The organism is Halomarinibacterium sedimenti, from assembly GCF_019312585.1.
In the GTDB taxonomy this organism is placed as follows: Bacteria; Bacteroidota; Bacteroidia; order Flavobacteriales; family Flavobacteriaceae; genus Halomarinibacterium; species Halomarinibacterium sedimenti.
Map to the genome: position 1 here is coordinate 1 of NZ_JAHWDP010000001.1, position 115343 is coordinate 115343.

Here is a 115343-nt window from a genome sequence, read left to right on the forward strand (position 1 = left end):
ATCACAACAAAAAGCCCTCAAAAAAATCTCAGGTATTTTACTTAGTCTAGTTTAATTTTCGTCTGAAATATATATCCTAAAATATATATTCCTACGCTGTCAATTTCAATATATCAATGAACTCTTTTTATAACTTTTTCGCTACTTTGAAACTCGTGTTTTTAATTCACTCATCCGTTTTGCGGGTGCAAATGTAATACTATTTTTTTACCCTGCAATACTTTTCAAAATATTTTTTAAAAAAGAACTTTTGCTTTTTTCAGATTGAAACTTATTTCTCTTTCAAAGCGGGTGCAAATATAATTTGGTTTATTACATTCACAAACATATTTTCAATCTTTTTTAATGATTTTTTTAAACTAATTTTTAAGTGCTTGATAAGCAAGAATAACCATTTAAAAAAAGCAACAAAATTTCCTATACCTATATATATTATCAAATTGATAAAATAGATTAAACATCGTCCTTAAAAGTATTGATTGATGTATTGTAAAACGAATTAAGTAATAGTATCTTTGCCACTTAATTTTCAGAAAAAATGATTGCAATTACCTTACCTGACGGAAGTGTAAAAAAATACGAAGTTGGAAGTACTCCTATGGATGTTGCTAAAAGTATAAGTGAAGGACTTGCTCGTAATGTAATTTCTGCTTCCTTTAATGATACCACTATAGAGTCTACCACTCCATTAAATGAGGACGGAAGTTTGGTGCTTTATACTTGGAATAATGAAGAAGGAAAAAAGGCATTTTGGCATTCTACAGCGCACATATTGGCACAAGCTTTAGAGGCTTTATACCCCCATGTAAAACTATGGGTAGGCCCTGCAATTGATAAAGGGTTTTATTATGATGTTGATTTAGGGGACGACACTATTTCTGAAAAAGACTTCAAAACTATTGAAGATAAAATGCTAGAAATTGCACGCGGAAAGCACGATTTTAAAATGCGTTCTGTAAGTAAAGCAGATGCACTTTCTTATTACAAAGGCAAAAACGAATATAAAGTTGACCTTATTGAAGGTCTTGAGGATGGTGATATTACTTTTTGCGACCACGATAGCTTTACCGATTTATGCCGTGGAGGACACATCCCCAATACCGGTATTGTAAAAGCTGTTAAAATTTTAAGTGTTGCCGGAGCCTATTATAAAGGTGATGAAAACAATAAACAACTTACTCGGGTTTACGGAATAAGCTTCCCCAAGCAAAAGGATTTAACCGATTATTTAGAATTGCTTGAGGAAGCCAAGAAAAGGGATCATCGAAAACTTGGAAAAGAATTAGAACTTTTCACCTTTTCACAAAGAGTTGGACAAGGACTTCCGTTATGGTTACCTAAAGGAGCAGCTCTAAGAGAAAGATTAGAAAACTTTCTGAAAGCTGCACAAAAGAAGGCTGGATACGAAATGGTTGTTTCACCACATATTGGTCAAAAGGAACTATATGTAACCTCTGGGCATTATGCAAAATACGGAGAGGATAGTTTTAAACCTATACAAACCCCCAATGAAGGTGAAGAGTTTATGTTAAAACCCATGAACTGTCCTCATCATTGCGAAATGTATAATAGTAAACCTTGGTCATATAAAGATTTACCAAAACGTTTTGCAGAATTTGGCACTGTTTATCGGTATGAACAAAGTGGTGAGCTTCACGGCTTAACGCGTGTTCGAGGGTTTACTCAAGATGATGCACATATTTTTTGTACGCCAGACCAACTGGATAAAGAATTTAAAGACGTTATTGATTTAGTTCTTTATGTTTTTGGATCTTTAGGTTTTGAAAACTTTACCACTCAAGTTTCTATTAGGGATCCAAAAAAGCCTGAAAAGTATATTGGAAATCTTGAAAATTGGGAAAAGGCCGAAAAAGCTATCATTAATGCCGTTGAAGATAAAAAATTAGACTATATTATAGAGGAAGGTGAAGCTGCATTCTACGGTCCAAAATTGGACTTTATGGTAAAAGACGCTTTAGGAAGGAGTTGGCAACTAGGGACTATTCAAGTGGATTACAACTTGCCCGAACGTTTTGAACTTACATATAAAGGGAATGACAATGAACTTCACAGACCCGTGATGATTCATCGTGCACCCTTCGGAAGTATGGAGCGATTTATCGCTATTTTATTAGAGCATACTGGAGGAAACTTCCCGTTATGGTTGATGCCAGAACAGGTTAGCATCCTTACATTAAGCGAGAAATATGAAAAATACGGGCAAAAAGTTTTAAATTTGCTTGAAAATGACGAAATTCGCGCCCTCGTTGACAACCGCAACGAAACTATTGGCAAGAAAATTAGGGAGGCAGAAATGAATAAAATCCCTTATATGTTAATAGTTGGTGAGCAAGAAGAAAATGATGGTACGGTTTCTGTAAGAAAACACAGTGAAGGAGATTTAGGAACCATGAGTATTTCAGAATTTTCTAACATGCTTCAAGCAGAAGTAAAAAAAGATATAAAAGAATTTAAATAAAGTTTAACTAAAACCCTATAAAGCCATAGCAATACGAAGAAAAAGATCCCGAGGACCGGCAAGAGTCATTAAGGAAGACCAACATAATATCAACGAAAAAATTCGTGCCAAAGAAGTACGTCTTGTTGGAGATAATGTTGAAGTGGGCGTTTACCCCATAAAAAGAGCCTTAGAGATTGCCGAAGAATTAGAATCGGACCTAGTAGAAATATCACCTAATGCAGAACCACCTGTATGTAAAGTGATGGACTACAAAAAGTTTGTTTACGAACAAAAGAAAAGAGAAAAAGCACTTAAAGCAAAAGCTACCAAAGTAGTGGTAAAAGAAATTAGGTTTGGACCTAATACCGATGACCACGATTATGACTTCAAAAAGAAACACGGAGAAAAGTTTCTAAAAGAAGGTGCCAAGCTAAAAGCATATGTTTTTTTTAAGGGTCGTTCTATTATTTACAAGGATCAAGGGGAGATATTACTACTTCGTTTGGCACAAGATTTAGAAGAATTTGGCAAAGTGGAACAAATGCCAAAACTAGAAGGAAAGCGAATGACGATGTTCATAGCACCTAAAAAGAAATAATACTTCAGTCGTAATTACTGAAGATAACAATAAAGCGAAATAAATTAAAACGTAGGAAAAATGCCTAAACAAAAAACAAAATCTAGTGCTAAAAAGCGTTTCAAGCTTACAGGTACTGGTAAGATTAAAAGAAAGCATGCGTTTAAAAGTCACATCTTAACAAAGAAGTCGAAAAAACGTAAGCTTGCTTTAACTCATGACACTGTTGTACACAAGAGTGACGAGAGTAATGTTAAACAAATGCTTCGAATGAAGTAATTGCTTAACCGGTTAAAACAGATTAATAACCCTGGAGATAGGCCAAGTATGATTAAAGTGTTGAAATTTCAACCGCCTACTACAAAAAACAATTAAAATTATGCCAAGATCAGTAAATTCAGTTGCAAAAAGAGCCCGAAGAAAAAAGGTACTTAAGCAAGCCAAAGGTTACTTTGGAAGACGTAAAAATGTATGGACTGTTGCTAAAAACGCTGTTGAAAAAGCGATGCAATACTCTTACAGAGACCGTCGTGCCAAGAAAAGAAACTTCCGTGCCTTATGGATTACTCGTATTAATGCGGGTGCCCGTCAACACGGAATGTCTTATTCAAAATTTATGGGAGCAGTAAAAGCAAATAATATCGAATTGAACCGTAAAGTTCTTGCCGATTTAGCGATGAACCACCCAGAAGCTTTTGAAGCCATTGTAAACAAAGTAAAATAAGGCGGAAGCCTATTTAATAACAATCTTATTTCGCTAAAAAAACCCGCTCAATGAGCGGGTTTTTTATTTTATGTCTTCTGCTTTTTCTTCTTAGCCGCTGGAAACAATACGTTATTTAATATTAATCGATAGCCTGGTGAATTGGGATGTAGCGCCAATTCGGTTTTAGCATCCCCTACTCGATGCTGATAATCTTCTGGATCGTGACCCCCATAAAAAGTAAAGAAGCCTTTTCCGCGGATTCCATGAATATAACGTGCTTCGCCATTACTTTTGTTCTCACCCATGACTAACACCGTTGACTTTACTTCATTGGGGTTAAAAGCCGTTGTTTGACCCATAAATCCTTTTACTAGCGCAGTATGGTTTTGCACCAACATACAGGGAATGGGATCCCACTTTGCCGAATAATCCATTAAGGTAAAATAATCAGTATTTCTATTAACCTTTCGTGTATTGGTGACATCTATGGAAGAAAATTCGTATACATTGGGACTACGTTCTAACGTAAAGTCCTTAAAAGCAAATGTTCGGTTATAATCTATCTTACTTTGATAGCCCGACTCACTAGGGTCTCCGTCAAACATTGGTTCACAAATATCTACGCCTTCTGCTGCCAAGGCAATATCAAAACTATCGGTTGCACTGCACATGGCAAACATAAAACCACCACCAATTACATAATCTCTAATTTTTAAAGCAACGTCTCTTTTTTCTTCAGACACTTTACTATATCCTAACCTAGCTGCCAATGCTTCTGCTTCTCGCTTTTGTTCAATATACCATGGCGCTGTTCGATACGCTCGATAAAACTTTCCGTATTGCCCTGTAAAATCTTCGTGGTGCAAATGAAGCCAATCATATAATAGTAATTGATCTGTTAATACTTCTTCATCATATATTGTAGTGTAAGGAATTTCGGCATAGGTAAGAACCATGGTCACAGCATCATCCCAAGGCTGATTTCCTTTGGGCGAATACACCGCAATTTTTGGTGCTTTTTCCAACACCACCGCCTCCATATTTTGGGAAGGACTACTTATTTCTTCTAAAATCTGATTGGTTTGCGAATCGCTCATAACTTCAAAAGAGACACCTCGTATTTGGCACTCTTTCCGAATAGCTTCAGTATCGGGCAACAGAAAGGAACCGCCGCGATAGTTTAGCAACCACTTTGCTTTCATCTGTTTTTCTAGCACCCAATAGGTAATCCCATAGGCTTTTAAATGCTCGGCTTGGCCTTCGGCATCCATTGGAATAAGGATATAGGATGCAAAACCTTTAAAACTAAAAAGTAATATAAAAAGGGTAATAATAATTCGACTCATAGTGCTAAGATAACGACAAATTTTGAGCCAAATTGGGTGAAATTCTTAATTATTTAAAAAGGAATCCCATCATCTCCATCGCTTGGCGTAACATCGTCATTCATAGAACTACCAAAAGCTTCATCGGGAGAGGGTAAATTGGAAGGCTTAAAAGTATCATCATTCGCCGCATCATTCATTCGGGAGTGAATTTCGGTTGGGAAATCGAACATTTCAAGATTTTCGAAGCGACCTAAATGACCAACGAATTTCAATCGAATTTCGTCCAAGCCACCGTTACGGTGTTTGGCAACGATAAACTCGGCTTGCCCAGCAGTTGGTGTACGTTCTTCATCGTCCCATTCGTCAATTTTGTAATATTCTGGACGATAGATAAACGAAACGATATCGGCATCTTGCTCAATCGCTCCCGATTCACGAAGGTCACTTAACAAGGGACGTTTGCTTCCTCCACGTGTTTCCACAGCACGCGAAAGCTGTGATAATGCAATAACAGGAACATTTAATTCTTTTGCAAGTGCTTTTAAATTTCGGGAAATGGTCGATATTTCTTGTTCTCGATTTCCTCCTTTTTGGCTTCCACCCGCAGTCATTAACTGAAGGTAATCTACCATAATCAATTTAATACCGTGTTGTGATGCCAATCGGCGTGCTTTTGCCCGAAGATCAAAAATGGAAAGAGAGGGCGTGTCATCGATAAAAAGGGGTGCTGTTTCCAGTCCTTTTACTTTTACGTTTAACTGTTCCCACTCGTGTTTTTCAAGATTACCTGTTCTTAGTTTTTCAGAAGAAAGTCCTGTTTCAGAAGAAATTAAACGTGTGATTAACTGTACCGAAGACATTTCTAATGAGAAAAATGCCACAGGAATATTGTAATTTACTGCCATATTTCTAGCCATCGATAAAGTCAATGCCGTTTTACCCATCCCTGGACGTGCTGCAATAATCACTAAATCACTGGGCTGCCAACCTGAAGTTAATTTATCTACTTGAGTAAACCCTGAAGGAATTCCTGATAGTCCTTCTTTGTTTGCAATTTCTTCAATTCGTTTTTTGGCCTGTATTACTAAACTTTGAGCCGTTTCTGAAGAACGTTTTAAGTTTCCTTGAGTGACTTCGTATAATTTAGATTCTGCTGAATCAAGTAAATCGAATACATCGGTTCCTTCATCGTATGAGTCTTCAATAATTTCATTCGAAATTTTAATTAAACTTCGCTGAATGTATTTCTGAAGAATGATTCGAGCATGGAATTCGATATGTGCCGAAGAAGATACTTTTTGGGTTAATTGAATGAGATAAAACTCACCTCCAATGATATCAAGCTTTTTTTCCTTTTTAAGCTGTGCCGAAACCGTTAATAAGTCAACAGGTTCACTACTTTGGAAGAGTTTGTAAATCGCTTCAAAAATGTTTTGATGTGCTTCTTTGTAGAATACTTCTGGATGCAAAATATCGATTACTTCATCGACTCCTTTTTTATCAATCATCATTGCACCCAACACAACCTCCTCTAAATCAACAGCTTGTGGAGGTAATTTTCCTTTTTCCAAAGAAATTACCTGAGCCGAACGGCTGGAATATGAGGTTTGAGGTTGTACTTTTTCCATATAGCGAATGTAAAAAAATTGTTAAGTGCAACGAGCATTTTTTTGAATTAGCTGTTCACCATTGGTTAACAATTGAACTGTTAACAAGTTAAAAATATTGTTAATAACCACAAAAAAAACCGATATTGAATTATCGGTTTTTTGAAAGGTGTTGGTATTGCTGGAATTAGCTTTTATACTCACCCATTTTAGAATATTTATCCATTCGTTTTTCAACCAAATCTGTTGGGGATAAGTTCTTCAATTCGTCATATGCTTTTTCAATTGCTTTTGCAACGGCGATATAAGCTCCTTTTTTATCACTATGAGCTCCTCCCAATGGTTCCTTAATGATATGGTCGATTAATTTTAATTTTTTCATGTCGGTAGCCGTTAGTTTTAGGGCTTCCGCGGCTTGTTCTTTAAACTCCCAGCTACGCCATAAAATAGAAGAGCAGCTTTCTGGGGAGATCACAGAGTACCAAGTATTTTCCATCATAAGCACTTGATCACCTACACCAATGCCTAATGCACCACCACTAGCTCCTTCACCTATAATAACTACAATAATAGGAACTTCCAGTTTTGTCATTTCCAAAATATTACGAGCAATGGCTTCACCTTGTCCACGTTCTTCTGCTTCAAGTCCAGGATAGGCGCCAGGGGTATCAATTAAGGTAACTACAGGGATTCCAAATTTTTCGGCCGATTTCATTAAGCGTAATGCTTTGCGATATCCTTCTGGATTTGCCATCCCAAAATTACGGTATTGTCGTGTTTTGGTATTATAACCCTTTTGCTGACCAATAAACATAAAACTTTGATCCCCTAATTTGCCAAGTCCACCCACCATGGCTTTGTCATCCTTAAATCCTCTATCGCCGTGTAATTCTAAAAAAGAATCCCCACAAATGGCTTTAATATAATCCATGGTGTAGGGACGGTCTGGGTGTCTCGATAACTGTACACGTTGCCAAGGGGTTAAATTTTTATAAATCTCCTTCTTGGTTTCGACTAATTTTTTTTCAATTTGTTTACAGGTATTGGATACATCTACATCGCTTTCCTCTCCAATAAGACAAGCTTTGTCATACTGTTCCTGCAATTCTTTAATAGGCAATTCAAAATCAAGATATTCCATAATTTCTCTTGCTGAAGTTTGATTGTTGTGAACTACAAATATAAAATTTTGTACTTAGCTTAGGGGTATTTCTTTGCTTTTTCTGTAGGCTTTCATTTTTAAAATTCCGTTTAAAATTACAGTAGCCAAAATTATAAGAGCACCATAATAAAATTGTGGGCTCATATTTTCTGAATCACCTAAAATCCATAAAGCTAAAATAATTCCGTAGACCGGTTCCAAATTGATGGTAAGCATGACCGTAAATGGTGATAACCATCGCATGACATGTACCGAAGCTATAAAAGCATAGGCTGTACATACGGATGCTAATAAGAAAAGATACCACCAGTCTGAAGTAGAAACAATAAAAAAATCGGCAGTAAAACTTTCCGTAAATAGTAGGTACACAGAAATACAAAGCATCCCAAAAATTAGTTCGTACATCGATATCACAGAAGCTTCGTAACGCTTTGCATACCTCCCATTAATAACCGAGAATAAAGCACTTAAAAAGGCAGAAATTAATGCGAGGATAATACCCCAGAAGTATTCCATACTTGCCTGAAAAATAATGAAGAGTCCTATTACTGCAATTAAGCCGAAAATCACTTCATAAAAAATTATTCTTCTTTTGTAAAAAAGGGGTTCTAATAATGAAGTAAAAAAAGCCCCTGTAGACATAATGGCCAACGTAACTGAAACATTGGATACTTTAATGGCTCCAAAAAAAGTAAGCCAATGCACCGCAATGATTAATCCAGCAATAAAAAAACCAAATAATACTTTCTTTGGAAATCTAATTTTCTTTCTCGCAATGGCAATATATAAAAGGACAAAAACGCTAGCCAATCCCATGCGATACCAAACCAAAGGAATTGCATCTAGTGAAATCAATGCCCCTATAACTGCTGTAAATCCCCAGATAAAAACTATAAAATGGAGGTGTAGATAATTAAGTAATTTATCGTTTCGCATTTCGGAGAAGGTATATGGCTAAAATACCGAAAACAAAATTAGGAAACCAAGTTGCCAAAAAAGGCGAAAATGTACTTTGTTCCGCAATGGTACCAAAGATCTTATCGAAGAATACGAAAATCATTCCAATGCCTATTCCTATGGCTAAATTAATTCCCATTCCTCCTCTTCTTTTTACCGAAGAAACGGCTACTGCTATTATGGTTAAAATATAGGCAGATACGGGCAAGCTCCATCGTTTGTAACGAACCACTTCGTACCTATTTATATAGGAAGATCCTTTTGCCTTTTCTCTCGCAATAAAACTATTAAGTTCAGTAAAATTAAGCGTTTCTGCAATGTAAGCTACAGGCGTTAAATCTTCAATCTCAAAAGGAAAAATAGTATCTTTTTTTGGAGCTGAAACAATAGAATCTTCCCTTTCGCCAATAAACCGCTTGCTATAATTAAACAGGGTATACGTAGAATCTTCTTCGTTATAAACAATTCTATTGGCGGCTAATTTGTATTTCATTTTATTGCCGTCAAAATGCTCAAGAGAAAAGTCGTTTCCAGACTTTTCCTTCACATTAAAATAGCTTACATAAATATATTCGTTTTCATTAATTTGTCTATACACATTTGCCTGCTCTCGATCCTTACCTCGACTCTTATTGAGGTATCGATAACTAAACTCATTAAAACCTTTACTTGCAGTAGGAGCCAAATAATTCCCGAGGAAAAAAGCGCCAATACATACAATAGTGGCACCTATTATATAGGGTCGTAGAAAACGATAATAGGAGACTCCACTACTCAAAAAAGCAATTACTTCCGTGTTATTTGCCAATTTTGACGTAAACCAAATAATAGACAAAAACAAGAACAATGGAAATAATAAATTAGCGAAATACACCGTAAAGTCTAAATAGTAAATCGCTACCTGAATAAAAGGCACTTCGTTGGCTAGAATTTTATCAATTTTCTCGGCTAGGTTGATGGTAATTCCAATAGGAATAAAAAGCAACAAAAGGAGAATAAATGTCCCTAAGTACTTTCTTAAAATATATCGGTCGAGTATACTAAACATTACAGTCTTTTATCCATATTACGGACCATGGTGTTTTTCCAAGAGGCAAAATCTCCTGCTAATATATGCTTTCTCGCTTCACGAACCAACCAAAGGTAAAACCCTAAATTATGTATCGTAGCAATTTGTCTCCCAAGCATTTCATTCACAGTAAATAAATGCCTTAAATAGGCTTTACTATAAGCAGTATCGACCCAAGTAATTCCCATTTCATCAATTTCTGAAAAATTGTCTTCCCACTTTTTATTTTTGATATTGATGGTGCCATTGGCTGTAAACAACATTCCGTTTCTTCCATTTCGTGTAGGCATGACACAGTCGAACATATCTATACCTAACGCAATATTTTCAAGAATATTAATAGGTGTTCCTACTCCCATTAAATAGCGGGGTTTGTCTTCTGGTAAAATAGCGGTTACCACTTCTGTCATTTCGTACATTTCTTCGGCGGGTTCACCTACCGAAAGTCCGCCTATGGCATTCCCATCTGCTCCCACCGAAGCGATATATTCTGCAGATTGTTTCCGAAGATCTTTATAGGTACTCCCTTGAACAATGGGAAAGAATGTCTGATTGTACCCATATTTTACCGGAAGCTTTTCAAGGTGCGAAATACATCTGTCTAACCAACGATGCGTCATATGCATCGACCGCTTTGCGTAATTATATTCGCAAGGATAAGGAGTACACTCATCAAATGCCATGATAATATCTGCACCAATCGTTCGCTGAATTTCCATCACATTTTCCGGTGTAAAAAAATGGGTACTTCCGTCAATATGTGATTTAAATTTGACACCTTCTTCTTTTATTTTTCTATTGGCTGAAAGAGAATATACTTGGTATCCCCCACTATCGGTTAAAATATTTCGATCCCAATTCATGAACTTGTGCAGACCTCCTGCTTTTTCTAGAATTTGAGTCTGTGGGCGTAAGTATAAGTGATACGTATTTCCTAAAATAATATCAGGATTAATCTCTTCGGCCAATTCTTTTTGATGCACCCCTTTCACGGTACCCACTGTACCTACAGGCATAAAAATGGGTGTTTCCACAACCCCGTGATCCAATGTAATGGTTCCTGCTCTTGCCTTAGATTGCTCGTCTTTTCCTTCTAACTTAAATTGCATGAAATACTGTAAATTGAGTTGGCAAAGATACCCTTTTATAAATTCTGATTTGAACTTTCCTAATTCAGAAATTTAACAACTGTTAACTAAAACCTTGAAATCGTTAATAACTGCTCAATTTTTCACTTTGTCCCACTTTTTGAAAGTGGTATTTTTGAAGCAGAAAAAACAAATACTCTATGCCAGATATGCAACATCTCAACGACTTGGTAATTCAAGTACGGAGAGATATTTTAAGACAGGTGCACAAAGTGAATTCGGGCCATCCAGGCGGTTCACTGGGATGCACCGAATTTTTTGTAGCCCTATTCCAAGAATTGATGGATAGAAAGGAAGGTTTCAATATGGATGGAAAAGGAGAAGATATTTTCTTCCTTTCCAACGGCCATATCTCTCCTGTGTTCTATAGTGTTTTAGCACGTTCTGGCTACTTCCCAGTGGAAGAATTAAATACCTTTCGGTTACTAAATTCACGATTACAAGGACACCCAACTACGCATGAAGGCCTTCCAGGAATTCGAATTGCTTCTGGATCTTTAGGACAAGGAATTTCTGTAGCAATAGGTGCAGCTCATTCAAAAAAGTTGAATAACGATTCGCATCTTGTTTATACACTTTGCGGAGATGGAGAATTACAAGAGGGACAGAATTGGGAAGCGATAATGTATGCTGCCGGAAACAAAGTAGACAACCTTATTGTAACGGTAGATTATAATGGCCAACAAATTGATGGTTCTACAGACAATGTCCTTCCGTTAGGAAACTTAAAAGGAAAGTTTGAAGCTTTTGGTTGGGATGTAATGGAGATTGAACAAGGTAACAATCTGGAAGCTATTATGAACAGGATGAAAACGGCAAAATCTAAAACTGGAAATGGAAAGCCAGTGTGTGTATTGTTGCATACAGTGATGGGTCATGGTGTTGATTTTATGATGCATACCCACGATTGGCACGGAAAAGCACCTAACGACGAGCAGTTAGAAATTGCACTTTCTCAAAACCCAGTGACTCTTGGGGATTATTAATTCGGAAAAAAACACGATGAAAAAATATATAGATTCAGGTAAAAAAGATACACGTTCTGGCTTTGGTGCAGGGCTTACCGAACTCGGAAAAACCCACCCCAATGTGGTTGCTCTTTGCGCCGATTTAACAGGCTCTTTAAAAATGGATGATTTTAAAGCAAATCATCCAGAGCGATTCTTTCAAGTAGGAATTGCCGAAGCAAATATGATGGGAATTGCTGCTGGATTAACCATTGGAGGAAAAATTCCTTTTACAGGAACATTTGCTAATTTCTCAACGGGAAGAGTGTACGATCAAATTCGTCAGAGTATCGCTTACAGTCATAAAAATGTGAAAATATGTGCTTCACACGCAGGCTTGACATTAGGGGAAGATGGTGCCACCCATCAAATTTTAGAGGATATTGGCTTAATGAAAATGCTGCCAGGAATGACTGTAATTAACACCTGTGATTACAACCAGACCAAAGCCGCTACCATAGCCATTGCAGATCACCACGGACCTGTGTATTTACGATTTGGAAGACCCAAAGTTGCCAATTTCACTCCAGAAAACCAATCATTCGAAATTGGAAAAGCAGTACAACTACAAGAAGGTAATGACGTTACGATTATTGCCACAGGACATTTGGTTTGGGAAGCGTTAAAAGCTGCTGAAACATTAAATGAACAAGGAGTTTCTGCCGATGTCATTAACATCCATACCATTAAACCTTTAGATTCTCAGGCTATTCTAAAAAGCGTTAAAAAAACAGGCTGTGTTGTTACTGCAGAAGAACATAATTATTTAGGAGGCCTTGGGGAAAGTGTTGCAAGAGTCCTTGCACAAAATAACCCAACACCACAAGAAATTGTTGCTACTCAAGATACTTTTGGGGAGTCTGGTACTCCAGAACAACTTATGGAAAAATATGGATTAAATGCTGCAGCTATTACCAAAGCAGCATTGAAGGTGATGACAAGGAAGTAATATCTTTTTTTGTACCCTAATCAAAAAGTCCCGCATTTTGCGGGACTTTTTGATTTAAAGGGTGCTATCTAAGTAATCTGGCAAACCATCGCCATTAGCGTCTTTATATTCCAAAGTGGTAATGGTGGTTTCCATGGTACTTTCATTGTAGACACTATTTACTTCAAACTCATCTGCGCCTAGTTCAGGATAAGGATCTCCTTCTGCTAAAATATATTCGCGAACAGTTATTTCTTGAATGGTAGGTCTTCCGTCATTATCGTCATCCGTATCAAAATAATTGGGCAGTCCATCGTTATCTGTATCGTCATCTTCCTCAATTTTATTTCCATTTAAATCTTCATAAAATGTTGGAATACCATCACCATCTTGATCACCAACTCTGGTGGTATACAATTGAAATGTAAAGATTAATTGAGAATAAAAGGGTATTGGAGAACCGTTTGGCGGACTCACATAATATCCTAATCCTGAAGGAATAAAGACAGCACCTACACCATAATTTTCAAAACTTACCGTACCATCTGGATTAGTAATTGGGCCTGTTGGTGAGGTTTTAAACTCAATCATTCCATCTTGAAACCCATTAACAACGGCTGTTAAATCAAAACTCACAGGACTTGCTGCACTATCAAATAAACTTGAGTAAGGCGATAACGTAAATTCAGTATTTAAAAACCTACCTTCATACCTAAGGGTAACTACATCTGCAAAAGTTGGCTTTTGACCCCCGCCTTCAAGGGCATTTAAGTAGTATAACGTATAGTTAACTCCATCTGCCACACGATCTGGAACCGTTTTTGAAGATACTTGATCTATTAAAGGAATCTTATTTGCATTATCCCCAGCAATGGTATCGAACTTTATTTTGTAGTCAAAATTGGCTGGAGGATTGGCAAATTCTTCGTAATTATAAAAGTGTGTTTGCAAGTACTCTTCTATAATAGCAACAGAAACAGGGGCCTCTTCTCCTCTATCTCTTGCAGGAACAAAAGTGACACCGTCGTCCTTCTTGTTACAAGAAAAAACAGTGAACAGTAGTACCGCTATTATGGAAAGTAAAAAAACAGATTTCTTCATCTTCAATTTTTTGATGGCGCAAGATACAATTTTCAACTATTTTTGTAATGGCTTTAACGTAGATTTAAACGCTTTTATATGCGAATAGATAAATATTTATGGTGTACACGATATTTTAAAACCCGAAATATCGCTACACAGGTATGTAAAAAGGGAGCCATTAAAGTAAATAACGAGCCTGTTAAACCCTCCCGAGAGGTATATCCTGGGGATACTATTACAGTGAGAAAAGATCAAATTCATTATACACTTGAGGTAATAGATATTCCCGAAAACCGTGTTGGTGCTAAGTTGGTAAACCTATATAGAGTTGACACAACCCCACCTGAAGCGTTTAAAAATCAAGAACTATTAAAATACTCAAAAGAGTATTATCGCAAAAAAGGAGTGGGAAGACCTACCAAAAAAGATCGAAGAGACCTAGAGGATTTTACAGACACAACCGAAGACTAATTTATTATCTTTGCCGTATGCAAACAACCACAGTAATATTAAATCATCGCGAGATTGTCCATAAAATTAGAAGAATGGCCTATCAGGTTTATGAAACTAATGTTAATGAAACCGAGGTTGTAATTGCTGGGATACACGAGAATGGTTTTATTCTCGCCAAAAAGCTAAAATCCCAAGTTGAAAAAATAGCACCTTTTAAAGTGATTTTATGTGAAGTCACTATGGATAAAAAAAATCCTATTAACACTGTGAAAACTTCATTAAAATTATCTGAGATTGAAAATAAGTCGGTAGTATTGGTGGACGATGTGCTTAACTCAGGTACTACTTTAATTTATGGAGTAAAACATTTTTTGGACATACCCTTAAAACAATTTAAAACGGCAGTTCTAGCAGACAGAAATCACAAAAAATATCCTGTAAAAGCAGATTTCAAAGGGATTTCACTTTCTACATCCATAAATGAAAATGTGGTTGTCGATTTTGCAAAGAACAACTACAGTATTTCTTTAAAATAGCTGAAAGAGAATTTTCTCTACAATTTCTTTTTCTGAAAGACCATCACATGCAACAGTAATGTTTGCTTGATTGTAGTAATAACTCCTTTCAAAAAGATGCTTTCTTATAAAATCGTTTAATACCTCCTTTGATTTTATATGAGAAATAAGAGGTCTACTTTCTTTCTCTTTCCACAGGCGTTCTGTAAGCGTATCTACAGAACATTTTAGATATATAGTTAATACATTATTACTACCCAATAAGTCCTTCATAACAGAGCCATAACAAGGTGTTCCCCCTCCAGTAGCTAGAATTAAATTTGAATTTTCTGAAAGTATTTTCTGAAGTAGTATTGCCTCCCTTTTTCGGAAATAAATTTCGCCTTTGGTTTCAAAAAGTTGACTAATAGAACTTTTTTCAGAAGTTTCAATATAAGTATCTAAATCTTGAAAGGGAATATCCAATACTTGTGAAAGATGTTTCCCTAGTAAAGATTTTCCCGATCCCATATAACCAATTAAAACCAATTTCATCATTATATACTAGTTGCTATATCTGAAGATGCAATGCCCAAGCTAGTCATCTTCGAAGTGTTTATTAAATATTTAATGGGCATTTTTGATTAACAAATATCGTAATATCTCTAATGAAAATGGTTAATTTAAAAGATTAATAAATTTCTATTAATTTTACTTTGCTTAATAAACATAATGATATTATATTTGCACCCGCAAACAGAGAAATTTTTTGTTTGGAAGCGGGTGACAAGCCCGCTAAATTTTTAATGACCTGGTAGCTCAGTTGGTAGAGCACCTCCCTTTTAAGGAGGTGGTCCTGGGTTCGAGCCCCAGCCAGGTCACAAAGAAAAAGTCGGAACTTAGGGTTCGACTTTTTAGTTTACTGCAATACCTACCGAGGTGCTGGAACTGGTAGACAGGCATGGTTGAGGGCCATGTGTCCTAAGGACGTGTGGGTTCGATTCCCATTCTCGGTACAAAAAACGCTGAATCCCCGGCGTTTTTTTTATTCCAAATCCATTCCTTGTTTGTTTAATAATTCAATAATAATAATAAACAATATTTCATTTTGAGTAACAATTTTTAGTACCTTCGCTTAAATTGTTAGTATGTTTGTTAAGACACAATTCAGCATAAAAGACCTCGAAAACCTAAGTGGAGTAAAGGCTCACACCATTCGTATTTGGGAAAAAAGATACAATCTTCTAGAGCCAGATCGTACTCAAACCAATATTCGATTTTACGATTTAGAAAACCTAAAGCGTTTACTAAATGTTTCCTTTTTGTACAATGAAGGCTACAAAATTTCGAAGATTGCAAATCTCGACGAAAAAGAAATTACGCAAATAATTCAGGAAAAAGAGGGAGAAAATAAGGAAGGATATGCCTTACAAGCCTTTAAAACAGCCATGTTTGACTTTGATTATCACTCCTTTGCTAAAGCGTATAATAAAGTGGCTGAAACGAAATCTTTTAACCAAATATTCTTCGATATCTTTATTCCCTTACTCACCGATATTGGTAATTTATGGTCTACAGGAAGTATCGACCCAGCACACGAACGATTTATTTCTGAAATCATTAGGCAAAAAATCATGGTTGAAAACCATAAACTGCTTGAAAATCTAAAAGAAAAAAAAGCACCGCAATTTGCTTTATACCTACCCCACGAAGAAATTCATGAAATTGGACTTCTTTTTGCCAATTACAAATTACTTTCAGAAGGTTTTACAACTATCTACTTAGGTAATAATATTCCGTTGGAAAGTTTAAAACACCTACTTAAACACTATAACTCCCTTACGTTTTTATCTTACTTTACCGTAAAACCAGATCACGAAAGTGTTTATGAATACATCGACCGGTTTGAGAATGAAATTAGCTCTAAAAGCAATATGCAATTATGGTTAATGGGACTTAAAGTAAAAGATATTGATGATAAGAAATTACCTAAAAATGTAACTGTTATAAACAGTTTAAAAAGTTTGGAAGAAAAGATAACTTCATTAAAATAATCTTAAATTTTTAAACAAGTTCATATTTTTGTTTAAATATTTTGTATTTTTGTTAAACAAATTATGAATAAAACAATCGCAATCGTTGGTTCTGGGTTCTCATCTCTTGCCGCAGCTTCGTATTTAGCTAAAGAAGGTAACTTGGTTACTGTGTACGAAAAAAACAGTACCTACGGGGGAAGAGCTCGACAGTTAAAAATGGAAGGGTTTACTTTCGATATGGGCCCTACTTGGTATTGGATGCCAGATGTTTTTGAACGTTTCTTTCAAGATTTTGGAAAAGATTCTTCACAATATTTCCAACTCATAAAGTTGAATCCAGCCTACCAAGTATATTTTGGGGAGAACGATTCCATAACCATAGGCGATACCCTGGAAAAAATTACGGAAGCATTTGAAAAAGAAGAACCTGGAAGCTCTATTAAACTTCAAAAATTTATAAATGAAGCGCAGGATAATTACAACATTGCTATTAAAGATTTAGTCTATCGACCAGGTCTTTCTCCTCTCGAATTGGTGACTCCCGTAACCATGAAAAAAATTGGTCAGTTTTTTAGTACCATTAGTAAAGAGGTTCGAAAAGAGTTCACCAATCCAAAGCTCATTTCAATTTTAGAGTTTCCCGTTTTATTCCTTGGTGCTAAACCTTCAAATACTCCTGCTTTTTATAGCTTTATGAATTACGCCGATTTTGGTTTGGGTACCTTTCATCCCAAAAACGGAATGTACAGTGTCATTGAAGGAATGATAGCGCTCGCAGAGTCGTTAGGCGTTCAGTTTAAAGCAAATATGAATGTTGAAAAGATAAACGTTGTAAATGGAAGGGCAACATCATTAACCATCAATTCACAAGAAATAAAAGCCGATATCATTTTAAGTGGTGCGGATTATCATCATACGGAAACTCTTCTAGACAAATCATATAGGCAATATTCCGAAAAATATTGGGAGAAAAAAGTGTTTGCACCTTCTTCCCTCCTTTTTTATGTAGGTTTTAGTAAAAAATTGAAAAACGTATCCCACCACACGCTATTTTTTGATGTTCCGTTTGAAGCACACGCTAAAGCTATTTATGATACCCCACAATGGCCAGAAGAACCATTATTTTATGCAAGCTTCCCTTCCATTACAGATAAGGATGCTGCACCAGAAGGTAAGGAAGCTGGCATCTTTTTAATTCCGCTTGCGCCAGGGCTTACAGATATTGAGGAAGTTAGAGAGGAATATTTTGAGTTAATTATTAATCGATTCGAAAAAATCACAAACCAAGACGTTAAAAAATACGTTATATTTAAGGAAGCTTTTTGTATTAACGATTTTATTAAAGACTACAATTCTTACAAAGGAAATGCCTACGGATTAGCTAATACATTGTTGCAAACTGCTTTTTTAAGACCGAAATTAAAAAGCAAAAAAGCAAAAGGATTGTATTTTACTGGACAACTAACGGTGCCAGGACCCGGAGTACCACCGTCGCTAATTTCAGGAAAAATAGTTTCAAATCTTATTCAAAAAGAAATTACAACCACATGAAAGCATTATTCGACACTGTCTCTGAAACCTGCAGCAAAAAGGTAACTAATACCTATAGCACTTCCTTTTCTATGGCAACCAAAATGCTAGCACCATCCATAAGACAAGATATTTACAATATTTATGGCTTTGTGAGATTTGCAGATGAGATTGTAGATTCGTTTCACGAATATGATAAAAAAACATTGTTTGATAGATTTGAAGTAGATCTCGATAATGCCCTTAAAGATAAAATAAGCCTCAACCCTATTCTCAACTCTTTTCAGCATACCGTTCATAAATATAACATTGAACGAGATTTAATAGATTCCTTTATGTTGAGCATGCGTTTAGATCTTTCAAAAAATATATATAAAACCGATGAGGAGTTTAAACAATACATTTATGGCTCTGCAGATGTTGTGGGCCTCATGTGTTTAAAAGTGTTTGTAAAAGGTGATGTTCAAAAATTTGAGGAACTAAAAGAAGCAGCCATGAGTTTAGGGTCTGCTTTTCAGAAAGTAAATTTCCTAAGAGATTTAAAGGCTGATTTCGAAGGTTTAAATAGAACATATTTCCCAAATACCAACCTCAACGAACTCGATGAAATTTCAAAAAACCAAATTATAAATGAAATTGAAAGCGATTTTAAGCGAGGTTATGAAGGCATTTTAAAACTACCCACCGAAGCTAAATTTGGTGTGTTTATGGCGTATCGTTATTATAAAAGGCTATTGAAAAAACTTCATAAAACCCCTGCCATAGAAATAAAAAATGCGAGAATTCGTGTTCCTAATTATGAAAAATTTGGGCTATTGACGCGTGGCTATGTAAAATATCATTTAAATTTGGTGAAGTAATTATGACCATAGTAAACTGGATATTAATCTTTCTTGGAACCTTTTGCGGTATGGAGTTTATGGCTTGGTTTACCCATAAATATGTGATGCATGGTTTTTTATGGAACTTACATAGAGATCACCATAAAAAAGATCACAAAAGTTGGTGGGAACGAAATGATGCCTTTTTCCTTTTTTACGCTGCAGTGAGTATCTTTTGTTTTGTCCGTTGGCAATACTATGGGTTTTTGGCTGGGCTACCTATTGGAATAGGTATTTTCTCTTATGGTGTTACCTATTTTTTCGTGCATGACATTTTTATTCACCAACGATTTAAAATGTTTAGAAATGCCAATAATTGGTATGCTCGAGGGATACGACGGGCTCATAAAATGCATCATAAACACCTTGGCAAAGATGAAGGTGAATGTTTTGGCATGTTATTCCCTCCTTTAAAATATTTCAAAAACTAAAGAATGAAATACCTATACCTTTGGCTCAATATAGGTTCTTTTATAATTCCCTTCCTTTTTAGTTTTCATCCAAAACTCCAGTTTTACAAAAAGTGGCGTTCCTTTTTTTTGGGTGTGTTGGTCATGATGGCCGTTTTTATTCCGTGGGATATTGCCTTTACACAAAACGGTTTTTGGGGATTTAATGAAGCATACACCACAGGGATTTATCTTTTCAATTTACCCATAGAAGAATGGTTATTCTTTATTTGCATTCCGTACGCTTGTATTTTTACACATTATGCTTTGCTCACGTTATTTCCAAAATTTTCTCTGTCAGAAAAAATAACCCAAATAAGTTATCTTGTATTAATTTCTGCGCTCATAGTGGTGCTTTGGTATCATTATAACAAATGGTATACATTAGTTTGTTTTGTTTATGCATTATTGGTTTTGGGCATCACATATAATTATAAAAAAGCAGTATTACCTTATTTTTTTGCCACCTATTTAATTATTCTAATTCCCTTTTTTATTGTTAATGGAATTCTAACAGGGAGCTTTATTGAAGAACAAGTGGTCTGGTATGCTAATTCTGAAAATCTTGGTGTTCGTTTATTTACAATCCCAATTGAAGACACTATTTACAACCTTGGAATGCTATTAACAGTATTAATAGTTACTGAAGCTTTTTCGTCAAATCAAAAACCAATATAAATGTTAAAGAGAATTATTTTGTTTCTTGTTATAACTTTTGGGGGATTAGCATTGGGGAGTCTATTTACTACAGAAGGAGCATCTTCAACATGGTATGAAGCATTACCAAAAGCTCCGTGGACTCCGCCAGGTTGGGTGTTTGGTGTAGCGTGGACTTTCATCATGGTTTGTTTTTCACTCTATATGGCACTATTATCGGAGAAAGTGAAGAATAAAAAACAACTCATCATTTTATTTACAATTCAATGGATTTTAAATGTTTCTTGGAATCCAGTCTTTTTTTATTTTCATAAGATAGCTATGGGCTTACTTGTAATAACAGCCTTATTGGTTATTATTCATGTTTTTCTTTTTAGATATTATAAAATTTTAGCCTGGAGAAGCTTACTCATTTTACCTTATGCCATTTGGCTTTGGATAGCCACATCATTAAATGCATATATCTATTGGTTTCATCCTTAAATGAAAAAACCGCCTTAGGTTAAAGCGGTTTTTTCATAGCAAATGTTTCTTTTTAGAGGAGGCGTAGGGCTCTTACTTTATGTTTCATTTACATTGGATATTAATTCAAATACAAAAAGTTTGCCAAAAACTTAATTTACTTATTGTAATTAATGCATTTATCTATAAAACCAGTAAAAACAAATTTACCCTACCAAAAAAAAGAGCCTTGTAAATTACAAGGCTCTTTTAATTAAATTAATCTTTATTTATTTCTTGATTATTCTTTTTACTACTGAGGATGTTTCTCCTTCAATAGAAATAAAATACAATCCTGTTGCATAACTTTCTAAAGAGAATGAAATAGTATCATTCATCCCTTGTAAATTAATTGTATTTATAATTCTTCCATTGACATCCGTTATGACTACTTTCTTAAGTTGCTCATTACTAGAATTAACTAATTGAACTTCTCCAGAAGATGGATTAGGAATTAATACAATCTCATTTTCAAAGGAATTTGTTTCAGTTCCTAAGATTTCTTCAACGGTTACATCAAAGGTACAGCTAGATGTATTTCCATATTCATCTTCGGCAGTCATCGTAATGGTATGAACTCCAACGGCAACATCAGTTCCTGCAACAGGAGACTGGGTTAAAATTGGATCTGTAGTACAATTATCCACTACAGTAGTAGAGGAAGCATAATCTGGTAGTGTATATTGCTCCCCTTCATTTACTTGCACGGTTTCGTCTGCAGGACACGTAATATCTGGAGCAATGGCATCAATAGTCACTTCCTCTTCGGTTCTAGCACCTAGACATCCATCAACTCCTAAATTAATATCATCATTGGCAACTCCATAATCTGAAGACGAACAAACGTTTGCCCAATTAGAAGCATTATCATCATCCCCATTTCTTCTATAGGATCCTGTACAACCTTGAGTAAAGCTTGCTCCATCTCCAGTCCAATCCAAATTGGCAGCTGTAATATTAAATCCATTAATAGTAACATTTAGACCTGCAATTGCAGCAGCAGAATGTTGCCAAAATACTGAATCAACGACATTACCTTGATCGTCTATGATAATAATCCATCCAGGATTGTTATCGTTCCAGAAGATATTATTACCCCAATATCCAGAACCTCCACTATCATTCCAATTCATCACAGAATCGGCACCCATATTCCCTAGGGGTTGAACAATTGGATTAGCGATATTAATATTATTATAATCGTCACTTACAGCTACTACATATCCCGTATAATCAGCTGCAAGACCTACATTCTGAATTTCTAATTGATCTGGAGTCTGTAAGGTAACTTCTGAAATCACTAATTGTGATAAAGGAACATCTGGTGTTTCTTGTGCAAAAACGCTTGTATTTCCAATAGGTGTAAAAGTATAGTCATTTCCTTGGAATAGTAATGTACCACCTGTTGCAGCATCATACCACCGAATCACATTATTAGGATCTAAAGGAATGGCCGAAACAGTTACATCATCCCCCAAACAAAAATCACTTCCTCCACTGGTTGGTGGACCAGGTGGCAAGGCCAAAACTTCTATATCATCAGTATCAGAAGAGGCTACAGAACAGTTTCCAGCAGGAACTTCATAGGTGATTGTGTGAACACCTACACCTGCTACCACAGGGTCAAAAGAGAAAGTAATTCCATTCCCATCATCTGTAACACCGGGACCGCTATACACACCTCCTAATGGCGTTCCTCCTCCTAAGCCTGTTAGCTCATCGGCACCTTCACAAACATCTTCTGGAGCCGTAAATGACGCTAATTGACTTGGAGTATCGAATGCTTCAGTACCATCACTTCGGCTTCCGGAAGAGCCTTGATCGGCACTTACTCCTAATCCTCTTTTTGCAAAAGCATCCCATAAAATACATTCATTTATTCCACCATATAAGGCAACATCTGCAGCAAAAATTGCATCTCTACCATCCACAAATCCTGGGCTACAAGGCTGAAGTTTCATTCCTTCAGTAACTAATGCCATAGCCATAACATTTCCAGCATCTAAATTAGGGTCTCCTGTAAAGTTAAAAATATCTGCATCCCATCCATGTTCATCGATAAGTGCCCAGGTCATTTCCCAAATGGTCGTTGCCCAAACAGAACCCACACCATGTGGTACTGCCGCAGTTTTAATATCATCATATGTTTGTGGGTTTACAGCTACATCTGTACTATACGGGAAAGGTCTAATTCCCGCACCACCTGGACCTTGTCCAAATAAATACGTTCCAACTCCTCTTGGATCTGTTCCCATATCCCCAGGCTCAATAGTCATAACCGCTCCATACCAATCACTCCAACCTTCACCCATTTGTTCTTGGTTACTTAAACAACCTGTATTATTAGGACCTCCTGTGAGTCTATTGGAAATTCCGTGACCGTATTCGTGAAAGATTACTAAATTATCAAAATCACCATCCTTGTTGCCACATACGTACATCTGCATGGTAGGATTACTTCCGTCAGGCGGTGTTCCAAAGTTTGCATTACAAGTACCTGAACCATCTTGTGCTTCAGAATTTACAGAATCACTTCCTGCACCACCATTTCCGTAGTTATTTTCTTGGAAATTCCCAGAAGCTTCATCAAATCCATAAATGTACATCACATCGTGAATGATGTTATTCCAATAAAAAAGATTGGTAATTGCTGCCGATTCATACTGTGTACCAGCCGTATAATTTTGATCAAATGGATATCCCGTAAAATCTAAAGTAGCTCCACCATCTGGTTGAAATCCAGGATTATCTCCATCCTCATAGGAGTTTGTATTATTCCCTCTGGTTACCGTAAACTCAGCACCAGCTATACCATCAGTATCATGCCACCCAAAAGGAGAGGCCGTAGGGTTTGCTGGTAAGGTTTCAATAGTTCTTGCTCCATAGTAAGGACTTTCAATAGGTGGTGCAAAAACTTCATAACTATTTGGAATAACAGCAATACTTTCATTGTTTCTTTCTTCAATTAGCTCACAATAATTAGGTATATCATAAAGATTTTTATTGTAATCTAATGTTTCATGAATACTATGATCGTGTTCAAAATTACAACTAGACATCCAGTTTACCTGATCTAAAACGGTTCCAAAATTTGCATCTACACGAACACTCCACCAGTTTTGCTGTGCTTTTTCTTCAATAGAAAGATCCCAGGCTAATGCTAGTTTATTGTCTTGTGTAATCTGGTAAACTAATTTTGCAGGAATATCACTTAAAGAAATACCTCCTCGGCTTAGTAATGTTTCCTTATTTACAGAGCCTTTTTGCTGAAGCACATTTAGTCCTTCTGAAATAGAATACCCAAAGTAATTGGCTGCTGCCTGAACGGCTTGCACCGCATTAATAGAAACCGTGGTTCTTCCTGTAGCTTTCTGTGCAACATCTTTTACAAAATGATTATTCGATTTTAACACCTGTCCGTTAGGAAAAATATGAATACTAGACTGGGTTCCGTTAATTTCAATTCCGTTGAGTGTTTGCGTGTAATACACATGTAAAACACCGCTGGTACGACTCGTGTGTTGACTCGTAATTACCCAGTTAAAATCTTGCTGAGTAATCTTATTATTTTCTAGTAGTTGGTCAAGTTCTTGGTCAATGCTTTGTTTAACGTTTTGCGAATTTACCGAGGTTACCAAAATCAAGGTAAATGCAAACATTAGCATAATAGTTTTTCTCATAATAATTCTAAGATTTAGTTAGTTTAAGGTGAGGATGTTGTAAATCTATTAAAAAAGGAAATAGCTCACAACAATTTTATAGGAATGAATGCTTTTTTAACATACGACATATTCGTTTGAACCTTTAACGCTATCCCCTTTAAATCTAATAATTTTCCCTATTTTAGTAGGAAATAAATTGCTATATGACCCAACCAGACGAACTCATCCTTGAAATGCAACAAGGAAGCGAGAAAGCATTTTCACAATTGTATGAAATGTATTCGCGGGCTATCTATTCTGTAATTCATGTCATTCTTAGAGATGATGAAGTAACCGAAGAAGTCCTACAGGATGTATTTATAAAAGTTTGGAAGAATGCCAACTCATATTCTGTGGAAAAGGGACGTTTTTATACTTGGTTACTTAACATTGCAAGAAATACTGCTATTGATAAAACCCGATCGAAATCTTTTAAGAACTCCAATAAAAACCTTTCTACAGATAACTTCGTATATGTGATAGGTGGTCATAACGATTTAAATGAAAAAACAGACGCCATCGGAATTCAAAAATTTGTAGATAAATTAAAACCTCTTTGCATCAAACTACTCGATCTACTTTATTTTAAAGGATACACCCAAAATGAAACAGCAGAAGCACTGGAAACTCCTTTAGGAACTATTAAAACACGTGCTAGAAACTGTATTAAAGATTTACGGAAATTGACATTACAAGAGGTATGAAAAAGATTAAAGATATTATAGAATCTGGGACCTTAGAACTCTACGTTACAGGTGCTTTATCCCAACGAGAAGCGATGGAGGTGGAGGATATTCTTGATGAATATCCTGAAGTAAAACGTGAAGTTGAAAAGATTGAAGCGGCACTCATGAACCTCTCCTATGACGATAACTTTACCATTCCAGACTCGGTTTGGGAAGGCGTGTTGAATTCCATTAAAGGAGTTCGTACGTTGAATGTCCCAAAAAAGTCAACCAATTGGTCTATGATGACAGGATGGGCAGCGGCTATTGTATTCTTATTAGGAATTTTCTGGATGCTGAAAGAAAACAACACCCTAGAAAATCAAGTGCGAGTAACTTCAACGCAAAATGCCGTCTTAAAAGGAAAAGTTTCTACGACCGAAGAAGCTCTGGCTTCCTCACAAGAGTTACTAGACATCATTCGCTCTAAAGACTATAGAGAAATTAATCTACCCGGAAATGTAGCCGTTTCGCCAGAATCGTATGCCAAAGTGTATTATAACGATAAAGATAAAATTGCTTACATCGACGCACGCGGATTACCCACACCTCCCTCTGGAAAAGTGTACCAAGTGTGGTCGCTTATTATGGACCCTTTAACCCCAAGAAGTGTTGGATTATTGGACAATTATGAAAGCACCAATACTAAAGTCTTTAAACTAGAAAATATTCCAGATCCAGAGGCCTTCGGAATTACACTCGAGCCAGAAGGTGGTAGTGAAAGTCCAACACTTACCCAATTATATACTTTGGGAATGGTTTCACCATAATTTTAATTACTGATTACACAAAAAGAAAGGGCATCCAATTGGATGCCCTTTTTACTTCTTAAATATATAGATTATAATTCTTTTACTTTACTTGCCATCACAGGTCCTAACTCAAAAGAGGCTTCTTCCAATTCAGCTTTTAATTCTTTAACCTTTTTCGAATTACCATTGGCTTTATAGACTAAAGCACTATGATACAAGGCCACAGGTTCAAAGGTTTTTCCTTCCACATTAGTCTCGATCGTTTTTAAAGCTTCCGCATCTTGTCCATTTTGTAGTTGTGCGAACGCCAAATACGAATGTATTAAAGGGGTATTTCTATTGGCTACTTCCTTTTCGGCGATTTCTAGCGCCTTTTTTGGAGCGGCTTCCGCATATAATTCAATTAAGTAGGTATTATACATGCCGCCGTATTGCCCCGCTTCTACAGCATTCACAAACTGTTCTTCCGCATTTTTGGAGGCTGCAGTATTTCCTTCAAAGGCATATAATTCTGCTTTCAGTAAATAATAATCCGGCAACTGGTGATTCTTCATCACCGAATCTAAAATCCGATGTGATTCCTTCGCATTTCCTTCCGCAGCATACACAATCCAAGCTATTTTTCGTTTTACATAACTATTATCGGGTTGTAATTCTAGCGTTTTTAAATAGTGAGCATACGATTCTTTAATTCTCCCAGCGTGTCCGTAAAAGTCGGCTAAATTACTATAGCTCCAAATCTTTAGGGGTTTGCTTTCGTGAGATTCGGCTTTTTCTTTTGCCATTTCCATATACTTAATAGCGCTATCCAAATCCCCTATATGATCGCTCCACTTCGACAAACGAATGAGATAATTATAATCGCTCATGTCCTTTAAGGCTGAAAGATATTCGTAGGCTCTGTCATAATCTCCCAATTCCATCGTACTATCAAAAAGCATTAACTGCGTAGGACGTTTTTGAGAAGGACCTTCGAAACTTTTCTGAAGTAATTCGTTGGCTTCTTTAAATCGGTGTTGGGAAATGTAATTTTTTGCCAAGCCTCTTTCAAAACCATCTCGAAAATTATCTGCCGAAATTGCGATGGCTTTTTTATATAAGGTTTCGGCAGCCAATAAGTGTTGCATGTTTCCCGTTTCGGCAAATAATTGCTCATACACATTGGCTAACTGACCTATATCACCAATCCCAGTGGTGTCTTTATCCAATCGGTTGGACCAGTATCGCTGTTGCAACAAGGTTTCATCTAGTGTAGGTGTATTTTGAGTGTTTAAGAAAACATCGTAATCTTCTACCTTCGTTATTTTTTCATACTTGGGTTTTGACTCACAACCAACGAGTAATAACAACCCTAAAAGTATTATATAGCCTTTCATCATTTTAAAATTTTTGTAAAAAAAAGAGCAACATAAGGTTGCTCTTTTTTATGTTTTTAATCATATCTATTGCACTGGGCTTTCCAAATAAGGGAAAGGAAGTGTAAAATCTCTATCGCCTGGTCCTACACCATCGCTTGTTAATTGTGGTGTTCCGTTATTTCCGTCAAAACGTGCTCCGTCATTTCCACCAAACATCAGAATCAAAGAAATATCAATAACATCGTCTGCCAAGGTTCTTCCCGTAAGGGCAAGTCCTGTATTAGGATCGAAATAGGTAGTTTGAGCATTGGGTGCTACTTGTAAGGCATCAAACTGTGCTAATACCGTTGTAAAGGTAGCAGCATCCAAGCCTAGAATGTTTGCTTCGTAATCCAAACTCACTCCCAAAGCATCTCCATACACATCATGATATGCTTCTAAGGTATTCTGAAAGATTGGCTGGAAAGAAGCTCTATCACTCACCAAAGAAGTGTTGAACATATCTTTTACCGTTCCGCTTCCACTAAACACGGTGTTGATTCCTGGGCGTCCCATAATATCTTCTTGGCGGTAGGTTCCGCTAAAGTCTAACAAATCGAAACAAGAAACACAGCTTCCACCACAATCTACTCCTTCTTCATCTCCGTTCATAATTCCATCGTCACAAGAAGCTTGCTCAATGACATTTCCGTTATCATCATCATCTTTACACTGGGTAAACAATAGTCCCAAACAAAGTGACAAAGCGATATATTTTATATTTTGAATTTTCATCTTTTTCTCTTTTTAAAATTATTGTTTTCTTTTTGTGGTTACCCATACATTGTATGCATCTGGCAATCCATTAATACCCACGGCCCCTGCAACGTGCGCGGGTGCTGTCCCTAACATACTATTAGGTACTTCAACTACCACGGCCATCACATTTAATCCTACAAAAAAGTCGGAGGCCTGTCCAGAAGGTAAAAATCCTTCTGGTGCTGCAGCACCAGAAACCACCAAGTTAAACTGGTTAAAATCGAAATAAAACGCATCCCGTCTAGGTCCTGCATAAAATGACATTCCGTTGTTGTTAGAAGTAATGGTTTCATCAATTCCAGAAATTTCTACTTGGCCTGCAAGATTGTCTCTGTTAATGGTACTATTCATTCCCACTTCGGCAGGAGCGTAAGGACCAAAGAAATACATCACACTATCTCTTCGGATGGCTTGAATCACTAAATCTTCCACAAAGTCTCCCGTGTTGTCGATGTTAAATTCAATCAGCACATTTTCGTCAAAAATGGCGTTCTCTGTTACTGCTCCCGGTGTTAAGGGTCCTTGAATGGTGGCAATAAACACCGTGTTGTCTGGATTACTGCCTTCAAAGGCATACAAATCTGCAATATCTACAGCGGTTCCCGCAACTGCTGGGGAATCAATGTGATCTGCCGCAATCAAGACTACCGAGAAGACTCCTAGAGCCACTACTGCGAGTAATCCATAAAATTTTGTTTTTTTCATCTTTTAAATTATTAGTTTTTTAATATGAGATGTAATGCCATAATCATCTATTTTTGTCTCAAAGTAAATTGTTCTTGGGCATTTAATACGAATGTTTGATTAAATTTACTTTCCCTTATATACGGAGAAAATAATAGTATGGTTTTAAAGATTGTAAAAATAATTCGAAAAACCGCAATTGCCTACAAAATTAAAAAATGAACCCATCTTCCGCTGGTTGGATCCATAAATTTATTAACGAGTTTCCCAAAAAGGAACTCATAGACAGCTATACTGGGCTGTTACCCTTTTATGAAACGCTAAAAAAAAGCGGATTTATATACGGGGTATCGGTAAAAACACTCTTAGACGTGCCCGTAAGTGACTTAAAACTTACCCAAGAAGAAAATACCAAGGTCAATTTATTTCACGCGCTGCTGTTTATGTACCAATCGGAAAAGGGTACGTATGACATTCCCGAGGCCATCGAAACCATGGTACTGTTTTACAAAACCATTGAAAAAGGAAAGCCTGGATTTTTTCAGAAATTGAGTTTTACCAAAAGTCCTTCTGAAAATTTAGAACGCATCTTGGCGGCACGAATTCAAGAATCGAATACGCTTATAAAAACTGAAGCCGCCTCTATTTTTACCTATGCCTTGCTGTTTGGCGATGTATTGGCATTTCAATATTACCTAAAGCATCCCGAAGGTTTAAAAAACTATCTGGAAGCCTTTGAAGAAACCCTCATTCAGTTTAGCATTTGGGCGCTGCAAAGCAAACAGAAAAAAAACAAATACGATGCCCTGGTCATCGAAATGGTGTCGGAATCTGCCCAATACGTCACCCATAGCGATGATACCTTTTCACACGAAATTGTGGACCAACTCAAGGAACGCACCGTGCTAGAAAAACAGTTTGTACTGGATATTTGTTGTCTAGCGGTGTGGGACGATAAAAAAATTGACGCTACAGAAAATACCTTTTTAAAGGAAGTGGCCTTTCATTTAGGGATTAGCCACGAGTATTTGGCACACAGCATTGCCCATATTAAAGCCTTTTCGGAAGCCAACGAACACAAAATAAAGCTGTTTCAATACTCCCACCCTGTCAAGCAATTGTACAAACAAAGTACCGATACTGTAAAACTCTTGGTATTGCGTAACAAAAAACGCTTGCTCCAAGAACTCAACGAAAGCGGAGAATTGATGGTACTCTTAGGGCAATCCACCACCCGCGACCTTACCCGCGAAGAAAAAACCAAAGTAAAGGAGCAGCTCTTGGATATCTGCAAGACCATCCCTTCGCTTACTATTTTTATGCTCCCCGGTGGGATGCTCTTACTCCCGCTATTGGTAAAATACATTCCTAAACTGCTCCCCTCTGCCTTTAATGAAAACCGAGTGGATGAATAGCACCATTCACCATTATTTTTTTAATTTAAAACCATCATATATTTAGTATAAAAATGGACAAAACACAACCTACAAATATTAATGTAACCTTAGTCGATCTTAATAATTTTGCACATTACCCAACATTATCTATGGGTTTACTTGCAAGATATATACGTGATTTTGGGTTTAATTTAAAGGTTATAAGTCCGCTTAGTAATGGAATTAAATCTCGCAAAAGGGAAAAGGTGGAAACCATAATTGATTATTATAAAACCCGCTTAATTTTTAGTCAATTAAAAAGTATAAGAAGGCTTATTACAATTGCAGAAAGTATTCCCTTGATAAAAGAGCGGTTTCTAAATAAAGGTAAACTTTACAAAGCTGTTATATCTGCCATTAAACCCGATACAGACCTCGTACTTATTTCTACCTACAATGAAAATTATAGTATTTGTAAAAAAATTTCCGAATACCTGCACAAAAAAGGAATCCCTGTAATTATTGGAGGACCCGCTTTTAACGATTTAAAACAAGTGGATCAATTTTTAGACATAACAGGAGTCTCTTACGTCATTGGAAGTGAAATAGACAATTACTTAGGGCAAATGTTATTCGATTTTTTTCAAGAAAAAGACATTACCTCCTATCCTGGCGTATACACCAAAGGGGTTAAAAAAACACCCAACTCTTATATTTTTAAAGAACTAGATCAATTACCTGTTCCAGATTTTACAGATTTTGCTTGGGATAAATATCCTAATAAGATTATCCCTTATATGACAGGGCGTGGTTGCAGTTGGGGTAAGTGTAATTTTTGTAGCGACGTGGTGTTGGTTAACGGTCGCTCCTATAGATCGCAAACTAAAGAGAAAATCCTTTCCGATTTAAAAGCATTGAGTAAGCAAATTGACACCCATATTATTGCTTTTACCGATTTAAAACTAAACTCTAACATTCAAGTTTGGAATGCCCTAATTGATGGGCTCCCCAAAATTATTGAAAATCCCATTTGGTTTTGCTCGGTACATGTAGATGACAGAAACAAAAACGGCTTGGATTTTGAAACCCTTAAAAAGGCAAAAGAAGCGGGGCTTACTAGAATGTCTTTTGGGTTGGAAACAGCTTCACAAAGGTTGCTGGACGATATGAAAAAGGGAACCACCGTTGCCAAATTAGATGCTTTTGTAAATGCAGCCTATAAAGCAGGAATTAGTCTGCGCGCCACGATGTTTATTGGCTATCGGGGAGAAACAGCTCAAGATTTAAAGGAAACTTACGAGTTTCTTTTAAAAAACCAACATTGTTTTGAACGCATTAAAGCCTGCCGATTTCAAATGTATGATATGACTCCAATCTTAGATGAGCTTACACCACAAGAGCGCGAACAAATGTTTGCTAGACAAATTAACCATCTATACGCCACCAAAGATTATATAAAGTACAAAAAAGGCATTCTTAAAGTTGTCAATAAAATTAACTCCAAACGTTTAAACGAAGCCGCACGTGCCTTTGACGGGGTCATGTAAAGGCTTTTTATAGTCTTTCCTTAAACGCCTCCCTCCTGCCCTTAATGAAAATAGGGTTGATGAGGATTAGTGTCCCTTGTCATTTCGAGCTGTCACACTGAGCCTGTCGAAGTGCTGTCGAAGTATCGAAGTGCTGTCGAAGTATCGAAGTGTAAGCGAGAAATCTCATATTTAGGGGTCTTATAGATACTTTGTTCATTTTCTTTGCTCGTCCAAAGAAAACGAACCAAAAGAAAAGACTCCTTTTCAGAGGAATTTTTGCTTCGCAAAACCGTCTTGAAAACTCCGCGTCGCCTTGCTCCTGAATCTCGGAGCTTTTCTGCGACTATTCTGCTGAAAAGGGTTATACTCTTTCACTACACAATATTTATATAACCGATACTAATTATAGCAGACACACTTGTCATTCTAAACTATCACACTGAGCTTGCCTCTACTAAGCTGTCACACTGAGCTTGCCTGTACTGAGCTTGTCGAAGTATCGAAGTGCAAATGAAGAATCATTTTTTAGATTCTTCGTGTCGCTACGCTCCCTCTGAATGACATTGGGTAAAACCTAAAAAAAGTATCTAAAAACCGAATACTATTATCTAAAAACCTAAAAGGTATTAGTCTAATCATTAATAAAATTATCAATTAGACTAAAAGTATTTATCGTTAGACGAATACTATTATCTGATAGACTAAAAGGTATTAGTCTAATCATTAATAAAATTTACAATTAGACTAAAAGTATTTATCGTTAGGCGAATACTATTATCTGATAACCTAAAAGGTATTAGTCTAATGATTAATAAAATTAACAATTAGCCTAAAAGTATTCATCGTTAGGCTAATACTATTATCTGATAGCCTAAAGGGTATTAGCCTATTGATTAATAAAATTATCGATTAGCCTAAAAGTATTATCTAGAAACCTAACAATGTTATCATTTAACCTAAAAAAATAATTTGATTGCTTTTTACACCGAGTTAAATTTTGAAAACAAATTTTTTCTATCTTTGAGTATCTCCCCACAAAATTTATTAAAGATTATTATGATTTAAAACTTGCGTTATCCCCCTTAATGAAACGGATAACCAGGATAAAACTTAGGACATAATAAGCTGTAAAACAAATAAAACCAATGATAGATTTCTTCAAGACCTTCTTTGAAACATCAAAAGAAAGAATAAAAAACCCGCTAATAGGAACATTTATTATTTCTTGGATGGCTATTAATTGGAGACCAATCGTCGTGCTTCTTTTTTCAGACCAAAGTATCGAAAATAGAATTGATTACATAGTATCTTGTTATTCATCATTCAAAAGTTATTTCTTAATACCTTTTCTCATCTCATTGGTCTATGTAATTATACTGCCATACTTTATGTGGGCAGTTGATTATTTAATAAAAAAATCTACAGTTGAAAGGAAAAGGAATGTTTTAAACCAAGTTCTACTTGACTATGAAGGAAAACAAAAAATTGCAATTGAGGAAAGCAAGCTTGAGGACTTAAAGGCAAATTTTAGAGATAAAGCTGACTTAAATAACCAGATTGAGCTATTACGAAATCAACTCGACGAGAGGGATGAGGCAATAAAAATTCTAAACTCTGAAGTTGAGCAACAAAAAAGTGAAAATCAGAATTTAATGAATATTGTTGATGAAAACAAAAAGAATTCAACAGAGACTAAAAGTTTAATATTGGACGAGCAATTTAAGGCATTTGAGAATACCGATATGTATGATTATTTCAGAGAAGTAGGTGTCAAAATTAGAAATGAAAGAAACTTTCCTAACGGAATAAACGATATAATTAAAGAAAAATATATATTTCAAGGTATCGTTGAGGAAGCATACGATGCAGATAATATGTTTTACCAATTTACAGAAAAAGGCAGGTATTTTTGGAGAAAATATGTCAATAATATAAGAGTTGAGAAAAATATTAAAAAATCAAACGGAGATGACTATGACGATTTACCATTCTAAAACAAACATTTTTCAAAAATGGCATAAGTAATTGCTTGTTCTCGCCTACCTCTAAAAATCCGTGAGGATTTTCAGTCTGGTGTGAACTTACAAAGTTACGTGCTAAACCACGCAACTACTCGTAGCCGAGACCGTTGTGCAAAATTTGTGAACCGAAATGAAAGATAACTATAATATTTTTTTTTCTTGGCAATCTGACTTACCAAAAGAAACTAATCAAAATGCTATTAGAGAGTGCTTAAGAAATGCTTCTAGTTTAGTTGAAAATGAGTTTGAGCATATAAGAATAGTATTAGATGAGGCTACTAGGGGAACAGCTGGAAGTCCAAATATTCCGTTAACAATTTTTTCTAAAATAGATGCTTGTGATATTTTTATCTGTGACGTTACAACAATCAACTTTGACCAAACAGGAAAGAAAACTCCGAATCCAAATGTCTTAATTGAATTAGGTTATGCAGTTTCGACTTTAGGTTGGGAAAGAATAATTTTGCTATACAATACAGATTACGGCAATTTTCCTAACGATTTACCATTTGATATAGACCGTCATCGGGCAACTACATTTAAAATTGAAAATAAACTAGATAAATCTGGTAAAAATCAATTATCAAATATATTGAATCAAGGAATTACTACTATTTTAAATCAATCTCCCTTAAAACCTTCAGAGAAATTAAAAGAAACACCTGAAGAAAAAAAGAGACGTATTGATATAATGAATTTGAAATGGCTTCTTCAATCTATTCATATTCCAACTTTTGATGAATACTTTGAAGAAGCACCAGATAGAATATTGAAAAAGATTTTCTTTTATAAAGAAGGTTTGTCGTCAATTATTGATAGCAACTCATTTCATTTATACGATAAGAAACTTTTAAAAATTATAGAAGAGTTTAGAAAAAACCTAGATATATCTTTATCATTTGGTCAACATTATTTGCCTGAGCCATATAGTAAATATTATAAGTTTCAAATTCCATTTGATGTTTTTAGAAATGATAAAGAAGAAAAAGATTTTAATTACTTAGTAAAAATTAGAACAAAACTGATTGAAAATTTTAAAGATTTATTGAGCTATGTAAGAAATGAATATTTGGAAATAGATTTGAGCGAAACAGATAATTTAGCCCACGAGGCATATGTCGAAATGATGGAAAAATAAAAACTGCACAAAACACCCATATATAACTCGTAAGCCCCAACTTTTTCTCACAACCTACTCCCCCACAATCAACCGCTTACTTAAATACTGGAAGCGTATCAATAGCATCACCGCAGAGGCTGTTAATCCGGCTAAGAGGCCTATCCATATCCCAGCACTGGCATACTCGGTATACATCCCCAAATACAAAGAAATCGGGAAACCTATCAACCAATAGGCAATAAACGTAATAAACGTGGGGATTTTCACATCCTGCATCCCACGTAAGGCACCCAACACTACTACTTGTAAGGTATCGCTAATCTGGAAGATCGCGGCAATTAACATGAGTTTAGAGGCAATGGTGAGCACCTCCAGCGTATCGGCAATGTTATTGGCATCGTCAAAATCGAGATAGATTTTGGGGAGTTGGTCTTTTAAGAGTAAAAAGCTTATCGCAAACAGCACCGCCAGCATGGTGGAGAGCAAAAAGATAGAAAAGGCAATACGGCGTAACTCTCTAAAGCGTTTCATCCCTTTTTGGTTGCCTACGCGTATCATCGCAGCCACACTAAAGCCCATCGCCACCATAAAGGTCATAGAGGATAAGTTGAGCGCAATCTGGTTGGCGGCTTGTGGGTTTTTCCCTAAAATTCCAGAGAGCCAAATGGCGGCCGTAAAAATGGCGACTTCAAAAAACATTTGTAATGCCGAGGGAAAGCCTAAACCCAACAGTTTTTTAATCATGGATTTGGTAAGGGTAAAAAACTTGATGTTGGTGACGTAGTCTTTCGACTTTAAATTCTGCGACATTAAGTACCACAAATAGGCGAGCATCACCACCCGAGATGCCAAAGTACCAATGGCAGCACCCACCACGCCCATCGCAGGGGCGCCAAACTTTCCAAAAATAAACATATAGTTGAGCACCACATTCACCACATTGGCTATGATGGTGGCATACATAGGGTGCTTGGTCATGGAGAGTCCGTCGCTACATTGTTTAAACGCCTGGAAAACAATGAGAGGGATTAAGGAAATCGCTACCAACGTAAGATACGGCATCGCCAGTTCCACCACCTCTTCGGGCTGATTCATAATATACATTAACGGTTTGGCAAAAAATACCATAAGAAAGAGCGCCACTCCTAAGACCGTACAGAGGAACAATCCATGTTTAAAAGAAGACTTTCCGTAGGCAAGGTTACCTTCGCCATCGGCTTCGGCTACCAAAGGCGTGATGGCAGTGGAGAAACCAATTCCCAGCGACATGGCAATAAACATAAAACTATTACCAAGGGAGACGGCGGCGAGTTCTGCCGTCCCCAATTGTCCCACCATAATATTATCTACAAACGCCACCAAGGTATGCCCCAGCATCCCTAAAATAACAGGCGTGGCAAGCTTTACGTTGTATTTAAACTCTTTGGTGTATTGGTGTAGCACAATAGGTTAGTTTCCCAGCAAAAGTAGAAAACCCAAATGGGTTAACATAATGAAAGAAGGATTTCCCTGTAAAAAACTAGGTGCGTAACGAATTGAGATACTGCGAAGGCGTTTGTAGTAAAAACTTTTTAAAGGATTTATTAAAGGTCACTTTGTTGTTAAACCCTACCTCGTATGCCACATCGATGATGTTTCGGTTTTGTTCTTTTTCCAGAATGGCGGCGGCATCGGCAATGCGGTATTTATTAATGAATTCGAAGAAATTAAGTCCGAAATGCTCATTAATCACCTGCGAGGTATTATGTCGTGTGGTTCCGAGTAATTCGGAAACCTGATCCAAGCTCACTTTGTTTTGAAGGTATATTTTGTCCTTTTCAAAAAGCTGAAGCAAGGCATCTTTTAATTCTAACGAATAGCTTTCGGTAAGTCCGGATTTCACATACTTATCGTTGTTTGAATTAAAGTTCCCCGCAAACAAATTGGGACTTCTAAAAGACGCATAGCCAATATACAACACCATAGTAGCCATCACCACAATTTGTAAATTAAACAAAAACGAAATATTAGGAATAATCTCTGCCAACACCATCCCGTAAATCGCATAGGACAAAACGTATATGGAACTTAAGGTGACGAGTGTGGTAAGCCATTTCTTAGCCTCAGAAGTATAGCTTTTATGCTGGTTATTCTTAAAGAAAAGGTACACCACCAAAGCTCCATAAATGAGTAATGACAGAATTTTTGTACTTACAATTCCGTATAAATAAGGCATTCTATCAAAGGAGCCTACTTCAAACATAATATGTAGTTTTTCTTCTTTGGAAAGGAGAAACAACGGAAACATGATGACCATGATGATAAACGTAGGAAGCAGATGTACTATGTCTCTCTTTTTGAAGGTATACTTCTGGGTAATTCTTTTAAAATAGAAATACAGTAAAGGACCATACAAATATGAAAATATAGAGGACATGTATAATATATGCGGCGTTCTAAACTTTAAATTGGTGCTATGTAGGAAAATATGAAAGATAAACAGCGAGTGGATTAACACAAATACTGAAATTAATACCGTAGCCTTCTTATCCTTGCTCTTATTGATGAGGAGCATGATTCCAATAAAAAAACCAATCAATGCAGAAAAGAGGTAAAAGAAATGTAGCCAATTTACATTAAGATCGTACTTTTCTTTTAATTCTTTAAATTCGGCAGTATCTGAAAACTTAGCAAAATAGCGGGACTCTACAAAGCCTGTTTCGGCAGAGTATTTAATATATTCTTCAGCATAAAAGGCTGCATTTTTTAAATCGTTATTCTTTGCCGCAAAAATGGCTCTGTCTTTATATAACTGAAGTGAGTCTTCGCTAAACTTCGCATCTTCCTGTAACGTTATTTTATAGGTTGCTCCATAAAGACGCTCTCCCGCGAGTAAATAAGTATCGGGAAGTAAACATACCAGCAGCATGCATATTCTGAAAAATGGCTTTATGTAAGCAAACAGTCGCATAGGGTAAGTATCAATTTTACTTACTTAAATATACGATTTGTTTCCTAAAAATGAAGGAATTAGGTAACTCCCGATAATAATTTACTTTTTCTTCCGAAGAAAATTTACCTCGTAAAATATAAAAAAGCCCAATGAATTTGGGCTTTTTTAGAACTTTATACTAGTAAAATGAAAAGGCTATTTTTTTAGAGTGCTCATTTCAGTTTTGGTGCCATATTTATCCATAAGATAGACTAAACTAGTCATGGTTGCAGCACCTAGTTCCAGTTCTCTTTTATTTACAGCGTCAAACGTATCGTTCTCTGCGTGGTGATAATCGAAATATCGTTGCGAGTCTGGACGCAATCCCGCCAATACTATTTTATCATTTTTAAGTGGCCCAATATCGGCACCACTGCCCCCCTTTTCAAAATAATGAATGAGATACGGTTTAAATAAGGGCTCCCAGCTTTTTATTTGTGTAAAATTAGCATCGTCGGTGTCAAATGAGAATCCGCGTGGCGTAAATCCGCCGGCATCACTTTCCAGAGCGAATACGTGGTCTTCTTGTTTTAGTTTGGCTTCTTCGGCATATTTAGTTCCACCTCGTAATCCGTTTTCTTCATTCATAAACAACACCACACGAATACTATGTCTAGGCTTATAGCCCATTTTTTTGAAAATTTGCAATACTTCCATGGATTGTACACATCCTGCCCCATCGTCATGAGAACCATCCCCTAAATCCCAAGAATCGAGGTGTCCGCCTACAATCATATACTTGTTTGGAAATTCGGTTCCTGTAATTTCTCCAATCACGTTATACGATTGCACATCGGGATATACTTTACAGGTTTGCTTAAAAAAGAACTTTAAATCTGGCTGAATTCTCAATGCGCTACTTAAATAATCGGCACCATTGGTGCTAATGGCGCAGGCGGGAATTCTATTTTTTTCGGGCGTGTCCCCATAGGTCATAGACCCTGTATGTGGAAAATCGTCTTTACGTAAATTCATAGAACGCACGACCACCCCTACAGCACCAAACTTGGCAGCCTCCATAGCTCCTGCATACCGTTGGTCTACACAACCCCCGTAAGCACTAAATGTAGCGATTTGAGTAGGGTCCATGGGACGATTATAAAACACTATTTTCCCTTGAATTTTTTCCTTGCCTAATGTGGCTAAATCTTCTATTCCTTTTACTTCAATCACCTGAGCTTTGAGCCCTCCCTCGGGTGTGGCCACAGAACCTCCCAAAGCACATACATTGGCCAAAGATGTGATGCCGGGAGCTGTTTCAATATAGGCGTATTCTGGAATACCCCGAGTCCACTTGGGCACCATCACAGGCTGTAACCAAACTTTGTCAAGTCCTAATTTATCGAGTTGTTCTTTGGTGTATTGAACTGCTTTTTCGGCTTCGAGAGAACCCGACAACCTACCGCCAATATTATTAGACAAGTAATCTAACCACTGGTAGCTTTTGCCTTCCAATAAGGCAGTATCATATATTTTACGAAGCATTGTAGAATCTTCCTTGTTTACTTTTTGGGCATAGGAAACTGCACCTAAAAGCAAGAAAAGATTTACAAAAATGAGTGTTCTCATCACTTTATTCATTCTCCAATTGTTGTTTGTATTCATCAATTTTTGCTTTTACTTTTGGATCTAAATCGGGTTCTTTAATATCGGTGTATTTTGCCAATTCTTCCAGTATAATGGAAGCAACCAATAAACGTGCCGCAGCTTTATTATCTGCAGGAATATTGTACCAAGGCGCATGAGGTTTTGAAGTTCTATTAATAGCGTCTTCGTAGCATTCTTGGTATTTATCCCAGAGCATACGCTCTTTTAAATCGTCTGGTGAAAATTTCCAGTGTTTGTTTTTCTTTTCTAACCTTCTAAGCAGTCTAAATTTTTGTTCATCCTTAGAAAGATTCAGAAAAAATTTAAAAATGATGGTGCCGTTTTGAGCGATGGTTTTTTCGAAATGATTGATTTGTTCAAAACGCTTATCCCAAAAAGCATCATTTACATCTGCGACACTTTTTACTTCGGGTAGATATTCGCCTAAAATATATTCGGGATGCACACGAGTAACTAATACATTTTCGTAATGCGTTCGGTTAAAAACACCAAATTTCCCTCTGGCGGGTAGCGCAATATAATGGCGCCATAAATAGTCGTGTTTTCGCTCTAATTCGGTAGGAACTTTAAAACTATGCACCACGACGCCACGCGCATTTAAATCTTTAAAAACCTCCCGTATGAGACTGTCCTTTCCAGCAGTATCCATACCTTGAAGACAAACCAAAACGGCATACTTCCCGTGCGCGTACATAGTATTTTGCAATTTTGACAATGCAATACGTATTTTGGCTAATTCTTCCTCTAAAGTCTTCTTCGAGAGTTGAAAATCTTCATAGGTAGTTAATTCTTTTAAACTTATATTTTTGTCAATCCTAAAATCGGCACTTTTAATTTCCTTCATACTATTTATTTACTAGCGAAAAGTTTTACATCGTTTTCACTTACTTCCTTGTCTCCTAAAATAATTAATCTTTCCACAACATTGCGTAATTCACGAATATTTCCCGTCCAATCGTACTCCTGAAGCAATTTTATTGCTTTATCTGAAAACTTTTTTTGAGCCGTTCCATGTTCATCGGCTATTTTTTTAGTAAAATAATCTATCAACAATGGAATATCCTCACGTCTTTCATTTAAGGGTGGTACTTTAATTAAAATTACCGCAAGACGATGGTACAAATCCTCTCTAAATTTCCCATCTGCAATTTCTTTACTTAGGTCTTTATTGGTTGCAGCCACTACACGCACATCTACCTTTATGTCTTTATCGCTACCTACACGTTGCACCTTACTCTCCTGAAGCGCTCTTAACACTTTTGCTTGTGCAGAAAGGCTCATATCCCCTACTTCATCAAGGAAAATAGTTCCCCCGTTGGCAGCTTCAAACTTTCCTGCTCTGTCTTTTACAGCAGAAGTAAAGGCTCCTTTTAAATGCCCAAACAATTCACTTTCTATAAGCTCACTAGGAATGGCAGCGCAGTTTACTTCTACCAAAGGACCTTTGGAACGATCACTTTTTTGATGTAACCAATGTGCCACTAACTCCTTTCCTGTCCCGTTAGGACCCGTAATTAAAACCCTTGCCTCGGTGGGAGCCACTTTTTCGATCATTTCTTTTATTTGTGAAATGGCTTCAGAATCACCAATCATTTCGTATTTCTGACTAACTTTCTTTTTAAGTCTTGTATTTTCTACTACAAGTTCTTTTCGGTCCAAAGCAATACGAACCGTATTTAGCAATCTATTTAAATCGGGTGGTTTAGAAATATAATCGAAGGCTCCTAAACGCATGGTATTAACTGCTGTATCAAGATCTCCGTGTCCCGAAATCATTACAATAGGAATTTCTGGTTTTATCTTTTTTACAGCTTCTAAGACCTCAACCCCATCCATTTTAGGCATTTTAATATCGCAAAGAATTAAATCGAAATCTTCTTTTTTGATAAGCTCGATTCCTACTAATCCGTCTTCTGCTTCCACGACTTCATAGGAGTTGCTTTCTTCACTTAATATTTTTACGAGCACCCTTCTAATGGCGGCTTCATCTTCAATGATTAATATTCTTGACATAGTTAAATTTTAAATTTTAATCCTGTTCTTCCGTAAAAGTTGTTTTGATTATTAATGGTGTACACATCATTTCCTTTCCCATCCCTTAAGCGAATATCGTTTATAATAGTATGCCCAAAATACGCATATAAATATAAATGTTTTGAGAGACCATATTCGTATCCCAATCCAGAAAGTACTGTGGTCATTGAAATATTTTCTCCCATTCCCTCATTGGGCACATTAATATTATTCTGAATATTGGCAAAAAAACCATCCAATGTAGCAAAGGCCTGTATGGAGTTTTTACTGTTAAAAGCGTATTTTAAATTACTCTTTGGAATCCCTAAAGTGTACGACCATTGGGGTTGAAATTCTCTGTAATAATTGATTATAGGTAATGGAAACGGCCTTCCCACGGTTGTTGAATAATTTATTCCTACAACTAATCGCCAAGGCTTTTTTGGAGGGTTTGCTTCGTTATCTCCTGTTTTATCTTTTATTAAAAAAACGGATGCTTCATAAATATAATCATCTTTTATTGGCTTTCCTTCAAAATCTGAAGCAAGTTTTAAACCCCCTTTAAATGCATACCGCCAATCATTATTCATCATATCTGTAAATCCGAGAGTTACCGTAAAGGATTCATATCGTTCTCGGTTATTGGTATTAAATGGAAAGGGGTCTCTAAGTTTCAAGTTGACATTCCTATATTCGAAACCTGGAACTAAATAGGCACTTTCGCCAAACATAATAGGAAAATGAACAAAAGATCGAAACCTTTTAAAAGAATTATCAGATTGATCCTGCGGAAAATAGGTGTATTCTATTCGTGCTAAATCTGCAACTTGAGCTTCTCCCTTAAAAATAAACACAATAAGAACTAAACTCGAAAAAATGATTTTTTTCATGTATTGTCTTAACTGTCATTATTGTTATTTATTTTATCATCTTTCATCTTTAAAAGATTGGGATCATTGGAAAATAAATGCACATCTCTTTGTGGGAATGGGATACTAATCTTGTTTTCTCTAAACATACTATCAATTCTAAACCGAATGTCACTCTTGATACCTGGATCTATAAAACTATCGTTTATAAAAAAGTAAATACTAAATAGTAATGCCGAATCGCCAAAATCTTCAAAAAGAACAAATGGCGCGGGTCTTTTAAGAATTCGTTTGTCGTTTTCGACACTTTTGAGCATCAAGTTTTTCACCAATTGTGTATCACTACCATAGGCCACCCCCACTTTTACAAACTCACGAGTTTGTTTATGATTTTGTGTATAGTTATAAATGGTTTCACTAAGAAATTTATGGTTTGGTATAATAAAGATTTTATCATCTCTAGTAATCGCACGTGTGGTACGAAGTTTAATTTCAATAACACGCCCCACTTTACCATTAACTTCTATGACATCACCTACTAAAAGCGACTTGTCTACAATAATAAATATCCCTCCAATAATGTCTTGAAACAACTCCTGTAGCGCCAACCCAACACCTACCAACAAAGCAGCAGAAGCCGCCAAAAAAGGAGTAACGTTAACCCCAGCCACACTTAATACCGCAAAAACAACTATAACATAAGCGATGTACTTTATAAACTTAAAAATGCTTTTAAATTTAAGTGTATCCGACTCACTCATCTTACGAGTATAGAGTTTCCTAACACCCACAAGAATGTAGCTGGTAACAATAAATGTGATAATTACTAAAATGAGTAACCCAATGGTAATATTCACTTTATCTTCTCCTTCCCCATATTGTACACCCCAATTAAGAAACTCCTTAATGGAACCCCAAACATCTTCTTTTACAACTTCCGATATTTTTTCGGTTACTTCTTCTTGCATACTTAGTATTTAATCCACTTAATCAACTCTTTATAACTTGGTTTTTTGCCATACATTAATATTCCCACTCGATAAATTTTTGCTGCAAACCAAACTGTCCCTATAAAGGTAGCAAATAAAATTACCAAAGAAAGAATCTGTTGCCATATAGGTACCCCAAATGGAATGCGCATGAGCATTACCACTGGTGATGTAAAAGGTATAAACGAAAAAACTTGAGACACGGTTCCATGCGGGTCTTCTATTACCGTAAAAAAGCCTACATAAACTGCCAAAATTAAAGGGAGTAACATAGGCAACATAAACTGTTGGGTATCTGTTTCACTATCGACTGCTGCACCTATTGCTGCATATAATGAGGCATACAATAAATATCCTCCAATAAAGAAGAATAAAAACATGATAATTAAATTGGTAAGGGGTAAATTATTAATTTCTCTAATCACATCTACAATGATGCCCTCCATACCTTCGGGGTTATTTTGAACTTGATTTATCATTTCTTGTTGAGGAGATTGAATAGTCGAAATGTCGACCCCAAAAATAGCGGTTACAACAAAACTTAAAACACCTAATAAAACAACCCACGCCATAAATTGTGTAATACCAGCGAGTGACGTCCCAAATATTTTACCAAGTAGTAACTTAATAGGCTTTACGGAAGAAATAATGACTTCGATAATACGACTGGTTTTTTCTTCAATCACACTGCGCATAATCATATTTCCATAAATAATGATAAACATAAAAAGTAAGTATCCCGCAGCACCACCAAAAATAAGCTTGAGACCAGAACCCAACTTTGACGTTTCTTCCCCACGAAAGGTTTCTAATTGTGGGTCAATATTAACACGTAAATTTTTAATAAGTTCTGAATCGATTCCTGCCTCCTTTAACTTGATTGCGTTGGCTTTACTTTGGATAACATCCTCAATATTATCCATAACCATTAATGAGGGTGAGTCTTCCGAATAAAAAACAATCCGTTTTGAAAGATCATCTATGTTATCGCTCTTGGGAATAAAAAGTAAGCCGTACACCTCTTCAGCTTCTGCCTTTGTTTTGGCTTCTTCGAGACTTATTCCTTTTAATAATTCAAATTTTAAGTTATCATCGTCTTCAAACTGATGGGCAAACAAACCACTTTCATCCAAAACCGAAATAGTACGAACTTTGTCATTGTTTAATTGTGAAAGGTAGGCTACCAAACTAAAAATCCCCACCATAAGTAACGGACTTAAAAACGTCATAATGATAAAAGACTTATTCCGAACTTTATTGAGGTACTCGCGTTTTATTATTAGGGAGAGGTGATTCATTCTGTCTGAATATTAATTGTTTTTAACCGATTGTATAAAAATATCATTTGCTGAAGGGATTACCTCTACAAAATGGGTAACCTGTCCTAACGTCGATAAATAGGTTAACAAATCGTTAGGTTGATGTGAAAGCGGAATTTTCACCTTATACTGAAGCTCATCATTAATAGTTTTATAGGTTGCTGGAAAAGTTTCAAATTTTTCTTTTAAAATTTTTGAAACCTCATCTTTTCTTTCGGTCATTAAAGCAACTTCAAACGTATTGGATTTATACTGCCGTTTTATATCTATTAATTTTCCATCCAAAATTTTATTCGATTTATGAATTAGAGCAATATGATCACACATTTCTTCAACAGATTCCATTCTATGGGTTGAAAAAATTACAGTAGCACCGTCATCTCGTAGTTTTAAAATCTCATCTTTTATAAGGTTGGCATTAATTGGATCAAAACCGCTGAAAGGTTCGTCAAATATGAGCAATTTGGGCTCGTGTAACACTGTCACCACAAATTGAATCTTTTGGGCCATTCCTTTAGAGAGCTCCTGAATTTTCTTATTCCACCAATCCCCTATTTCAAGCCGTTCAAACCACATTTTAAGTCTCTTTTTAGCTTCCGCTTTGGAGAGTCCTTTTAACTGTGCTAAATACACGGCTTGTTCGCCCACCTTCATCGATTTATATAATCCTCGTTCTTCGGGCAAATATCCAATATGTTGAATATGATGTGGTCTTAAGGGTTCTCCATCCAAAAATACACTTCCCGAATCTGGCATGGTAATTTGGTTAATAATTCGAATAAGGGTTGTTTTTCCAGCACCATTAGGTCCAAGTAGTCCAAAAATAGACCCTTTAGGCACTTCGATAGACACATTGTTTAAGGCTGTAAATGTTCCAAAAGACTTAGAAACATTTTTGGCAACAAGGAGGTTTTCCATATAAATAGTTTGGCAGGTAAAGTTAGAATTTCCCTTTTAAGCAGTAAAGCAATTAAGAGAATTTTAAAGATTTGTAGCAATACTTTAAAAATTGTTACGAATGATTTATTAAAGGCTTCCCTTTAAAATCGCAAAACCCATCCCGCCAGTGGCGGGATGGGAAAAAAATTGCTATGAAAAAGAAAAATTATCGCTAAAAGAATTAGCGACTTTCAAATATAGGTAAAAAATCTTTTAATCAGGGGATTTTCAAGAAAACATGTCCTTCACCTTTTCGAAGAATGATTTATCATCTTTCTCTGGTTTAGGGGTAAAATGGTCATCGTTTTTCATCTTTTCGAAAAAATCTTTTTGCTCCTTAGTTAAAGATTTTGGTGTCCACACATTTACATGAACCAGCAGATCTCCAGACCCATAGCCATTTATACTTGGAATTCCTTTGTTGCGTAATCGCAATATTTTTCCACTTTGTGCACCCGGTTCAATTTTAATTCGAACTTTCCCCGTAACGGTTTCAATTTCTTTTGAAGTTCCTAAAACAGCTTCCGAAATGCTTATATAAAGATCGTAATGAAGATTATCCCCTTCTCTTTGTAGAAATGGGTGTGTTTCTTCTTCAATGGCTACCAGTAAGTCACCGGCTATTCCATTCCCAGGAGCTTCATTCCCTTTCCCAGAAACTTTAAGTTGCATTCCATCTACAACACCAGCTGGGATTTTTATAGATACGGTTTCTTCCGCTAGAATCATTCCTTGTGCATCTGCTCCAGCAGGTTTTGCGTCTATAATTTGTCCAGCTCCACCACAAGTACTACAAGTAGCAGAAGTTTGCATCCTACCTAATATGGTATTCTGAATTTTAGTTACCTGTCCGTGACCACCACACATAGTACACGTTTTATAGGTAGTTCCCGGTGCTTGTTTCTTACGTTTAACCTTAATTTTTTTGTCAACTCCATTGGCTATTTCCTCCAAGGTAAGCTTTACACGAATCCTAAGGTTACTTCCCTTCACTCGTCGCTGACCTCCGCCACCAAAGCCTCCAAAACCACCGAAGCCACCGCCAAAAGCACCACCAAAAATGTCTCCAAATTGGCTGAATATGTCATCCATATTCATTCCACCGCCACCAAATCCACCGCCTTCAAAGGCTTGATGACCGTATTGATCGTATCGTGCTTTTTTATCTGGGTCGCTTAATACTTCATAAGCCTCGGCCGCTTTTTTAAACATTTCTTCGGCTTTAGCATCCCCAGGGTTTTTATCTGGATGAAACTCAATAGCCTTTTTGCGGTATGCCTTTTTAATTTCGGCAGCGGTAGCATTTTTTGAAATGCCTAAAATATCGTAAAAGTCTTCCTTCATATTAATTTCCTATTACTACTTTGGGGTAGCGAATTATTTTTTCTCCTAAGGAATATCCCTTTTCAATGACATCAATAACCTTTCCTTTCATTTCCTCAGAAGGCGCTGGAATTTGGGTAATAGCCTCATGGATATCGGCATCAAAAGTGTCTCCAGCTTCGGTTTTTACAACCTCTAGTCCTTTTTGACGGAGGGTCTCATTAAATTTATTGCTAATAAGTTCAACTCCCTTAAAAAGAGTATCATCATCGCTTTTTTCAATTTCCTTCAAGGCTCTTTCAAAATCGTCTAATACAGGCAATAAAGATACCATGACATCCTGACTTGCTGTCTTAAACAATTCCAAACGCTCTTTTCCAGTACGTTTTTTGTAGTTTTCAAACTCGGCAAAAAGACGAAGATAGCGGTCTTTTTCTTTTTCGACCTCTGCTTTTAATTCGTCTATAGGATTCTTTTCTTCTTTCTGTTTTTTTGACGTCTCTTTTATTTCCTTGCTGTCATCTTCGGCAACAGCTACTTTTTCCTTATTCTTCTTACTCATGTGTAAATTTAATTTCTTGCTTTGTAGGGATTACAAAAGTACTGCCAATTACGTAAAAATGTCAAAATGTCATCACCAAATTTTAATATAATATTAGGATGAATTGGCTTTCCAATAACTAATTTTGCATCTTCAAATAAAAAACTAAATACTATGAAAAAAATCATGTTAAATATTGCCTTGTTTGCGTTTATTGGAATTGCAACAATTTCTTGTAAAAACAACAACGAAGCTGAAACCACAGAAGCACAAGAAGTAGCCGAAGCTGCACCAGTTGCAGTAGAATACACTGTCGATACAGAAGCTTCGCAAATTCATTGGAAAGGATCTAAGCCTGTAAAATCGCACAATGGTACCATTAATTTAAATTCAGGAACAGTGATGGTAATGGGTGATGCTATTGAAGCTGGAAAATTTACTATTGATATGAACACTATCACCGACCTAGACCTAGAAGGTGATATGAAAACCAATTTAGAAAACCATTTAAAAGGAACCGTTGAAGGTAAAGAAGGTGACTTTTTTAATGTAACTGCCTATCCATTTTCAACTTTCCAAATTACAGAAGTAAATACTACTGAAGGTAAAACAATGGTTTCTGGAAATTTAACAATTAAAGATAAAACGCATAACATTAGCTTTCCTGCAACCATTTCTATGGAAGGAAATGTTCTGAAACTTACATCAGAGACGTTTACTATTGATAGAACACAATGGGGTGTTAATTTTGGTTCAAAAACCGTATTTGACAACTTAGGTGAAAAATTTATTAGTGATGATATCGAGCTTACTGTTAATTTAGTAGCCAATAAAAGCTAATATATTTTTTAGAATAACTTTTAAAGGCGACCTCAAGGGTCGCCTTTTTTTATAGTAAATCTTCAAGTGCGTTTTCCAAATTCACAAACTGAAACTGAAAACCTTCCTTGACTATTTTTTCAGAACTCACTAACTGACTCTCCAAAGCGATACTTCCCATTTCACCCAGTATTAATGTAATCATAAATTTAGGAATGTTTGGTAACCATAAAGGTTTATTGTAATAATGGGCGATTATATGGGTCATTTTTTTATTGGTCACGGGATTGGGAGAAACCGCGTTATACACGCCAGTAAGTTGATTTTTTAGTATATAAATATAAAGCCTCGCCATATCGTTGATATGTATCCAAGATTGCCACTGTTCGCCACTTCCCAAAGGTGCACCTACACTCAATTTAATAGGCTTTACCATCTGCTGCAAAGCACCTCCATTTTCAGAAAGGACAATGCCCGTCCTAACTTTGGTAACTTTTATGTTTAAATCGGAAAATTGATCGGCTGCAGTCTCCCAAGACTTCACTACTTCTCCTAAAAAAGTTTGTGCTTCCTCGTTTGAGGTTTCTTGATATAAATTGGTAAATGAACTTGGATAAATACTAATTCCACTTGCTGAAATATAATGCGTTACAGTATGCTCTTGCTTTTTTAAGGTATTGTAAATGAGGTTTGCTGTTTGTGTACGACTATTTAAAATTTCCTTTTTATAGGAAGAAGTCCATCTTTTTGAAACAGAAGCACCTGCCAAATTAATTATTGCTGAAACACCCTTAAAAGCCGCATCGTCAATAATTCCTTTTGAAGGGTTCCAATAAAACCCTTGGTATTCCTCTTTATTTTCAAGCTTATTCTTTCGAGTAGTTAAATAGTGTATTTTTATTCCTAAATCTAAACATTCTTCTACTAATTCTTTTCCTATAAGTCCTGTTGCCCCAGCGATAAGTATTCTCATCAATTTTTCTTTAAAGTTACTATTTTAGATACTAAATGTTTTAAACATTAACGTAACCTTAATAGGGTTTTAACGAATATTGAACAATGAATGAAAGGACAGCAATACCTTACCTAACCGAGCGAAGCATTTGAAAAAAATCGAATGCTTCTTACCTAATCGAGCGAAGCATTTCTCTTTTCCCAGGTGGACCAGGAAGTCGCTCCACTTTAAAACCAACAGCTTCCATAGCTCTACGGACACTACCTTTTGCGGCGTAGGTCACTAATACTCCTTCTGGCATTAATGCTCGATACATTTTTTCGAATATCGCTTCGGTCCATAGTTCGGGCTGAACTCGCGCTCCAAAGGCATCAAAATAGATTAGATTATAGGCATCTACATCATCAATTTCAGAAAAGAATTGTTTTCGTTTTTTGAGTGTAAAATTTTCTGAAATCTGAGTAGGCTTTTCCCAAGGGACTTGATGAAGTTTTTCAAAAATCATTTCAGAGGATTCCAGTAACTTTTGGTAGTTTAATTTTTCAATATCCGAAAATAAAACAGGATATGCTTCTACCCCTGTATATTCAATATTAATTTGCTCCTTTTCTGAAAAAAGTTGCGTTAAAAAGGCATTAAGCCCTGTACCAAAACCTATCTCTAAAATTTGAACCTCTATACTTTGAGAAGATATTAAAAAATGCCGAAGCCCTGCTTGTATAAATACATGCAGGGCTTCATTTATAGCTCCGTGTTTGGAGTGATATTGTTCATTCCATTCTGGGATATGAATAGTAATAGATCCATCTCCCGTGGTAAGGAATTCACGTTTCATTTTTTATTGCTTTTCGGGAATCAACACTCCCGAAGAAAGAAACGATAAAGTTAATTTAGGCTCCGTAATAGCGTCAATTTCTTCTTGCGATTTTCCAGCATCCTTAGCAAAGTGTTTTAAATCCTCAACAGATGTTTGCTCCACAAATGCTTTTCCATCTACAATAACGTCTTGTCCTGCTATGTCCTTTGGCATAAAAAAGGCATAGTCTTTAAACTTTACAAAAGACTCATTGTCTCCCATATCCAAACGCATCCAGCACCCTTTCGATTGACAAACGCTATTTACTTTTGAAGAAAATTTAACCTCAACGGTGTCACCTTCTTTAAGGTTTTGATATTTTTCAATCATTTCATCTTTGGTAAGTACTTCTTCATCTGTTATTTGCTCACCAAAACTTTGGTAGTTTACAGAAACTTCTTCTACAACCGCTTCTGCAGTTGCTTCATTTTCATTGGTTTCAGTAGTATTTTTACAAGCAACAACTGCTAGGCTCAATAGTAATAAATAGGCTATTTTTTTCATTGTTTCACTTTATTTTAATCGATTTAATAATATACTGCAATTTTATTAATTTTTTAGGTTTTAATTGCCCATTTTTTTGACTAATTTTGACGATCAAACACAACGCATGAGCCTTACCAAAGATTACACTCTAAACATCGAAAAAATTAATACTTCCAGAATTGGTCAAGTTGATTTTAAAAACTTAGTTTTTGGGACAACATTTACAGATCATATGTTTGAGTGTGACTATAAAAATGGTGCTTGGCAAAACCCCACCATAAGACCTTATGGTCCATTGAGTATTTATCCGTCTTCTAAAGTACTTCATTACGGGCAAGCTGTTTTTGAAGGAATGAAAGCGTATAAGGATGAAAAAGGTTCTATTTTTCTATTTAGACCTCTCGAAAATCTGAAACGAATAAATATTTCCTCCAAAAGATTGGCTATCCCAGAATTTCCAGAGGAGCTTTTCTTTGAGGCTTTAGAAACTTTATTAAAAATGGATAAAGCTTGGGCTCAAACTGGAGTTGGTAATTCACTTTATATTCGTCCCTTCGTGATTGCTAATGAAAATTGTGTTTCGGCATCGCCATCAAATGAATATAAATTTATGATTATCATCTCTCCAGTAAGTGCTTATTACTCTGGAGAATTGAAAGTAGTTATTGCGGAACAGTACAGTAGATCTGCAGACGGCGGCGTTGGATTTGCAAAAGCTGCTGGAAATTATGCAGCGCAATTTTACCCTACTAATTTGGCAAAAGAGAAAGGATTTCAGCAGGTAATTTGGACCGATTCAAATTCGCACAAGTATTTAGAAGAGGCTGGCACCATGAATGTGTTTTTCAGAATAAATGACACCTTAATAACCGCCCCTACAAGTGACCGTATTCTGGATGGTGTTACTCGAAAAAGTGTGATTGCGCTTGCTGAAAGAGATGGGATTAAAGTAGATGTAAGAAAACTTACCGTTACCGAATTAGTGGAGGCAGCGAAAGATGGTTCTTTAAAAGAAATTTTTGGCTCAGGTACTGCAGCCGTTATTAGTTTTGTAAATGGCTTTAGCTATAAAAACACTTTATACAATCTGCCCAAAATAGAAAATAGCTACGCTAAAAGGTTTAAAAAGGAATTAATGGATATTCAATACAATCTGGCTGCCGATCCTTTTGAGTGGCGTCATAAAGTGGTGTAGGTTATTTACTAAGGATCGCTTCGATATTAGGTTTAAAATAGTTAGGCCCCTTTAAAACTTTTCCGTCTTCCCTATAAATAGGTTTTCCATCGGCTCCTAATTTACTCATGTTACTTCGTTGGATTTCTTCGAAGACCTCTTCAATTTTATGTTGCATCCCGTGTTCTATAATCGTCCCGCAAAGGATGTAGAGCATATCGCCTAAGGCATCCGCAACTTCAACCAAATCATCATTATTTGCTGCTTCCAGATATTCTTCATTTTCTTCTCTCATCAGTTTATAACGTAATAGATTTTTGGCTTCTCCCAAATCGGCAGTAGGCACTTCTTTTATGCCTAATCCAAAGGCTGAGTGAAATTTGTGAACGGCTGCAATTTTATTCTTCATAGTAAATTGGTATGTTGTACTTTTGTGATTGTAAAACTACAATAATTTATGTTTTCTACAGGTCAACTTATTTTTGCTATTTGTTTTGTAATTGTTTTTGTTACCATTATGATTTTTAGTTATAAAAAGGACAAAAAACTTCACAAAAAGCAATTTAAAGGTAGTTTTTGGATTCTTATTGGTTTTGTGTTTTTTATCCTATTACTTCTGGCTGCAAAGCTTTATTTGAAGGGATAACTTTTATCGTCTTACAAAAAATTTAGATTTTATCTAACTTGCAACTTCGCTTTATTCCTTATAGATTTAAGGAATTAAAAAGGAAATTTAAATTTATAAAATACCCAGTATTGGTGATACATTTACTTTAAAATTGTTACCATCTTTACTTGCACAACAAATTGTACTAATTAAAATCTAAAAAAATGATACCAATTGATGAAAACTTTTTAAGCAACTTAAACCTAGCATCTAATAAACCACAATTTATTCAATCCGGTCAGGTTTATGATTCCACCTATGGCATATATGGAAGCTTTGAAATGAATGATGAAGGAAACATTTCGGAAATTAACTTATCCGTTATTAATTATAAAGGGATCCTAGAGTTAGAATTTGATAATGAATTTATTTCTAATTGTAGTTTAGTACGCCAAGAAAATGAAAATGGGGTATATATAATAGTACTTACTACCCAATTAAGAGCTTCAGTTAGCGGAGAAACAGCACCAACAGCCACTGTAAGCTTGGACAAGTCTATGGAAGGTTTTAAAAATATTGGTTCGGAGGATTCTATTTATTTGGTGGTGGAACGAAAATTAGCTCCTATTTGGGGATGTAAAACCAAAAACCCATTTAAAAATGGTGTTTTTGATAACGAATTCTTTTACAGAGATGGAAACAGGTATTTACCAAGAGCGGTGAAAACAATTCCAGACACTGCCTATTTTAGTGACTTTAGAGTGGTTAATCCAGATTCTCCAGCCGAAATTTTAGGATTTAAGCCTGGTTTTAAATGTAGAAACTCAACTTTGTTTGTATTACGTTAATTTGAAGCCCATTTTACTTTTACTTATCACCTTCTATTCTTCCACTTATATTCTTAAGGGGCAGGAAGAACTTTATCAAAATGTGTTATTAAAAGAAATAGTGGCCCATAATTTTTCTAAGGCTAAAATAGATGTCCACTCAATAGAAGATATTACGTTAAAAAATTCGTTTGGCAACTTAATACAAGTAATGGAGCACAGAGGACAAATGCAAAAGGTAGATTCTATTTTGGTTTCAAAAATAAAGTTAGAGAATAATTCAAAAATAATATCCATTTTAAATAATCTAACACTAGGATTTTATACTTTAAATAATGAAACCAATAATTTCCAAGGGATAGAATATTTTAATAAAGCCTATACACTCTCTAAGGAATTTAACAACAAGGAATTATTAAAACTAAGTCTTATAGGAATTATAGAATTGTATACATTGCAAGTGGTTCATTCTACCGATTCTTATAAAGAATATATTTTAGAGCTGACAAATGTAGCCGAAAATGATATGGACCGTGCCCTAGCAAGCTTTTATGAAAATAGCTTTTATGCCAACTCTATACACTCTCCTAAGGATTTTTTTGAAACCTCAAAAAATTTAATACAAATTACAAATCAAACCCAACTTAGTCCAGCGTTACAAGGGAGGTTCTATGAAGACATAGCGGTATATTATAGGGTCATTAACCATAAAGATAGTGCCTACTACTATAATCAACAGATACTGCTCCTTCCAGAAAGCAATTATAATAATAAAACAAAATGCTATGCTTTATATGAATTAGCAAACCTTGCGGCAACACAACAAGAGGCAAAACAAGCAAAGGACTATTTAGCTCAAGCCAAAAAATACTTCAATAAATCCAATTATGCTCATTCACAATACTCCTGGGAAAAATGGAAGGCACAATATGTACACGAGCCTTTAAAAGAATATGACAGTGCTTATTATCTTCTAGAAAAAGCAATGGTTTATGAAGCGAATAAAGATTTCAAATCCAACGAGGAAAAAATTTCACAACTAAATATTGAATTACAAACCGCCGAAAAAGAAAAGCAAATCCTTATTGAGCAACAGCAAAAAAAACAAAATAGAAACATTGCAATAGGGCTTGCTGGTGGCCTGATAGGCGTAACTATTTTTGCGTTACTTATTTATAAAAACACCAAACGGAAGCAACGTATAGCCGAGCAGGAAAAGGAATTAGAGATTCAGAAAAAAGAAAAAATATTAAAAGACCAAGAATTGAACGCTATAGACGCAATGATTGCCGGGCAGGAAAAGGAACGTGTACGACTCGCAAGCGACTTACACGATAGCGTAGGTGCTACCTTAACTGCTGCGAAACTTCAATTTGAACATCTTTCAAAAAACAAGGATAAACTGGGAACCATGGATGAGTTCTTCAATAAAACTGGCATTTTATTAGACAAAGCCTACACTGAGGTTCGTTCCATGGCACATCTAAAAAATAGCGGAGTAATTGCCAAAAAAGGATTGCTTCCTGCCATTACAACTTTAGCTAAAAACGCTTCAGTCACGGGGCAATTAAACATTGAAGTACAAGATTTTGGGTTTGATGAAAGGCTTGATAGTATGATGGAGATTACTATTTTTAGAATTATCCAAGAACTGGTTACTAACATTATAAAGCATTCTGAAGCTTCCGAAGCAAATATCTCTCTTACACAACATAAAGAGATGCTAAGTATTATTGTGGAGGATAACGGAAAAGGGTTCGATACTCGAAAAGTGAATTCAAAAGAGGGCATGGGACTTTCAACAATCGAAAAGCGAATAGAACATCTTGAAGGAACTCTTGAAGTAGATAGTACTCCAAAAAAGGGAACTAGTATATTAATTGAAATACCTATATGATAACACTAGCGATAGCAGAAGATCATCAATCACTTGTAGATGGCATTACCTTGCTTTTAAAATACGAAGAGCATATAGAAATTGTAGGAATGGCAAATGACGGTGAAGCACTATGGGAAATTGTACAACGAAAACAACCTAAAGTAGTGCTAACCGATATTAAAATGCCAAAAATGGATGGTATTGTGGCTACTAAGCTTATTAAAAAACAATTTCCACATACCAAAATAATCGCATTTTCCATGTTCGATCAAGAAGAAGCTGTAAGCCAGATGATAGAGGCCGGTGCATCGGGATATTTATTAAAAAACTCTCCACTTGAAGAGGTATTAAGAGCCATTGAAACAGTTGCAAAAGGCGGTGAATTTTTTGATTCTTCTCTAAATATTGAAGCCATTAAAGAAGGAGCTCTTTCTACCAATAAAAAACCGTTACTTTCAAAAAGCGAGCAAGAAATTTTAAAACTAATAGGCGAAGGGAAGTCAACCAGTGAAATTGCCAATATTCGATTTACTGCCGTGTCGACAGTAGAAAAACACCGGAAAAACATGATACACAAATTGGGGTTAAATGGTAAAGGAGAGTTACTTCGATATGCGCTTGAAAAAAAATATGATTTTTAAATAATCTATGAAAATAAAAATAGCATTTGCAATAACTATTCTATTAGGAATAAGTTCATTTAGTCAAACTCAAAAAGATTCTTTACTTAGAATTTGGAAAAACACATCTATTGCGGATAGTTTAAGAGCTAATGCTTTAAGCAATTTAATCTTCAATGAATACCAATATAAAAAACCCGACAGCGCACTACTTTTAATAGAAAATCTTGAAAATTTTATACAAGCAAAGAAACTAGTTAAGCATCAAGCCGATGCACTCATTTTGAAAGGGAATGTATTTACGGTTAATGGAGACAATCTTAAGGCCATTGAATATTACCAAAAAGCTTTAAAAAATTACGAAACGTTTCATGATTCTAAGGGAATTACAACAGCACTTAACAATATTGGCCGTGTCTATAAATCAATTTGGAACTTCGACAAGGCTCTGGACTACTATAATAGAAGTTTACAAATAGCCATCGCAATTAATGATAAAACTTCGCAATCAAGAGCATTGGTAAATATTGGGAATATTTACAATGACAAATTTAAGATGGATGAAGCGTTGACTTATTATACCAAAAGTTTAGAATTAAATTTAGAACTTAATGATAAAGTAGGAGAATCTATTACCCTTCAAAACATAGGTCTTAACTATACAAAAAGAAAGGAGTATGACAAGGCTTTAGACTATTTTATGCAAAGTCTTTCTATAAGTGAAGCCCTTAATGATTATTATTCGCAATCTAATAATCTCATTGCCATTGCTCAATTATATTATACTCAAAAAAATTATCCTCAATTAATTAAGTACAGCAACAAGGCGCTTGAGGCGGCAGAGAAAGTAAACAGCATTCAGCTTCAAAACAGAGCAAATTTCTTTCTCTATCAAGGTTATAAGGCTTTAAATAATTTTACCAAAGCCCTGTACCATCATGAAGAATCGATCAAATTTTTGGATAGCCTTAATATTGCAGAAACTGAAAAAAGAATTCAAGAAATAGAGTTTGAAAAACAACGAAGTACAGATAGTATTATTAATCAGCAAAACGCCTTAAAACAAAAACTAGTTTTTGACCAAGAAATTGAAATAAAAAAAAGAGAAAATAAAATTATCCTTATCGCATTTACCGGAATTTTTATCCTTATTTCATTTATTGCATACCTAATTTACACAAGAGTTAAACGTCAACAACGCATTTTAGAACAGGAGAAAGAGTTAGAAATTCAGAAAAAAGAAAAACTGCTTAAAGAACAAGAGCTTTCTACAATTGATGCTATGCTTGAAGGACAGGAAAAAGAACGAAAAAGACTTGCCATGGATTTGCACGATAGTATAGGAGCAACTTTGTCTGCTGTAAAACTACAATTCAACCACCTAGCAAAAAATAAAGATCAAATCCTAGAAATGGAAGATCTTTTTTATAAAACAAGTACTTTAATCGATCAAGCCTATGCCGAAGTTCGCTCTATATCTCACCTAAAATATAGTGGCGTCATGGCAAAAGAGGGGTTACTTCCAGCTATTTACTCACTTGCAAAAAATGCTTCGGCACAGGGAACATTAAAAATTGAAGTTCAAGACTTTGGGGTAACTCATATCTTTGATGCAACCACCGAAGTAGCTATTTTTAGAATTATTCAAGAATTAATCACCAATATTATAAAGCATTCTCATGCAGCCGAGGCTAATATTTCGTTAACACAACACAAAATGATGCTAACCATTATGGTAGAAGATAATGGCATTGGCTTTAACAAGAAAACAATTTATTCTAAAAAAGGAATGGGGCTTTCTAGTGTTGAAAAACGTATTGAACACATGGATGGAACATTGGATATCGATAGTACTCCAGGAAAAGGAACCACCATTATTATCGAATTACCTTTAAAATAAATATCCCCTCTATCGGGTATTTTATGAAAGGAGTTGTAAATCTATTTTTACAACAACTAAAATAAAATACACTATCATGAAAACATTAAAACTCCTTACTCTTTTTACAATATTCTTCACACTTATTGCATGTGAAAAAGAAGAAGAAACAGAACCCGAAGTAGAAATTGAGGTAAATGAAACTTCAATTATTCCATCATCTACTTCAGGAAGACCCAACAATTATCTAGGCTGTATTGAAATTTCAAGCCGTATCACTACAATTCAAGTTTGGGATCACGGTCAAATAGATGGTGATATTGTTTCTATCATTGCAAACGGAAACACCATCATTAATCAACAAACTTTAGATGGTCCAAGCAATCCAATTACCGTGGACTACGACTTCACCAACAATGGATTTAACTATATTACATTATTTGCGCATAATTTAGGAGATATCCCTCCCAACACGTGTACCATTGCAATAAATGGGGTTCAATTTGTATTAGAAGCAAATCTAGACGCCAATGGATCTATTGATGTTATTGTTACTGGTTACGGTGTAGATTGTTCAGATGCCGGAGGTAATGGAGGAGGTAATGGCGGTGGCGGCAATGGTAACGATACAGGCTCGTTAATATTTTATGTAGGTGAAGATTTAGGGTGTGGTCCCATTAGTGTAAACCTTTCCAGTGTGGGTAGTGATACTATTACTGGTTATTATAGCTCAACTCCAGACTGTGGGGCAAGTGCAGGAGCAAATTTTAGTAATCTCGACCCAGGGGTATATTCCTATACTGCGTCTTGTTCTGGAATAGATTGGAGTGGAACTGTCACCATTGAAGCAAACACATGTTTAAGACAACAATTACTTCCAGGCTCCGGTGGCGGAGGTGGTGGAGGAAGTGGCACAGGAGATGTAAAATTCTGGATTAATCAAGACTTTGGTTGCGGTAATATCTCGGTTAATGTAACAAGTGTTGGTAGTTCAACTATCTCTGGATACTTCCCTTATGCTCCTAGTTGTGATAATTCTGCAGCTGGAGGAAACTTTAATAATTTAACTCCTGGGACCTATTCCTATAATGCGAGTTGTAATGGATATACTTGGCAAGGTAACTTTACGGTAGTAGAAGATCAATGCCTACAATTTCAATTATCGCTTTAGTTCTATTTGAACTAATTATTAACTAACCAAGTTTGAGAAAGCCCCTTTTTGGGGCTTTTTTTATTCAATATACCCTGTATTGGGTATTGATAGAAGACAATTGTTTACTCATCTTTAACCTAACAATGAAACGTTGTTTTAGGTTGTAGTTTGTTGTAAAAATAGCCTCCTTAGAAGAGGAGCTAAGGGGGTTATTTTAATTTTTATCTTAAGTTATCATTTCGAAACTAAACCACAATACGTATATTTAAAGTGAATTAACTAACTAAACCATTTAAAAAATGAAAAAAAAATTAACATCCCTCACCATTTTAATGACTATTTGTTTTCTAACTCTTACAACAATAGAGGCTGCTGCCGAAGTTGTTGGCGGAAAAAAAGTTACCATTGGAGTATCTCAATCTGATGCAGAAATTTGGGTAAACGGTAAAATGGTTGCCAAAGGCTCAACCGAAATTAAAGTTGAAAAAAATTCTTGTGCCAATATATCCATTCGTAAAGTAGGCTTCTTAGAAGAGCAACTGGAGATTTGTAATAACAAAACTAGTATTTGGGAAAAGTCTAAATACTTCGAAATGAAGCGTGACGATTCCTATGATGCTTCAATCCAAACCGATATTGCCAATGTGGATATTGAGCTAATTGTAAATACCATGGACAAGGACACTGCTTGGAAATTAATTAATCAAATTGTCTTAAATTATATAGATGTCATTGAGATGACCGATAAAGAAACGGGGTATTTGAGAACAGCTTGGTCCTTAAAAGCATTTAAGCAAAATACGGTAAGAACCCGAATTATCGTGAAAGAATCTTCTACAGATCCATTAGTATTTAAAGCAAAACTTATAAGTGAATTTTCTGGTTCTGCATTAACAAGTGTAAAAGCAGATGAGTTATATAAAGAATGGGACCGTGTACTTCGTTCTTACTCTGATGTGATTTCAGAATTTCAAGCGCGTGTAAAATAAATATTTTGCATTCTACTGAAAATAGAAAAGCCTCCCAATGGGAGGCTTTTCTATTATTCTACGACAAACCATTATAGATTTGAATACGTTTTGCTGTAATACAACATTTGCTCTTCAAAAGTAGCAGGTTGTGTTATTGTGAAACTTTCAATTTCACCTGCGTCATTCATTTTAGGAACAATAACAGGATTCACAAAACCACTATATGGAGGAGATTTAAACTTACTATTACGCTCAAGCACTTCTTTATGTAATACTTGATCTACTTTTACGCCATAATCTTCTACCAACGCTTTTGCAGCTTCATAATCGCCTTCACTCGTTATACGCTGTGTCTCTCTCAATAATTCACCAAAAATGGTTCTTAATTTAGCATAATCATTTATGTTGTAATAAGTTTTTCCATCTCGTGTAATTTTTTCTATTACGTTGTCTGCTTTTCCTCTTTCATAAGCCCAAGCACTCACCCACTGACGGTTACGCATGTGTGCTTCTTCCACATCATCGCCTAGTTCTAATCGCACCAATTGCGTAATTAATCCATTTCGGATATAACCATCATAAGCGGCTTTTCCAGTTTCTTCCCAATTTTCAACCAATCCTAATTCTTGTAATTTTGGATCCATTAGATAGTATAGTCCAAACAAGTCTGCACGACCTTCCTCAATAGTAGACTTGTAACTTTTAAGGGTTTCTTTTGGAGTACCAACACCTTCGTTTATTTGTCCAGAAGCGTGACCTACTACTTCGTGAAGTGCCGTGTGAAGTTTGTCTGCTAACTGTCCATATTTCTCTTCCAACTTAATTTCTTCTTCGTCATTAGCAAATTCTTTAAGCCTTCCACTACCACCAGCATTATTATAGGAATGAATAATATTACCTAGTGAAACAGATTTACTTCCATGGGCTTGACGAATCCAATTGTTATTAGGTAAGTTAACCCCAATAGGAGTACTTGGCGATGCATCACCAGCTTCTCCTGCTACAATAACCGTTTTATAGGAAACTCCTTTTACTTCTTTCTTTTTATGCTCTGGCATTAAAGGTGAGTTATCCTCAAACCACTGTGCCTCTTGAGAAAGCACTGCCATTTTTTTAGACATGTCAAAATCCTTTATTTGTACAATGGTTTCATAAGAACCTTTGTATCCCTTTGGATCATTATACACTTCAATAAAGCCATTAATCCAGTCGATATTTCCTTCGGTAGAATTTACCCAAGCAACAGCATAGTCGTCCCAAGTATCAAGGCTTCCGGTTTTGTAATATTCAATTAGAAGTCTTAGGGCCTCAGCTTGAGCATCACTTTCTGCTACACCTTTCGCTTTTTCTAACCAATACACAATCTTATCGATAGCCTCACCATAAAGACCCCCACTTTTATAAACCTTCTCAACCAGCTTCCCGTTTTCTTTAACCAGTTTTGTATTTAATCCAATTTCAATAGGCTCTTTTGCATCTACTTTCATGGCACCGTAAAAGGTCTCTACATCTTTAGTAGTAACATCTGGTCCATAAAAATTGATGGCGCTCTCAAGAACAATATCTGCATCTTTACTTAGGTTTACTTTTTTAGCATCTTTATCATTAAAAATGACATCGAACGCTTCTCCTTCTAGGGTTGTGTTCGTTTCCGTTAAAAGTGTTTTTAAATAATCACTACTAAAGTCAGGCTTAATTTTAGCATTGCTATAATGGTGGTGAATTCCATTACTAAACCACACTCGTTTTAAATAGGTCTCAAAATTTTTCCAGTCTTCTGTCGACTTATCACCCGTGTAGGTAGTATACACATTTTCTAAAGCCTTACGAATGGTCAGGTTATGTCTATAATTTTGTGCCCACATGATATCGCGACCTTCAAGGCCAGCTTGCGTGAGGTAATACACCAATTGCTGCTCTTTAATAGTTAGATCTTCAAATCCAGGGATTTGGTAGCGAAGAATTTTTAAATCGGCAAATTGATCTACTACATATTCAAAATCATCTGTTTGTTCTGTAACTGTAGCTACTTCTGGCTCTCCTTTTTTTGAGTCTCCACACGAAAAAAAGAACATACTAGCCAAAGCCATTGTAAATAAAAAGGTATGTTTCATCTGTATAAAATATTTGATAAAGAGGAAGATGGAACGCCCAAATAGCTCCTCTTGGTTGGTTTGTAAATTAGTATTGGGCATTTCATAATTAATAAGATTAGTTCTAATTTTTGCAAATGTACAAATAATTGGGTCTTGTTTCTCATTGCTAACCTGAAGTAAACAAACATTTTAATTATCTTAGCAAGTCCAACCAACTCCCTAAAATATGAAAATCCTTAAATATCTTTTTTTCTTATTGCTTATTGTCATTATTGGTGCTGCCGTATATTTTGGAACCAAAGATGGAAAATTTAATGTAGCGGCTACCAAAACTATAGAAGCACCAGTTGATTTAATCTTTGAACAAGTAAACGATTATAAAAACTGGCAAGTTTGGGGTCCTTGGATGGAAAGTGACCCAAATATTAAAATGAATTTTAATGATAATACCTCGGGGGAAGGAGCTTCATACACATGGGAAAGTGACATCACTGGTAATGGGTCTATGGAAACTATTAAAGTAGCAAAAAATGATTCCATTCTTCAAAAAATTACATTTAATACACCCTTAGGAGATAGTGAAAGTGATGTGTATTGGAGATTTAGCCCTACTAATGATGGAGCAACAGAAGTTACTTGGGGAATGAAAGGAGAGCATTCTTTTATGGAAAAAGTATTTATGTCTTTTCAAAAAGATGATTTCGAGACCGTACTTAAGGATATGTACGAAAAAGGACTCCATAATATTAATAATGTGGTGCAAGAGGAAATGAAAAAATATACCATTACCAACGAAGGAATTAAACAGTACGGAGGAGGTTATTACTTATTCACCACTACGGCTAGTAAAATAAATGAATTGGGTGAAAAAATGGGTCCCATGTTGGGTAAAATTGCTGCGTTTATGGAACAAAATAAAATTCAGCAAAGTGGCATGCCTTTCACCATTTATAATGAATGGGATGAAATGAACGGCACCACTATTTTCTCTCCTGCTATTCCTGTAAGTGAAAGAATTATTATTACGGAAGGAGACGTACTTTGCGGTTACATGGAACCACTCTCTGCTATAAAAGTTGTCCTAAAGGGTAATTATAATTATTTAGGAGAAGCTCACCAAACAGCCATGGATTATATTAAAGACAATAAACTCGTTTTAAATACAAAACAACCCATGTTTGAAGTATATGCCAATGATCCTGGAGAGTTTCCTAATCCAGCCGATTGGATTACGGAAGTTTACTACCCTATTTATAGAGATTTACGTGTAGACAATGTTTTAATTGAAGGGAATTAACATCTATGAAACATCTTCTTTTGGTATTTCTTGGGGGCGGCGCTGGAAGTGTCTTGCGATATATCTTCGGAAAGTTTTTAAATAATGGTGAATTGGGAATTCCCTATGGAACCTTTGCAGCCAACATCCTAGGTAGTTTATTTATTGGGCTTATTTTAGGTTGGGCCGCCAAAAGTGAAGCTATCTCTCAAAATACTTTATTGCTGTTAGCTACTGGTTTTTGTGGCGGATTTACCACCTTCTCCACCTTTGCGTATGAAAATCATGTATTTCTTAAAAATGGTGACTTCGGGCTTTTTGCCCTATATACAATAGCTAGCTTTGCCATCGGATTTTTAGCCGTGTTTTTAGGGATATGGCTGATTAAGATTTTTTAATGCTTCACAAAATCCTTTACACCTGCCTCAATTCTAGTAAGTAGGTCATTCTCACGTGGCGGAATAGGACAAGAATACTTACTGTTATAAGCACAATACGGGTTGTAGGAAGTATTAAAGTCTATAATAATGGTATCACCTTCTGGAATAATAAGATCTATAAACCTGCCCCCTCCGTAAGAGCCGTCGCCACTTGTTAAATCTGTAAAAGGTAAAAACAAATGATCTCCATATTTTTCAGGATCTCCCCAAGAATCGGTGCTTTTGTAAAGCATTAGTTTTAGTGGTTTACCATCAATCTCAAAATGTGCCTCGCCATATTTTACATATTCTGGCAATCTATCGGTAGTAGTAGGCATTAAGAAAGGTTTTTCATCTGGTGTCCTTACAAACTTCCCTTCTACTCGGTATTTTAAATGGATGGGATAAAATTCTAAACCCATAAAATGTCTAAACGTGTCTTTATCTAAAATGCTAGTTTCAGGATTTATGAATTTTTCATTTAAAGACGATTGATATGCTTCAATTTCTTGAATTAGTTCGTCTGTACTTTGCGCAAACAAACTGAAGGGGAAAACAATAAAAAATAGAGGAAGTATTTTTTTCATTAGAATTTTAGTTTCCGTAAAGATAATTGAAAACTTTTTTTTACTACATTTGAAATTCAAATTCAAAAAAATGACCAATAGATACATCGTCCTTAATAATACTCAGGTTTGTGAAACCACGAGCGGGATGCCTATGTATTGATATAACCATAACATAAATCAATAACAAAACGTCTCGCAATTATGCGGGACGTTTTATTTTTATAGAAACCAACCATGAAAAAATTCTATACTTATTATATCGAAAATTTTCGAGGACTCTCCAAAGAAGTTTGGCTACTCTCTTTAGTTACCTTTATTAATAGAGCGGGTGCTATGGTAATTCCTTTCTTGTCTCTTTACTTGGTCAATGAAAAAGGGTTCACCCTTCCGCAGGTAGGATGGATTATGACCAGTTTTGGCGTAGGATCCCTTTTTGGGACCTGGGTAGGTGGAAAATTAACCGACTCTATTGGGTATTATAAAGTAATTGTACTAAGCTTATTCTTTGGTGGATTGGGATTTATTGGACTTCAGTTTTTAGATACATTCTACGGAATTTGTGCCGGCGTGTTTGCACTTATTTTTGTGGCAGATGCCTATCGCCCAGCTATTTTTGTAGCCTGTGACGCTTATAGCAAACCTAAAAACATCACCCGAAGCATTGCACTTATTCGACTTGCAATCAACCTAGGATTTTCCATAGGTCCGCTTATTGGTGGAATTATCATTGCCAAAATTAATTATGATTCACTTTTTTGGATTGACGGACTTACATGCATCATGGCGTCTGCATTGCTTTTCGTGGTATTAAAGCCCAAAAAGCTACAATCTGGAGAAACCAAAGAAGTGGTAGTAAAAGAAGGTGTATCCCCCTATAAAAACGCCCTGTATTTGCTTTTAATTGCGATTATGGTTTTTAACGGAATCATGTTTGTTCAGTATTTTTCGGTGGTGCCATTGTATTACGAACAAGCGCATTTCCTTTCCGAAGACCTTATTGGATTGCTTTTATTTCTGAATGGGTTCATGATAGTTGTTTTTGAAATGCCCTTAGTGGGATGGCTCGAACGTATCAATATTTCAAAAACCATGGCCACCTTTTGGGGGATAGTGTTTTTGGCACTCAGCTTTATTGTTCTCAATATGAGCGATTGGATAGGAGTGTTAGTAATAGGAATGATTTTAATGACATTGGGTGAAATGATAGGTTCTCCATTTTCAAACGCTTTGGCTATTTCTATGGCTCCCAAAGGACGAAAAGGAAGCTATATGGGGCTGTACAGCATGAGTTTTTCATTTTCACACATCTTTGGTCATAACGGAGGCATGAACCTTGTCGATTCTTATGGATATGACATTACTTGGTATGTGTTTTTTGTTGTGCTTGTTTTGGTGGCCTTGCTTACCTTATGGCTATTAAAATTATTAAAAAGATCACGAACCATTAGCACGTATTAAACTGGTTTCACCTCATTGTTTTCCACAACTTGAGACAAGACAATTTGTGTTTTAGTTTCGCCGTAAACAATAAGCTGGTCTATAAAACTTTCTAGATGCTTTTGATTTTTTAGCACCACTTCCATCACGATGTTTTCGTTCCCCGTAATACGGTAACAGTTAAGCACCTCATCGTAGGTTTTTACATGCGACAAAAAAGGTTTTAGTTTTCCCATAAAAGCCCGTAAAGTGATTATGGCATTTAGTTGATAGCCACATTCAAACGGATTGATATTGGCAAAATATCCTTTAATAATTCCGGCATCTTCCATCTTTTTAATACGCTCATTTACGGCGGGAGAGGTAAGGCCTACTTGGCGTCCAATTTCGGCATTGGACTGCCGAGCGTTTGTTTGTAAACACTTGAGTATTTTTCGGTTAAGCGGGTCATGTTTCATTTAGCAGGAATTTTAACGCTAAATATAATAATTTTAAAGTAAAATCGAACATTCACTTTAAAATCGAAAGAAGAAATTTTTAATTTGTTGGTAAATTTGGGTGACTTTCAAAAAAAGTTATTGCTATATCATGTACCACCCTGTGCCCCATCAGTATTCCTATTCGCCTTTATACCAAAAGGCTATAGAAATCTTTCGTATTTCGCGAAGCATCTCTCACTACTTTGTGGACGACCTTTGCCATTTACAACCCAACGGCAAGGAAGACCCTAACATTTATTTCTCGGGCGACATTGTACAGCAATCTGTAAACTTAGCCCCAGAAATTTTAAAGGCCGAAAGCCAAACCTTCTCTGAAGAAAAACACAAATACGCCGCTTCTGTAAACCGTTTAACCAATATGCTCTACAAAAACTGTGAGCGATTGGAAAATACCCATAGCAACGGCAAAGACTATATGCCTATCCTACGTAAAGAACTAAAACTTTTTAGAAAATTACAACGTACGTGGATGCTTACGCTGTAAGCCTACTATTTTTTTAAGGTAGGTTTAGAAACGTTTACAATCATCGCTTCACTTTGGTAATACCTTTCAGACTTAATGGTATTTAACAACCAGTCAAAATAGTTTTTTGAACGTCTTTCAAATCGATAGTGTAAGGTTGCTCCCATAACAAATAGTTTTAAACAACTGTAATTATATATACAGTTATCTACCTATTTGCATAAAATATGCCAAAGTGAATGGTTGTAGTGGTAGTGGGGTTTTGGGAGGGTTTAATTTTATCTTTTAGAAAACTATAAGCAATTCGGATGCTGACGAAGTAACACTAAAGCTATGACCTAATTAAGCTCATTTTTTTCAATCTCCTTGATTGATTTTCCTTCTTCATTCTTCCAAACATTTCTCCCATTTATAGAATATCCAACTATTACCGCCGCTGCTGCAGACGGGCTTGAGAAAAGATGATTTTTAGAAAAATAGAGGTATCCATTACCTTTATCAATAATGATGTTTTCTGAAATTAATGAATCCCGTAAGCTACCATAACCGTAATTTTTAGTAGGATTTTTTGTAGCCATTGACCCCTCTAAAACAACTAACCCTTCATTTGTTTGAATAGCTTTTGCCAAAATATTACTAATGCTAAGTGTTAATTCTAATTCTTCACTAGTATTAACCATTATGTCAGAATGAACATCTTTGCTTTTTGTAATATTAATATCAGAAATACTTTTTATTGATATTGGATTTTCTAGAAACTTATGCCCTAAGGTACCTGTAAGAAGCCTAATATTTAATAAAAACTCTTCCATTGCGTCACGATCGGGTAAAGGAAGTGCATTTAGATTTGGGTTGTTAGCATTTTTCAAATTGTATCTTTCTGTTTCTTTAGCTATCTGAATCAATCTACTTTCCAAGTATTTTATGTGAGATTTAGTAAGGTTTTCATCCTTACTTGTAAATAAAATTACTTCATTCCAAAAATCTTTATTTAAATCATGGTTTTTTAACCTATCCCAAACATTTTCAGCTTCACCAATGTATACCATTGGTTTTAAAGTATCTTCTTTGTAACCAATAAGAAAATAAACACCTTGAGTATTTATTGCTATTGAAAAATGATTATTCAAATCTGAAACTTTAGTCCTTGGACAGGATAATGCTTGAATAGTATTATTTACAAGTTCAGCAAACTTTATTCCAGTAACGCTTCCCTCTTTCAGGTAAATTCTTATACTTTTTCCTAAACTCATATATAAATATGTATAATTAATGGGGGGAGATACTCAAAGATAAAAAAAGTTTTGAGTCGGGTGAACAATTTATAATGAGATTCCTTCACTTCGTTCGGAATGACAATGCACCCTAAACGTAAATACACTTAGACTTTATGAGTTGTTAACAAGGATTTCGGTTATTTTTTACCTAGGAGTAAAAACTTTTAACTGTTTTGATAAATTTATTTACCGCTTAGCAAATTTATTTAGAGGTTTTGTAAAATTATTTTAACGCTTGTGAAAAAGATTTTAATGTTTATGAAAATGTTTTAACCTTTACTTAAAAACTTTTTACTTTTTTGCTAAATGTTTTTACATTTTTGATAAATAATTTTACAAAAATGTAAAATTTTAGGGTGAGATTCCTTCACTTCGTTCGGAATGACAATGCACCCTAAACGTCAATACGTTAAGTTTTTATGAGTTGTTAACAGGTCTTTGCCTTATTAAAACAGGTATTAGACTGTTTAAAACAGGTGTTGGACTTATAAAAACAGGTTCTAAACTGGTAATAACAGGTCCTAAGCTGATAATAACAGGTCCTAAACTGATAAAATCAGGTTCTAACCTGTTTAAAACAGGTGTTAGACTGATAAAAACAGGTTCTAGCCTGATAAAATACACGATTTGACTTATTTAATAAGGCTAATGGCTTATCTTTTACAGGGCGAGATTCTTCGCTCTGCTCAGAATGACAATGCACCCCCTGCTTGTCACGCCCAACTAGATTGGGCGTCCAGAAATGGATACCGCATCCAGCCAGCCTGCCGGTAGGCAGGTGCGGAATGACAAATAATTAGTAAATCAATGACGAAGTACCCGCTTTTTCTCTACGGTAATCGGTGAGCCTTCTGCCAAGAACACTGATGTAGGCGAAGTATTGCTTAAAAAACCAAATGAAGCGCCATACACGGCCTCAAAAGCTACTTCAATTTTATAGTCTAGCACGGGGTAGTGCTCCCATTTGGGATGAGTGACTTCATATTCGTTAGCGCTATGCTTATTTCTGTGAGCGTAGCCCCAATAATGTTCGGTGATAAATTCGGTGTCACTGCCTACAGGAATAGGTACTGCATCTCGTTTTGTAGTCACGCTAAAAGAATTCCAACGGTTATTTTTCTTCCATTGGTAGGTAACCAGTCTTTTTTCGGAAGTTTCCTCCCAACGGTGCTGCATGGGTAAGGTTTCGTAGTTTTCCTGATACACCGTATTTGCCACAAAGGTAAGCGCAGGTTTGGGCACTATTTCTTTAATAAACACCACTCCCCGCTTGTATTGGGTGCCATCAAAGCGTTTTACGTAAAAACGTAGGTTGACTTCTTCAAAATTTGTGTGAAATGGAATCTTTATCCCAAGGAGCTTGGTGTTTAAAAACATAAAACCCACCAGACTTACATAGCATTTACCTTCCCATAAATCCAACTCGGTACCAAAAGGCACATAAGGAGCTAACAACGCTGGCGACACTTCATAATTTGCCATAGCTAGTTTGCGCCATTCTGCGGTTAGGAAACTCATGAGTGTTTACATGTTACGTCTATACTGCCCTCCTACTTCAAACAACGCGCTGGTAATTTGCCCAAGGGAACAAACTTTGGTAGCTTCCATCAATTCTTCAAAGATATTTTTGTTATGGATAGCAGCCTGTTGTACTTTTTTAATGGCTTCTTTCGCCTTGGTTGGATAACTCTCATGCAGTTGCTCTAAGGTATGAATCTGAGCTTGCTTTTCGTCCTCCGTAGCGCGAATCACTTCCGCAGGTAAGATGGTAGGTGATCCTTTACTGCTTAAAAAGGTATTCACCCCAATAATAGGAAACTCGCCATTGTGTTTTAAGGTTTCGTAATACAAGCTTTCTTCCTGAATTTTACTACGCTGGTACATGGTTTCCATGGCTCCAAGCACGCCCCCACGTTCGGTTATGCTATCAAATTCCTTAAGGACGGCCTCTTCTACCAAATCGGTAAGTTCTTCAATAATAAACGAACCTTGTATGGGGTTTTCGTTTTTCGCCAAGCCAAGCTCTTTATTGATAATCAACTGAATCGCCATCGCACGTCGTACACTTTCTTCAGTAGGCGTAGTAATAGCCTCATCGTAGGCGTTGGTATGTAACGAATTACAGTTATCGTAAATAGCATACAATGCCTGAAGCGTAGTACGAATATCGTTAAAGTCAATTTCCTGTGCGTGCAAGCTTCTTCCAGATGTTTGGATGTGGTATTTCAGCATTTGCGCACGCGGATTGGCTCCGTATTTATCACGCATCGCTTTTGCCCAAATCTTACGTGCCACGCGTCCAATAACTGAATATTCTGGATCAATTCCATTACTGAAAAAGAAGGATAGATTTGGACCAAATTTATTGATATCCATCCCACGAGAGAGATAGTATTCTACATAGGTAAATCCGTTAGCAAGCGTAAATGCCAATTGCGAAATAGGGTTCGCTCCTGCTTCGGCAATGTGGTATCCCGAAATAGACACCGAATAGAAATTTCGTACTTTTTTCTGAATAAAATACTCTTGCACATCTCCCATTAAACGAAGCGCAAACTCTGTGGAGAAAATACAAGTATTCTGTGCTTGGTCTTCTTTTAAAATATCGGCTTGCACCGTTCCTCGAACTTGTTGAAGGGTTTCCAATTTTATTTTCTGATATACTTCGGAAGGTAAAACTTGGTCACCCGTAACCCCTAACAACATCAAACCTAATCCATCGTTTCCTTCTGGAAGTTCTCCGTTGTATTGTGGGCGCTCGGTTCCCTTTTCTTTATAAAGGGCAGCAATTTTCTTTTCAACCTCCTTTTCAAGACCATTTTCTTTGATGTACTTCTCACAGTTTTGGTCGATGGCAGCATTCATAAAAAAGCCAAGCAACATAGGAGCAGGCCCATTAATCGTCATACTCACCGATGTCATCGCATCGCTCAAATCGAATCCTGAATACAATTTCTTGGCATCGTCCAAACAACAAATAGACACCCCTGCATTTCCAATCTTTCCATAGATATCGGGACGTAATCCTGGGTCATTTCCGTAGAGTGTGACACTATCAAAAGCGGTAGAAAGACGCTTGGCTGGCAATCCGTGGCTTACATAATGGAATCTGCGGTTGGTACGTTCTGGACCACCTTCGCCTGCAAACATTCTTGCAGGGTCTTCTCCTGTTCTTTTAAAAGGGTATAATCCCGAAGCATAAGGAAACTCGCCCGGTACATTTTCTTGCAAACACCAACGTAAAATATCACCCCACGCTTGGTATTTTGGTAATGCCACTTTGGGTATTTGCGTATGTGAAAGGCTTTCAGTATGGGTTTCAATTTTAATTTCTTTATCGCGAACTTTAAAGCTATAGATGGGGTCTTTGTACCGTTTTACAGTAGCACCCCAGTTAATTAGGGTATCCCAATGATGTGGATCGAGATCCATTTTTACGTGGTCGAATTCAGCTAAAAGAAGTTTTAGTAAGTCCGAATTTTTTTCTGAAGTTATAATACTTTCAGAAACCAGTCCTGCTTTATCTAACTCTGGAACATTTCCAGAAATGGATTCAATGGTTTTATATATTCCGTATAATTTTTGAGCCACTTCCACTTGTTGCGAAGCCACTTTATCGTAGTTTCTATTGTTTTCTGCAATTTCAGAAAGATAGCGTGTACGTGCTGGAGGAATCACAAAGATTTTCTCACTCATTTCGTCACTAATCTCATAACTGCTTTTGAGTGGTGCTTCCGTTTTGTCTACAATTGTATCCATAATGGCTTTGTAGAGTTGGTTCATCCCAGGATCGTTAAACTGTGAAGCGATCGTCCCATACACAGGTAATTCTTCCTGTGGCGTATCCCACAAATTATGGTTACGCATATATTGTTTTTTTACATCGCGCAAGGCATCGAGTGACCCTCTTTTATCGAATTTATTAATGGCTACCAAATCGGCAAAGTCCAGCATATCAATTTTTTCCAACTGGGTGGCAGCTCCAAATTCGGGTGTCATCACATATAATGACACATCGCTGTGTTCTAAAATTTCGGTGTCACTTTGGCCAATTCCTGACGTTTCCAACACAATTAAATCGTATTCGGCTGCTTTCAGTACCTCAATGGCTTCGTTTACATACTTCGACAATGCCAAATTACTTTGACGCGTTGCCAAACTACGCATATACACTCTTGGGTTGTTAATGGCATTCATTCGAATACGATCCCCTAACAAAGCGCCACCTGTTTTCCTTTTGGAAGGATCTACCGAGATAAGGGCGATGGTTTTTTCAGGAAAATCGATAAGGAATCTGCGTACCAACTCGTCTACCAACGACGATTTACCCGCTCCTCCTGTTCCTGTAATTCCCAATACCGGAATGGTCGCTTTTTCATTCTTTTTATGAATGGCATCAAGGGTTTCCTTTGCCACTTCAGGGAAATTTTCTGCCGAAGAAATAATACGTGCAATAGATTTTGGATTCTTTTTAGGAAGGTCTTTTAGTTCACCATTCAGTGAATCTCCTACTGGAAAATCAGATTGTTGCACCAAATCGTTAATCATTCCCTGCAACCCAAGTTCACGACCATCGTCTGGAGAATAGATTCGGGTGATTCCGTAGTCCATTAACTCTTTAATTTCTGAAGGTAAAATCACGCCGCCTCCGCCGCCAAAAATCTTGATATGACTAGCTCCCTTTTCCTGAAGCAAGTCGTACATATATTTAAAATACTCGTTGTGCCCTCCTTGATAGGAAGTCATTGCAATAGCATTGGCATCTTCTTGAATAGCCGTATTTACTACTTCTTCTACACTTCTATCGTGCCCAAGATGAATCACCTCAACCCCTGTGGCTTGAATGATACGACGCATAATATTAATCGCGGCATCGTGACCATCGAACAAAGACGCTGCGGTAACAATTCTGACTTTATTTTTAGGCTGATAAGGAGGTATTTGTTGCATTGACAAAATCTATGGATTATTGAAGTGCAAATTTACGAAATTCACAATGAAAGGAAGGAATTGTTTACAATTTTACAAAAGCGCATTTTTGGAATGGTTTTTATTATAAGTAGTATCTTTAAAACCTTAAAATAATTAACCCATGTTGAAAAGAGTTTTTTTGATTGTTACCGTATTTTTCTTCACCTCCTGCGACGAACTTCAAAACGTTGTAAACACCCTTCCCAATGGCGACGGTGGTATTAGTGATGCCATGATTGGCAATGGATTGCGGGAGGCACTAGATTTTGGGATTGACAAACAAGTAACCAAGCTTACACAAGTAGATGGGTTTTATAAAAATGAATTGGTAAAAATCTTACTACCTCAAGAATTACAAAAAGTGGATCAAACACTACGCGATATTGGACTTTCCAACTTAGCCGATGAAGGGCTAAAAATACTTAACCGTGCTGCCGAAGATGCCGTTAAAGAAGCAACACCCATATTTGTAGATGCTATAAAAGGAATCACTTTTGCCGATGCTAAAAATATTTTATTAGGTCCCGATAATGCAGCTACAACCTACTTAGAAGGAAAAACCCAAACGGCTTTGTATGCTAAATTTAATACTGTGATTCAAAATTCGTTTGCCAAGGTAGGCGCCGACCAAATTTGGAATAATATTATTACAACCTATAACTCCATCCCTTTGGTCAATAAAGTAAATCCAGATTTAACAGACTATGTTACGAATGAAGCCTTAAAAGGTGTGTACACCATGATTTCGGTAGAAGAGAAAAATATTCGAACCAAAGTATCTTCTAGAACTACCGATTTGTTAAGAAAAGTATTTGTGTTGCAGGATTAACGATTTTCTAATATCGTTTTCATTTGCTGTTGAAGAATTTGAGCCGACTTTGCTGCTGCGGTAGCAAAGTCTTCTTTTTTTGAAGCATATATGATACCGCGAGAGGAATTAATAAGCAGCCCTACATTCTTTTTCATTCCGTATTTGCAAACATCTTCTAAGCTTCCGCCTTGAGCACCCACTCCAGGAACTAATAAAAAACTAGTAGGTATAATTTGACGAATTTCAGCCAAATATTCGGCTTTGGTGGCACCCACCACATACATCAAATTGTCACTGTTCTTCCAAGTTTTTGAAGTTTCAATCACCGATTTATAGAGCTCTTTCCCTTCCATTTCCTTGATTTGAAAATCGAATGCGCCTTCATTAGAAGTCAATGCTAAAAGGATGGTATGTTTTTCTTCAAACGATAAAAAAGGCTCCACGGAGTCTTTTCCCATATAAGGTGCTACCGTAATAGAATCGAATCCCATATCTTCAAAAAAAGCTTTGGCATACATCTTTGATGTATTACCAATATCGCCTCGTTTGGCATCGGCTATGGTAAATATTTCGGGGTGATTTCTATTTAAATAATCGATGGTTTTCTTCAGTGACTCCCAGCCTTTTAATCCATAGGCTTCATAAAAAGCTGTATTGGGTTTATAGGCAACCGCCAAGTGATGAGTTGCATCGATTATGGCTTTATTAAATGCAAAAATAGGATCTTCCTCTTTCAGCAAATGAGATGGGATTTTCTCCAAGTCCACATCCAAACCAATACATAGGAAGGAGTTTTTTTTATGAATCTGCTGTATGAGTGCTTCCGTAGTCATTAAAATGCTTCGCCAGTTTCTTGCAATTTCTCGGTGTTTCTTACTAAATGGATTTCGTCAATAATCTTCTGGATATCTCCATCCATAATATTTCCTAAATCGTATAAGGTTAGGTTAATTCGGTGATCGGTAACACGTCCTTGCGGGTAATTATAGGTTCTAATTTTAGCACTTCGGTCACCAGAAGACACCATACTTTTACGCTTTTCAGAATCGGCTTCCATTTTCTTGGCAAGTTCCAACTCATATAAACGAGAGCGCAATACTTTTAAAGCCTTTTCCAAGTTTTTGTGTGATGACTTTTGATCCTGACAGCTCACAATCATTCCTGTAGGTTCGTGATGTAATTTAATAGCCGAATAGGTTGTATTAACCGACTGCCCTCCAGGTCCTGTGGAAGTGGTTCGTTCGATACGTACTTCGCTCATATCCAATTCTACGTCAAATTCTTCAGCTTCAGGAAGCACCATCACGGTAGCTGCACTTGTATGTACTCTTCCTTGGGTTTCGGTTTGTGGTACTCTTTGTACACGGTGAACACCCGCTTCATATTTTAAAGTTCCGTACACATCTTCACCAGAAACTTCAAAAATGATTTCTTTAAATCCGCCGCTGGTTCCCTCGTTGTAATCTACCACACTCACATTCCATCCTTTTCCTTCGCAATACTTGGTGTACATTCTATATAAATCACCTGCAAAAATACTTGCTTCATCGCCTCCTGTTCCTGCACGGATTTCCATTACAGCATTTTTAGCATCTTCAGGATCTTTTGGGATTAAAAGGAATTTAATTTCTTCCTCCAATTCTGGCAAACGCTCCTCGGCAGTTTCCAACTCCATTTTTGCCATTTCAACCATTTCGGCATCGCTACCATCATTTATAATTTCGTTGGCTTCGTTTATGGAATTGGTTAAAGAAGTATATTCCTCTCGCTTGTCCATTAACACACGAAGGTCTTTGTATTCTTTATTTAACTGAATGTAACGCTTCTGATCACTAATAATATCAGGTTGAATGATAAGATCACTTACCTCATCGAAACGATTCTTTATAATTTGAAGTTTTTCTAACATAGGTCAACAAGTTGCCTTTTCATTTTAGGCAGTGCAAATTTACAATAAAATACCATTGTTTGTATTAGTGATACTGAAACTCTCCCACACTACTTTTTATGGTTAGTTTTTTTTCTGAAGCAGCTTCCACACGACCTACCAATTTGGCATCTACATGATAAGATTTTGAGATATCAATAATTTGATCTGCAATTTCTGGCGACACATACAGCTCCATTCGATGTCCCATATTAAATACTTGATACATCTCTTTCCAATCGGTTTTACTTTCTTCCTGAATTAATTTGAAAAGCGGCGGAATATCGAACAAGTTGTCTTTTACAATGTGAAGCTTCTCTACAAAATGAAGGATTTTAGTTTGTGCCCCTCCGCTGCAATGTACCATTCCGTGAAGGTGTTTTCTATCTACTTTGGAAAGTATTTTCTGAATAATAGGCGCATAGGTTCTAGTTGGTGAAAGCACTAATTTTCCAGCGTTTACTGGACTTCCGTCTACCGAGTCGGTTAATTTTTTTGAACCAGAATACACAAGCTCTTCAGGAACTGAAGCGTCAAAACTTTCTGGATATTTTGAAGCCAATTCTTTATTGAATACATCATGGCGTGCCGAGGTTAATCCGTTGCTTCCCATACCTCCATTATATTCCGTTTCATAGGTCGCTTGTCCAAAAGAGGCCAACCCCACAATCACGTCCCCCGGTTTAATATTGGCATTATCAATGACATCTCTTCGCTTCATTCGAGCCGTAACGGTTGAATCTACAATAATGGTTCGGACTAGATCACCCACATCGGCTGTTTCGCCTCCTGTAGAAATGATATTGACTCCAAATTTTTTTAAATCTTCAATAAGTGTTTCGGTTCCATTAATAATTGCCGAAATAACTTCTCCAGGAATTAATTTTTTATTTCTTCCAATAGTGGAGGAAAGCATAATATTTTCAGTAGCACCTACACACAACAAATCGTCAATATTCATGATGAGTGCATCCTGCGCGATACCTTTCCAAACGGAGAGATCTCCGGTTTCTTTCCAATACATATAGGCTAACGAAGATTTAGTTCCTGCTCCGTCCGCATGCATCACCAAACAATGATCTTCACTTCCTGTTAAATGGTCTGGAACAATTTTGCAAAATGCTTTTGGAAACAATCCTTTGTCCACATTTTTAATGGCCTTATGGACATCTTCTTTGGCAGCCGAAACCCCTCTTTGGGCATATCTTTTGGAAACTTCATTACTCATGGTGGCAAAGGTAAAAAATAAAGAAGTCCAAAACATACATTTTGGACTTCTTATCAATTTAATGTTTAACTATCGAGTAAACAACAATTCTCTGTACTTAGTTAATGGCCAAATTTCGTCATCAACAAGCAACTCCAGTTTATCACAGTGGTAACGTATTTCGTCAAAATACGGTTTCACTTTATCGCAATATGCAAAGGCTCTTTTTTCTCCATCTTCTATCTTGTTCGCTTTTTTACGCTCTTCAATCATACTGGTGATACTCGTGTTAATTTTTGCAATATGTTCACTAATACTCTCTATTAATTGCATTTGTTCTGAAGCTAATTTCTTAAACCCTGCTCCGTAGATTTCTTTTAATCCACTTACGTTTTCAATTAAAATATTTTGATAACGAATAGCTGTAGGGATTACATGGTTTCTAGCAATGTCACCTAACACGCGTCCTTCTATCTGGATTCGCAATGCATACTCTTCCACTTCAATTTCGTGACGCGCTTCAATTTCAATTTTATTTAAAATTCCAAGCCCTTCATATAAAGCTATAGTCTTTTTTGAAACTTGAGCTTTAAGCGCTGCAGGGGTTGTTTTATTGTTACTTAAACCTCGTTTTTTCGCTTCCTTTTCCCAAGCTTCTCCATAGCCATCTCCTTCAAAACGAATACGCTTGGATTGTTTGATGTATTCTCTTAAAACATTGAAAATGGCATCATCTTTCTTCATTTTCTTCTTAGCAATTAACGCGTCAACCTCCTCTTTAAAGTCGATTAATTGTCTTGCAACAATTGCATTAAGCACGGTCATTGGATTGGCACAGTTTGCCGTAGACCCAACAGCACGGAATTCAAATTTATTTCCTGTAAAAGCAAATGGAGAGGTACGGTTACGATCTGTATTATCTAGTAAGATTTCAGGAATTTTACCAACCACGTTTAGTTTAAGATCGGTTTTTTCTTCAGGAGATAATTTACCATCTGTAACTTTTTCCAATTCGTCCAATACTTGCGTTAATTGTGACCCGATAAATACCGAAATGATTGCCGGCGGTGCTTCGTTAGCTCCTAAACGGTGATCGTTACTAGCACTTGCAATGGAAGCACGAAGTAATTCTTCGTATTCGTTCACTGCTTTAATGGTATTGATAAAGAAAGTTAAAAACTGAAGATTTTTCATGGGTGTGCTTCCAGGGCTTAATAAATTAACTCCTGTACTTGTTGCCAAAGACCAGTTATTATGTTTTCCGCTTCCGTTAATTCCCGCAAAAGGTTTTTCGTGGAAAAGGACTTTAAAATTATGTCTGTCTGCCACCTTATCCATCACATCCATTAATAGGGAGTTATGATCGACTGCTAGATTGGCTTCTTCAAAAATAGGTGCCAACTCAAACTGATTTGGCGCTACCTCATTATGACGTGTTTTTACAGGAATACCTAATAACATACATTCGGTTTCCAAATCACGCATATAGTTTAATACCCTAGTGGGAATAGAACCAAAATAGTGATCGTCTAATTGTTGACCTTTTGCAGAAGAATGTCCTAAAAGCGTTCTACCAGCTAAAGAAATATCTGGTCTGGAAGCGGCTAACGACTTATCTATAAGAAAATACTCTTGCTCCCAACCAAGGGTTGCAACTACTTTACTTACGTTTTTATCGAAATATTTAGCTACAGCAGTAGCAGCATTGTCAACTACTTGTAATGAGCGTAACAATGGTGTTTTGTTATCTAGCGCTTCCCCTGTATAAGCCACAAAAACGGTCGGAATACAAAGCGTGGTTCCATAAATAAAAGCTGGTGAGGTAGGATCCCAAGCGGTATATCCTCTTGCTTCAAACGTATTTCTAATTCCGCCATTTGGAAAACTTGAAGCATCTGGTTCTTGTTGTACTAATTGACCTCCCCCAAACTTTTCAATAGCCATTCCTCCTTCAATGGTTTCAAAAAAAGCATCATGCTTTTCGGCAGTAGCTCCGGTTAATGGTTGAAACCAGTGTGTATAGTGAGTTGCTCCTTTGCTAATAGCCCATTCTTTCATCCCAGTAGAAACATGGTCCGCTACGGTTCGGTCTATTTTTGAACCATTTACAACAGCATCCATAACACTTTTAAAGGCATCTTTGGTTAGGTATTGACGCATGGCCTGCTCGTTAAAAACATTTTTTCCAAATATTTCTGAACGACGTGCAGGTTCTTTAACTTCGATGGGTTTTCGGTTAAAGGTTTCGCTTATTGCTTTAAATCTTAAGGTAGACATACTTTTAGGCTTTTTTATTTAAAAAATTGAATTAGACGGCACAAAAATATATCTATTTTAAATACACCCCCTATTTTTTTATAATTTTTTTATTTAAAAAATAATATTTTTATCAACACACCCCCTAAAAAAGTTAATAAAAATATAAAATTAATAAAATTATTGAAAATAACCCCTCTAATTGATAAATGCCATACTTGTAAAAATGGCGTAGGCAACAACAAGAACAAAACCTTTTAAACGTCCAATTTCAAATCTCTTGGGAAGAAAGACAAAGGGAATCAATACAGCCGCAAAACCCAGCATCCAAAAAATATCATTGGTAAGAACTTCTGGACTTTTAACCGAAATAGGCTGAATTAAAGAGGTAATGCCTAACACACAAGCAATGTTAAATATGTTTGAGCCAATTAAATTTCCTAATGAAATTGCTTTTTCTTTTTTCAAGGCAGCAATTACCGAAGCGGCCAATTCTGGAACACTAGTCCCCACGGCAATCATGGTAATCGCTATGACTCTTTCACTCACACCCATGGCAGTCGCTAAATCTACTGCTCCTTTCACCAAAAGCTCACTTCCTCCCCAAAGTGATACTCCTCCAATAAGCAACCAAATAGCAATCTTGAAATTAGAAACCATGGCTAGTGATTCGTTTACCTCCTCCAAAACTTCAGTCTTTTTACCCCTCGTTTTTCTAGCTCTTGAGATAAGCATCCATAAATAAATACCTAATAACAATAAAAGCCCTCCACCTTCGATTCGAGACAATTCATTTCCAGAACGCAACAATACATACAACGCGATAGAGATAAACATCATGATAGGCCAATTGAGCTTGTAGAAATCCTTATCTATTGCTAAGGGTCCAATAACGGCGGTTATTCCTAATACGAGTCCAATATTGGCTATATTACTTCCTATAACATTTCCAAGAGAGATATCACTAAACCCTGACAATGCAGCATTTAAGCTCACTAACAATTCTGGGGCTGACGTAGCAAAAGAAACTACCGTAAGCCCAATGACCATTTTGGATAAGTGTAATTTAAAGGAAAGCGCTACGGACGATCGGACTAAAAATTCACCCCCTACTACTAATAAAGTAAGTCCTAAAAAAATGAAAAGTATGCTCATAGTTTTTATACAGTGCGAAGATAACAATTAAGAAAAAGGAATGGAATCTTCAGAAAAAAATTATTCAGAAACAATATTTAACTAATAATTAAGTTATATAACTACAAATTTAGTTTTACAACTAAAAAAATAGTTTTAAGTTTGACTTATGGAACAATTAACGAATAAAGAAGAAGAGGTTATGCAAGCTCTATGGAAGCTAGAAAAGGCTTTTGTGAAAGAGATTGTAGCCATTTTACCTAACGAAAACCATTACAATACCATTTCGACTATTGTAAGAAATTTAGAAGAAAAGGGATATGTCTCCTATACCGCCTACGGAAAAACTCACCAATATTATCCTATTATATCTAAAGAAGAATACACAAAGCGCTTTATGAATTTAGCCATGAAACGATACTTCAATAATAATTATAAGAGTATGGTTTCTTTCTTTGCAAAAGAAGAGAAAATTAGCGCTAAAGAACTTCGAGAAATTTTGGATTTAATCGAAAACAAAAAATAATATGGAACTCATTACCTATATAATAAAGTCGGGAGGTGTTTTGGTATTGTTTTATGCTGTCTATTTCCTATGGCTACAAAAAGACACCTTGTTTAGAGCAAAAAGACAGTTTTTACTTTATGGACTTGCTACAGCTATCATTTTACCTTTAGTTGAATTTACAAAAACTGTTATTGTTGAAGTTCCGGAAATGACTCATGCCCTAAATACAGGAATTTCTACATTAAGTCAAACCCCACAACAAGCGGAACCCATTGCAATAAACCTATGGGATTTATTCTTGATTGTTTATAGTGTTGGAGTTGCTTTTATGGGATATCGATTTATTAAAGAGCTGTATGCTTTACTAAGCATTCTTATTTCTGGAAAAGCTGAAAAAATGGATGGGGTTTTCCACATTAAAACAGCTCAAAAACATGCCCCTTTTTCATTCTTTAATTATATTGTTTATAATCCGTTGCTTCATACAAATGAAGAATTACAAATGATTATTAAGCATGAAAAAGTACATGCAAATCAATGGCATTCTGCAGATATTCTACTGGCCAATTTGGTCCTCATTTTTCAATGGATAAATCCTTTTGCTTGGTTATTCAAAAATAGTATCGAAGAGAATTTAGAATTTATTGCCGATAATGAAACGGTTCAACAAATTTCTTCAAAAAAAGCATATCAACTGGCACTGGTAAAGGCGTCATCATCCTACACCGTTCCAGCACTTACCAATAATTTTTATCAATCATTCATCAAAAAACGAATCATTATGTTAAACAAAAGCAATTCAAGAAAAGTAAATGTTTTAAAAATTGGAATTATTCTTCCATTGTTAGCCCTCTTTTTATGGAGTTTTAATGTGAAAGAAATAGTCACTTACAAAACAATCCCTATGGCAGAAAAGCCCACTGAAAACCCTTCTACAAATGCGATTCCTGTGGTAGAAAATTCAGAAAAAAAGAAAAATGTAGCACAGAAAAACGAAACTCCTTCTATAACCGAAGTGTCTTCAGAACCTGAAATTAAGAATAACCCGGTAGAAAATGAAATTCGAGAAAAATTCAGTGTTAAGATTACAAAAAACACAAGCAACGCAGAGTTTGAAAACATTAAAAAGGAGCTGAAAGAAAAATACGGAATTGACCTAAGTTATTCGGTGATTAGGAATAATTCCAATGAGATTACTTCTTTGGCTATGAATTATACGAGTACAGATTCCCGTCACGGCAATTTTCATGAAACAGACGAGGAAGGGATTGAAGAATTCTATTTTACTATTGATGAAACGGGCATTATTGAAATCTGGTCTGAAGCTTCAGAAGAGCGTCGTGTAGAGCGCATGGAACGTAGAACAAAAGAAATGAAAGTGCGAAAAGATGAAATGGAAGTACGTAGAGAAGAAATGAAAGAACGTAGAAAAGAACTAGACAAACGCCGTGTAAAAATGGAAGAACGCAGAGAAAAGCAAATAGCCGTTATAGACGAAGAAAGAAGAGAATTAGCAAATAGAAAAAGAGCTATGACTTATTCCATTGCAAATAGCAGGGGTGGCTCAAACAGCAATGTAGCTGTTATATCGGGATCAGACGATAGTGTTGTAATTAATAAAAACACAAGTGACGCGGAACTCTCAAAAATGAAAACCGAATTAGCTTCAAAAAATATTGATTTTACTTACAAGAATGTAAAAAGAAATGATGTCGGTGAAATTGTAGCCATCAAAATATCAGTAGATGATAATAAAGGATCGAAATCGACTTCGGTAATAAAAGGAGACGATGATGAGCCTATTGATTTAATTATAATTCACCAATAGTTTAAAATATTATATGCTAAAAGCCTCTTTATAAGAGGCTTTTGTTATTTTTGAATATGAAGAAATCGTTTTTTAAGTTTTTAGCTAAACTGAATAAAAAACTACTCCCTAGTTTTACAAAAAAGGGGGTGGATTTGGCTAAAGCTTCAAAATTTCAGTTATTATTGTTTGGATATCGGTTATGGGTCACTAAAAATGCATTAGACTAGTAATTTAATATCGAGGCTACTGGATATTTTCTTAATTTGTCTTTTCCGTCCAGAAAATCCAATTGCATAATAAAATTACACTGTACAATTTCACCTCCTAATTTTTCAACCAATTGGCATACTGCTTTTGCCGTACCTCCAGTTGCCAACACGTCGTCATGTACCAATACTTTGTCACCTTTTGCAATAGCATCTTCATGAATTTCGAGTGCATCCCAACCGTACTCCAGCTCGTAAGGTTGCTTAATAGTGGTAAATGGAAGTTTTCCAGGTTTTCTAACGGGCACAAAACCCACTCCCAATGCTTGCGCTAAAAGTGTTCCAAAGAAAAACCCACGAGACTCAACTCCCACCACTTTATCAATTTTTTTGGCTTTTACTAATTGCACTAACTCTTTTAGGCATTGTGCAGTCGCCTCTGGCGACGAAAGCAAGGGTGTAATATCTTTAAAAACAATTCCTTGTTTTGGAAAGTCTGGAATAATGCGGATATAATCTTCTAGGTCTAACATATTTTTAGTTATTGTCTATTGCTTTAAAGGTAAAAAGAAATATATTTGCACCCCGAAAGAAAATCGGCTATTTTTGTAATCGATTTTAAAAAACGGCCTCGTGGCGCAACTGAATAGCGCATCTGATTACGGCTCAGAAGGTTGCAGGTTTGAATCCTGCCGAGGTCACAAATAAAAAAAGCAAGCTTAGTAGCTTGCTTTTTTTATTCCATTAAAGTTTTACTTCTCCTTATTCACTTTTACATTAAAACTCGGTGCTTTGTAGTCCTTAGGAAGGTAATCTGCTGGAATAGTAATGTTATTTCCATCTCTTGCAGCGCGATAATGTGGAGAAAGTATTTCAATTCCTCTTTCGTTGCAAACATTTTGAATATTCTGATTTAAATTTGAATAAATAGCAGCTTGCTTGGAAGCTTCTCTAGTATATGCATTAATTTGATAGGAGACATAAAAATCATCCAAACTTGTTTGCAATACAAAAGGGACAGGCTCATGTAAAACCATTTCTGTTTTAAGTGCAGCATCTATTAATGCTTGGTGCATATCTTTCCAAGGCACATCATAACCAATGGTTACGGTAGTATGAAGTATTAGCCCTTTATCGTTGGCTTCACTACTATAATTAGTAGTATTTCCAGATAATACCGAAGAATTAGGAATCGTAATTATTTCGTTTTTAATGGTTCTTATTCTAGTTACCAACAACGTCTTTTCAATAACATCTCCAGAAACATCTGCAATTTTTATACGATCACCAATTTTAAAAGGTCGCATATAGGTGATTACTAAGCCAGCAACCATATTGGCTATTGCGGTTGAAGAACCTAAGGAAAATAATACCCCCACAAAAACAGAAACTCCTTTAAATATGTTTGAGTCTGATCCCGGTAAAAAAGGAAAAATAAGAACAAACATAAAAGCATAAAGTAAAAACTTTACAATACTTAATGTGGGTGTCGCCCAGTCTGCATGAAAACCAGAAATTTTAAGCTTTTCAGTTTCAATCTCTCGAAAAATATACTTTACAAACTTGATAACATATTTCATCACAAAATATATCACCAAAATGCTAAATAAATTGGGAAGATATTCCCAAACAGCAACTAAAACTCCCTTAAAGGGGGACCAGACAAGTTCAAAGAGACGATCTGCCCAACTACGTGAAATAGGAAAAATACTAAATATAACAGGTAAAGCAATGTACACTAGGATAATAAAGACAACCCATCGCAATACTTTTAGGAAAAATAAAACTACTTGTAATTCCTGTTCTGCTGTAAGAAACGTATAATCTTTATATGTTAAGTTTTTAAGCCACGAGTCTTTTTTAGTATCCACTAATTTCAATAATCTCCGGTAGCCCTTTCCAATAAGTAGGATGAAAAACCAAAGAACTCCAATCACTAATAAAGCCAGACCAATTCTCAAAAGAATTTTTGAAATGCTATTATCGGTTCGGCTTTTAATAATAGATTCCTTAATCGTTTTTTGTAAGTCTAAAGCCAGTTCCTCATTTGTTTTATGATACCAAATAGCGTCATTTTCTGAAACACTCATGATAATAGTTTCGTCGTAAACAATATCAAAATTGTCTTCGGCCTCTACCACGGCAATAGCTTCGGTATCTAAAAACTCATCTTCATACAGTGATTTTATTTTTCGGCTAATGGTAGCAGCCCTGTCTGAAGGAGTTGAGGCTCCAATTTTTGAATAAATAAGAAAGAGCGTATCTTTATCAACTCCCAATACAGGGTAGCCTTTAGCTGTTTTTCGAAGGGAATCTATTCGGGCCTTTTTACTGTCATTTGTAATATTCTCTTGAGAGTTAATAGATGTTATTTGTTTCTTTAGCTCTGCCTTTATAACGTCATCTTCAATTTCAATTTTTGAAGTATCAATCTGTAATTGGACATTCTTTACAGAATCTATAATGCGTTGTTTCTCTGCTGCTATAATTCTGCTTATAGAATCGGCACTTACTTGAGCTTTGGCACTGTAGATACAAAGCATTGATAAAAATAAGATAAACTTAAAAAAACTATTTTTCATCATAAAAATCTTATATATAACAGCTATAAATTACTGTTTTTAAGGGATCAAAGGTATATATATTTCATTTACGTTTAAAAATGGTGTAATTTTTTATGAAACATATAACATTTAGGCTTTAAATGAGTGTAATAGCAAGAAAACTGCCCTGAACTCTCTTTAAAAGTCAACACATATGGATTATAAAATTGAAGCTAGATAAACTGAAAAGTTAAATTATTTCTGCGCTAAGACCTGCCTTCAATAATTTACTGCAACGAGGTTTTAAATCTTCAAAAGAACCCGATTTAACCGTGCATTTCCCTTTGTAATGAACAATAATAGCACATTGTTCTGCCTGTATAGTAGTGTGCTCACAAGTGGCTACAAGCATTTCTATAACGTGATCAAAGGTATTCACCTCATCATTGTATAATACAATCTGATTTTCTTGATCTTCCTGTTCGGCGACTAAGAGGTCCTCTTGGTATTTTTCTTTTGTACTCATCGTTAGAAACTTACACTGCAACTAATTTACAAATTTTGCTGCAATCCAATTATTTTTTTCTTTGTTTTCAACGAATTGAAGCCCCAACTTATTGCAACATTCTATAATAATTGGTAAATCTTCGTTATAAAAACCACTTAAATATAATTCCCCCCCCTTTTTAAGTCCTTTTGAATATATTTCCATATCATTCAGCAAGATATTTCTATTAATGTTGGCAATAACAGTATCATAGGTTTCTGAAGTAGGTAATACAGAAGCATCACCTAACTTTACTGAAATATATTTACAATGATTCCGAAGTACGTTCTCTTCCGAATTTTCTACACACCAATCATCTATATCAATCGCATCTAATTTTGAAGCGCCTCTCATTTCAGCAAGAATCGCCAAAACGGCCGTTCCGCAGCCCATATCCAGTACTGTTTTACCTGCAAAATTGTTTTCTAAAATAAACTGAAGCATCATAAAAGTTGTTTCGTGATGCCCCGTTCCAAAAGACATTTTAGGCTCGATGACAATCTCGTATTGTACATTAAAAGGCTTATGAAATGGAGCGCGAACTGCACAGGCATCTGCTATAACAATGGGCTCAAAGTTTTTTTCCCATTCTTCATTCCAATTCACTTGCTCAATTTCTTTAAAACTGCATGTAATTTCAAATTCATCCGATTCTAAAATCTGAATATCTTTCAGGATATCCTCGTTCCATTCCTCTTTCTGAATATAGGCTAGCACCCCATCTTCAGTTTCAATAAAACTTTCAAAACCCGCATAGCCCAGCTCTGCGATTAATATTTCGGAAGCTGGTTGTAAAGGTTTTACTGTAAAATGATATTCAATATATACTGCGCTCATTACATTGCTTTAATAATAGCAGCAAAATCTTGCGCATTCAAAGAAGCTCCACCAATCAATCCGCCATCTACATCGGGTTTTCCAAAAATCTCGACAGCATTGCTGGGTTTTACGCTTCCACCATATAAGATAGAAACACCTTCTGCTAATGCTTCGGAGTAGTTATCTGAAATTGTTTTTCGAATAAAGGCGTGCATTTCTTGTGCCTGCTCTGGTGTAGCAGTCATTCCAGTACCAATGGCCCAAACAGGCTCATAAGCTAGAATGATTTTTTTCCAGTCCTCTTTAGATAAATGGAACAATGCCTTTCGCAATTGTTTTTCTACCACCGTAAAATGATTTCCTAGATGCCTTTCATCTAGTTTTTCACCAAAACAAAACACCACTTCTAAACCATTTTTAAGTGCGGCATCTACTTTTTGTTGCAACAATTCGTCCGTTTCATGAAAATATTCGCGACGTTCACTATGACCTAAAATCACTTTAGTAACGTGAGCGTTTAACAACATTTTTGCTGAAACTTCCCCTGTATAAGCACCACTCTCTGCTTGATGCATATTTTGTGCCCCTACTTCTACTCTACTATCTCTTCCCGAAGCATCCTGCGCCCCTTGAATGCTAAGAAACGGCGGAAAAACCATTACTCGATTCCCGTTAATATCGTGATTTTGAATCTCCGCACTAATATCATTGACTAGTTGCATCGCTTCGTCACGATTGATATTCATTTTCCAGTTTCCTGCTACTATTTTCGTTCTCATAAGTCTTTTTTTATTGTCTACTAATTTTTGGGTCTAACCAACCATATATTATATCTACAAAAATATTGATTAAAATAAACAAAGTCGCAATGACTAAAACAGCCCCCATAATAATGGGTAAATCTAAAGTGTTTAAGGCATCTACAATTTCTTTTCCAAGGCCATTCCACCCAAATATATACTCTACAAACACAGCCCCAGCCAACATGGAGGCAAACCATCCCGAAATTGCCGTCACTACCGGATTTAATGAATTCTTTAATGCGTGCTTCCGAATAGTTTTGGCAAAAGAAAGTCCTTTCGCTTTTGCCGTGCGAATGTAATCCTGACTCAACACTTCCAATAACGAATTTCGCATCAACTGTGTCACCACACCCAAAGGGCGGATCCCCAAAACAATGGCGGGAAGTATTAAATTCTTTAATTGCATATACGTTCCATCCCCAAAATCATCGACTTCATATAAACTACCAGTCATATTTAAATTGGTGTATTCGTGCAACACAAAACCAAACAACCACGCAAAAATAATAGCACTAAAAAAGGAAGGAACACTCATTCCCAATGTGCTAATCAACTGAATGAATTTATCTAAAAATTTATCTTTAAACAACACCGAAATAATACCGAGAAAAACACCCAATATCATGGCGATAGTGATAGCAGAAACAGCTAAAATAGCCGTATTGGGCAGTGTTTCGGCTATAACATTACTAACAGGCTTCCCATTTTTTTGAAAGGATTCTCGTAAATAGGGTAGCTTTAAAACTGTCGTAGTTCCTTCGGTTGAAAAAAGCTTGGTTGCTGTATATTTTCCTTCAGAAAGAAAGGAGTAATCGCCTTCGGTTTTACTGTGAAATGAAAGGGGAGAAAGGTCATTTAAATACAACAAATATTGTTCACCTAAAGATTTATCGAATCCGTATTTCTTCTTTACAATAGCAACCTGTTCTGCCGTTTCGTTTTGTCCAAGCATCATCCGTGCTGGATCTCCAGGAAGAATATTAAATAATAAAAAAATGACCGTCACTACTCCAAATAATGTGAGTACTGCATACCCTATTTTTTGAAGGACGTATCGTAGCAATTTAGTTTAGTTTAAAATCTTCGGCATCGTTCCAATGCAATTTTTGAAGGATAGTTCCCTTACTTAATTCTAAGATTCCAGGATTGCTACGTACAATGGTTTTTAAAGTCGTCATGTCACAGAAATAGAATTGAAAATTTAGTTTTTGTTTCCTTGCCAATTCTTCTGTTTCAGCAGTACTCGACGCCGAAAGTCCAATGACTTTATAACCTTTCTTTAAAGCTTCATCTGTCACTTTTTTGATGTTGGCAAAGCCCTCTATTTCAGTATTGTCAAGATTATATGCAATTACAACAACCAGTTTCTCTTCAGTAAGAAAATCTTCGGTAAAATCTTGATCGTCTCTTTCAATGGTAAAATCGTGAATAGGTGGTTCGTAAGGTTCGCGAATAAAATCGGTTTCGACACCAATTCTTGTCCCTCCTTCAGGTTGAGGATCTAAACCGGAAGTGTTGGTAATGGTTTTTTCTTTTCCATTAATTTCATACTTCCATTGGTATTCAATAATGGGTGGTAAAGCATCATCTGGAACTGTCATTCCTTCTTGGATATTTTTTCCAATTTTATAGGCTCTAAAATCCACAATAGGAAGATGCATGAGCACATGATAGCCTAACCACAAACACAATACAAAGGAAATCATCACTGCGATACTTCTAAAATTTGCCGTAAAGAAAGGCGTTAAGTGTTTTCTCCAAAAGAATACAATGAGAATTAAAATCAACAGCACTATGTCTTTCCAGAAGGACTCCCAAGGCGTTAATTTTAAAGCATCCCCAAAACATCCACAATCAGTTACTTTATTAAAATACGCCGAATAAAATGTGAGAAAGGTGAAGAAAACAATCATGGCGATAAGGCTCCAGAGTGTGAACCTTTTTGCATATCCCAAAATGAGCATCACACCCAACATGACTTCATATACCACCACAAAAAGGGCTATCATTAAAGAATAGGGTACTAAAAACTCGAGGTTTAATACATCGGGTGCAAAATAATCTTGAAGTTTGAACGAAAATCCAACGGGATCATTCAGTTTTATAAGTCCACTGATGATAAAAAATATTCCTATAAATATTCGTAAAAAGCCAACTAAGTATTTCATATCTTATATTATTCATTTAAGTGAATCATAGCAAAAATGCTATAATTTATCATATCCTGATAATTAGCATCAATGCCTTCACTCACTAAGGTTTTTCCTTGATTATCTTCAATTTGTTTAACACGTAATAACTTCTGAAGGATTAAATCTGTTAAAGAACTTACTCGAATATCGCGCCAAGCTTCGCCATAATCATGATTCTTATCCAGCATGAGTTGTTTGGTGATTGCCACTTTTTCATCATATAACTTTGTAGCTTCCTCCAGAGAAAGATCGGGTTGTTCTACCACTCCTTTTTCCAACTGAATTAACGCCATGACCGAATAATTAATAATCCCAATAAATTCACTTGTCTCTCCTTCATCCACTTTTCGTTCTGCATTTTGTTGAAGGCTTCGAATTCGTTGTGCTTTTATAAAAATTTGATCGGTTAATGAAGGCAATCGTAAAATACGCCAAGCGCTTCCGTAATCCTTCATTTTATTGATAAACAGTGTTCTGCACGTTTCTATGACGGCATCGTATTGTTTTACAGTATCTGGCATTCGTTCTTTAAGATTTTGCGTAAATTTCGCTTAAATAAATCAAATTAAAAAATAGGATGACCCTCAATTGCAAAGGAACCCTTATTAACCTCGCTACACCCAAGGTGATGGGGATTTTAAATATCACGCCAGATTCTTTTTACGACGGAGGAAATTTAACGAATGAGCGTCTTATTTTGGCACAAGCCGAAAAAATGTTGGAGGAGGGTGCAACCTTTCTCGATATTGGGGGTTATAGCTCACGGCCAGGTGCCGAAGATATTTCAGAAACGGAAGAATTAAATAGAGTCATTCCAGCGATAGAAGTCATTTTAAAACAGTTTCCAAAGGCCCTTATTTCCATTGATACGTTCCGAAGTGAAGTTGCCAAAAAAAGTGTAGAAGCAGGTGCCGTGATGGTGAATGATATTTCGGCTGGAAAATTAGATTCAAACATGATGAAAACAGTGGCCCAACTAAAAATTCCCTACGTGATGATGCATATGAAAGGGAATCCAAAAACAATGGTTTCACTTTCAGAATATAAAAATGTCACCAAAGAAATATTGTTTTATTTTTCTGAAAAACTAGCGGAAGCCCGTACTTTGGGAATGAATGATGTAATTGTAGATCCGGGTTTTGGCTTCGCCAAAACCCGACACCATAATTTTGAATTGCTGAATCATCTCGAACTTTTCAAATCGCTTGAAGTTCCTTTATTAGTTGGGATTTCACGTAAATCGATGATTTATAAAACACTTCAAACCACTCCTGAAGAAGCTCTGAACGGCACCACGGCCTTACACAGTATTGCGTTACTAAAAGGGGCTTCCATTTTACGAGTGCACGATGTAAAAGAAGCGATAGAGTGTGTTACATTGCTTGAAAATTTTAAAAATTAAGTACATTTACAAAAACCCTTAGCCATTGGATTTACTAGACATCCGTATTATTGATATTATCGATGTGGTACTCGTCGCTTTCCTCATGTATTACCTCTATAAATTGGTAAAAGGAACGGTGGCAATTAATATTTTTATAGGAATTGTCATTCTTTTTGCAGTTTGGAAACTTACCGAATTCCTCGACATGTTATTAATGAGTCGTATCCTTGGCGGATTTCTAGGTGCAGGGATGATTGCCCTTGTGGTGGTGTTTCAACAGGAAATTAGAAAATTTTTGTTAATGGTAGGAACGACAAATTTCTCTGCCAGAAAACGTGTATTTAAAAAGCTTAATTTGTTTAACGACAATGAAACCACAACCAATATACCAGTCATCCTTTCAGCTTGTGCTAAAATGAGTAAAAGCAATACTGGGGCGATTATTGTACTAAAACGGAATAATAGTCTCGAGTTTGTAAAAAATACAGGAGACCCTATGAATGTAGAAATAAATCAGCCCATTTTAGAAAGTATATTCTATAAAAACAGTCCATTACACGATGGAGCACTTATTATTGAAGATAATGTCATTACCGCTACTCGGGTAATTTTACCTGTTTCTAACGATAAAAACATTCCGCAACGATTTGGATTACGTCATCGAGCAGCATTAGGTATTACCGAAAAAACCGATGCAGTTTGCATTGTCGTTTCCGAGGAAAACGGGCAAATTTCCTATTTAAAGGAAGGTGACTTTGTGCTTTTTGAAGACATCGACGAACTTCAAAAGTTAATTGAACGCGACTTAAAAGACTAGTCTATGGATTGTAAAAATTGTCAAAACTCACTTTCACAAAAAGATGATTATTGCAATGTTTGTGGAGCCAAAGTCATTAGAAATAGGCTTACTGTTAAAAATCTTTGGGCAGATTTTGCCGAGCAATTTTTAAACTACGACAATAAGTTTCTTAAAACCTATCTCGCTCTTTTTAAAAAACCTGAAGATGTTATTGGCAGTTACATCAACGGAACTCGAAAAAAGTATGTAAACGTTATCAGCTACTTCGCCATCGCTGTAACACTTTCGGGAATTCAATTATTTATTCTTCGGAAATTCTATCCTGAAGTGATGGATTTGACGGTCTTGATGCCAGGTAATGTACCTGAGGGTTATTCCAACTTCGATTGGATTTATGACTACTATTCCTTTATATCATTAATTAACCTTCCATTATATGCTTTTATAGCTTATTTGGTATTTAAAACATTAAAAAAGCTCAATTTTACAGAACATTTGGTAACCATGACCTATATCGTCGCACAATATTCCATAACAAGTGCCGTGGTCATTACATTATTAGGGATTATTGGAGTGAATTTTTATATCGCCGGTAGCATTTTTAACCTTGGACTCATTATTTACACGGCAATTTGCTATAAACGCCTGTTGAAATTATCTACAGAAGGTATTATCCTGCGGACTTTACTATTTATTGGTATAATTATGGTTGCCCTACTCATTCAAGGAATCATTCAAGCTTATTTTATGTATAAGAGTGGTGCTTTTGAAAAAATAATCGAAGCAGAAAAAGCCAAAAGAGGTGTTTCTTATATCGCTTCTTCTTTCATAAACTGGACTTCATAAAGGTTTTTATAAAACCCATTTTCTTTTTTGAGAAGTTCCTTGTGCGTGCCTTTCTCCACTATTTTTCCACTATCCATGACAATAATTTGACTCGCTTTTTTAATAGTTGCCAAACGGTGGGCAATGACTATTGAAGTTCGCCCTTTGGTAATTTTATCAGTAGCGGTTTGGATCATTTCTTCAGAATAGCTATCGACTGATGATGTTGCTTCATCCAATACCAAAATACTAGGGTTACTTACGTACGCACGAAGAAAAGCAATCAATTGTCGTTGCCCTGAAGAAAGCATGGTGCCACGTTCTTTTACATTGTAATGATAGCCATCGGGTAAGGAACTAATAAATTCGTGGACTCCAATTTCCTTGGCGGCGGCAATCACCGTTTCTTCCGTAATGGTTTCATCACCAAGGGTAATGTTATTCAAAATAGTATCGGCAAATAAAAACACATCCTGAAGGACCACCGCTATATGACTTCTTAGTGAAGGCAATGTATAGTCTTTTATGGATATACCGTCAATGCAAATTTCGCCTCCATTTATTTCATAAAAACGAGAGAGTAAATTAATAATGGTCGATTTTCCAGCGCCCGTAGCCCCTACCAAAGCAATGGTTTGTCCCGATTGCACCGAAAAAGATATTCCTTTAATGACTTCTTCATCTTCGTTATACCCAAAATGCACCTCTTTAAATTCAATATCTCCTCGCGTTTCTTTTAATTCAATGTCACCTTCATCGGCTATATGCGATTTAGTGTCCAAAATTCCAAAAACGCGATTGGCTGCCACCATTCCCATTTGAAGTGTATTAAACTTATCGGCAATCATGCGCAAAGGTCTAAACAACATTTGTGACAATTGGATAAACGCCGTTATAACTCCTAAGGTAATATCGCCACTTAAAGCTACTTCGTCTGCAATCGCATTTAATCCACCATACCAAACTATTAATCCTAAAGCAATGGAGCCCGAAATTTCGGCAATAGGAAAGAAAATGGAGTTATACCAAACAGTTTTTATCCATGCTTTTTTGTGTTCTTCGTTAATTTCAACAAAGCGTTTGTATTCGGTTTCCTCACGAGCAAAAATCTGAACGATTTTCATCCCAGTAATACGCTCCTGTACAAAGGTGTTTAAATTTGCTACCTGATTTCGCACCTCTTCAAAAGCACCTTTCATGGCACGCTGAAACACCCTCGTAGCATAAATCAGGATAGGCATAATAGAGATGGAAATTAATGTAAGTTCCCAGCTTTTATAGAACATTACCCCTAAGATCACCACCATTTTTAGCACATCACTTGCAATGGTAAACAGTCCCTCGCTAAAGATACTCGCAATAGTTTCAATATCGTTAACGGCACGTGTGGTAAGGCGCCCCACAGCGCTTTTATCGAAGTACTTCATCCGAAAACTCATCATGAGTTTAAAGAGTTTTACCCTAATATCGCGAATTACTGTTTGCCCCAGCCAGTTAGCATAATAGATAAATGAGAACTGAAAAAGCACTTCACCCAACAGTACCACAATCATTAAAATGACATAATACACTAAGCCATTCCAGTCCTTAGGAAGAATACTCTCATCAATGGCTTTTTCTAGTAAAATCGGACTTAACACTCCTAAAACAGAAAGTGCAATAGCAGCAAAAGCAACAAAGGAAAACGTCCATTTATAGGGTTTTGTGTACCCCAATAAACGCTTGAATAGTTTAAAATCGAATGCTTTTCCTGTGGTTTCCGACATGAATTGTCTCCTTACATTTTTATGGTTTTGGGATATACAACTTTCGTTAAATAAAGCCCGTGAGCGGGCGCCGAAGCCCCTGCGTTACTTCTGTTTTTACTTTCAATTATCTTGTGAAAATCTTCCAACGTTAATTTTCCATAGCCTATTTCTAGCAGTGTACCTACAATAGCACGCACCATATTTCGTAAAAAACGGTTAGCAGAAATAGTGAAAATCAGCAGATTTTCTTTTCGTTCCCAATGTGCTTTTGTGATAGTACAATAATACGTTTTTACATCAGTTTTGGAACGCGAAAAACATTGAAAATCTTGATACTTCAATAGAGATTGTGCCGCTTCATTCATTTTAGAAACATCAGGCTCATTATTTACTAAATAAGCCAATCCTTCAACAAAAGGGTCTTTTTTTAACGTGATATGGTATTCGTATTCCCGTGCCTCGGCATCAAATCTTGCATGAGCATCATCCTTCACCCGAAAAATATCCTGCACCGAAATATCTTTTGGTAAAAAAGAATTTAATCGGTGTAACAAGTTTTGAACATCCTCCATTTCTTCAGCATCAAAATGTGCTAACAATTGTTTTGCGTGGACACCAGCATCTGTCCTACCTGCACCTGTCACTGCTATTTCAGTTCCCAATAAAGTAGAAAGTGCTTTTTCTAAAACTTCTTGAACTGCCAATGCATTGGGCTGATTTTGCCAACCGCAATAAGCTGTTCCGTTGTAGGCTATGTCAATAAAATATCGCAAGTTTTGATTTTTGAACTCACAAAATTACGATTTACCAATAAGGAATTACGATTTCTGAAAACAAAATCTCAACTTTGTACTTCTGAAAATTAAATGCTTTGACCAAAATTCTCCTTTTAAGCGATACCCATAGTTATATAGATGAAAACATCTTAAAGTATGTAAAACAAGCCGATGAAGTTTGGCATGCAGGTGATATTGGAGATTTAAAAGTAACAGATGCCATTCAAAAATTGAAGCCCATTAAGGCGGTCTATGGAAATATTGACGATGCGAAAGCGCGACAAGAATTTCCGTTAGACAGTCGTTTTTTTTGTGAAGAAGTAGAGGTTTGGATAACCCACATTGGTGGCTATCCAGGACGATATGATCGAAGAATAAAAGAAAAAATCTCGAAAAACCCACCTAAGATTTTTATTTCGGGTCACTCTCATATCTTAAAAGTCATGCCAGATAAAAAATTAAATCTGCTTCACATGAATCCTGGTGCTGCTGGAAAACACGGATTTCAAAAAGTACGTACCATGCTACGGTTTGAAATTGATGGAAAGGATATTAAAAATTTGGAAGTGATTGAATTCAAAAGATAAAAAAACCCCCAAAATGGCATGTTTTGAGGGTTTTCGCACTAATAGATACTAAGAGGTAGTTTAACGTAATCGATCTACTGATTTTACGAGATCCTCGTCCCTTTTGATGGCCTTATTAGCCAACACTAGAAAAACGATAGAAATGATGGGAAGTAGCACCCCAATACCCTTCTCTGAAACCAAAGTCTCTCCGGATACCTTTAGCGATCGATATACAAAAACGCCTAGTAATACAAAGTTTAATATGATAGATAAGCGATTCAACACAAATTGATGTTGTCGCTTTTTAAAGTTGAAAATTGAAATGAGTGTTAACACAACGGGAGCTAAGATAAGTCCTAAAACCAAAGGTTCAGATTTATCAATCACCACATTTTTTGCAGCATCTTCCACTACAGGAAACCACATATACAACGCTCCCATCACCAAAATGGAGAGAATCATATACACTGTTTGAATGCGCTGTAACATTGTTTTCTGCTAATTTTGGTCAAAAATAAGCTTTCTTTCATAAAAAATAAATACAGATTTAAATTTATTGTTGTAATATTGCAGTAACAATTCGTAACCATCTCAACAAAGGTTACTTAGTCTCCGACACATTTTCAACTAAATTACCCCTTTATTGAAAAAATACATATCTACTAAAATTTATCTATTATTTTAAATGTTTGAAATTTCTGAATTAAAAGAAAAAAAGCTTCCTGAACTACAGGAGCTAGCTAAGACTTTGGGTGTACCCAAGTTTAAAAGCCTAAAAAAATTAGACTTGGTTTATCAAATCTTAGATTACCAAGCGGCTAACCCTAAGGTAGCAAAAGCAGTTGTTCAAGAAGTGAAAAGTACTTCTGAACCAGCTCCTACAAAAACTCAAAATGCTCCTAAAGAACAAGAGCAAGAAAAGAAAGAAGCCCCTGCTCAGCAAAAACCCAATAAACCTCAAAACAATCAGCGAGAGCGTCGTCCACAAAACAATCGAAGTGATAACCGCAACGACAATCGCAATCAAAAAGGAGGTCAAAAGCCACATCATTCCCAAAACTCGCAAAGTTCAAAGGATGGTGACAAAAACAACACACAAGATCCGCCAAAAGGCAACAGAAACGCAGACGGAAATCAAAAACACCATAAAAAGCAAAACGATTCTAATGGTAATAAGGATACTCGTAATCGTTACCGCGAACCCGATTTTGAGTTTGACGGTATCATAGAAAGTGAAGGTGTTTTAGACATCATGCAAGATGGATACGGATTTTTACGTTCTAGTGATTATAATTATTTATCCTCACCAGATGATATATATGTATCGCAGTCTCAAATTCGTTTATTCGGATTAAAAACTGGAGATACGGTTTTAGGTGAGGTACGCCCTCCCAAGGAAGGTGAAAAATATTTCCCACTTATTAAAGTGAGTAAAATTAACGGATTGAACCCTAATGTAGTGCGAGATCGTGTTTCTTTTGAACACTTAACACCGCTTTTCCCTACTGAAAAATTCAACATCGCCGAAAGACAAAGTACGGTTTCTACTCGAATTATCGATCTTTTTGCCCCTATAGGAAAAGGACAACGTGGAATGATTGTTTCTCAACCTAAAACGGGTAAAACGATGTTGCTTAAGGATATTGCCAATGCTATTGCCGCAAATCATCCTGAAGTATATCAAATTATTTTGTTGATTGACGAACGCCCTGAAGAGGTAACCGATATGCAACGAAATGTGAAAGGCGAAGTAGTGGCTTCAACCTTCGATAAAGAAGCAGCAGAACACGTTCGTGTTGCTAATATCGTAATTGATAAAGCGAAAAGATTAGTAGAATGTGGTCACGATGTAGTGATTCTTTTAGATTCTATTACGCGTTTGGCAAGAGCCTATAACACGGTGCAGCCTGCAAGTGGAAAAATATTAAGTGGTGGTGTGGATGCCAATGCATTACACAAACCAAAGCGTTTCTTTGGTGCTGCTAGAAATATTGAAAATGGAGGCTCGTTAAGTATTATTGCAACGGCACTTACTGAAACCGGCTCTAAAATGGACGAAGTAATTTTTGAAGAATTTAAAGGAACTGGAAATATGGAACTTCAGTTGGATAGAAAGATATCTAATCGAAGAATCTTCCCTGCCATTGACTTAACATCTTCTAGTACGCGTAGAGACGATTTATTACTCGATGATAATACCATACAACGTATGTGGGTATTACGTAAATACCTAGCCGATATGAATCCTGTAGAAGCTATGGAATTTATAAATGATAGAATTAAAAAGACTCGAAATAATGAAGAGTTTCTTATTTCGATGAACGGATAAAAAAAAGCCCCGCCAATAGCGGGGCTTTTTTTATTGTTTAATTACTTTCTTACTAACAACCCCTTTTGAAGTTTCAACGGTTAAAATATATACTCCAGTAGAAAGTTGTGAAGTATTTATGCTTCCATTTATAAGTTTTAAGCCCGTATCTTTTCCTAATATATTGTGAAGTGTGATTTTTTCAATTTCGACACTTGAAACAATATTAATATTCAATTTTGTAGTAACAGGATTAGGATATATAGCTATTTGGCTTTGTGTAAATTCAGTTGTATTCAAAATAGAATCACCAAATTCTAAATTCCCAATAAGGTCTCCTCCCCCGTTAGCTTCTTCAATTTCAACTCTGCTTATCGGTTCATTTGCTAAAATTCCGAAAAAATTCTCAGCCGATACTGTATTGGTCAAAGTATACACTTCCAATAAATCCCCCAAAGCATCATACACTCTAAACGTAGTTGTGGGATCAGATTCGTTCCAAATATCCATTCCTGCCGCATACACCCCTGGGTCAAAATTAACAACGGTGCTCTCAGCAAAAGTATTTGCACCAACCAAGTGGATTGTATTTCCTACATTTCCCGGAGAAATTGAAATAGTAGATCCACCCCCCGCATCTACCGTGGAAGTCACCGTAAAACCGTCTTCAAGTTCGCCTGGTAAAAAACAGTCGTCTCCATTTGAACTTATTACAGTACCACAGTTATTAATTCCAGAAGGTCCTGTAGAAAAATCTTCAGAGGTTAACCCTTGCCCCGTTTGCAGTATATAATCATTTTGAAAAGCAGTCCTATCTGTGTAGGTTGCTAATACAGGCTGCTTGTTGTTAGATATAGTAAATGTTGTAGGTTTCACTTTCACATTTACCTTACTTCTATTTGCCGAAAACTGTGTATAACTTTGCCCAATACTAGGCACAATCACAGCAACAATCAAAAAACAAGAAAGTAAAAAATGTTTCATAGGTCTATATTTGAGGATGTTCAAGACTAAAGATAATAGATTGTTATTTAAAATTTAAAATAAAGTTGATTAATTTTAACAACTTGAAAACATCCTATGAAAAAAATTCTCTCTATTTCGTTCGTTTTATTCTTTCTTTTTTCATGTAATAAAACTGAAAAAACAACAACAATAGATTTTATTACGAGGTTTGAAACTTCAAAGGGGACAGAAACTCCAACTTATGAGGAAGTTATTTCCTACTATAAAAAATTAGCAGAAACCTACCCTACCATTGTAATGTATAAAATGGGAATGACAGATAGTGGCGAGCCATTGCATTTAGTTGTTTTTAATCCCAATCGTAAAGTTGACACAAGGCTAGAAACTGAATTTTCCAAAACTGAAAATAAAAACATTCTTTTAATAAATAATGGTATTCACCCAGGTGAAAGTGACGGTATAGATGCATCCATGCTACTCCTTCGAGATTTTGCTCAAGGAAAAATAGCACCTCCAGAAAATACCATCATTGCAGTAATTCCTATCTACAATATTGGCGGTGCACTTAATAGAAATAGTGGTTCTCGAACCAATCAAAATGGCCCCATAGAATACGGGTTTAGAGGGAATGCACGAAATTTTGATCTCAATCGATACTTTATAAAAGCTGATTCCAAAAATGCAAAGGCTTTTGCAGAAATATTTCATTTGGTAAATCCGGATATGTTTATCGATAATCACGTAAGCAATGGTGCAGATTATCAATACACACTTACCCATCTTTTTACCCAACACAACAAATTAGGTGGCGAATTGGGCACTTATTTACATACTTCCTTTATGCCACAATTGGAAGATTCATTGGTTCAGAAAAAATGGGATATCACTCCTTATGTTAATCTTTTTAATCGAACGCCAGAAACTGGATTTTCACAATTTATGGATTATCCCCGTTATTCCACAGGGTATACAACCTTATACAATACGTTAGGTATGATGGTTGAAACGCATATGCTTAAACCTTATAAGCAACGAGTGGAAGGCACTTATGAATTAATGCGAAGTTTTATAAATATTGCCGAAAAAGACGCTTCAAAAATAAAAGAACTGCGGAAGAATTCATTCAATAATTTTACCACAGGAAACTCTTACCCTATTACTTGGACAATTGACAGCAGTAAAACGGCGACGCTTCAGTTTAAAGGATATGAAGGCACTATGGAGCCTAGCAATATAACAGGAGCAAGCAGATTAAAATATCACAGAGACCAACCTTTTACAAAACCAGTAATTTATTACAATGAATTTAAGGCAGTGGAGAGTATAAAAATTCCATCTGCGTATATTATTCCTAAAGGTTATTGGAATGTTATTGACCAATTAAAAAACAACCAAATCACCTTAACTGAAGTTAAAAAAGACACCCTTATTTCTGCCGAAGTTTATAAAATTAAAAACTACGAAACCTTTAATAATCCTTATGAGGGCCATTACCCACATTACAACACGCAAGTAGAAACTTTTGAAGAAGAAGTGTCGGTAAAAAAAGGAGATTTTATGGTCTCCACACAGCAACCTGGGATTCGGTATTTATTAGAAACTTTAGAGCCGATGGCGGTAGATTCGTTTTTTAATTGGAATTATTTCGATACCATTCTACAACAAAAAGAGGGTTTTTCACCTTACGTTTGGGAAGATTTAGCAGAAGCTTTTTTGAATGAACACCCAGAAATAAAAACAGAATTTGAAACTAAAAAAACGACCGAACCTAATTTTGCAGCCAATTGGTTTGCTCAATTAGATTGGATTCATAAACAATCTTCAAATTACGAAAAATCACACTTGAGATATCCTATCGTTAGGGTGCGAGGTTAAATATTCCTTTGGAAAAAGAAGTTTAATATTTTCATAAGAATCTTGAAGTGCTTTTTGTGATTTTTCAAAATTTTTCCACTTTACTTTTTTAATTCCTTCGGAAGGTTCAGGAATTAGTGGACCGTTGTAATCGCTAAACATCTCAAACCAATAAGTAATTTTTAATTTAAATTTTCCATTACGTTTAAAAACGTGATAAGTTTTGGTGAGAAATTTTCTAACCTCAAGATCCTTTACACCCGTTTCTTCTATAGTTTCTCTTATCGCTGCTTCTTCATAAGATTCTCCCTTCTCTACTTTTCCTTTGGGCAAATCCCACTTTTTATTGCGATAGATAAAAAGAATTTCCTTTTTACTGTTATAAACCATTCCTCCTCCTGCTTCCACAACAGGTAATTTTTTCCGAAGAAATTTTTCCAATTTCTCTGCATTTTTGTGGTATATATTTACGTAAAGCAGTTCCCCATTATTAATCTTATTAATAAGTTTTTTGAACTTTACTTCCTTTAAAGGTATGGAAGTATATTGCTTACCAATTTTTTTCTCGGTAGTGAGAATTATCGGAATCTCATTGACAAAAACTTTATACATTTGCAGTATGGTCTTAAAAAAAGAAACAGCTCAAAAAACAGCCGAATTACTTTTACAAATAAATGCAATTAAATTGCAACCACAAAACCCTTTTACATGGGCTTCAGGCTGGAAGTCTCCAATTTATTGCGATAACCGCTTAACCCTCTCATATCCAACGATAAGAAACTATCTAAGAGAGAATATTGCCAACCAAATTGAAGAATTGTATGGCAAGCCAGATATGATAGCAGGTGTTGCCACTGGGGCAATTGGTATTGGTGCCTTGGTGGCAGACTACCTCAACGTACCATTTTGCTATGTGCGTCCTGAGGCGAAGGCACATGGTAGACAAAATAAGATTGAAGGCCATCTAGAAGAAAATCAGAATGTGGTGGTAGTGGAAGACTTAATTAGCACCGGAAAAAGTAGTCTTATGGCAGTGGAGGCATTGCGTGAGGCCAAAGCAAATGTAAAGGGTATGATTGCAATTTTTTCTTATGGTTTTGCTGTGGCAGACGAAAATTTTGAAAAAGAAAATGTACAGTTACACACGTTAAGCAATTATGAAAATCTGCTAGAGCAAGCCGAAAAGGCGAATTACATCACCCAACAAGAGGCTGAAGCACTTTCTGAATGGAGAAAAAATCCAGCAGACTGGAAATAGGCATACATTTTGAAAGACCCAAACCTAAATTACAATATACGCTATGGAAATTAAAAGCAAAAAGGTAACCGTAAATAAAAATGCCGAAGGCTTATTCAATTTTTTGAAGGATGTAAAAAACTTCGAAGTCCTTATGCCAGATAACATCAGTAAATTTGAAGTCATTCGTGATGACGCTTTTGTATTTGCCTTAAAAGGAATGCCCGAAATTGCCTTGGAAACAAAAGAAACCGAACCCTATAGCCGAATTGTACTGGGCGCCATAAGCGATAAAATTCCATTTACTTTGGAAGGGACCATTCAAGATGTTTCAGATAGTAAATCTGAAATTGAATTGCTTTTTAGTGGTGATTTTAACCCTATGATGGCCATGATGATTAAAAGCCCCATTACCAAATTTTTAGAAACCCTAACTTCCAAAATGGAAGCGCTTTAGTAGAGTAATTTTATATCTTTTAGTCTATATTCTTTTACACTATCATCTTTAAGTTTTACGAGTAACATCCCATTATTGGTCACACCTTCAATAATCCCATTGAATTTTTTTCGTTCCAAATCTTCAAACGTCGAAATTACGCCTTTCCTAAACAGACAAGCTTCATATTGCCTTTTGTATTCTTCAAAATTAGCTTGGTGAATATTCCTTAATTCAGAAAGGATGGCTTGAGTTACGGTATCAAAAACTTCATCCATAGCGTAAAGAATTCCAGTATTAAGTCGTAACGAACTAGCTTGAGGATATTTTGAAAACCCTGTATTATTTACATTAATCCCTATTCCAATAACACTATGTATGGTCTCGGTATGCTTAAATTGATTTTCTACCAGAATCCCACATACTTTTTTCCCATCTGCCAATATGTCGTTAGGCCATTTAATCGAAATTTTAGGAATACTGATGGCCTCCAACCCATTTTTAACCCCTAAACTTACCGCAAAATTGACCAAATATTGGTGCGAAATAGGCAATTCTTCAGCCTTTTTAAAGATACTAAAGGCAAGGCTTTTACCTATCTCAAACTGCCAAGAAGCGCCCATTTGTCCCTTCCCATGAGTTTGGTGTAATGTTTGCACCACCGTTTCGTCTTCTAAGGTTGAAGATTTAGATAGTTTTTTTAAATAGTCATTGGTAGACCCAATGGCACTAATTTTGATTATTTTCAATGGAATTAATATTGTGTTAATCTCAAGAATTAAAACGTTTCAAGAAACAAAAAAGTAATAACTTTGCCCAAATAAAAAGTTTTTAATGCAAAAAAAGGAAGCTGGAACAGATTTACTCGTCGCAGAAATAATTAGAGGAATAGAAGAAGTTAAGGGTCAAGACATTCAAATTTTAGACCTTAGAGAAATAGAAAATACTGTTTGTGACTACTTTATCATATGTAATGGTACCTCAAACACCCAGGTGAATGCTATTGTAAATTCCATTCAAAAAATAGTTAGCAAAGCCTTAAAAGAAAAACCTTGGCATGTCGAAGGAAGTGATAATGCCGAGTGGATATTAATGGATTATGTTCACGTAGTAGTTCACGTATTCCAAAAGCACATTCGAGAGTTTTATGACATTGAAGGACTTTGGGGTGACGCAAAAACAGTATTAATAAAAACTTCATATTAAAAGAAAAGCCACATGGCAAACGATAATAACAAGCCTGAAATAAAGAAACCTAAGTTTAATGCTTACTGGATTTATATTGCCATCTTTTTGGTATTTATAGGGCTTCAGTTTTTTGGTGGAAATTCCCTTTCGGCTCCAGAAAAAACGACACAAGTCGATTTTCAGAAAATGCTTAGGGATGGTGATGTAGAGAAAATTGAAATCATTAACAAAAAAGTAGCGAAAGTTTATCTTACCGATGAAGCGCGCGAAAAGCAAATTCATTCGAGTAAGTTTAAAGATAAATTACTGAAACCAGGTCCCAACGATCCTATCTATCAGTTTGAATTTGGAGATCTTCAAAACTTCGAAAACAATACCACACAAATCATTAAAGACAATGGTTTAACTACCAAAATTGGTTGGACAACAGAATCTAATTTGTGGGCAGAATTCCTCCCTTCTATCCTGTTTTTTGCAGTCATTATTGGTGTTTGGATTTACATCATGCGTAGAATGTCTTCAGGTGCTGGCGGCGGGGCTGGCGGACAAATATTTAATATTGGAAAATCTAGAGCCAAGCTTTTTGATGAAAAAACCGACGTAAAAACATCCTTTAAAGATGTTGCTGGACTGGAAGGTGCTAAAGAAGAGGTTCAAGAAATTGTAGATTTCTTAAAAAACCCAGAAAAATATACTTCCCTAGGAGGAAAAATTCCAAAGGGGGCGTTATTGGTAGGACCTCCTGGAACAGGAAAAACATTATTAGCAAAAGCCGTAGCAGGTGAAGCCAAAGTACCTTTCTTTTCCTTATCGGGATCGGATTTTGTAGAGATGTTTGTGGGTGTGGGAGCTTCGAGAGTTCGTGACTTATTTAAACAAGCCAAAGAAAAATCTCCTGCCATTATCTTTATTGATGAAATAGATGCTATTGGACGCGCCAGAGGGAAGAATAACTTCTCAGGTTCTAATGATGAACGTGAAAATACATTAAACCAACTTTTAACCGAAATGGATGGTTTTGGAACCAATACAAACGTAATTGTTTTGGCTGCCACCAACCGTGCCGATGTTTTGGACAAGGCATTAATGCGTGCTGGACGATTTGACAGGCAGATTTACGTAGATCTTCCCGATGTTCGTGAGCGTAAAGAAATTTTTGAAGTACACCTTCGCCCTATTAAAAAAGACGAAAGTGTAGATATGGACTTCTTGGCTAAACAAACACCTGGTTTTTCTGGAGCCGACATAGCGAACGTCTGTAATGAAGCGGCGCTTATTGCGGCACGTAAAGAAAAAAAGGCCGTAGGGAAACAGGATTTTCTTGATGCTGTTGATAGAATTGTAGGTGGACTTGAAAAGAAAAACAAAATTATTACACCTAGTGAAAAGAAAGCAATTGCTTTCCACGAAGCAGGACACGCGACTGTAAGTTGGATGCTAGAACACGCTGCACCCTTAGTAAAAGTAACTATTGTGCCTAGAGGTCAATCCTTAGGAGCGGCTTGGTATTTACCTGAAGAGCGATTGATTGTTCGTCCAGAGCAAATGCTAGATGAAATGTGTGCCACTATGGGAGGTCGTGCTGCCGAAAAAGTAATTTTTAATAAAATATCTACTGGAGCCTTAAGCGATTTAGAAAAAGTAACGAAGCAAGCCCGTGCCATGGTGACCATTTATGGTTTAAATGATAAAATTGGAAACCTTACTTATTACGATTCCAGTGGGCAAACCGATTACAACTTCAGTAAGCCGTATAGCGAGAAGACAGCAGAAATGATTGATAAAGAAATTTCTGCTATGATTGAAGCACAGTACGAAAGAGCTATTAAAATCCTTGAAGAAAATAAAGACAAACTTACCGAGTTAGCTAATGAGCTTCTTGAAAAGGAGGTGATCTTTAAAGAAAGCTTAGAGCGTATTTTTGGCAAAAGGCCCTTTATAAAAGAAGAACCTATCAACGGAATGAAAGAGGGTACGGAATCAAAAGTAGAGGATTCGATAGAAGAGAATACTACAGATGAAGTCTCTGAAAATGAAGTAAAAGAAGGTACTAATCCTTAAAGAATTGCCCTTTTAGTTAAAAAAAATGTTATCGTAGGATAATTTCCCACAACTTCGTGGAAGATTTATTATATTTGAGGTTTAGCCCATAACTCCTCAATGTTAGTATAAATGAGTCTATTTAAAAGACTTTTAAAAAATAAATCAAAGTCAGAAGTTAAACAAAATGACACTGACCACAGTAAATATTATCCCGAAGAAAAACTTCCTATCGACGAGAAATTTACCTATAACTTCAATAAAAACGGAGGAAAGTTTTTGTACTGCGAAAATTGGGATGAAGTAAATGAAGCTTTCGACAATATTCTTTTAGAAAACGACTGGTACGAAAAAGAAGTCTTTTGCTTCGACGAGCAGCTTATTTCAAAATTTAATGGGTACAATTTAAGCTTTGGTACTAAAGGAGACTCACAATTTTTCCTTACACGTTGCGAATCATTAGTCGCTAACAACGGTTCTATTTTACTTTGCTCTAACCAGATAAAAGAAAAAAAGCTTCACGAATTACCCTTTAATATGGTCATTTTTGCTACCACCAGCCAACTTGTTGAAAATATTAGCGAAGGGCTTCGCATTATTAAAAGTAAAAGCAAAAAACACATCCCCACCAATATTACCACCATTCAGGATTTTGAGTGTGGCAAGGAAAAAGATTTTATGAGCTATGGAAGTAGTACGAAAAACCTATATTTGCTCCTACTAGAAGACCTTTAAACCAACTCATGAAAGAACTCATCGTTCGGGGAATCTCGGGAGTATTATACATTACCATCATCGTATTTGCCATGTTCGCTTCCAGAGAATGGTATTTGGTTTTATTCTTCATTTTGGGGTTATTAACCTTAAACGAATTTCAGAAATTGGTTCGATTAAAAAGTTACCTCTCTTTTTTCATATTTGCTATTTTATTTTACTTTTTAGGGTATAAAGTCTTCGATCAAAACCCTATTTCGTTATATGCCATTTTAGCCATTTTTGTAAATCTCTTTTTACTGAAAGACCTTCTGGTCACCAGTAAAATACCTATGTTCGAAAAAAAGAAATACATCACCGTTATCTTTTACATTATAGCGGGATTTATTTTTCTTGCCTTAATCCCTTTTCGAGGAGGCGTCTTTTTCCCAGAAATCATTATTGGTATTTTTGTATTAATTTGGGTCAATGACAGCTTTGCTTACCTCATTGGGAAAAACTTTGGAAAAAGAAAATTACTGGAACGCATCTCCCCAAAGAAAACCATAGAAGGCTTTTTTGGAGGCTTTTTTGCCACCCTTATTGCGAGTTTTATTATTTCCAAATATGTTACTAACTTAAGCCTTACCTATTGGATCTTTTTGGGTTTAATCGTTTCGGTATTGGGGACCTTTGGAGATTTAATCCAAAGTAAATTTAAAAGACAAGCAGGAGTTAAAGATAGCGGCGTATTAATGCCCGGGCACGGAGGAATTTATGATCGATTGGACAGTGTGCTGTATGTAAGTCCGTTTATTTATTCATTTTTAGAAATTGTAGACTATGTTTCATAAAGAAGGATTTAAAATTATCTTAGTTACATTCATATTGGTAACCACTGTGGTTTTGCTTACCAAGAATTTTATCACGATGGAATGGCTTCAGTATCTTATCTATGCTGTAGCTTTAGTTTTTTTAATTCTTATCCTTCAGTTTTTCAGAAATCCAAAACGCCCTATTTCATTAAATGAAAACCAAGTACTATCTCCTGTAGATGGCAAAGTAGTAGTGATTGAAGAAGTGTTTGAAAAAGAATATTTCAACGAAAAGCGACTGCAAATCTCTGTGTTTATGTCACCTTTAAATGTGCACGTAACACGGTATCCTGTGGGAGGCGATGTGGTCTTCAGCAAATACCATAAAGGAAAATATTTGGTGGCTTGGCACCCTAAGGCCAGTGAAGAAAACGAACGTACGACCGTGGTGGTAAAAAATAAATCCTTTGGCGATGTATTACACCGCCAGATTGCAGGGGCTCTTGCCAAACGCATTGTTAATTACGCCAAAGAAGGACAAACCGTAACACAAGCTAGTGAAAGCGGATTTATAAAATTTGGCTCACGGGTAGATGTCTTTTTACCTTTAGACGCCAAGGTGAACGTTTCCCTAAATCAAAAAGTGACAGGAGGTCTTTCTATTTTAGCTTCAACCCATGACGCCTAAAGAATTGGATATTGCTTTTCAGAATGCCGTTAACAGTATTAACAATCATGTAGAACCCTTTCCTGCCGATGTATTACTAAAACTGTACGCCTATTACAAACATGCTACCAACGACCAAAACTCCCCAAGCAGTAGCAATCCGTTAATAAATGCTTTTAAAACCAATGCTCTGTTTCAGGCGCAAGGCCTCACACCCCTAGAAGCCAAACAAAAGTATATAGAAACCGTACATCAGTATTTTTTATATCGCAAATAATCCATAAAGTTTTCCTATTTTAGGGCTTATTCCAAAAACACCCTATGCGCAAGAAAATTAAGGCCAAAGGCACACAGTTAGTAGCACAAATTGTCTTACAAAGAAACATTAAGGATTTTGTTTTTATTGTAATAGGTGTTATTTGCGCCAGTATTGGGTTAAAAGGATTTTTACTCCCCAATAATTTTCTAGATGGAGGTGCCATGGGAGTTTCGTTATTGCTTCAAATACAAACCGGGCTAGACCTTTCGTTATTAATTGTTTTGGTCAACCTTCCGTTTATTTTAATAGGGATCAAGCAGGTATCGTTATCTTTTGCTATTAAAAGTGCCGTTGCCATTATTGCCTTGGCATCCTTAGTTCATTTAATAGAACTCCCCACCATTACAGACGACAAACTCCTTATTGCCGTTTTTGGCGGATTCTTTTTAGGAGCTGGTATTGGGCTTTCCATTAGAGGTGGCTCGGTAATAGATGGTACCGAAGTCCTTGCCATTACCGTAAGCAGAAAATCCAGTATGACCGTGGGCGACTTTATAGCTGTGTTTAACATTGCTTTATTTGGTATTGCCGCCTTAATGATAAGTGTAGAAACGGCTATGTATTCTATGCTCACCTATTTGTCGGCATCAAAAACCATCGATTTTATTTTAAATGGTATTGAAGAATACATCGGTATTATGACGGTGTCTGACCACGGTGAACAAATAAAAGAAACCATTACCACCAAACTAGGTCGTGGCATTACCGTTTTTAGGAGTGATGGCGGTTTTGGAAAAAAAGGAAATGCCCACCCAGACCGAAAAATCCTTTTTTGTGTGGTGACCCGTCTGGAAGTAACCAAAGTGCTGCTTGAAATTGAAAAGATAGACCCTAGTGCCTTTGTAATACAATACCCTATACGCGATACCAAAGGGGGGATGATAAAAAAGCGGCCATTGCACTAGCCGAAACAAAAAAAAAGCCGCTAAATCCAGCGACTCTTTTACATTATGAAAGCGATTTACTAAAAGTCTTTAGGTTTTTCGACTTCTACTTTCATTGGATTTTCCTTTGCCCAAGTATCTTGACGCGTCCCGGTAATTTGCCAACTCACCTTAATTTCTGGAGTATTTGTCTTGATGACAAATGAATTTGTATCCGTATTCATGGGTTCCCAAATAATAGCTTGTGCAAATGATTTATCTACAATGGTTAGTTGGTATTTAAAATCGGTGTTGAGTGCACACATATAATCTGGTAACATAATCGTGGCAAAACCATCTGAATTAGTAGTAATATTCCCGCTATAAATGTTTATTCTTTCATTGCTCTCAATAGAATTATGTACTAAAAATTTATTAGTGGGGTCTAGAGGATGATCAATTTTGAACGCCTTAGCCGCAGCCGTCATGGTGCCTCCTATCAGGATATCTGAAGCGACTTCCACTTTACCTTCAAAAACCGCTGCAAGTTTTGTTGGGTCGGCAGGAATTACTCGTAAAGCACTACTACCTGCCGAAGTTGCCACAGAGGAAATTTTTACGGCTGAGTCTGCAGCAGTGGTCGGTGATTTTAATTCAAATAGTGCAGCATATCCAAGTGATGGAAACGCCGAAATATTAGATTGCTCCACATGTAAGGCATTATCAATAAAATCTGTTGTTGACCCAATACAATCAATATGTAATCCAGCACCAGCCCCACCATTAATTATTTCTACACTATCTGCAGAAGCATCTGAAGGTGCAGTACTAAAATATGCCGCGGCACCATACCCCCTATGATGTACATATAGTGCGGGTTCGGCATTAATATCAGAACCAACTAAATCATTTAAAATATCAATATTAACACCCACTCCCTTCCCATTTGAAACTACATTTACAGTAGGCATGCTATTTACCTTTCCAAAAGGTTCATCAGTCGTAATAAATTCAGCAACTGTTCCTGCCCCCATATTATTACTCACAAGTGTGCTTGAAATATTTATATTATTATCATCCGTATTTAACATGGCGACAGAACCTAAACCCATACTATTTGCAAGCAAAGCAACATCTCCATTTCCCGGTACTCCATTAAAGACATGAAGCCCTTTTCCTAAACCTCCATTATCAACAAACAAAGCTGTTGCCAATCCTGCTTGTGTAACCTTTAAAGCTTCTGAAGGATTTCCAGGATTTCCATTAAAGATTTCTAATGCCTTGGCAATACCCGCATTATCTATTTTTACTGCTGAAGAGGTTCCGGCAGGATTTGTATTATTTACTTCTAAGGATTTTGAAGCAGCACCATCATTATTTACTATAATTCCATTGCCAGTAGCACCTGCTCCTCCAATATTTATCTCGACTGCTTCTCCCAACGCAAATTGGTCTATTTGCAATCCATCATCTCCAGTACCCGTACTATTGTCAATGTATGCACCGTCACCAGTACCCATATTCAAAATTTTTAAACCATTACCAGGATTTCCAGCTGTCACTACTGAATGAATGGCTTCTGCAGTTCCAGAATACGTTACGTCAATTCCATCTGCCCCACCTCCAGAAGTCACAGACACAGCATTACTAGTTCCATTATAAAATACTTCCAGGGCATTGCTTGCATTGGCTGCATTGGTACTCACTATTTCTAACCCATGACCCGTTCCCATATGAGCAATTGTTATCCCTTTATCACCAGTGGCAGCAACATCTATATCAAGGGCATCTCCACCCGCTTCTACATTAAGAGTTAAGGCTCCTCCTCCAAAACCATCTATAACCATCCCAGGTAAAGCTGTATCACTTATGACACTAAGTGCAACATATCCAGCAGCTTCCAATTCAATTATTCCGTCATCTACAATAATTGTCCTCGTGCTTGGAGATCCACTGCCCTCTTGGTCATAGGCTTCATCTAGGGTATTTCCATCTATAGGTGTGGTTGAATTTGAATAAAACGCATAGGGTACACTTAATAGCTGGCTCGTTCCCTCAATAGAGTAACTCGTTCCTCCCGTAGGATCGGTTTCAGTTTTTAAATAGTACGAGCCTGTTCCCCAAATGATGGAACTAAAATCGCCTAACACCACCGTTCCATCCCCTATTTCTAGAGAGACTAATCCGTTGTCATTGGTTGTAGGCGTATGGGTTTCTACATAGACTTCGGTTCCCGTTGGAGAACCCTCTAAGATACTAATCTGCATTCCTACAGTAGTATTAGTAATAAGTACATCGCTGGCATCTCTAACGACAGCTTGATAACTCATTTTATCGGGTGCTTGAGCAAAAACAATAGTTGATGCAAAAAAGATGATAATTAGTATATATTTTTTCATAATTGTAATTTTTAGTGTTTAATAATTTTAAAGGTTTTTAATAGGTCACTTTTGTTTAAAATGTTTAGAAAGTAAGTTGCCGAAGAAAGATTTTCCATAGAAATAAGGGTTTCTTCTGAAGTAATTTCATCTTGTTGTAAAAGTCTTCCCGATAGGTCATACAACACAAAGGTCAAATCTTCGAAGTTTAAATTCTCAAGCCGAAGTGTCACATTATGCTGTGTTGGATTTGGATAGACACTTACTTCTAAAATGATGTTTTCAAATTCGTCTGTTCCCAGTACAAAAATTTCGATAGGTTGTTGCACGCCTTGATTGGCAGTACCTCCTGTGCCTGTTGCCTCAATGTAATCTATTTGCCCAACCGAATAACTTACAGAGCCTTCAGCGCCGCTTGCATTCCCCCCTGAAGCTACTGTGTTACTTTGAGCAAATAGACCTGTGCCTAAAAAGCAACAAATTGCAATGGCTAATACGTTGCGTCTGTTTTGTTTCATAATGGTGTTCATTAAAAGGTTATTCTTTTGTGTTTACATGAGTATGTCATTTTCAAAAATGCGTTTGTAACCACTTTTTCACTTTTTTTTGGTTATTTTTATTACAAACCGTATTTCAAAACTGACTAACTATTAAAGAAGCACTATCAGATAAGGTCCTTATCGAATTGCTAAAGGGAACAACTCTTGAGCGAAATGACGCTTTACAGCATATATATGAAAAGAATAGGGAGCGAATTGTGACGATGGTAGTATCCAATAGCGGTAATACCGCACAGGCAAAAGATATTTTTCAAGAAACCATTATTGTGTTTTATGAAAACGTAACACAAGGAATATTTAAAGGGGAGAGTGCCATAAGTACCTATCTTTATTCCATAGCAAGGTTTAAGTGGCTTAACCAAATAAAAAAAGATACCGTGAGAACAGACCACCATACAAAAGCAAGTAATATTCCTCATATAGAGGAAAGCGCTTTAGGTATGTTTGTTGAAAGCGAAAAACAAGCAAAAGTGCTAGAAGTACTAGCACTTTTAGGGGATAGTTGTAAAAAGCTTTTAATTGCTAGTATCTATCACAATCAATCTATGAAAGAAATTGTGGCAGAACTAAACTACGGAAATGAGCAAGTGGCACGAAATAAAAAATTCAAATGCATTAAAAGTTTGAAGGAACTCATTGCCGCTAGACCCAACCTATTAAAAATACTGAAAGCCCATGACTGAAGCAGATGAAATATTGATAGAACAATACATACAAGGAGCTGTAGCTACTGAAGAAATGGAGGCTTTTAAACAAAGGCTTACTAAAGAGGTAGCTCTTGCAGAAGCCTACGAAAACTCACTTGCAGCTCATGCCTTTATAAAAGAAGCCGGGAGAATGGAACTCAAGGAAACGCTAGAATCTTTTGAGAATAAGAAAAACGCTACCAAAGTGCGTCAACTACCTAAAAGAAGAGTCTCTCTGGTTGCTGCTTCACTATTACTCTGTTTGGGAATCTATTTTATGAGTGATTATTTTGGAAGCAAATCCCCCGAACAGGTGTACGAATCCTATTTTGAAATGTACGCTGCTCCATCCACTCTACGCGGTGACGCGGCAGAAGAAACTCCGTATTGGGATGCTGCTGTCGCTGCTTATGCCAATGGAAATTACCAAGAAGCCCTCTCCCATTTTGAACGCGCCGAAAGTACCATACCGATTGATAAAGTTGAATTTTATAAATCGCTATGTCACCTTCAGTTGGAGGACAGGTATCTACCTACTACCTTGCTTACTTTGAAAAAAATAAGCAATGGAAATTCAGATTATAGAGAACAAGCACTGTGGTATTATGCCTTGGGTTCTTTAAAAAATGGCAATACACAAGAAGCCTTACCCACCTTGGAGCGTATTGTAAAAAACAAAGGGTATCGCTATCTAGAAGCTTCCAAAATACTCGAAATTAAACTTAAAAATTAAGCAACATTCTTCTTTATATTTCTTCGGAATAACCAAACCCCGCCCAAAAGCAACAGGAGACCGCCAAAAACAAAATAGTAGATTAAATTTCCCTTTTGCAACGGATGTGTATTTCCCGTGAGTTTAAAACTACTCCAGTAAAAAGGATGTAAGCGTTCTGGATTTGCAGTAGCTAAAAAAGCAATTTTTGCCTGTTGTAATGCTACGTCTTTAGATTGCCCTTCTTTAATATTTTTAAGGAAATCTTGGGTTATTTTTGAGGATGCTGCATCATCGACACTCCAAAGAGTTGCCACCAATGATTTGCTTCCAGCATACTGAAAGGCTCTTTCCAAACTTAAAATTCCTTCGCCTCTCTGAAGCTTTCCTGTGGCGGTTTTGCAGGCACTTAAAATGACCAATTGCGAGGGAATACTTAAATTATAGACTTCGTACATATTTAGGAGTCCATCTTCTTTTTCTGAAGCATTAAAATATAGCTTTGACAGTAAAGGGTGCTCATCTTCTACTTCTCCGTGCATTGCCAAATGCAATATCCCTGCCTTCTTGGAATATTCTCTAAGTAATTCTTCGGTTACTTCTGGTCCCGTCCAGCTTTGCCCATTAAACAAACTTGCTGCAAACTCCACTTCGGGGATGTTAAACCTAAGATTCGCCTGCTTTTTTCTGAACTCACCATCGGCTTCTTGCGAATAATCAGGAGCGAAACCGTAGTAATCGAGTCCGTTGCCATTTTCAGTATAAAAATGCATTGCTACCGATGCTGACGGCGCATACGAAATGGCAGTTTTTTGAAGTACATACGGTAGTCTTGCGTAATTAGTTTCTGTAGAACTTTCTGTCAATAAAGCTTCAAACGGAATATACGCAAGGTTTCCATCTGGGATAATCATAAGCTGTTTGGGCATAAATGCACCTACCTCTGGTTGCAGCAACCTTTGATATAATTGAAAAGCCGTTTGTTTATAATTTTGAAATACCGAATCGCCGTTATTTTCATTAGGTGTACTTAATAAGGCAAACAAGGTTTGAATTTGGCTATTTAAATCTTCGGTGTTTTCTATGACGCGTACCGAAATATTTTCAGAAGTGACATAAAAAACATAGCTATTTTTGGCACCCAAAAAATAACTAATAAGGGCATTGGAGGTAACGAGTAATTTTTTTTGAATGGCTTGTACCGAAGGAATTTCGACATTGTATTTTAATTTATAATACTGTGGAAACTCTTGAGAAATGGTATTAATAAATACATCATACTCGTTTTGTAAGGTGTGCAATTTATCGGTATAGAGTTTCAGCATTTTTTGTCGCACGGCGGCGCAACGCTTTTCTTCACTTTCTATACGGCCAACATATTCGTTTATTTCGGCCTTAATAATTCGTTCCTTTTCAATAATTTCTTTTGGGATATTGGCAAAGGCGGTAATTTCTTGATCGTACAAGGAAGCCAATAATAAAAAGGCTTTACTTTGCTCGCTCACATAAAAGGCCTTTTCCAAATAATCGATTTCTCCTGTGGTATGGTACAATTGTATGGCAGTGTCTACAGCACTTTCTAAAAGCGATGTGGTTTTTGTGCTCCAAAATACCTTAGAGCCTTCAGACATTTGATTATTTTTAATTTTTTCAACCAATTGTATTGCCAATGCCTGTGTGTCCCAAGCTGCAGTAAGGTCCTTTACATCATTGTGTTCGGTATATAATTCCTTGAGCAAGTTCCCCTTGGCAATAAGGGCTTCCAGCAGATATTGGTGGGATTGAATGTTCATATCCGCCGAAGGATTGGCATACCATGAGGTATCTTCAAAACCTTTTACCAAGATGATAAT

108 protein-coding genes and 3 tRNA genes (1 of these 111 running past the window's edge) are annotated in these 115343 nt (G+C 36.2%); 55 read left to right on the forward strand and 56 right to left on the reverse strand.

The annotated features are described in order from the left end of the window. Nucleotides 1-538 precede the first annotated feature (538 nt). The 4 genes from thrS (at nucleotide 539) to rplT (ending at nucleotide 3762) form a co-directional block, all read left to right on the forward strand. Nucleotides 539-2479: a threonine--tRNA ligase gene (thrS, locus tag KXJ69_RS00005; protein WP_219050224.1), complete on the forward strand. Its 1941-nt coding sequence runs from the start codon at nucleotides 539-541 to the stop codon at nucleotides 2477-2479. Nucleotides 2480-2546: 67 nt separating this feature from the next. Beyond that, a complete protein-coding gene (infC, locus tag KXJ69_RS00010; protein WP_308701028.1) occupies nucleotides 2547-3059 on the forward strand; it encodes a translation initiation factor IF-3 in 513 nt (170 codons plus the stop codon). A gap of 60 nt (nucleotides 3060-3119) precedes the next feature. Further along, complete coding sequence (rpmI, locus tag KXJ69_RS00015; RefSeq protein ID WP_219050225.1) at nucleotides 3120-3317, forward strand: 50S ribosomal protein L35; 198 nt, start codon at nucleotides 3120-3122, stop codon at nucleotides 3315-3317. Between the two features lie 100 nt (nucleotides 3318-3417). Then, on the forward strand, nucleotides 3418-3762 hold the full coding sequence (rplT, locus tag KXJ69_RS00020; RefSeq protein WP_219050226.1) for a 50S ribosomal protein L20: 345 nt from the start codon (nucleotides 3418-3420) through the stop codon (nucleotides 3760-3762). 68 nt (nucleotides 3763-3830) lie between these two features. Here the strand turns inward: rplT and KXJ69_RS00025 are convergent, their stop codons facing one another. The 6 genes from KXJ69_RS00025 to tgt all read right to left on the reverse strand — a co-directional run bounded on the left by KXJ69_RS00025 (nucleotide 3831) and on the right by tgt (nucleotide 10976). Further along, nucleotides 3831-5090: an asparagine synthetase B gene (locus KXJ69_RS00025; protein ID WP_219050227.1), complete on the reverse strand. Its 1260-nt coding sequence runs from the start codon at nucleotides 5088-5090 to the stop codon at nucleotides 3831-3833. A gap of 53 nt (nucleotides 5091-5143) precedes the next feature. Continuing rightward, nucleotides 5144-6700 carry a replicative DNA helicase gene (gene dnaB / locus KXJ69_RS00030; RefSeq protein WP_219050228.1) on the reverse strand — a complete coding sequence of 519 codons (1557 nt, stop codon included), beginning with the start codon at nucleotides 6698-6700 and terminating at the stop codon, nucleotides 5144-5146. 166 nt (nucleotides 6701-6866) lie between these two features. Then, a complete protein-coding gene (locus tag KXJ69_RS00035) occupies nucleotides 6867-7820 on the reverse strand; it encodes an acetyl-CoA carboxylase carboxyltransferase subunit alpha (protein ID WP_219050229.1) in 954 nt (317 codons plus the stop codon). Between the two features lie 54 nt (nucleotides 7821-7874). Then, complete coding sequence (locus tag KXJ69_RS00040; RefSeq protein ID WP_219050230.1) at nucleotides 7875-8777, reverse strand: DMT family transporter; 903 nt, start codon at nucleotides 8775-8777, stop codon at nucleotides 7875-7877. Further along, the gene (locus KXJ69_RS00045) at nucleotides 8764-9846 is read right to left on the reverse strand and encodes an LptF/LptG family permease (RefSeq protein ID WP_219050231.1); all 1083 of its coding nucleotides are present in this window, start codon (nucleotides 9844-9846) and stop codon (nucleotides 8764-8766) included. The genes KXJ69_RS00040 and KXJ69_RS00045 overlap by 14 nt, the downstream gene beginning before the upstream one ends. Further along, nucleotides 9846-10976, reverse strand: a complete 1131-nt coding sequence (gene tgt / locus KXJ69_RS00050) for a tRNA guanosine(34) transglycosylase Tgt (protein ID WP_219050232.1) — start codon at nucleotides 10974-10976, stop codon at nucleotides 9846-9848. The genes KXJ69_RS00045 and tgt overlap by 1 nt, the downstream gene beginning before the upstream one ends. Before the next feature lie 179 nt (nucleotides 10977-11155). Between tgt and KXJ69_RS00055 the strand changes: the two genes are divergently transcribed. Beyond that, a complete protein-coding gene (locus KXJ69_RS00055) occupies nucleotides 11156-12001 on the forward strand; it encodes a transketolase (RefSeq protein ID WP_219050233.1) in 846 nt (281 codons plus the stop codon). Between the two features lie 16 nt (nucleotides 12002-12017). Continuing rightward, complete coding sequence (locus tag KXJ69_RS00060) at nucleotides 12018-12971, forward strand: transketolase family protein (RefSeq protein WP_219050234.1); 954 nt, start codon at nucleotides 12018-12020, stop codon at nucleotides 12969-12971. A gap of 54 nt (nucleotides 12972-13025) precedes the next feature. Here the strand turns inward: KXJ69_RS00060 and KXJ69_RS00065 are convergent, their stop codons facing one another. Further along, complete coding sequence (locus KXJ69_RS00065; protein ID WP_219050235.1) at nucleotides 13026-14051, reverse strand: FKBP-type peptidyl-prolyl cis-trans isomerase; 1026 nt, start codon at nucleotides 14049-14051, stop codon at nucleotides 13026-13028. Between the two features lie 78 nt (nucleotides 14052-14129). On the opposite strand from KXJ69_RS00065, the gene KXJ69_RS00070 reads away from it, so the two are divergent. Further along, nucleotides 14130-14504: an RNA-binding S4 domain-containing protein gene (locus KXJ69_RS00070; RefSeq protein WP_219050236.1), complete on the forward strand. Its 375-nt coding sequence runs from the start codon at nucleotides 14130-14132 to the stop codon at nucleotides 14502-14504. Between the two features lie 17 nt (nucleotides 14505-14521). Beyond that, the gene (locus KXJ69_RS00075; protein ID WP_219050237.1) at nucleotides 14522-15022 is read left to right on the forward strand and encodes a phosphoribosyltransferase family protein; all 501 of its coding nucleotides are present in this window, start codon (nucleotides 14522-14524) and stop codon (nucleotides 15020-15022) included. Here KXJ69_RS00075 and KXJ69_RS00080 read toward each other — a convergent pair. Beyond that, nucleotides 15014-15538, reverse strand: coding sequence for a shikimate kinase (locus KXJ69_RS00080; protein WP_308701021.1), 525 nt, complete (start codon nucleotides 15536-15538; stop codon nucleotides 15014-15016). The genes KXJ69_RS00075 and KXJ69_RS00080 overlap by 9 nt on opposite strands. A 250-nt stretch (nucleotides 15539-15788) precedes the next feature. On the opposite strand from KXJ69_RS00080, the gene KXJ69_RS00085 reads away from it, so the two are divergent. The 8 genes from KXJ69_RS00085 to KXJ69_RS00120 all read left to right on the forward strand — a co-directional run bounded on the left by KXJ69_RS00085 (nucleotide 15789) and on the right by KXJ69_RS00120 (nucleotide 21016). After that, a tRNA-Lys gene (locus KXJ69_RS00085) sits at nucleotides 15789-15861 on the forward strand. Nucleotides 15862-15913: 52 nt separating this feature from the next. Continuing rightward, nucleotides 15914-15996: transfer RNA gene (locus KXJ69_RS00090), tRNA-Leu, on the forward strand. A 132-nt stretch (nucleotides 15997-16128) separates the two neighbouring features. Next, the gene (locus KXJ69_RS00095; RefSeq protein WP_219050238.1) at nucleotides 16129-17034 is read left to right on the forward strand and encodes a MerR family transcriptional regulator; all 906 of its coding nucleotides are present in this window, start codon (nucleotides 16129-16131) and stop codon (nucleotides 17032-17034) included. Between the two features lie 63 nt (nucleotides 17035-17097). After that, a complete protein-coding gene (gene crtID / locus KXJ69_RS00100) occupies nucleotides 17098-18567 on the forward strand; it encodes a bifunctional phytoene desaturase/3,4-desaturase (RefSeq protein WP_219050239.1) in 1470 nt (489 codons plus the stop codon). Beyond that, entirely contained in the window at nucleotides 18564-19406 is an 843-nt protein-coding gene (locus KXJ69_RS00105) for a phytoene/squalene synthase family protein (RefSeq protein WP_219050240.1), read from the forward strand. Before crtID ends, KXJ69_RS00105 begins: the two co-directional genes overlap by 4 nt. A 2-nt stretch (nucleotides 19407-19408) precedes the next feature. After that, nucleotides 19409-19858 carry a sterol desaturase family protein gene (locus KXJ69_RS00110; protein WP_219050241.1) on the forward strand — a complete coding sequence of 150 codons (450 nt, stop codon included), beginning with the start codon at nucleotides 19409-19411 and terminating at the stop codon, nucleotides 19856-19858. 3 nt (nucleotides 19859-19861) lie between these two features. Next, entirely contained in the window at nucleotides 19862-20554 is a 693-nt protein-coding gene (locus KXJ69_RS00115) for a lycopene cyclase domain-containing protein (RefSeq protein WP_219050243.1), read from the forward strand. Beyond that, nucleotides 20555-21016 carry a TspO/MBR family protein gene (locus tag KXJ69_RS00120; RefSeq protein ID WP_219050245.1) on the forward strand — a complete coding sequence of 154 codons (462 nt, stop codon included), beginning with the start codon at nucleotides 20555-20557 and terminating at the stop codon, nucleotides 21014-21016. A gap of 248 nt (nucleotides 21017-21264) precedes the next feature. Here KXJ69_RS00120 and KXJ69_RS00125 read toward each other — a convergent pair whose 3' ends face one another. Continuing rightward, nucleotides 21265-24693, reverse strand: a complete 3429-nt coding sequence (locus tag KXJ69_RS00125; RefSeq protein WP_219050247.1) for a M36 family metallopeptidase — start codon at nucleotides 24691-24693, stop codon at nucleotides 21265-21267. Nucleotides 24694-24899: 206 nt separating this feature from the next. On the opposite strand from KXJ69_RS00125, the gene KXJ69_RS00130 reads away from it, so the two are divergent. Both KXJ69_RS00130 and KXJ69_RS00135 read left to right on the forward strand, forming a co-directional pair. Continuing rightward, nucleotides 24900-25439, forward strand: coding sequence for an RNA polymerase sigma factor (locus KXJ69_RS00130; RefSeq protein WP_219050249.1), 540 nt, complete (start codon nucleotides 24900-24902; stop codon nucleotides 25437-25439). Continuing rightward, entirely contained in the window at nucleotides 25436-26230 is a 795-nt protein-coding gene (locus KXJ69_RS00135; RefSeq protein ID WP_219050251.1) for an anti-sigma factor, read from the forward strand. Before KXJ69_RS00130 ends, KXJ69_RS00135 begins: the two co-directional genes overlap by 4 nt. A 71-nt stretch (nucleotides 26231-26301) precedes the next feature. Here KXJ69_RS00135 and KXJ69_RS00140 read toward each other — a convergent pair whose 3' ends face one another. The 3 genes from KXJ69_RS00140 to KXJ69_RS00150 all read right to left on the reverse strand — a co-directional run bounded on the left by KXJ69_RS00140 (nucleotide 26302) and on the right by KXJ69_RS00150 (nucleotide 29073). Next, nucleotides 26302-27591, reverse strand: coding sequence for a tetratricopeptide repeat protein (locus KXJ69_RS00140; protein WP_219050253.1), 1290 nt, complete (start codon nucleotides 27589-27591; stop codon nucleotides 26302-26304). A gap of 63 nt (nucleotides 27592-27654) precedes the next feature. Further along, nucleotides 27655-28344 (reverse strand): DUF4331 domain-containing protein, encoded by a 690-nt coding sequence (locus KXJ69_RS00145; protein WP_219050255.1) that lies wholly within the window; start codon nucleotides 28342-28344, stop codon nucleotides 27655-27657. A gap of 18 nt (nucleotides 28345-28362) precedes the next feature. Beyond that, a complete protein-coding gene (locus tag KXJ69_RS00150) occupies nucleotides 28363-29073 on the reverse strand; it encodes a DUF4331 family protein (protein ID WP_219050257.1) in 711 nt (236 codons plus the stop codon). Between the two features lie 197 nt (nucleotides 29074-29270). Between KXJ69_RS00150 and KXJ69_RS00155 the strand changes: the two genes are divergently transcribed. From KXJ69_RS00155 to KXJ69_RS00170, 4 genes are all read left to right on the forward strand, one after another. Continuing rightward, a complete protein-coding gene (locus tag KXJ69_RS00155) occupies nucleotides 29271-30467 on the forward strand; it encodes an LETM1-related biofilm-associated protein (RefSeq protein WP_219050259.1) in 1197 nt (398 codons plus the stop codon). A gap of 53 nt (nucleotides 30468-30520) precedes the next feature. Further along, entirely contained in the window at nucleotides 30521-31975 is a 1455-nt protein-coding gene (locus KXJ69_RS00160; protein ID WP_219050261.1) for a B12-binding domain-containing radical SAM protein, read from the forward strand. Nucleotides 31976-33102: 1127 nt separating this feature from the next. Further along, on the forward strand, nucleotides 33103-33951 hold the full coding sequence (locus tag KXJ69_RS00165) for a hypothetical protein (RefSeq protein ID WP_219050263.1): 849 nt from the start codon (nucleotides 33103-33105) through the stop codon (nucleotides 33949-33951). Between the two features lie 157 nt (nucleotides 33952-34108). After that, nucleotides 34109-35116: a nucleotide-binding protein gene (locus tag KXJ69_RS00170; RefSeq protein WP_219050265.1), complete on the forward strand. Its 1008-nt coding sequence runs from the start codon at nucleotides 34109-34111 to the stop codon at nucleotides 35114-35116. Nucleotides 35117-35170: 54 nt separating this feature from the next. Here KXJ69_RS00170 and KXJ69_RS00175 read toward each other — a convergent pair whose 3' ends face one another. The 11 genes from KXJ69_RS00175 to KXJ69_RS00225 all read right to left on the reverse strand — a co-directional run bounded on the left by KXJ69_RS00175 (nucleotide 35171) and on the right by KXJ69_RS00225 (nucleotide 47691). Then, entirely contained in the window at nucleotides 35171-36544 is a 1374-nt protein-coding gene (locus tag KXJ69_RS00175) for an MATE family efflux transporter (protein ID WP_219051766.1), read from the reverse strand. Between the two features lie 73 nt (nucleotides 36545-36617). Continuing rightward, on the reverse strand, nucleotides 36618-38006 hold the full coding sequence (locus KXJ69_RS00180) for a helix-turn-helix domain-containing protein (RefSeq protein ID WP_219050267.1): 1389 nt from the start codon (nucleotides 38004-38006) through the stop codon (nucleotides 36618-36620). A 219-nt stretch (nucleotides 38007-38225) separates the two neighbouring features. Beyond that, on the reverse strand, nucleotides 38226-39638 hold the full coding sequence (locus KXJ69_RS00185) for a M28 family peptidase (protein ID WP_219051768.1): 1413 nt from the start codon (nucleotides 39636-39638) through the stop codon (nucleotides 38226-38228). A 4-nt stretch (nucleotides 39639-39642) separates the two neighbouring features. Next, a complete protein-coding gene (locus KXJ69_RS00190; RefSeq protein ID WP_219050269.1) occupies nucleotides 39643-40521 on the reverse strand; it encodes a PPK2 family polyphosphate kinase in 879 nt (292 codons plus the stop codon). 5 nt (nucleotides 40522-40526) lie between these two features. Next, nucleotides 40527-41690, reverse strand: a complete 1164-nt coding sequence (locus KXJ69_RS00195) for a sigma-54-dependent transcriptional regulator (protein WP_219050271.1) — start codon at nucleotides 41688-41690, stop codon at nucleotides 40527-40529. A gap of 2 nt (nucleotides 41691-41692) precedes the next feature. Beyond that, a complete protein-coding gene (locus tag KXJ69_RS00200; RefSeq protein ID WP_219050273.1) occupies nucleotides 41693-42580 on the reverse strand; it encodes a DUF6268 family outer membrane beta-barrel protein in 888 nt (295 codons plus the stop codon). 8 nt (nucleotides 42581-42588) lie between these two features. Further along, complete coding sequence (locus tag KXJ69_RS00205) at nucleotides 42589-43527, reverse strand: mechanosensitive ion channel family protein (protein ID WP_219050275.1); 939 nt, start codon at nucleotides 43525-43527, stop codon at nucleotides 42589-42591. A gap of 2 nt (nucleotides 43528-43529) precedes the next feature. Further along, nucleotides 43530-44846 (reverse strand): ABC transporter permease, encoded by a 1317-nt coding sequence (locus KXJ69_RS00210; protein WP_219050277.1) that lies wholly within the window; start codon nucleotides 44844-44846, stop codon nucleotides 43530-43532. 12 nt (nucleotides 44847-44858) lie between these two features. After that, a complete protein-coding gene (locus KXJ69_RS00215; RefSeq protein ID WP_219050279.1) occupies nucleotides 44859-45785 on the reverse strand; it encodes an ABC transporter ATP-binding protein in 927 nt (308 codons plus the stop codon). Nucleotides 45786-46034: 249 nt separating this feature from the next. After that, nucleotides 46035-47150: a molecular chaperone DnaJ gene (dnaJ, locus tag KXJ69_RS00220; protein WP_219050281.1), complete on the reverse strand. Its 1116-nt coding sequence runs from the start codon at nucleotides 47148-47150 to the stop codon at nucleotides 46035-46037. A gap of 1 nt (nucleotide 47151) precedes the next feature. Beyond that, entirely contained in the window at nucleotides 47152-47691 is a 540-nt protein-coding gene (locus KXJ69_RS00225; RefSeq protein WP_219050283.1) for a nucleotide exchange factor GrpE, read from the reverse strand. A gap of 153 nt (nucleotides 47692-47844) precedes the next feature. On the opposite strand from KXJ69_RS00225, the gene KXJ69_RS00230 reads away from it, so the two are divergent. After that, nucleotides 47845-48510, forward strand: a complete 666-nt coding sequence (locus tag KXJ69_RS00230; protein WP_219050285.1) for a YceI family protein — start codon at nucleotides 47845-47847, stop codon at nucleotides 48508-48510. Nucleotides 48511-48559: 49 nt separating this feature from the next. Here KXJ69_RS00230 and KXJ69_RS00235 read toward each other — a convergent pair whose 3' ends face one another. The 3 genes from KXJ69_RS00235 to KXJ69_RS00245 form a co-directional block, all read right to left on the reverse strand. Next, on the reverse strand, nucleotides 48560-49462 hold the full coding sequence (locus KXJ69_RS00235) for a TIGR01777 family oxidoreductase (protein ID WP_219050288.1): 903 nt from the start codon (nucleotides 49460-49462) through the stop codon (nucleotides 48560-48562). 151 nt (nucleotides 49463-49613) lie between these two features. Continuing rightward, nucleotides 49614-50279, reverse strand: coding sequence for a tRNA (5-methylaminomethyl-2-thiouridine)(34)-methyltransferase MnmC2 (mnmC2, locus tag KXJ69_RS00240; protein ID WP_219050290.1), 666 nt, complete (start codon nucleotides 50277-50279; stop codon nucleotides 49614-49616). Between the two features lie 3 nt (nucleotides 50280-50282). Continuing rightward, complete coding sequence (locus tag KXJ69_RS00245) at nucleotides 50283-50804, reverse strand: DUF4920 domain-containing protein (protein ID WP_219050296.1); 522 nt, start codon at nucleotides 50802-50804, stop codon at nucleotides 50283-50285. 106 nt (nucleotides 50805-50910) lie between these two features. Between KXJ69_RS00245 and KXJ69_RS00250 the strand changes: the two genes are divergently transcribed. Beyond that, nucleotides 50911-51981 carry a branched-chain amino acid aminotransferase gene (locus KXJ69_RS00250; RefSeq protein WP_219050298.1) on the forward strand — a complete coding sequence of 357 codons (1071 nt, stop codon included), beginning with the start codon at nucleotides 50911-50913 and terminating at the stop codon, nucleotides 51979-51981. A 1-nt stretch (nucleotide 51982) separates the two neighbouring features. Here KXJ69_RS00250 and KXJ69_RS00255 read toward each other — a convergent pair whose 3' ends face one another. Then, complete coding sequence (locus tag KXJ69_RS00255; protein WP_219050300.1) at nucleotides 51983-52369, reverse strand: pyrophosphohydrolase domain-containing protein; 387 nt, start codon at nucleotides 52367-52369, stop codon at nucleotides 51983-51985. A gap of 422 nt (nucleotides 52370-52791) precedes the next feature. Between KXJ69_RS00255 and KXJ69_RS00260 the strand changes: the two genes are divergently transcribed. The 6 genes from KXJ69_RS00260 (at nucleotide 52792) to KXJ69_RS00285 (ending at nucleotide 59914) form a co-directional block, all read left to right on the forward strand. After that, nucleotides 52792-53415, forward strand: a complete 624-nt coding sequence (locus KXJ69_RS00260) for a hypothetical protein (protein ID WP_219050302.1) — start codon at nucleotides 52792-52794, stop codon at nucleotides 53413-53415. Between the two features lies 1 nt (nucleotide 53416). Beyond that, entirely contained in the window at nucleotides 53417-55291 is a 1875-nt protein-coding gene (locus tag KXJ69_RS00265; protein WP_219050304.1) for a sensor histidine kinase, read from the forward strand. Next, on the forward strand, nucleotides 55288-55914 hold the full coding sequence (locus tag KXJ69_RS00270) for a response regulator (RefSeq protein WP_219050306.1): 627 nt from the start codon (nucleotides 55288-55290) through the stop codon (nucleotides 55912-55914). Before KXJ69_RS00265 ends, KXJ69_RS00270 begins: the two co-directional genes overlap by 4 nt. A 7-nt stretch (nucleotides 55915-55921) precedes the next feature. Continuing rightward, a complete protein-coding gene (locus KXJ69_RS00275) occupies nucleotides 55922-57793 on the forward strand; it encodes a tetratricopeptide repeat-containing sensor histidine kinase (RefSeq protein ID WP_219050308.1) in 1872 nt (623 codons plus the stop codon). A gap of 76 nt (nucleotides 57794-57869) precedes the next feature. Beyond that, nucleotides 57870-58943 (forward strand): hypothetical protein, encoded by a 1074-nt coding sequence (locus KXJ69_RS00280; protein WP_219050310.1) that lies wholly within the window; start codon nucleotides 57870-57872, stop codon nucleotides 58941-58943. A 281-nt stretch (nucleotides 58944-59224) separates the two neighbouring features. Then, nucleotides 59225-59914, forward strand: a complete 690-nt coding sequence (locus KXJ69_RS00285; RefSeq protein ID WP_219050312.1) for a hypothetical protein — start codon at nucleotides 59225-59227, stop codon at nucleotides 59912-59914. 71 nt (nucleotides 59915-59985) lie between these two features. On the opposite strand, the gene KXJ69_RS00290 is transcribed toward KXJ69_RS00285, so the two are convergent. Next, entirely contained in the window at nucleotides 59986-62010 is a 2025-nt protein-coding gene (locus tag KXJ69_RS00290) for a dipeptidyl-peptidase 3 family protein (protein WP_219050314.1), read from the reverse strand. Between the two features lie 208 nt (nucleotides 62011-62218). On the opposite strand from KXJ69_RS00290, the gene KXJ69_RS00295 reads away from it, so the two are divergent. Together KXJ69_RS00295 and crcB are read left to right on the forward strand one after the other, a co-directional pair. Then, complete coding sequence (locus tag KXJ69_RS00295; protein ID WP_219050316.1) at nucleotides 62219-63289, forward strand: SRPBCC family protein; 1071 nt, start codon at nucleotides 62219-62221, stop codon at nucleotides 63287-63289. A 5-nt stretch (nucleotides 63290-63294) separates the two neighbouring features. Continuing rightward, nucleotides 63295-63666 carry a fluoride efflux transporter CrcB gene (gene crcB / locus KXJ69_RS00300; RefSeq protein ID WP_219050318.1) on the forward strand — a complete coding sequence of 124 codons (372 nt, stop codon included), beginning with the start codon at nucleotides 63295-63297 and terminating at the stop codon, nucleotides 63664-63666. Here the strand turns inward: crcB and KXJ69_RS00305 are convergent. Beyond that, complete coding sequence (locus tag KXJ69_RS00305; protein WP_219050320.1) at nucleotides 63663-64274, reverse strand: DUF1684 domain-containing protein; 612 nt, start codon at nucleotides 64272-64274, stop codon at nucleotides 63663-63665. The two genes, crcB and KXJ69_RS00305, sit on opposite strands and share 4 nt — an antisense overlap. 216 nt (nucleotides 64275-64490) lie before the next feature. Here KXJ69_RS00305 and KXJ69_RS00310 point away from each other — a divergent pair, with 216 nt between their 5' ends. Further along, a complete protein-coding gene (locus KXJ69_RS00310) occupies nucleotides 64491-65714 on the forward strand; it encodes an MFS transporter (protein ID WP_219050322.1) in 1224 nt (407 codons plus the stop codon). Here the strand turns inward: KXJ69_RS00310 and KXJ69_RS00315 are convergent. Beyond that, nucleotides 65711-66151: an Lrp/AsnC family transcriptional regulator gene (locus tag KXJ69_RS00315; RefSeq protein ID WP_219050324.1), complete on the reverse strand. Its 441-nt coding sequence runs from the start codon at nucleotides 66149-66151 to the stop codon at nucleotides 65711-65713. The two genes, KXJ69_RS00310 and KXJ69_RS00315, sit on opposite strands and share 4 nt — an antisense overlap. Nucleotides 66152-66281: 130 nt before the next feature. On the opposite strand from KXJ69_RS00315, the gene KXJ69_RS00320 reads away from it, so the two are divergent. Beyond that, complete coding sequence (locus KXJ69_RS00320) at nucleotides 66282-66677, forward strand: hypothetical protein (protein ID WP_219050326.1); 396 nt, start codon at nucleotides 66282-66284, stop codon at nucleotides 66675-66677. 5 nt (nucleotides 66678-66682) lie between these two features. Here KXJ69_RS00320 and KXJ69_RS00325 read toward each other — a convergent pair whose 3' ends face one another. The 4 genes from KXJ69_RS00325 to KXJ69_RS00340 all read right to left on the reverse strand — a co-directional run bounded on the left by KXJ69_RS00325 (nucleotide 66683) and on the right by KXJ69_RS00340 (nucleotide 72883). Continuing rightward, a complete protein-coding gene (locus KXJ69_RS00325) occupies nucleotides 66683-66823 on the reverse strand; it encodes a hypothetical protein (protein ID WP_219050328.1) in 141 nt (46 codons plus the stop codon). A 171-nt stretch (nucleotides 66824-66994) separates the two neighbouring features. Then, nucleotides 66995-67909: a GIY-YIG nuclease family protein gene (locus tag KXJ69_RS00330; RefSeq protein WP_219050330.1), complete on the reverse strand. Its 915-nt coding sequence runs from the start codon at nucleotides 67907-67909 to the stop codon at nucleotides 66995-66997. Nucleotides 67910-68737: 828 nt separating this feature from the next. Further along, nucleotides 68738-69451, reverse strand: coding sequence for a YqjF family protein (locus KXJ69_RS00335; RefSeq protein WP_219050332.1), 714 nt, complete (start codon nucleotides 69449-69451; stop codon nucleotides 68738-68740). A 6-nt stretch (nucleotides 69452-69457) separates the two neighbouring features. Beyond that, on the reverse strand, nucleotides 69458-72883 hold the full coding sequence (locus tag KXJ69_RS00340) for a methylmalonyl-CoA mutase family protein (RefSeq protein ID WP_219050334.1): 3426 nt from the start codon (nucleotides 72881-72883) through the stop codon (nucleotides 69458-69460). Nucleotides 72884-73025: 142 nt separating this feature from the next. On the opposite strand from KXJ69_RS00340, the gene KXJ69_RS00345 reads away from it, so the two are divergent. Next, complete coding sequence (locus KXJ69_RS00345) at nucleotides 73026-73733, forward strand: DUF4197 domain-containing protein (protein ID WP_219050336.1); 708 nt, start codon at nucleotides 73026-73028, stop codon at nucleotides 73731-73733. On the opposite strand, the gene pyrF is transcribed toward KXJ69_RS00345, so the two are convergent. The 5 genes from pyrF to KXJ69_RS00370 all read right to left on the reverse strand — a co-directional run bounded on the left by pyrF (nucleotide 73730) and on the right by KXJ69_RS00370 (nucleotide 80260). Next, a complete protein-coding gene (pyrF, locus tag KXJ69_RS00350) occupies nucleotides 73730-74548 on the reverse strand; it encodes an orotidine-5'-phosphate decarboxylase (protein WP_219050339.1) in 819 nt (272 codons plus the stop codon). The two genes, KXJ69_RS00345 and pyrF, sit on opposite strands and share 4 nt — an antisense overlap. Beyond that, on the reverse strand, nucleotides 74548-75624 hold the full coding sequence (gene prfA, locus KXJ69_RS00355) for a peptide chain release factor 1 (RefSeq protein ID WP_219050341.1): 1077 nt from the start codon (nucleotides 75622-75624) through the stop codon (nucleotides 74548-74550). Before prfA ends, pyrF begins: the two co-directional genes overlap by 1 nt. Nucleotides 75625-75688: 64 nt before the next feature. After that, a complete protein-coding gene (locus KXJ69_RS00360) occupies nucleotides 75689-76870 on the reverse strand; it encodes an AIR synthase related protein (protein ID WP_219051770.1) in 1182 nt (393 codons plus the stop codon). Nucleotides 76871-76939: 69 nt separating this feature from the next. Continuing rightward, complete coding sequence (locus KXJ69_RS00365) at nucleotides 76940-79126, reverse strand: glutamine synthetase III family protein (RefSeq protein ID WP_219050343.1); 2187 nt, start codon at nucleotides 79124-79126, stop codon at nucleotides 76940-76942. A 177-nt stretch (nucleotides 79127-79303) separates the two neighbouring features. Beyond that, nucleotides 79304-80260 carry a calcium/sodium antiporter gene (locus KXJ69_RS00370; protein ID WP_219050346.1) on the reverse strand — a complete coding sequence of 319 codons (957 nt, stop codon included), beginning with the start codon at nucleotides 80258-80260 and terminating at the stop codon, nucleotides 79304-79306. A 148-nt stretch (nucleotides 80261-80408) separates the two neighbouring features. Here KXJ69_RS00370 and KXJ69_RS00375 point away from each other — a divergent pair, with 148 nt between their 5' ends. Continuing rightward, the gene (locus tag KXJ69_RS00375) at nucleotides 80409-80765 is read left to right on the forward strand and encodes a BlaI/MecI/CopY family transcriptional regulator (protein WP_219050348.1); all 357 of its coding nucleotides are present in this window, start codon (nucleotides 80409-80411) and stop codon (nucleotides 80763-80765) included. A 1-nt stretch (nucleotide 80766) separates the two neighbouring features. After that, a complete protein-coding gene (locus KXJ69_RS00380) occupies nucleotides 80767-82575 on the forward strand; it encodes a M56 family metallopeptidase (protein ID WP_219050350.1) in 1809 nt (602 codons plus the stop codon). 205 nt (nucleotides 82576-82780) lie between these two features. On the opposite strand, the gene KXJ69_RS00385 is transcribed toward KXJ69_RS00380, so the two are convergent. Further along, nucleotides 82781-83296, reverse strand: coding sequence for an adenine phosphoribosyltransferase (locus KXJ69_RS00385; protein ID WP_219050352.1), 516 nt, complete (start codon nucleotides 83294-83296; stop codon nucleotides 82781-82783). Between the two features lie 94 nt (nucleotides 83297-83390). Between KXJ69_RS00385 and KXJ69_RS00390 the strand changes: the two genes are divergently transcribed. Next, nucleotides 83391-83464 (forward strand) — tRNA-Arg (locus KXJ69_RS00390). A 51-nt stretch (nucleotides 83465-83515) separates the two neighbouring features. On the opposite strand, the gene KXJ69_RS00395 is transcribed toward KXJ69_RS00390, so the two are convergent. The 7 genes from KXJ69_RS00395 to KXJ69_RS00425 form a co-directional block, all read right to left on the reverse strand. Further along, the gene (locus KXJ69_RS00395) at nucleotides 83516-85306 is read right to left on the reverse strand and encodes a DUF8459 domain-containing protein (protein WP_219050354.1); all 1791 of its coding nucleotides are present in this window, start codon (nucleotides 85304-85306) and stop codon (nucleotides 83516-83518) included. Nucleotides 85307-85556: 250 nt separating this feature from the next. Then, entirely contained in the window at nucleotides 85557-85832 is a 276-nt protein-coding gene (locus KXJ69_RS00400) for an ATP-dependent Clp protease adaptor ClpS (RefSeq protein ID WP_219050357.1), read from the reverse strand. A gap of 21 nt (nucleotides 85833-85853) precedes the next feature. Then, a complete protein-coding gene (gene prmA, locus KXJ69_RS00405; RefSeq protein ID WP_219050358.1) occupies nucleotides 85854-86690 on the reverse strand; it encodes a 50S ribosomal protein L11 methyltransferase in 837 nt (278 codons plus the stop codon). Further along, nucleotides 86690-87451 carry a triose-phosphate isomerase gene (gene tpiA / locus KXJ69_RS00410; RefSeq protein ID WP_219050359.1) on the reverse strand — a complete coding sequence of 254 codons (762 nt, stop codon included), beginning with the start codon at nucleotides 87449-87451 and terminating at the stop codon, nucleotides 86690-86692. The genes prmA and tpiA overlap by 1 nt, the downstream gene beginning before the upstream one ends. Nucleotides 87452-87461: 10 nt before the next feature. After that, nucleotides 87462-88538: an ABC transporter permease gene (locus tag KXJ69_RS00415; RefSeq protein ID WP_219050360.1), complete on the reverse strand. Its 1077-nt coding sequence runs from the start codon at nucleotides 88536-88538 to the stop codon at nucleotides 87462-87464. A 1-nt stretch (nucleotide 88539) separates the two neighbouring features. Beyond that, complete coding sequence (locus KXJ69_RS00420) at nucleotides 88540-89643, reverse strand: BT_3928 family protein (protein ID WP_219050361.1); 1104 nt, start codon at nucleotides 89641-89643, stop codon at nucleotides 88540-88542. 8 nt (nucleotides 89644-89651) lie between these two features. Then, a complete protein-coding gene (locus KXJ69_RS00425; protein WP_219050362.1) occupies nucleotides 89652-90188 on the reverse strand; it encodes a DUF1599 domain-containing protein in 537 nt (178 codons plus the stop codon). Nucleotides 90189-90244: 56 nt separating this feature from the next. On the opposite strand from KXJ69_RS00425, the gene folP reads away from it, so the two are divergent. Genes folP through KXJ69_RS00440 form a run of 3 tightly spaced genes read left to right on the forward strand, consistent with a single transcriptional unit; the run spans nucleotide 90245 to nucleotide 92696 of the window. Continuing rightward, nucleotides 90245-91069, forward strand: coding sequence for a dihydropteroate synthase (folP, locus tag KXJ69_RS00430; protein ID WP_219050363.1), 825 nt, complete (start codon nucleotides 90245-90247; stop codon nucleotides 91067-91069). Nucleotides 91070-91094: 25 nt separating this feature from the next. After that, nucleotides 91095-91868, forward strand: coding sequence for a diadenylate cyclase CdaA (gene cdaA / locus KXJ69_RS00435; protein ID WP_219050364.1), 774 nt, complete (start codon nucleotides 91095-91097; stop codon nucleotides 91866-91868). A 3-nt stretch (nucleotides 91869-91871) separates the two neighbouring features. Beyond that, entirely contained in the window at nucleotides 91872-92696 is an 825-nt protein-coding gene (locus KXJ69_RS00440) for a DUF3667 domain-containing protein (protein ID WP_219050365.1), read from the forward strand. Here KXJ69_RS00440 and KXJ69_RS00445 read toward each other — a convergent pair. Continuing rightward, on the reverse strand, nucleotides 92660-94441 hold the full coding sequence (locus KXJ69_RS00445; protein ID WP_219050366.1) for an ABC transporter ATP-binding protein: 1782 nt from the start codon (nucleotides 94439-94441) through the stop codon (nucleotides 92660-92662). The two genes, KXJ69_RS00440 and KXJ69_RS00445, sit on opposite strands and share 37 nt — an antisense overlap. An 11-nt stretch (nucleotides 94442-94452) precedes the next feature. Further along, nucleotides 94453-95196, reverse strand: coding sequence for a tRNA pseudouridine(38-40) synthase TruA (gene truA, locus KXJ69_RS00450; RefSeq protein WP_219050367.1), 744 nt, complete (start codon nucleotides 95194-95196; stop codon nucleotides 94453-94455). 98 nt (nucleotides 95197-95294) lie between these two features. Between truA and KXJ69_RS00455 the strand changes: the two genes are divergently transcribed. Beyond that, nucleotides 95295-95786, forward strand: a complete 492-nt coding sequence (locus KXJ69_RS00455; RefSeq protein WP_219050368.1) for a metallophosphoesterase family protein — start codon at nucleotides 95295-95297, stop codon at nucleotides 95784-95786. A gap of 60 nt (nucleotides 95787-95846) precedes the next feature. On the opposite strand, the gene KXJ69_RS00460 is transcribed toward KXJ69_RS00455, so the two are convergent. Next, a complete protein-coding gene (locus tag KXJ69_RS00460; protein ID WP_219050369.1) occupies nucleotides 95847-96257 on the reverse strand; it encodes a DUF4293 domain-containing protein in 411 nt (136 codons plus the stop codon). Between the two features lie 196 nt (nucleotides 96258-96453). Here KXJ69_RS00460 and rho point away from each other — a divergent pair, with 196 nt between their 5' ends. Further along, entirely contained in the window at nucleotides 96454-98097 is a 1644-nt protein-coding gene (gene rho / locus KXJ69_RS00465) for a transcription termination factor Rho (protein ID WP_219050370.1), read from the forward strand. Between the two features lie 30 nt (nucleotides 98098-98127). Here the strand turns inward: rho and KXJ69_RS00470 are convergent, their stop codons facing one another. Continuing rightward, on the reverse strand, nucleotides 98128-99060 hold the full coding sequence (locus KXJ69_RS00470; protein WP_219050371.1) for a T9SS type A sorting domain-containing protein: 933 nt from the start codon (nucleotides 99058-99060) through the stop codon (nucleotides 98128-98130). A 96-nt stretch (nucleotides 99061-99156) separates the two neighbouring features. On the opposite strand from KXJ69_RS00470, the gene KXJ69_RS00475 reads away from it, so the two are divergent. Further along, nucleotides 99157-100917, forward strand: coding sequence for a M14 family metallopeptidase (locus KXJ69_RS00475; RefSeq protein WP_219050372.1), 1761 nt, complete (start codon nucleotides 99157-99159; stop codon nucleotides 100915-100917). Here KXJ69_RS00475 and KXJ69_RS00480 read toward each other — a convergent pair. After that, the gene (locus KXJ69_RS00480; protein ID WP_219050373.1) at nucleotides 100879-101508 is read right to left on the reverse strand and encodes an NUDIX hydrolase; all 630 of its coding nucleotides are present in this window, start codon (nucleotides 101506-101508) and stop codon (nucleotides 100879-100881) included. The two genes, KXJ69_RS00475 and KXJ69_RS00480, sit on opposite strands and share 39 nt — an antisense overlap. 7 nt (nucleotides 101509-101515) lie before the next feature. On the opposite strand from KXJ69_RS00480, the gene pyrE reads away from it, so the two are divergent. Together pyrE and KXJ69_RS00490 are read left to right on the forward strand one after the other, a co-directional pair. Further along, a complete protein-coding gene (gene pyrE / locus KXJ69_RS00485; RefSeq protein WP_219050374.1) occupies nucleotides 101516-102154 on the forward strand; it encodes an orotate phosphoribosyltransferase in 639 nt (212 codons plus the stop codon). A 43-nt stretch (nucleotides 102155-102197) separates the two neighbouring features. Next, nucleotides 102198-102590 (forward strand): SRPBCC family protein, encoded by a 393-nt coding sequence (locus KXJ69_RS00490; RefSeq protein WP_219050375.1) that lies wholly within the window; start codon nucleotides 102198-102200, stop codon nucleotides 102588-102590. Here KXJ69_RS00490 and KXJ69_RS00495 read toward each other — a convergent pair. Beyond that, nucleotides 102587-103318, reverse strand: a complete 732-nt coding sequence (locus tag KXJ69_RS00495) for a biotin--[acetyl-CoA-carboxylase] ligase (RefSeq protein ID WP_219050376.1) — start codon at nucleotides 103316-103318, stop codon at nucleotides 102587-102589. The genes KXJ69_RS00490 and KXJ69_RS00495 overlap by 4 nt on opposite strands. An 85-nt stretch (nucleotides 103319-103403) precedes the next feature. Here KXJ69_RS00495 and rsfS point away from each other — a divergent pair, with 85 nt between their 5' ends. The 7 genes from rsfS to KXJ69_RS00530 all read left to right on the forward strand — a co-directional run bounded on the left by rsfS (nucleotide 103404) and on the right by KXJ69_RS00530 (nucleotide 109196). Then, the gene (rsfS, locus tag KXJ69_RS00500) at nucleotides 103404-103775 is read left to right on the forward strand and encodes a ribosome silencing factor (RefSeq protein ID WP_219050377.1); all 372 of its coding nucleotides are present in this window, start codon (nucleotides 103404-103406) and stop codon (nucleotides 103773-103775) included. Between the two features lie 12 nt (nucleotides 103776-103787). Next, nucleotides 103788-105818: an ATP-dependent zinc metalloprotease FtsH gene (gene ftsH / locus KXJ69_RS00505; RefSeq protein ID WP_219050378.1), complete on the forward strand. Its 2031-nt coding sequence runs from the start codon at nucleotides 103788-103790 to the stop codon at nucleotides 105816-105818. A 111-nt stretch (nucleotides 105819-105929) separates the two neighbouring features. Continuing rightward, nucleotides 105930-106532 (forward strand): LUD domain-containing protein, encoded by a 603-nt coding sequence (locus tag KXJ69_RS00510; protein ID WP_219050379.1) that lies wholly within the window; start codon nucleotides 105930-105932, stop codon nucleotides 106530-106532. A gap of 8 nt (nucleotides 106533-106540) precedes the next feature. Beyond that, nucleotides 106541-107344 (forward strand): phosphatidate cytidylyltransferase, encoded by an 804-nt coding sequence (locus KXJ69_RS00515; RefSeq protein WP_219050380.1) that lies wholly within the window; start codon nucleotides 106541-106543, stop codon nucleotides 107342-107344. Beyond that, nucleotides 107334-107993, forward strand: coding sequence for a phosphatidylserine decarboxylase family protein (locus KXJ69_RS00520; protein WP_219050381.1), 660 nt, complete (start codon nucleotides 107334-107336; stop codon nucleotides 107991-107993). The genes KXJ69_RS00515 and KXJ69_RS00520 overlap by 11 nt, the downstream gene beginning before the upstream one ends. Beyond that, nucleotides 107983-108249 (forward strand): acyl-CoA-binding protein, encoded by a 267-nt coding sequence (locus KXJ69_RS00525; RefSeq protein WP_219050382.1) that lies wholly within the window; start codon nucleotides 107983-107985, stop codon nucleotides 108247-108249. The genes KXJ69_RS00520 and KXJ69_RS00525 overlap by 11 nt, the downstream gene beginning before the upstream one ends. A gap of 44 nt (nucleotides 108250-108293) precedes the next feature. Continuing rightward, entirely contained in the window at nucleotides 108294-109196 is a 903-nt protein-coding gene (locus tag KXJ69_RS00530; protein ID WP_219050383.1) for a YitT family protein, read from the forward strand. A 59-nt stretch (nucleotides 109197-109255) separates the two neighbouring features. Here KXJ69_RS00530 and KXJ69_RS00535 read toward each other — a convergent pair whose 3' ends face one another. Both KXJ69_RS00535 and KXJ69_RS00540 read right to left on the reverse strand, forming a co-directional pair. Continuing rightward, nucleotides 109256-111553 (reverse strand): DUF8740 domain-containing protein, encoded by a 2298-nt coding sequence (locus KXJ69_RS00535; protein ID WP_219050384.1) that lies wholly within the window; start codon nucleotides 111551-111553, stop codon nucleotides 109256-109258. 11 nt (nucleotides 111554-111564) lie between these two features. Then, nucleotides 111565-112062: a T9SS type A sorting domain-containing protein gene (locus tag KXJ69_RS00540; protein ID WP_219050385.1), complete on the reverse strand. Its 498-nt coding sequence runs from the start codon at nucleotides 112060-112062 to the stop codon at nucleotides 111565-111567. Nucleotides 112063-112217: 155 nt separating this feature from the next. Here KXJ69_RS00540 and KXJ69_RS00545 point away from each other — a divergent pair, with 155 nt between their 5' ends. Both KXJ69_RS00545 and KXJ69_RS00550 read left to right on the forward strand, forming a co-directional pair. Further along, nucleotides 112218-112775: an RNA polymerase sigma factor gene (locus KXJ69_RS00545; protein WP_219050386.1), complete on the forward strand. Its 558-nt coding sequence runs from the start codon at nucleotides 112218-112220 to the stop codon at nucleotides 112773-112775. Then, nucleotides 112768-113511: a hypothetical protein gene (locus KXJ69_RS00550; protein WP_219050387.1), complete on the forward strand. Its 744-nt coding sequence runs from the start codon at nucleotides 112768-112770 to the stop codon at nucleotides 113509-113511. Before KXJ69_RS00545 ends, KXJ69_RS00550 begins: the two co-directional genes overlap by 8 nt. Here KXJ69_RS00550 and KXJ69_RS00555 read toward each other — a convergent pair. Beyond that, a protein-coding gene (locus tag KXJ69_RS00555) for a CHAT domain-containing protein (RefSeq protein ID WP_219050388.1) crosses the window boundary here: on the reverse strand, nucleotides 113508-115343 show its 3' portion. 1020 nt of this gene lie beyond the right edge of the window; only the last 1836 of its 2856 coding nucleotides appear in the window; its start codon lies off the right edge, out of view; the stop codon is at nucleotides 113508-113510. The genes KXJ69_RS00550 and KXJ69_RS00555 overlap by 4 nt on opposite strands.

What these genes read in the sequence shown, in the direction of transcription:
- KXJ69_RS00235 (WP_219050288.1), bottom strand. Translation starts at nt 49,462, where the DNA reads ATGAGAATACTTATCGCTGGGGCAACAGGACTTATAGGAAAAGAATTA.
- KXJ69_RS00190 (WP_219050269.1), bottom strand. Translation starts at nt 40,521, where the DNA reads ATGAAGGAAATTAAAAGTGCCGATTTTAGGATTGACAAAAATATAAGT.
- KXJ69_RS00530 (WP_219050383.1), top strand. Translation starts at nt 108,294, where the DNA reads ATGCGCAAGAAAATTAAGGCCAAAGGCACACAGTTAGTAGCACAAATT.
- KXJ69_RS00420 (WP_219050361.1), bottom strand. Translation starts at nt 89,643, where the DNA reads ATGAAATACTTAGTTGGCTTTTTACGAATATTTATAGGAATATTTTTT.
- KXJ69_RS00375 (WP_219050348.1), top strand. Translation starts at nt 80,409, where the DNA reads ATGGAACAATTAACGAATAAAGAAGAAGAGGTTATGCAAGCTCTATGG.
- KXJ69_RS00305 (WP_219050320.1), bottom strand. Translation starts at nt 64,274, where the DNA reads ATGAAAAAAATACTTCCTCTATTTTTTATTGTTTTCCCCTTCAGTTTG.
- KXJ69_RS00095 (WP_219050238.1), top strand. Translation starts at nt 16,129, where the DNA reads ATGTTTGTTAAGACACAATTCAGCATAAAAGACCTCGAAAACCTAAGT.
- KXJ69_RS00275 (WP_219050308.1), top strand. Translation starts at nt 55,922, where the DNA reads ATGAAAATAAAAATAGCATTTGCAATAACTATTCTATTAGGAATAAGT.
- thrS (WP_219050224.1), top strand. Translation starts at nt 539, where the DNA reads ATGATTGCAATTACCTTACCTGACGGAAGTGTAAAAAAATACGAAGTT.
- tpiA (WP_219050359.1), bottom strand. Translation starts at nt 87,451, where the DNA reads ATGAGAACGAAAATAGTAGCAGGAAACTGGAAAATGAATATCAATCGT.
- KXJ69_RS00475 (WP_219050372.1), top strand. Translation starts at nt 99,157, where the DNA reads ATGAAAAAAATTCTCTCTATTTCGTTCGTTTTATTCTTTCTTTTTTCA.
- KXJ69_RS00105 (WP_219050240.1), top strand. Translation starts at nt 18,564, where the DNA reads ATGAAAGCATTATTCGACACTGTCTCTGAAACCTGCAGCAAAAAGGTA.
- KXJ69_RS00525 (WP_219050382.1), top strand. Translation starts at nt 107,983, where the DNA reads ATGACGCCTAAAGAATTGGATATTGCTTTTCAGAATGCCGTTAACAGT.
- dnaJ (WP_219050281.1), bottom strand. Translation starts at nt 47,150, where the DNA reads ATGAAGGAAGACTTTTACGATATTTTAGGCATTTCAAAAAATGCTACC.
- ftsH (WP_219050378.1), top strand. Translation starts at nt 103,788, where the DNA reads ATGGCAAACGATAATAACAAGCCTGAAATAAAGAAACCTAAGTTTAAT.
- KXJ69_RS00385 (WP_219050352.1), bottom strand. Translation starts at nt 83,296, where the DNA reads ATGTTAGACCTAGAAGATTATATCCGCATTATTCCAGACTTTCCAAAA.
- KXJ69_RS00065 (WP_219050235.1), bottom strand. Translation starts at nt 14,051, where the DNA reads ATGAAGAAATCTGTTTTTTTACTTTCCATAATAGCGGTACTACTGTTC.
- KXJ69_RS00255 (WP_219050300.1), bottom strand. Translation starts at nt 52,369, where the DNA reads ATGAAGAATAAAATTGCAGCCGTTCACAAATTTCACTCAGCCTTTGGA.
- pyrE (WP_219050374.1), top strand. Translation starts at nt 101,516, where the DNA reads ATGGTCTTAAAAAAAGAAACAGCTCAAAAAACAGCCGAATTACTTTTA.
- KXJ69_RS00200 (WP_219050273.1), bottom strand. Translation starts at nt 42,580, where the DNA reads ATGAAAAAAATCATTTTTTCGAGTTTAGTTCTTATTGTGTTTATTTTT.
- KXJ69_RS00325 (WP_219050328.1), bottom strand. Translation starts at nt 66,823, where the DNA reads ATGGGAGCAACCTTACACTATCGATTTGAAAGACGTTCAAAAAACTAT.
- KXJ69_RS00460 (WP_219050369.1), bottom strand. Translation starts at nt 96,257, where the DNA reads ATGTTACAGCGCATTCAAACAGTGTATATGATTCTCTCCATTTTGGTG.
- KXJ69_RS00045 (WP_219050231.1), bottom strand. Translation starts at nt 9,846, where the DNA reads ATGTTTAGTATACTCGACCGATATATTTTAAGAAAGTACTTAGGGACA.
- folP (WP_219050363.1), top strand. Translation starts at nt 90,245, where the DNA reads ATGACCCTCAATTGCAAAGGAACCCTTATTAACCTCGCTACACCCAAG.
- KXJ69_RS00550 (WP_219050387.1), top strand. Translation starts at nt 112,768, where the DNA reads ATGACTGAAGCAGATGAAATATTGATAGAACAATACATACAAGGAGCT.
- KXJ69_RS00395 (WP_219050354.1), bottom strand. Translation starts at nt 85,306, where the DNA reads ATGCTTTGTATCTACAGTGCCAAAGCTCAAGTAAGTGCCGATTCTATA.
- KXJ69_RS00335 (WP_219050332.1), bottom strand. Translation starts at nt 69,451, where the DNA reads ATGAGTTTCCTAACCGCAGAATGGCGCAAACTAGCTATGGCAAATTAT.
- KXJ69_RS00120 (WP_219050245.1), top strand. Translation starts at nt 20,555, where the DNA reads ATGTTAAAGAGAATTATTTTGTTTCTTGTTATAACTTTTGGGGGATTA.
- KXJ69_RS00470 (WP_219050371.1), bottom strand. Translation starts at nt 99,060, where the DNA reads ATGAAACATTTTTTACTTTCTTGTTTTTTGATTGTTGCTGTGATTGTG.
- KXJ69_RS00115 (WP_219050243.1), top strand. Translation starts at nt 19,862, where the DNA reads ATGAAATACCTATACCTTTGGCTCAATATAGGTTCTTTTATAATTCCC.
- KXJ69_RS00330 (WP_219050330.1), bottom strand. Translation starts at nt 67,909, where the DNA reads ATGAGTTTAGGAAAAAGTATAAGAATTTACCTGAAAGAGGGAAGCGTT.
- KXJ69_RS00515 (WP_219050380.1), top strand. Translation starts at nt 106,541, where the DNA reads ATGAAAGAACTCATCGTTCGGGGAATCTCGGGAGTATTATACATTACC.
- KXJ69_RS00440 (WP_219050365.1), top strand. Translation starts at nt 91,872, where the DNA reads ATGGATTGTAAAAATTGTCAAAACTCACTTTCACAAAAAGATGATTAT.
- KXJ69_RS00250 (WP_219050298.1), top strand. Translation starts at nt 50,911, where the DNA reads ATGAGCCTTACCAAAGATTACACTCTAAACATCGAAAAAATTAATACT.
- KXJ69_RS00130 (WP_219050249.1), top strand. Translation starts at nt 24,900, where the DNA reads ATGACCCAACCAGACGAACTCATCCTTGAAATGCAACAAGGAAGCGAG.
- KXJ69_RS00025 (WP_219050227.1), bottom strand. Translation starts at nt 5,090, where the DNA reads ATGAGTCGAATTATTATTACCCTTTTTATATTACTTTTTAGTTTTAAA.
- KXJ69_RS00180 (WP_219050267.1), bottom strand. Translation starts at nt 38,006, where the DNA reads ATGCTGCTGGTATGTTTACTTCCCGATACTTATTTACTCGCGGGAGAG.
- rsfS (WP_219050377.1), top strand. Translation starts at nt 103,404, where the DNA reads ATGCAAAAAAAGGAAGCTGGAACAGATTTACTCGTCGCAGAAATAATT.
- rplT (WP_219050226.1), top strand. Translation starts at nt 3,418, where the DNA reads ATGCCAAGATCAGTAAATTCAGTTGCAAAAAGAGCCCGAAGAAAAAAG.
- KXJ69_RS00080 (WP_308701021.1), bottom strand. Translation starts at nt 15,538, where the DNA reads ATGATGAAATTGGTTTTAATTGGTTATATGGGATCGGGAAAATCTTTA.
- KXJ69_RS00140 (WP_219050253.1), bottom strand. Translation starts at nt 27,591, where the DNA reads ATGATGAAAGGCTATATAATACTTTTAGGGTTGTTATTACTCGTTGGT.
- KXJ69_RS00270 (WP_219050306.1), top strand. Translation starts at nt 55,288, where the DNA reads ATGATAACACTAGCGATAGCAGAAGATCATCAATCACTTGTAGATGGC.
- dnaB (WP_219050228.1), bottom strand. Translation starts at nt 6,700, where the DNA reads ATGGAAAAAGTACAACCTCAAACCTCATATTCCAGCCGTTCGGCTCAG.
- KXJ69_RS00445 (WP_219050366.1), bottom strand. Translation starts at nt 94,441, where the DNA reads ATGTCGGAAACCACAGGAAAAGCATTCGATTTTAAACTATTCAAGCGT.
- KXJ69_RS00490 (WP_219050375.1), top strand. Translation starts at nt 102,198, where the DNA reads ATGGAAATTAAAAGCAAAAAGGTAACCGTAAATAAAAATGCCGAAGGC.
- KXJ69_RS00205 (WP_219050275.1), bottom strand. Translation starts at nt 43,527, where the DNA reads ATGCAAGAAGAAGTAACCGAAAAAATATCGGAAGTTGTAAAAGAAGAT.
- KXJ69_RS00210 (WP_219050277.1), bottom strand. Translation starts at nt 44,846, where the DNA reads ATGAATCACCTCTCCCTAATAATAAAACGCGAGTACCTCAATAAAGTT.
- KXJ69_RS00070 (WP_219050236.1), top strand. Translation starts at nt 14,130, where the DNA reads ATGCGAATAGATAAATATTTATGGTGTACACGATATTTTAAAACCCGA.
- rho (WP_219050370.1), top strand. Translation starts at nt 96,454, where the DNA reads ATGTTTGAAATTTCTGAATTAAAAGAAAAAAAGCTTCCTGAACTACAG.
- KXJ69_RS00295 (WP_219050316.1), top strand. Translation starts at nt 62,219, where the DNA reads ATGAAAATCCTTAAATATCTTTTTTTCTTATTGCTTATTGTCATTATT.
- KXJ69_RS00360 (WP_219051770.1), bottom strand. Translation starts at nt 76,870, where the DNA reads ATGAGTAATGAAGTTTCCAAAAGATATGCCCAAAGAGGGGTTTCGGCT.
- KXJ69_RS00540 (WP_219050385.1), bottom strand. Translation starts at nt 112,062, where the DNA reads ATGAACACCATTATGAAACAAAACAGACGCAACGTATTAGCCATTGCA.
- mnmC2 (WP_219050290.1), bottom strand. Translation starts at nt 50,279, where the DNA reads ATGAAACGTGAATTCCTTACCACGGGAGATGGATCTATTACTATTCAT.
- KXJ69_RS00315 (WP_219050324.1), bottom strand. Translation starts at nt 66,151, where the DNA reads ATGAAACATGACCCGCTTAACCGAAAAATACTCAAGTGTTTACAAACA.
- prfA (WP_219050341.1), bottom strand. Translation starts at nt 75,624, where the DNA reads ATGTTAGAAAAACTTCAAATTATAAAGAATCGTTTCGATGAGGTAAGT.
- KXJ69_RS00370 (WP_219050346.1), bottom strand. Translation starts at nt 80,260, where the DNA reads ATGAGCATACTTTTCATTTTTTTAGGACTTACTTTATTAGTAGTAGGG.
- KXJ69_RS00345 (WP_219050336.1), top strand. Translation starts at nt 73,026, where the DNA reads ATGTTGAAAAGAGTTTTTTTGATTGTTACCGTATTTTTCTTCACCTCC.
- prmA (WP_219050358.1), bottom strand. Translation starts at nt 86,690, where the DNA reads ATGAGCGCAGTATATATTGAATATCATTTTACAGTAAAACCTTTACAA.
- KXJ69_RS00170 (WP_219050265.1), top strand. Translation starts at nt 34,109, where the DNA reads ATGAAAGATAACTATAATATTTTTTTTTCTTGGCAATCTGACTTACCA.
- KXJ69_RS00320 (WP_219050326.1), top strand. Translation starts at nt 66,282, where the DNA reads ATGTACCACCCTGTGCCCCATCAGTATTCCTATTCGCCTTTATACCAA.
- KXJ69_RS00155 (WP_219050259.1), top strand. Translation starts at nt 29,271, where the DNA reads ATGAACCCATCTTCCGCTGGTTGGATCCATAAATTTATTAACGAGTTT.
- pyrF (WP_219050339.1), bottom strand. Translation starts at nt 74,548, where the DNA reads ATGACTACGGAAGCACTCATACAGCAGATTCATAAAAAAAACTCCTTC.
- KXJ69_RS00195 (WP_219050271.1), bottom strand. Translation starts at nt 41,690, where the DNA reads ATGTCAAGAATATTAATCATTGAAGATGAAGCCGCCATTAGAAGGGTG.
- KXJ69_RS00185 (WP_219051768.1), bottom strand. Translation starts at nt 39,638, where the DNA reads ATGAGAACACTCATTTTTGTAAATCTTTTCTTGCTTTTAGGTGCAGTT.
- KXJ69_RS00215 (WP_219050279.1), bottom strand. Translation starts at nt 45,785, where the DNA reads ATGGAAAACCTCCTTGTTGCCAAAAATGTTTCTAAGTCTTTTGGAACA.
- KXJ69_RS00340 (WP_219050334.1), bottom strand. Translation starts at nt 72,883, where the DNA reads ATGCAACAAATACCTCCTTATCAGCCTAAAAATAAAGTCAGAATTGTT.
- KXJ69_RS00060 (WP_219050234.1), top strand. Translation starts at nt 12,018, where the DNA reads ATGAAAAAATATATAGATTCAGGTAAAAAAGATACACGTTCTGGCTTT.
- KXJ69_RS00245 (WP_219050296.1), bottom strand. Translation starts at nt 50,804, where the DNA reads ATGAAAAAAATAGCCTATTTATTACTATTGAGCCTAGCAGTTGTTGCT.
- crcB (WP_219050318.1), top strand. Translation starts at nt 63,295, where the DNA reads ATGAAACATCTTCTTTTGGTATTTCTTGGGGGCGGCGCTGGAAGTGTC.
- KXJ69_RS00040 (WP_219050230.1), bottom strand. Translation starts at nt 8,777, where the DNA reads ATGCGAAACGATAAATTACTTAATTATCTACACCTCCATTTTATAGTT.
- KXJ69_RS00480 (WP_219050373.1), bottom strand. Translation starts at nt 101,508, where the DNA reads ATGTATAAAGTTTTTGTCAATGAGATTCCGATAATTCTCACTACCGAG.
- KXJ69_RS00055 (WP_219050233.1), top strand. Translation starts at nt 11,156, where the DNA reads ATGCCAGATATGCAACATCTCAACGACTTGGTAATTCAAGTACGGAGA.
- KXJ69_RS00260 (WP_219050302.1), top strand. Translation starts at nt 52,792, where the DNA reads ATGATACCAATTGATGAAAACTTTTTAAGCAACTTAAACCTAGCATCT.
- KXJ69_RS00280 (WP_219050310.1), top strand. Translation starts at nt 57,870, where the DNA reads ATGAAAACATTAAAACTCCTTACTCTTTTTACAATATTCTTCACACTT.
- KXJ69_RS00535 (WP_219050384.1), bottom strand. Translation starts at nt 111,553, where the DNA reads ATGAAAAAATATATACTAATTATCATCTTTTTTGCATCAACTATTGTT.
- KXJ69_RS00135 (WP_219050251.1), top strand. Translation starts at nt 25,436, where the DNA reads ATGAAAAAGATTAAAGATATTATAGAATCTGGGACCTTAGAACTCTAC.
- KXJ69_RS00400 (WP_219050357.1), bottom strand. Translation starts at nt 85,832, where the DNA reads ATGAGTACAAAAGAAAAATACCAAGAGGACCTCTTAGTCGCCGAACAG.
- KXJ69_RS00365 (WP_219050343.1), bottom strand. Translation starts at nt 79,126, where the DNA reads ATGTCTACCTTAAGATTTAAAGCAATAAGCGAAACCTTTAACCGAAAA.
- KXJ69_RS00380 (WP_219050350.1), top strand. Translation starts at nt 80,767, where the DNA reads ATGGAACTCATTACCTATATAATAAAGTCGGGAGGTGTTTTGGTATTG.
- KXJ69_RS00510 (WP_219050379.1), top strand. Translation starts at nt 105,930, where the DNA reads ATGAGTCTATTTAAAAGACTTTTAAAAAATAAATCAAAGTCAGAAGTT.
- KXJ69_RS00035 (WP_219050229.1), bottom strand. Translation starts at nt 7,820, where the DNA reads ATGGAATATCTTGATTTTGAATTGCCTATTAAAGAATTGCAGGAACAG.
- rpmI (WP_219050225.1), top strand. Translation starts at nt 3,120, where the DNA reads ATGCCTAAACAAAAAACAAAATCTAGTGCTAAAAAGCGTTTCAAGCTT.
- KXJ69_RS00165 (WP_219050263.1), top strand. Translation starts at nt 33,103, where the DNA reads ATGATAGATTTCTTCAAGACCTTCTTTGAAACATCAAAAGAAAGAATA.
- tgt (WP_219050232.1), bottom strand. Translation starts at nt 10,976, where the DNA reads ATGCAATTTAAGTTAGAAGGAAAAGACGAGCAATCTAAGGCAAGAGCA.
- KXJ69_RS00110 (WP_219050241.1), top strand. Translation starts at nt 19,409, where the DNA reads ATGACCATAGTAAACTGGATATTAATCTTTCTTGGAACCTTTTGCGGT.
- KXJ69_RS00230 (WP_219050285.1), top strand. Translation starts at nt 47,845, where the DNA reads ATGAAAAAAATCATGTTAAATATTGCCTTGTTTGCGTTTATTGGAATT.
- KXJ69_RS00125 (WP_219050247.1), bottom strand. Translation starts at nt 24,693, where the DNA reads ATGTTTGCATTTACCTTGATTTTGGTAACCTCGGTAAATTCGCAAAAC.
- KXJ69_RS00145 (WP_219050255.1), bottom strand. Translation starts at nt 28,344, where the DNA reads ATGAAAATTCAAAATATAAAATATATCGCTTTGTCACTTTGTTTGGGA.
- crtID (WP_219050239.1), top strand. Translation starts at nt 17,098, where the DNA reads ATGAATAAAACAATCGCAATCGTTGGTTCTGGGTTCTCATCTCTTGCC.
- KXJ69_RS00310 (WP_219050322.1), top strand. Translation starts at nt 64,491, where the DNA reads ATGAAAAAATTCTATACTTATTATATCGAAAATTTTCGAGGACTCTCC.
- KXJ69_RS00075 (WP_219050237.1), top strand. Translation starts at nt 14,522, where the DNA reads ATGCAAACAACCACAGTAATATTAAATCATCGCGAGATTGTCCATAAA.
- KXJ69_RS00160 (WP_219050261.1), top strand. Translation starts at nt 30,521, where the DNA reads ATGGACAAAACACAACCTACAAATATTAATGTAACCTTAGTCGATCTT.
- KXJ69_RS00290 (WP_219050314.1), bottom strand. Translation starts at nt 62,010, where the DNA reads ATGAAACATACCTTTTTATTTACAATGGCTTTGGCTAGTATGTTCTTT.
- KXJ69_RS00520 (WP_219050381.1), top strand. Translation starts at nt 107,334, where the DNA reads ATGTTTCATAAAGAAGGATTTAAAATTATCTTAGTTACATTCATATTG.
- KXJ69_RS00225 (WP_219050283.1), bottom strand. Translation starts at nt 47,691, where the DNA reads ATGAGTAAGAAGAATAAGGAAAAAGTAGCTGTTGCCGAAGATGACAGC.
- KXJ69_RS00150 (WP_219050257.1), bottom strand. Translation starts at nt 29,073, where the DNA reads ATGAAAAAAACAAAATTTTATGGATTACTCGCAGTAGTGGCTCTAGGA.
- KXJ69_RS00425 (WP_219050362.1), bottom strand. Translation starts at nt 90,188, where the DNA reads ATGCCAGATACTGTAAAACAATACGATGCCGTCATAGAAACGTGCAGA.
- KXJ69_RS00285 (WP_219050312.1), top strand. Translation starts at nt 59,225, where the DNA reads ATGAAAAAAAAATTAACATCCCTCACCATTTTAATGACTATTTGTTTT.